The organism is Micromonospora inyonensis (assembly GCF_900091415.1).
Taxonomy (GTDB): Bacteria; Actinomycetota; Actinomycetes; order Mycobacteriales; family Micromonosporaceae; genus Micromonospora; species Micromonospora inyonensis.
This window is the reverse complement of sequence record NZ_FMHU01000002.1, coordinates 2,811,655-2,924,758: the sequence shown is the minus strand read 5'-3', so window position 1 is coordinate 2,924,758 and position 113,104 is coordinate 2,811,655. Positions and strand designations below refer to the sequence as shown.

106 protein-coding genes and 8 pseudogenes (1 of these 114 cut by a window edge) are annotated in these 113,104 nt (G+C 73.1%); 63 read left to right on the top strand and 51 right to left on the bottom strand.

The window, feature by feature from the left end:
- Positions 1-126: 126 nt before the first annotated feature.
- The gene (locus GA0074694_RS27400) at positions 127-789 is read right to left on the bottom strand and encodes a permease prefix domain 1-containing protein (RefSeq protein ID WP_232624749.1); all 663 of its coding nucleotides are present in this window, start codon (positions 787-789) and stop codon (positions 127-129) included.
- Between the two features lie 209 nt (positions 790-998).
- Here GA0074694_RS27400 and GA0074694_RS27395 point away from each other — a divergent pair, with 209 nt between their 5' ends.
- Positions 999-1,529 (top strand): GNAT family N-acetyltransferase, encoded by a 531-nt coding sequence (locus GA0074694_RS27395; protein WP_091464121.1) that lies wholly within the window; start codon positions 999-1,001, stop codon positions 1,527-1,529.
- A 76-nt stretch (positions 1,530-1,605) separates the two neighbouring features.
- On the opposite strand, the gene GA0074694_RS27390 is transcribed toward GA0074694_RS27395, so the two are convergent.
- The 3 genes and pseudogenes from GA0074694_RS27390 to GA0074694_RS33390 form a co-directional block, all read right to left on the bottom strand.
- Entirely contained in the window at positions 1,606-2,130 is a 525-nt protein-coding gene (locus tag GA0074694_RS27390) for a YflT domain-containing protein (RefSeq protein ID WP_377465159.1), read from the bottom strand.
- A gap of 382 nt (positions 2,131-2,512) precedes the next feature.
- On the bottom strand, positions 2,513-2,998 hold the full coding sequence (locus GA0074694_RS33395; protein ID WP_245714934.1) for a cellulose binding domain-containing protein: 486 nt from the start codon (positions 2,996-2,998) through the stop codon (positions 2,513-2,515).
- Positions 2,995-3,686 (bottom strand): annotated as a pseudogene (locus GA0074694_RS33390) (glycoside hydrolase family 6 protein). The gene GA0074694_RS33395 and the pseudogene GA0074694_RS33390 overlap by 4 nt, the downstream one beginning before the upstream one ends.
- Before the next feature lie 344 nt (positions 3,687-4,030).
- On the opposite strand from GA0074694_RS33390, the gene GA0074694_RS27380 reads away from it, so the two are divergent.
- Positions 4,031-4,546 carry a metallophosphoesterase family protein gene (locus GA0074694_RS27380; RefSeq protein ID WP_091464118.1) on the top strand — a complete coding sequence of 172 codons (516 nt, stop codon included), beginning with the start codon at positions 4,031-4,033 and terminating at the stop codon, positions 4,544-4,546.
- A 38-nt stretch (positions 4,547-4,584) separates the two neighbouring features.
- Here the strand turns inward: GA0074694_RS27380 and GA0074694_RS27375 are convergent, their stop codons facing one another.
- Positions 4,585-4,800: a DUF3072 domain-containing protein gene (locus GA0074694_RS27375; protein ID WP_088985063.1), complete on the bottom strand. Its 216-nt coding sequence runs from the start codon at positions 4,798-4,800 to the stop codon at positions 4,585-4,587.
- Positions 4,801-4,928: 128 nt separating this feature from the next.
- Between GA0074694_RS27375 and GA0074694_RS27370 the strand changes: the two genes are divergently transcribed.
- Positions 4,929-5,969, top strand: coding sequence for an NAD(P)/FAD-dependent oxidoreductase (locus GA0074694_RS27370; protein ID WP_091462844.1), 1,041 nt, complete (start codon positions 4,929-4,931; stop codon positions 5,967-5,969).
- Positions 5,970-5,989: 20 nt separating this feature from the next.
- Here the strand turns inward: GA0074694_RS27370 and GA0074694_RS27365 are convergent, their stop codons facing one another.
- The 3 genes from GA0074694_RS27365 to GA0074694_RS27355 all read right to left on the bottom strand — a co-directional run bounded on the left by GA0074694_RS27365 (position 5,990) and on the right by GA0074694_RS27355 (position 10,208).
- The gene (locus GA0074694_RS27365; protein ID WP_091462843.1) at positions 5,990-7,261 is read right to left on the bottom strand and encodes a cation:proton antiporter domain-containing protein; all 1,272 of its coding nucleotides are present in this window, start codon (positions 7,259-7,261) and stop codon (positions 5,990-5,992) included.
- Positions 7,262-7,331: 70 nt separating this feature from the next.
- A complete protein-coding gene (locus GA0074694_RS27360; protein ID WP_091462842.1) occupies positions 7,332-8,042 on the bottom strand; it encodes an HAD family hydrolase in 711 nt (236 codons plus the stop codon).
- A gap of 39 nt (positions 8,043-8,081) precedes the next feature.
- The gene (locus GA0074694_RS27355; RefSeq protein ID WP_091462841.1) at positions 8,082-10,208 is read right to left on the bottom strand and encodes a SpoIIE family protein phosphatase; all 2,127 of its coding nucleotides are present in this window, start codon (positions 10,206-10,208) and stop codon (positions 8,082-8,084) included.
- A gap of 198 nt (positions 10,209-10,406) precedes the next feature.
- Here GA0074694_RS27355 and GA0074694_RS27350 point away from each other — a divergent pair, with 198 nt between their 5' ends.
- Positions 10,407-11,273, top strand: a complete 867-nt coding sequence (locus GA0074694_RS27350; RefSeq protein WP_091462840.1) for a mechanosensitive ion channel family protein — start codon at positions 10,407-10,409, stop codon at positions 11,271-11,273.
- A gap of 134 nt (positions 11,274-11,407) precedes the next feature.
- Here the strand turns inward: GA0074694_RS27350 and GA0074694_RS27345 are convergent, their stop codons facing one another.
- On the bottom strand, positions 11,408-11,767 hold the full coding sequence (locus tag GA0074694_RS27345; RefSeq protein ID WP_091462839.1) for a DUF6401 family natural product biosynthesis protein: 360 nt from the start codon (positions 11,765-11,767) through the stop codon (positions 11,408-11,410).
- Between the two features lie 154 nt (positions 11,768-11,921).
- On the opposite strand from GA0074694_RS27345, the gene GA0074694_RS27340 reads away from it, so the two are divergent.
- A complete protein-coding gene (locus GA0074694_RS27340) occupies positions 11,922-12,398 on the top strand; it encodes a hypothetical protein (RefSeq protein WP_091462838.1) in 477 nt (158 codons plus the stop codon).
- Between the two features lies 1 nt (position 12,399).
- Here GA0074694_RS27340 and GA0074694_RS27335 read toward each other — a convergent pair whose 3' ends face one another.
- Positions 12,400-12,618 (bottom strand): hypothetical protein, encoded by a 219-nt coding sequence (locus tag GA0074694_RS27335; RefSeq protein ID WP_091462837.1) that lies wholly within the window; start codon positions 12,616-12,618, stop codon positions 12,400-12,402.
- A gap of 157 nt (positions 12,619-12,775) precedes the next feature.
- On the opposite strand from GA0074694_RS27335, the gene GA0074694_RS27330 reads away from it, so the two are divergent.
- The gene (locus tag GA0074694_RS27330; RefSeq protein ID WP_091462836.1) at positions 12,776-13,942 is read left to right on the top strand and encodes an MFS transporter; all 1,167 of its coding nucleotides are present in this window, start codon (positions 12,776-12,778) and stop codon (positions 13,940-13,942) included.
- Between the two features lie 146 nt (positions 13,943-14,088).
- On the opposite strand, the gene GA0074694_RS27325 is transcribed toward GA0074694_RS27330, so the two are convergent.
- From GA0074694_RS27325 to GA0074694_RS27310, 4 genes are all read right to left on the bottom strand, one after another.
- Positions 14,089-14,352: a hypothetical protein gene (locus GA0074694_RS27325; protein ID WP_091464116.1), complete on the bottom strand. Its 264-nt coding sequence runs from the start codon at positions 14,350-14,352 to the stop codon at positions 14,089-14,091.
- A gap of 222 nt (positions 14,353-14,574) precedes the next feature.
- The gene (locus GA0074694_RS27320; protein ID WP_091464112.1) at positions 14,575-15,036 is read right to left on the bottom strand and encodes an SRPBCC family protein; all 462 of its coding nucleotides are present in this window, start codon (positions 15,034-15,036) and stop codon (positions 14,575-14,577) included.
- A 56-nt stretch (positions 15,037-15,092) separates the two neighbouring features.
- A complete protein-coding gene (locus GA0074694_RS27315) occupies positions 15,093-15,509 on the bottom strand; it encodes a DUF2795 domain-containing protein (protein ID WP_091462835.1) in 417 nt (138 codons plus the stop codon).
- Positions 15,510-15,569: 60 nt separating this feature from the next.
- Positions 15,570-16,556 carry a YihY/virulence factor BrkB family protein gene (locus tag GA0074694_RS27310; protein ID WP_091462834.1) on the bottom strand — a complete coding sequence of 329 codons (987 nt, stop codon included), beginning with the start codon at positions 16,554-16,556 and terminating at the stop codon, positions 15,570-15,572.
- A 186-nt stretch (positions 16,557-16,742) separates the two neighbouring features.
- On the opposite strand from GA0074694_RS27310, the gene GA0074694_RS27305 reads away from it, so the two are divergent.
- Positions 16,743-17,144 (top strand): ChaB family protein, encoded by a 402-nt coding sequence (locus GA0074694_RS27305; protein WP_091464108.1) that lies wholly within the window; start codon positions 16,743-16,745, stop codon positions 17,142-17,144.
- Positions 17,145-17,177: 33 nt separating this feature from the next.
- Here the strand turns inward: GA0074694_RS27305 and GA0074694_RS27300 are convergent, their stop codons facing one another.
- Complete coding sequence (locus GA0074694_RS27300) at positions 17,178-18,611, bottom strand: aldehyde dehydrogenase family protein (RefSeq protein WP_091464103.1); 1,434 nt, start codon at positions 18,609-18,611, stop codon at positions 17,178-17,180.
- A gap of 84 nt (positions 18,612-18,695) precedes the next feature.
- Here GA0074694_RS27300 and GA0074694_RS27295 point away from each other — a divergent pair, with 84 nt between their 5' ends.
- The gene (locus GA0074694_RS27295; RefSeq protein WP_091462833.1) at positions 18,696-20,321 is read left to right on the top strand and encodes a phytoene desaturase family protein; all 1,626 of its coding nucleotides are present in this window, start codon (positions 18,696-18,698) and stop codon (positions 20,319-20,321) included.
- A gap of 188 nt (positions 20,322-20,509) precedes the next feature.
- Here the strand turns inward: GA0074694_RS27295 and GA0074694_RS27290 are convergent.
- The 3 genes and pseudogenes from GA0074694_RS27290 to GA0074694_RS27280 all read right to left on the bottom strand — a co-directional run.
- A pseudogene (locus GA0074694_RS27290) lies at positions 20,510-21,268 on the bottom strand (polyprenol monophosphomannose synthase); the annotation flags it as partial.
- 153 nt (positions 21,269-21,421) lie between these two features.
- Entirely contained in the window at positions 21,422-22,423 is a 1,002-nt protein-coding gene (locus tag GA0074694_RS27285; RefSeq protein WP_091462832.1) for an SDR family oxidoreductase, read from the bottom strand.
- Positions 22,420-22,848 (bottom strand): SRPBCC family protein, encoded by a 429-nt coding sequence (locus tag GA0074694_RS27280; protein ID WP_342670950.1) that lies wholly within the window; start codon positions 22,846-22,848, stop codon positions 22,420-22,422. The genes GA0074694_RS27285 and GA0074694_RS27280 overlap by 4 nt, the downstream gene beginning before the upstream one ends.
- Positions 22,849-23,055: 207 nt before the next feature.
- Here GA0074694_RS27280 and GA0074694_RS27275 point away from each other — a divergent pair, with 207 nt between their 5' ends.
- The 8 genes from GA0074694_RS27275 to GA0074694_RS27240 are packed head-to-tail and all read left to right on the top strand — an operon-like array spanning position 23,056 to position 31,774.
- On the top strand, positions 23,056-24,768 hold the full coding sequence (locus tag GA0074694_RS27275) for an HAD-IIIA family hydrolase (RefSeq protein WP_091462830.1): 1,713 nt from the start codon (positions 23,056-23,058) through the stop codon (positions 24,766-24,768).
- On the top strand, positions 24,765-25,739 hold the full coding sequence (locus GA0074694_RS27270) for a glycosyltransferase (protein WP_091462829.1): 975 nt from the start codon (positions 24,765-24,767) through the stop codon (positions 25,737-25,739). Before GA0074694_RS27275 ends, GA0074694_RS27270 begins: the two co-directional genes overlap by 4 nt.
- Positions 25,724-26,941 (top strand): glycosyltransferase, encoded by a 1,218-nt coding sequence (locus GA0074694_RS27265; protein ID WP_091462828.1) that lies wholly within the window; start codon positions 25,724-25,726, stop codon positions 26,939-26,941. The genes GA0074694_RS27270 and GA0074694_RS27265 overlap by 16 nt, the downstream gene beginning before the upstream one ends.
- Positions 26,941-27,642: a D-sedoheptulose-7-phosphate isomerase gene (locus tag GA0074694_RS27260; RefSeq protein WP_425413641.1), complete on the top strand. Its 702-nt coding sequence runs from the start codon at positions 26,941-26,943 to the stop codon at positions 27,640-27,642. Before GA0074694_RS27265 ends, GA0074694_RS27260 begins: the two co-directional genes overlap by 1 nt.
- Positions 27,639-29,159 carry a PfkB family carbohydrate kinase gene (locus tag GA0074694_RS27255; RefSeq protein WP_091462826.1) on the top strand — a complete coding sequence of 507 codons (1,521 nt, stop codon included), beginning with the start codon at positions 27,639-27,641 and terminating at the stop codon, positions 29,157-29,159. The genes GA0074694_RS27260 and GA0074694_RS27255 overlap by 4 nt, the downstream gene beginning before the upstream one ends.
- On the top strand, positions 29,156-29,857 hold the full coding sequence (locus GA0074694_RS27250; protein ID WP_091462825.1) for an SDR family oxidoreductase: 702 nt from the start codon (positions 29,156-29,158) through the stop codon (positions 29,855-29,857). Before GA0074694_RS27255 ends, GA0074694_RS27250 begins: the two co-directional genes overlap by 4 nt.
- Entirely contained in the window at positions 29,854-30,807 is a 954-nt protein-coding gene (locus GA0074694_RS27245; RefSeq protein ID WP_091462824.1) for a glycosyltransferase family 9 protein, read from the top strand. Before GA0074694_RS27250 ends, GA0074694_RS27245 begins: the two co-directional genes overlap by 4 nt.
- A complete protein-coding gene (locus tag GA0074694_RS27240; protein WP_091462823.1) occupies positions 30,791-31,774 on the top strand; it encodes a DNA topoisomerase IB in 984 nt (327 codons plus the stop codon). Before GA0074694_RS27245 ends, GA0074694_RS27240 begins: the two co-directional genes overlap by 17 nt.
- 200 nt (positions 31,775-31,974) lie before the next feature.
- Here the strand turns inward: GA0074694_RS27240 and GA0074694_RS27235 are convergent, their stop codons facing one another.
- From GA0074694_RS27235 to GA0074694_RS33825, 5 genes are all read right to left on the bottom strand, one after another.
- On the bottom strand, positions 31,975-33,018 hold the full coding sequence (locus tag GA0074694_RS27235; RefSeq protein ID WP_176738134.1) for an AraC-like ligand-binding domain-containing protein: 1,044 nt from the start codon (positions 33,016-33,018) through the stop codon (positions 31,975-31,977).
- A 132-nt stretch (positions 33,019-33,150) separates the two neighbouring features.
- Entirely contained in the window at positions 33,151-33,654 is a 504-nt protein-coding gene (locus GA0074694_RS27230; protein ID WP_091462821.1) for a hypothetical protein, read from the bottom strand.
- Between the two features lie 71 nt (positions 33,655-33,725).
- On the bottom strand, positions 33,726-35,363 hold the full coding sequence (locus GA0074694_RS27225) for a RecQ family ATP-dependent DNA helicase (protein ID WP_091462820.1): 1,638 nt from the start codon (positions 35,361-35,363) through the stop codon (positions 33,726-33,728).
- Positions 35,364-35,470: 107 nt separating this feature from the next.
- Positions 35,471-36,421, bottom strand: a complete 951-nt coding sequence (locus GA0074694_RS27220) for a TIGR03557 family F420-dependent LLM class oxidoreductase (RefSeq protein ID WP_091462819.1) — start codon at positions 36,419-36,421, stop codon at positions 35,471-35,473.
- A gap of 286 nt (positions 36,422-36,707) precedes the next feature.
- Positions 36,708-36,833 carry a hypothetical protein gene (locus GA0074694_RS33825; protein WP_269148516.1) on the bottom strand — a complete coding sequence of 42 codons (126 nt, stop codon included), beginning with the start codon at positions 36,831-36,833 and terminating at the stop codon, positions 36,708-36,710.
- Between the two features lie 172 nt (positions 36,834-37,005).
- On the opposite strand from GA0074694_RS33825, the gene GA0074694_RS27210 reads away from it, so the two are divergent.
- Positions 37,006-38,496 carry a glycoside hydrolase family 3 protein gene (locus GA0074694_RS27210; RefSeq protein WP_091462817.1) on the top strand — a complete coding sequence of 497 codons (1,491 nt, stop codon included), beginning with the start codon at positions 37,006-37,008 and terminating at the stop codon, positions 38,494-38,496.
- Between the two features lie 36 nt (positions 38,497-38,532).
- Here the strand turns inward: GA0074694_RS27210 and GA0074694_RS27205 are convergent, their stop codons facing one another.
- Positions 38,533-38,829, bottom strand: coding sequence for a GNAT family N-acetyltransferase (locus GA0074694_RS27205; RefSeq protein ID WP_091462816.1), 297 nt, complete (start codon positions 38,827-38,829; stop codon positions 38,533-38,535).
- Positions 38,826-39,042 (bottom strand): annotated as a pseudogene (locus GA0074694_RS34390) (cysteine desulfurase-like protein); the annotation flags it as partial. The pseudogene GA0074694_RS34390 and the gene GA0074694_RS27205, both read right to left, overlap by 4 nt.
- 83 nt (positions 39,043-39,125) lie before the next feature.
- On the opposite strand from GA0074694_RS34390, the gene GA0074694_RS27200 reads away from it, so the two are divergent.
- The 7 genes and pseudogenes from GA0074694_RS27200 to GA0074694_RS27170 all read left to right on the top strand — a co-directional run bounded on the left by GA0074694_RS27200 (position 39,126) and on the right by GA0074694_RS27170 (position 43,667).
- On the top strand, positions 39,126-39,494 hold the full coding sequence (locus tag GA0074694_RS27200; protein ID WP_091462815.1) for a hypothetical protein: 369 nt from the start codon (positions 39,126-39,128) through the stop codon (positions 39,492-39,494).
- An 82-nt stretch (positions 39,495-39,576) separates the two neighbouring features.
- Complete coding sequence (locus GA0074694_RS27195; protein ID WP_091464101.1) at positions 39,577-40,398, top strand: DUF1206 domain-containing protein; 822 nt, start codon at positions 39,577-39,579, stop codon at positions 40,396-40,398.
- 79 nt (positions 40,399-40,477) lie between these two features.
- A pseudogene (locus GA0074694_RS27190) lies at positions 40,478-41,671 on the top strand (mechanosensitive ion channel family protein); the annotation flags it as partial.
- Positions 41,672-42,028: 357 nt separating this feature from the next.
- The gene (locus GA0074694_RS27185) at positions 42,029-42,463 is read left to right on the top strand and encodes a phage holin family protein (RefSeq protein ID WP_091462813.1); all 435 of its coding nucleotides are present in this window, start codon (positions 42,029-42,031) and stop codon (positions 42,461-42,463) included.
- Positions 42,460-42,661: pseudogene (locus GA0074694_RS33385) on the top strand (DUF3618 domain-containing protein); the annotation flags it as partial. The gene GA0074694_RS27185 and the pseudogene GA0074694_RS33385, both read left to right, overlap by 4 nt.
- Positions 42,662-42,929: 268 nt before the next feature.
- Entirely contained in the window at positions 42,930-43,190 is a 261-nt protein-coding gene (locus tag GA0074694_RS27175) for a DUF4235 domain-containing protein (RefSeq protein WP_377465363.1), read from the top strand.
- A gap of 273 nt (positions 43,191-43,463) precedes the next feature.
- Complete coding sequence (locus GA0074694_RS27170) at positions 43,464-43,667, top strand: cold-shock protein (protein WP_088962828.1); 204 nt, start codon at positions 43,464-43,466, stop codon at positions 43,665-43,667.
- A 129-nt stretch (positions 43,668-43,796) separates the two neighbouring features.
- Here GA0074694_RS27170 and GA0074694_RS27165 read toward each other — a convergent pair whose 3' ends face one another.
- Complete coding sequence (locus tag GA0074694_RS27165) at positions 43,797-43,994, bottom strand: hypothetical protein (RefSeq protein WP_091464098.1); 198 nt, start codon at positions 43,992-43,994, stop codon at positions 43,797-43,799.
- A gap of 150 nt (positions 43,995-44,144) precedes the next feature.
- Between GA0074694_RS27165 and GA0074694_RS27160 the strand changes: the two genes are divergently transcribed.
- Positions 44,145-44,939, top strand: a complete 795-nt coding sequence (locus GA0074694_RS27160; RefSeq protein WP_091462810.1) for a trans-aconitate 2-methyltransferase — start codon at positions 44,145-44,147, stop codon at positions 44,937-44,939.
- Positions 44,936-45,961, top strand: a complete 1,026-nt coding sequence (locus GA0074694_RS27155; protein WP_091462809.1) for an adenosine deaminase — start codon at positions 44,936-44,938, stop codon at positions 45,959-45,961. Before GA0074694_RS27160 ends, GA0074694_RS27155 begins: the two co-directional genes overlap by 4 nt.
- Positions 45,962-46,200: 239 nt before the next feature.
- Here the strand turns inward: GA0074694_RS27155 and GA0074694_RS27150 are convergent, their stop codons facing one another.
- Together GA0074694_RS27150 and GA0074694_RS27145 are read right to left on the bottom strand one after the other, a co-directional pair.
- Complete coding sequence (locus tag GA0074694_RS27150; protein ID WP_091464095.1) at positions 46,201-47,604, bottom strand: HAMP domain-containing sensor histidine kinase; 1,404 nt, start codon at positions 47,602-47,604, stop codon at positions 46,201-46,203.
- Positions 47,605-47,624: 20 nt separating this feature from the next.
- Positions 47,625-48,314, bottom strand: coding sequence for a response regulator transcription factor (locus GA0074694_RS27145; protein ID WP_091462808.1), 690 nt, complete (start codon positions 48,312-48,314; stop codon positions 47,625-47,627).
- Between the two features lie 73 nt (positions 48,315-48,387).
- Here GA0074694_RS27145 and GA0074694_RS27140 point away from each other — a divergent pair, with 73 nt between their 5' ends.
- Positions 48,388-49,308, top strand: coding sequence for an ADP-ribosylglycohydrolase family protein (locus GA0074694_RS27140; RefSeq protein WP_091462807.1), 921 nt, complete (start codon positions 48,388-48,390; stop codon positions 49,306-49,308).
- 316 nt (positions 49,309-49,624) lie between these two features.
- Positions 49,625-51,628 carry a threonine--tRNA ligase gene (gene thrS / locus GA0074694_RS27135; RefSeq protein WP_091462806.1) on the top strand — a complete coding sequence of 668 codons (2,004 nt, stop codon included), beginning with the start codon at positions 49,625-49,627 and terminating at the stop codon, positions 51,626-51,628.
- Between the two features lie 60 nt (positions 51,629-51,688).
- On the opposite strand, the pseudogene GA0074694_RS27130 reads toward thrS, so the two are convergent.
- A pseudogene (locus GA0074694_RS27130) lies at positions 51,689-52,287 on the bottom strand (D-Ala-D-Ala carboxypeptidase family metallohydrolase).
- A gap of 363 nt (positions 52,288-52,650) precedes the next feature.
- On the opposite strand from GA0074694_RS27130, the gene GA0074694_RS27125 reads away from it, so the two are divergent.
- Complete coding sequence (locus GA0074694_RS27125; protein WP_091462805.1) at positions 52,651-53,199, top strand: HIT family protein; 549 nt, start codon at positions 52,651-52,653, stop codon at positions 53,197-53,199.
- A gap of 57 nt (positions 53,200-53,256) precedes the next feature.
- Here the strand turns inward: GA0074694_RS27125 and GA0074694_RS27120 are convergent, their stop codons facing one another.
- Entirely contained in the window at positions 53,257-55,413 is a 2,157-nt protein-coding gene (locus GA0074694_RS27120) for an elongation factor G-like protein EF-G2 (protein WP_091462804.1), read from the bottom strand.
- 248 nt (positions 55,414-55,661) lie between these two features.
- Between GA0074694_RS27120 and pgsA the strand changes: the two genes are divergently transcribed.
- The 8 genes from pgsA (at position 55,662) to GA0074694_RS27080 (ending at position 62,838) form a co-directional block, all read left to right on the top strand.
- The gene (gene pgsA / locus GA0074694_RS27115; RefSeq protein WP_091464091.1) at positions 55,662-56,291 is read left to right on the top strand and encodes a phosphatidylinositol phosphate synthase; all 630 of its coding nucleotides are present in this window, start codon (positions 55,662-55,664) and stop codon (positions 56,289-56,291) included.
- A 121-nt stretch (positions 56,292-56,412) separates the two neighbouring features.
- A complete protein-coding gene (locus tag GA0074694_RS27110) occupies positions 56,413-57,369 on the top strand; it encodes a phosphatidylinositol mannoside acyltransferase (protein ID WP_091462803.1) in 957 nt (318 codons plus the stop codon).
- Positions 57,370-57,477: 108 nt separating this feature from the next.
- Positions 57,478-58,638 (top strand): glycosyltransferase family 4 protein, encoded by a 1,161-nt coding sequence (locus tag GA0074694_RS27105; protein ID WP_091462802.1) that lies wholly within the window; start codon positions 57,478-57,480, stop codon positions 58,636-58,638.
- 82 nt (positions 58,639-58,720) lie between these two features.
- Entirely contained in the window at positions 58,721-59,224 is a 504-nt protein-coding gene (locus GA0074694_RS27100) for a hypothetical protein (protein WP_091462801.1), read from the top strand.
- Positions 59,225-59,372: 148 nt separating this feature from the next.
- Entirely contained in the window at positions 59,373-60,290 is a 918-nt protein-coding gene (gene pdxS, locus GA0074694_RS27095) for a pyridoxal 5'-phosphate synthase lyase subunit PdxS (RefSeq protein WP_091462800.1), read from the top strand.
- A gap of 4 nt (positions 60,291-60,294) precedes the next feature.
- Positions 60,295-60,900 carry a pyridoxal 5'-phosphate synthase glutaminase subunit PdxT gene (gene pdxT, locus GA0074694_RS27090; protein ID WP_091462799.1) on the top strand — a complete coding sequence of 202 codons (606 nt, stop codon included), beginning with the start codon at positions 60,295-60,297 and terminating at the stop codon, positions 60,898-60,900.
- Between the two features lie 302 nt (positions 60,901-61,202).
- Entirely contained in the window at positions 61,203-61,952 is a 750-nt protein-coding gene (locus GA0074694_RS27085; RefSeq protein WP_091462798.1) for a YebC/PmpR family DNA-binding transcriptional regulator, read from the top strand.
- Between the two features lie 319 nt (positions 61,953-62,271).
- Positions 62,272-62,838, top strand: a complete 567-nt coding sequence (locus tag GA0074694_RS27080; protein WP_091462797.1) for a GNAT family N-acetyltransferase — start codon at positions 62,272-62,274, stop codon at positions 62,836-62,838.
- A 13-nt stretch (positions 62,839-62,851) separates the two neighbouring features.
- Here GA0074694_RS27080 and GA0074694_RS27075 read toward each other — a convergent pair whose 3' ends face one another.
- From GA0074694_RS27075 to GA0074694_RS27060, 5 genes are all read right to left on the bottom strand, one after another.
- Complete coding sequence (locus tag GA0074694_RS27075) at positions 62,852-63,571, bottom strand: class I SAM-dependent methyltransferase (protein ID WP_091462796.1); 720 nt, start codon at positions 63,569-63,571, stop codon at positions 62,852-62,854.
- A 236-nt stretch (positions 63,572-63,807) separates the two neighbouring features.
- Positions 63,808-64,644, bottom strand: coding sequence for a nitroreductase/quinone reductase family protein (locus GA0074694_RS27070; RefSeq protein WP_091464088.1), 837 nt, complete (start codon positions 64,642-64,644; stop codon positions 63,808-63,810).
- 273 nt (positions 64,645-64,917) lie between these two features.
- Positions 64,918-65,490 (bottom strand): hypothetical protein, encoded by a 573-nt coding sequence (locus GA0074694_RS33380; RefSeq protein WP_245714932.1) that lies wholly within the window; start codon positions 65,488-65,490, stop codon positions 64,918-64,920.
- The gene (locus GA0074694_RS33375; RefSeq protein ID WP_245714931.1) at positions 65,421-65,864 is read right to left on the bottom strand and encodes an HAAS signaling domain-containing protein; all 444 of its coding nucleotides are present in this window, start codon (positions 65,862-65,864) and stop codon (positions 65,421-65,423) included. Before GA0074694_RS33375 ends, GA0074694_RS33380 begins: the two co-directional genes overlap by 70 nt.
- Entirely contained in the window at positions 65,861-66,202 is a 342-nt protein-coding gene (locus GA0074694_RS27060) for a PadR family transcriptional regulator (RefSeq protein ID WP_091462795.1), read from the bottom strand. Before GA0074694_RS27060 ends, GA0074694_RS33375 begins: the two co-directional genes overlap by 4 nt.
- Before the next feature lie 117 nt (positions 66,203-66,319).
- On the opposite strand from GA0074694_RS27060, the gene GA0074694_RS27055 reads away from it, so the two are divergent.
- Complete coding sequence (locus GA0074694_RS27055; RefSeq protein ID WP_091464084.1) at positions 66,320-67,729, top strand: serine/threonine-protein kinase; 1,410 nt, start codon at positions 66,320-66,322, stop codon at positions 67,727-67,729.
- 10 nt (positions 67,730-67,739) lie between these two features.
- Here the strand turns inward: GA0074694_RS27055 and GA0074694_RS27050 are convergent, their stop codons facing one another.
- Both GA0074694_RS27050 and GA0074694_RS27045 read right to left on the bottom strand, forming a co-directional pair.
- Positions 67,740-68,321, bottom strand: coding sequence for a hypothetical protein (locus tag GA0074694_RS27050; protein ID WP_245714930.1), 582 nt, complete (start codon positions 68,319-68,321; stop codon positions 67,740-67,742).
- Positions 68,318-68,881 (bottom strand): RNA polymerase sigma factor, encoded by a 564-nt coding sequence (locus GA0074694_RS27045; RefSeq protein WP_091462794.1) that lies wholly within the window; start codon positions 68,879-68,881, stop codon positions 68,318-68,320. Before GA0074694_RS27045 ends, GA0074694_RS27050 begins: the two co-directional genes overlap by 4 nt.
- Before the next feature lie 221 nt (positions 68,882-69,102).
- On the opposite strand from GA0074694_RS27045, the gene dnaE reads away from it, so the two are divergent.
- The 9 genes and pseudogenes from dnaE (at position 69,103) to GA0074694_RS27000 (ending at position 81,402) form a co-directional block, all read left to right on the top strand.
- Positions 69,103-72,633: a DNA polymerase III subunit alpha gene (dnaE, locus tag GA0074694_RS27040; RefSeq protein WP_091462793.1), complete on the top strand. Its 3,531-nt coding sequence runs from the start codon at positions 69,103-69,105 to the stop codon at positions 72,631-72,633.
- A 71-nt stretch (positions 72,634-72,704) separates the two neighbouring features.
- Positions 72,705-73,742 (top strand): aminotransferase class V-fold PLP-dependent enzyme, encoded by a 1,038-nt coding sequence (locus GA0074694_RS27035; RefSeq protein WP_091462792.1) that lies wholly within the window; start codon positions 72,705-72,707, stop codon positions 73,740-73,742.
- Between the two features lie 224 nt (positions 73,743-73,966).
- Complete coding sequence (locus tag GA0074694_RS27030; protein WP_091464078.1) at positions 73,967-74,752, top strand: ABC transporter ATP-binding protein; 786 nt, start codon at positions 73,967-73,969, stop codon at positions 74,750-74,752.
- Positions 74,739-75,431, top strand: a complete 693-nt coding sequence (locus tag GA0074694_RS27025; protein ID WP_091462791.1) for an ABC transporter ATP-binding protein — start codon at positions 74,739-74,741, stop codon at positions 75,429-75,431. The genes GA0074694_RS27030 and GA0074694_RS27025 overlap by 14 nt, the downstream gene beginning before the upstream one ends.
- A gap of 38 nt (positions 75,432-75,469) precedes the next feature.
- Positions 75,470-76,720, top strand: coding sequence for an ABC transporter substrate-binding protein (locus tag GA0074694_RS27020; RefSeq protein ID WP_091462790.1), 1,251 nt, complete (start codon positions 75,470-75,472; stop codon positions 76,718-76,720).
- Positions 76,721-76,724: 4 nt separating this feature from the next.
- Entirely contained in the window at positions 76,725-77,606 is an 882-nt protein-coding gene (locus tag GA0074694_RS27015) for a branched-chain amino acid ABC transporter permease (RefSeq protein WP_091462789.1), read from the top strand.
- Positions 77,603-78,614, top strand: a pseudogene (locus GA0074694_RS27010) (branched-chain amino acid ABC transporter permease). Before GA0074694_RS27015 ends, GA0074694_RS27010 begins: the two are co-directional and overlap by 4 nt.
- A gap of 155 nt (positions 78,615-78,769) precedes the next feature.
- The gene (locus GA0074694_RS27005) at positions 78,770-80,401 is read left to right on the top strand and encodes an MFS transporter (RefSeq protein WP_091462788.1); all 1,632 of its coding nucleotides are present in this window, start codon (positions 78,770-78,772) and stop codon (positions 80,399-80,401) included.
- Positions 80,398-81,402: an alpha/beta fold hydrolase gene (locus GA0074694_RS27000; protein ID WP_245714929.1), complete on the top strand. Its 1,005-nt coding sequence runs from the start codon at positions 80,398-80,400 to the stop codon at positions 81,400-81,402. Before GA0074694_RS27005 ends, GA0074694_RS27000 begins: the two co-directional genes overlap by 4 nt.
- Here the strand turns inward: GA0074694_RS27000 and GA0074694_RS26995 are convergent.
- Together GA0074694_RS26995 and GA0074694_RS26990 are read right to left on the bottom strand one after the other, a co-directional pair.
- Entirely contained in the window at positions 81,284-83,203 is a 1,920-nt protein-coding gene (locus GA0074694_RS26995) for a helix-turn-helix domain-containing protein (protein ID WP_091462787.1), read from the bottom strand. The two genes, GA0074694_RS27000 and GA0074694_RS26995, sit on opposite strands and share 119 nt — an antisense overlap.
- A 14-nt stretch (positions 83,204-83,217) precedes the next feature.
- Positions 83,218-84,000, bottom strand: coding sequence for a 3-hydroxybutyrate dehydrogenase (locus GA0074694_RS26990; protein WP_091462786.1), 783 nt, complete (start codon positions 83,998-84,000; stop codon positions 83,218-83,220).
- A gap of 172 nt (positions 84,001-84,172) precedes the next feature.
- On the opposite strand from GA0074694_RS26990, the gene ruvC reads away from it, so the two are divergent.
- From ruvC to GA0074694_RS26950, 8 genes are all read left to right on the top strand, one after another.
- Positions 84,173-84,700: a crossover junction endodeoxyribonuclease RuvC gene (ruvC, locus tag GA0074694_RS26985; protein WP_091462785.1), complete on the top strand. Its 528-nt coding sequence runs from the start codon at positions 84,173-84,175 to the stop codon at positions 84,698-84,700.
- On the top strand, positions 84,697-85,299 hold the full coding sequence (ruvA, locus tag GA0074694_RS26980) for a Holliday junction branch migration protein RuvA (protein WP_091462784.1): 603 nt from the start codon (positions 84,697-84,699) through the stop codon (positions 85,297-85,299). The genes ruvC and ruvA overlap by 4 nt, the downstream gene beginning before the upstream one ends.
- Positions 85,296-86,360: a Holliday junction branch migration DNA helicase RuvB gene (ruvB, locus tag GA0074694_RS26975; protein ID WP_091462783.1), complete on the top strand. Its 1,065-nt coding sequence runs from the start codon at positions 85,296-85,298 to the stop codon at positions 86,358-86,360. The genes ruvA and ruvB overlap by 4 nt, the downstream gene beginning before the upstream one ends.
- Before the next feature lie 136 nt (positions 86,361-86,496).
- Complete coding sequence (gene yajC / locus GA0074694_RS26970) at positions 86,497-86,841, top strand: preprotein translocase subunit YajC (RefSeq protein ID WP_091462782.1); 345 nt, start codon at positions 86,497-86,499, stop codon at positions 86,839-86,841.
- Between the two features lie 216 nt (positions 86,842-87,057).
- Entirely contained in the window at positions 87,058-88,953 is a 1,896-nt protein-coding gene (secD, locus tag GA0074694_RS26965; protein WP_176738133.1) for a protein translocase subunit SecD, read from the top strand.
- A gap of 1 nt (position 88,954) precedes the next feature.
- Positions 88,955-90,142, top strand: coding sequence for a protein translocase subunit SecF (gene secF, locus GA0074694_RS26960; protein ID WP_091462780.1), 1,188 nt, complete (start codon positions 88,955-88,957; stop codon positions 90,140-90,142).
- Positions 90,143-90,248: 106 nt separating this feature from the next.
- Positions 90,249-90,812: an adenine phosphoribosyltransferase gene (locus GA0074694_RS26955; protein WP_091462779.1), complete on the top strand. Its 564-nt coding sequence runs from the start codon at positions 90,249-90,251 to the stop codon at positions 90,810-90,812.
- 270 nt (positions 90,813-91,082) lie between these two features.
- Positions 91,083-93,563, top strand: coding sequence for a RelA/SpoT family protein (locus GA0074694_RS26950; RefSeq protein ID WP_176738202.1), 2,481 nt, complete (start codon positions 91,083-91,085; stop codon positions 93,561-93,563).
- 87 nt (positions 93,564-93,650) lie between these two features.
- Here the strand turns inward: GA0074694_RS26950 and GA0074694_RS26945 are convergent, their stop codons facing one another.
- Entirely contained in the window at positions 93,651-94,481 is an 831-nt protein-coding gene (locus GA0074694_RS26945) for a peptidylprolyl isomerase (protein ID WP_245714928.1), read from the bottom strand.
- A 58-nt stretch (positions 94,482-94,539) separates the two neighbouring features.
- Positions 94,540-95,427 carry a peptidylprolyl isomerase gene (locus GA0074694_RS26940; RefSeq protein WP_091462777.1) on the bottom strand — a complete coding sequence of 296 codons (888 nt, stop codon included), beginning with the start codon at positions 95,425-95,427 and terminating at the stop codon, positions 94,540-94,542.
- A 249-nt stretch (positions 95,428-95,676) separates the two neighbouring features.
- Here GA0074694_RS26940 and GA0074694_RS26935 point away from each other — a divergent pair, with 249 nt between their 5' ends.
- The 3 genes from GA0074694_RS26935 (at position 95,677) to GA0074694_RS26925 (ending at position 98,780) form a co-directional block, all read left to right on the top strand.
- Positions 95,677-96,390, top strand: a complete 714-nt coding sequence (locus tag GA0074694_RS26935; RefSeq protein ID WP_091462776.1) for an MBL fold metallo-hydrolase — start codon at positions 95,677-95,679, stop codon at positions 96,388-96,390.
- Between the two features lie 41 nt (positions 96,391-96,431).
- Positions 96,432-97,763: a histidine--tRNA ligase gene (hisS, locus tag GA0074694_RS26930; protein WP_091462775.1), complete on the top strand. Its 1,332-nt coding sequence runs from the start codon at positions 96,432-96,434 to the stop codon at positions 97,761-97,763.
- 72 nt (positions 97,764-97,835) lie between these two features.
- Positions 97,836-98,780 (top strand): acyl-ACP desaturase, encoded by a 945-nt coding sequence (locus tag GA0074694_RS26925; RefSeq protein WP_091462774.1) that lies wholly within the window; start codon positions 97,836-97,838, stop codon positions 98,778-98,780.
- 130 nt (positions 98,781-98,910) lie between these two features.
- Here GA0074694_RS26925 and GA0074694_RS26920 read toward each other — a convergent pair whose 3' ends face one another.
- Positions 98,911-99,498, bottom strand: a complete 588-nt coding sequence (locus GA0074694_RS26920) for a DUF6892 domain-containing protein (RefSeq protein ID WP_091462773.1) — start codon at positions 99,496-99,498, stop codon at positions 98,911-98,913.
- Between the two features lie 170 nt (positions 99,499-99,668).
- Between GA0074694_RS26920 and aspS the strand changes: the two genes are divergently transcribed.
- On the top strand, positions 99,669-101,492 hold the full coding sequence (gene aspS / locus GA0074694_RS26915; protein ID WP_091462772.1) for an aspartate--tRNA ligase: 1,824 nt from the start codon (positions 99,669-99,671) through the stop codon (positions 101,490-101,492).
- A gap of 69 nt (positions 101,493-101,561) precedes the next feature.
- Here the strand turns inward: aspS and GA0074694_RS26910 are convergent, their stop codons facing one another.
- From GA0074694_RS26910 to GA0074694_RS26885, 7 genes are read right to left on the bottom strand one after another with little or no spacing between them, the layout of a single operon-like run.
- Positions 101,562-102,515, bottom strand: coding sequence for an SDR family NAD(P)-dependent oxidoreductase (locus GA0074694_RS26910; RefSeq protein ID WP_091462771.1), 954 nt, complete (start codon positions 102,513-102,515; stop codon positions 101,562-101,564).
- Complete coding sequence (locus tag GA0074694_RS32435; protein WP_218105819.1) at positions 102,508-102,648, bottom strand: hypothetical protein; 141 nt, start codon at positions 102,646-102,648, stop codon at positions 102,508-102,510. Before GA0074694_RS32435 ends, GA0074694_RS26910 begins: the two co-directional genes overlap by 8 nt.
- Positions 102,635-103,510 carry an SDR family oxidoreductase gene (locus GA0074694_RS26905; RefSeq protein WP_218105818.1) on the bottom strand — a complete coding sequence of 292 codons (876 nt, stop codon included), beginning with the start codon at positions 103,508-103,510 and terminating at the stop codon, positions 102,635-102,637. Before GA0074694_RS26905 ends, GA0074694_RS32435 begins: the two co-directional genes overlap by 14 nt.
- The gene (locus GA0074694_RS26900; RefSeq protein ID WP_091462770.1) at positions 103,507-104,196 is read right to left on the bottom strand and encodes an NAD(P)/FAD-dependent oxidoreductase; all 690 of its coding nucleotides are present in this window, start codon (positions 104,194-104,196) and stop codon (positions 103,507-103,509) included. Before GA0074694_RS26900 ends, GA0074694_RS26905 begins: the two co-directional genes overlap by 4 nt.
- A complete protein-coding gene (locus tag GA0074694_RS26895) occupies positions 104,154-104,825 on the bottom strand; it encodes an NAD(P)/FAD-dependent oxidoreductase (RefSeq protein ID WP_091462769.1) in 672 nt (223 codons plus the stop codon). Before GA0074694_RS26895 ends, GA0074694_RS26900 begins: the two co-directional genes overlap by 43 nt.
- A gap of 37 nt (positions 104,826-104,862) precedes the next feature.
- Entirely contained in the window at positions 104,863-105,774 is a 912-nt protein-coding gene (locus GA0074694_RS26890; protein ID WP_245714927.1) for an SAM-dependent methyltransferase, read from the bottom strand.
- Between the two features lie 3 nt (positions 105,775-105,777).
- The gene (locus GA0074694_RS26885; protein ID WP_091462768.1) at positions 105,778-106,026 is read right to left on the bottom strand and encodes an acyl carrier protein; all 249 of its coding nucleotides are present in this window, start codon (positions 106,024-106,026) and stop codon (positions 105,778-105,780) included.
- Positions 106,027-106,263: 237 nt separating this feature from the next.
- On the opposite strand from GA0074694_RS26885, the gene GA0074694_RS26880 reads away from it, so the two are divergent.
- The 3 genes and pseudogenes from GA0074694_RS26880 to GA0074694_RS34020 all read left to right on the top strand — a co-directional run.
- Complete coding sequence (locus GA0074694_RS26880; protein ID WP_091462767.1) at positions 106,264-107,985, top strand: thiamine pyrophosphate-binding protein; 1,722 nt, start codon at positions 106,264-106,266, stop codon at positions 107,983-107,985.
- Positions 107,957-108,619, top strand: coding sequence for an SRPBCC family protein (locus GA0074694_RS26875; RefSeq protein WP_091462766.1), 663 nt, complete (start codon positions 107,957-107,959; stop codon positions 108,617-108,619). The genes GA0074694_RS26880 and GA0074694_RS26875 overlap by 29 nt, the downstream gene beginning before the upstream one ends.
- Positions 108,616-109,161 (top strand): annotated as a pseudogene (locus GA0074694_RS34020) (3-oxoacyl-ACP synthase); the annotation flags it as partial. The gene GA0074694_RS26875 and the pseudogene GA0074694_RS34020, both read left to right, overlap by 4 nt.
- A 515-nt stretch (positions 109,162-109,676) precedes the next feature.
- On the opposite strand, the gene GA0074694_RS26865 reads toward GA0074694_RS34020, so the two are convergent.
- A complete protein-coding gene (locus tag GA0074694_RS26865; protein ID WP_218105816.1) occupies positions 109,677-111,110 on the bottom strand; it encodes an AMP-binding protein in 1,434 nt (477 codons plus the stop codon).
- 230 nt (positions 111,111-111,340) lie between these two features.
- Positions 111,341-112,024, bottom strand: coding sequence for an acyl-CoA desaturase (locus GA0074694_RS32425; protein WP_245714925.1), 684 nt, complete (start codon positions 112,022-112,024; stop codon positions 111,341-111,343).
- Positions 112,025-112,840: 816 nt separating this feature from the next.
- Here GA0074694_RS32425 and GA0074694_RS26855 point away from each other — a divergent pair.
- Positions 112,841-113,104 carry the beginning of a hemerythrin domain-containing protein gene (locus tag GA0074694_RS26855; RefSeq protein WP_245714924.1) on the top strand. The gene runs 411 nt beyond the window's last position, so the window shows 264 of its 675 coding nt (coding positions 1-264); its start codon is at positions 112,841-112,843; its stop codon lies beyond the right edge, outside the window.

Here is a 113,104-nt window from a genome sequence, read left to right as displayed (position 1 = left end):
CGGACCGGCGACCCGAACCGCTGCGGGATACCGGATGGCGCGTGCCCCGGCCGCACGGCGCGCGTGGGTCGTCCGCTTGAGCGACGCCCTCTCCGCGGGTGTCGCACCGGGGACCGGGGCGTCCGGTCAGGCGGCGCTCAGGCAGTTCCGGCCGGAGACGCCGATCCCGGCCAACGGGATACCGAGGAACACCAGCGCGCTCGGCAACCCGGCGACACTCATCAGGGCGTGCGGGGTGAGCGCGGTCAGCAGAACCCCGAGCACGGAGAAGACCACGCAGACCGCGAAGGCGAAGACCCCGGTGACCCGGACGAGCCCCCGGCGGGCACCGAGGTACCGCACCCCGTAGCCGGCGGCGGTGGCGACCAGGATCGCGGCGAACAGGGTCGCCGAACCCATCCAGCTGACCGTCTCCTCGACCAGCCGGTAGCCGGGGCTGTGGTATCCCACGCCACCGGCCAGGTGCCGGGTCAACCGCCACAGCACCGGCTGCGCGGCCAGCACGAAGAAGATCAGCAGAGCGGTACGGCGCCCCTGGGCCAGCCCCAGTTCGGTCTGGTAGTCGCAGGCGATCTCGGGTACCGCCCCGAACTCGGCGACCGCCCGCCGTTCGGCGTCGCGCCGGTCGAGACCGGCGTCCTCGTAGGCGTCGGCCGCATCCAGGAGACCGTCCCGCGCCTCCGCGAGGAGATCGGCCTTGGTCGCCCGGGGGCCGCGCAGGGCCTTGTCCAACTCGGCGACGTATGCCTCGATCATGTCCATCCGGAGCAGCTCCCTCGCCGGGACCATCGCATGGACGAGTATAGGCAAGCCGGGGCTCACGTTCTCCTCAGGGAACGCCCCGAGATGACCCCTAGCTTCCCCCTCGGGGATGGCCCTGGCAGTTCCGGATTCCACGTTTCCGCCGCTCAACGCCCATTGATGGACGGCTCAGCGGCGGGCTGGCGGCGAGGAGATCCCGCACATGGGACCGGCGTGGCGTGCAAGACTCCCGCCCCGTGGAACATGTCGAGCTGAACACCCCTGAACTGCTGCTGCGTCCCTGGCGGGAGGAGGACGCCGCAGACGTGCTCGCCGCGCTCCGCGATCCGGAGACGGCGCAGTGGAACCCCTCCGCCCCGGGCCTGGACCTGGCCGGTGCCCGGGCCTGGACCCGGGCCCGGGCCGACTGGTCGGCCGGTACGCACGCCTCGTTCGCCGTCACCGATCCGGCGACCGGCGTCCTGACCGGTTCGGTCTCGCTGCACCGCATCCACGGCGACGAGGGCTCGATCGGGTACTGGACGGTGCCCTCGGCCCGGGGGCGGGGCGTCGCCACCGCTGCGGTCCGACTGGTCACCGGCTGGGCGTTCGGGTCGCTCGGACTGCACCGGATCGAGCTGTGCCACGCCGTGGCGAACGTCGCCTCGTGCCGGGTCGCCGACCGCGCCGGCTACCCGTGGGAGGGGACGCTGCGGGAGTCCCACCGGTACGGCGACGGCCGCCGCCACGACGAACACCTGCACGCCCGGCTCGCCACCGACGAGTGAACGGACCGGAGCCGGCGGGGACCGTGCCCCACCGGCTCCGTCGCCTGGCCGCCCGGCGGCCGTGTCCCGGCCCCGGTCACCCGCCGGTACGCCGGGTCGGCGTCAGGTGCATCCGGCCGAGCAGTTCCTGCGCCCGGTCGGCCAACTGGGCGTCGACGATCACCGCGTACTGGCCGGCCCGCAGCGAGCTGGCGGAGGTGAAGTCGCGACGCCCGCCGGTCATGCTGTGGGCGATCGCCCCGAAGACGGCACCCCAGACGGCGCCGACCACCAACCCGACCAGGATGACCGCGACCCAGTTGCCGGCGGTGAAGATGCCGAACAACAGGCCGATGAAGAGACCGAACCAGGCACCCGTACCGGCACCGGCCAGCGCCGCCCGGCCGGTGTTCATCCGGCCGAGCACGGTCTCCACCAGGGTCAGGTTGGTGCCCACGATCGCGGTCTGTTCCACCGGGAACCGGTTGTCCGCCAGGTGGTCCACCACCCGCTGGGCCGACGGATAGTCCGGATACGACCCGATGGTCACGGTGGGACGGCCGCTCTGCGGGCCACGGCCGTCGTCGAGCGGGATCGGCTGGCCGGTGGGACCGGACGGCATCGTGCCAGCGCCTGCCGTCCCGGGCTGCCCGGCAGCGGTCGGAGCCGAGGATCTGGTCATGAGCTGCCTCCTTCGGTCGACCTTCCGCGTTCCCGCCCCCGGCGAGCGGTAACCCCGGTCGGGTCATGGCCGCCGACGGCCCGCCGAACGGGCCGGGACGCGGCGGCGCAACCGTCCCGGCCGGGCGGCGAATGCCCCATGGGCCGACCGGGCGTCGTTCGCCCGGGTCGCGCCGGCGGTCGCCCGGCGGGGCTCCGCCGTCCGCTCGTTCTGGCTGGTGGACCGCTGGGCCTGGCCGCGGGGCGGCCCCGGGCCGTGCGCGCACCGGCGCGCACAGCGCGGTCTGCGCCGGTGTGTCGCCCCGGCCGGGGGCCCGGGTGGGTCAGGTCGTGCAGGCGGTGCCGTCGAGGGTGACCCCCCCGAAGGCGGGGAGGGTGGCGCCGGCGAAGGTGCCCTGGAATCCGACGGCCACTGTTCCGCCGGTGGGCACGGTGCCGTTCCAGGAGACGTTGCGGACGGTGAGCCGGTTGCCGGACTGGCTCCACTCGCCGTTCCAGCCGTTGGTCAGCCGGACGCCGTCGGCGACGGTGAGAGTGAGCGTCCACCCGGTCAGCGCGGCGCCACGGTTGGTCACCCGGACCTCGGCGGTGAAACCGCCCGCCCAGGCGTTCGGGGCGATCGTGGCGGTGCAACCACCTCCTGGCGGCGGGGTCGTCGGCGGGGGAGTGGTGGCCGGGGGAGTGGTCGGCGGCGCGGTGGTCGCCGGGGGCGTGGTCGGGCCGGCCGCCATGGCCAGCTCGTACGCCCACTGGGGGACGAACTGCCCGGCCCCGGCGATGCAGCCGTCCGCCTCACCGGGCAGCTTCACCCAGAGGAAGGCGGCGATAGCGGGTCGCCGGTGTCGGTGGTGCTCGGCGTCCCGATGGCCCGTCCGGGCGGGTCGCACCACTGGGAACCGGCCGGCCCGTTGCCGTTTCGGCTGGTGTCGACGACGGCCCTGAGCCCGGGGACCCCGGTGGCGGCGATCACCTGCTTGGCGTACGGGACGGCCTCGGCCGTGGTGCGGTAGTTCGACACGTTGACCGAGATGCCGTCCGCGCTGGTCGCGATCTCCGCCCCGACCAGGCGGGCAGCGATGTCGGCGGGCGGGAGCCAGGCGGAGTGCCCGGCGTCGAAGTACACCCGCGCCTGGGCCGAGGCGGCCTTGAGCCGCTTGCCGGCGTACGCCATCGACGCCTTCGTCTCGGCCTGCTGGCCGGCGTTCTGGCAGGTCGTCATCAACGGCAGGATGTCCGGTTCCAGGACGATGGTGGCCGGCCGGCCAGCCCGGCGGCGACCTGGTCGACCCACTGCCGGTAGGCGGCGTGGGTGGGCGCTCCGCCACCGCTGGCGCCGCTGCAGTCGCGGTTGGGGATGTTGTAGACCACCAGGATCGGGATCTTCCCCGCTGCGGCGGCGGCCCCGACCAGGGCGTCCACCTCGGCGCGTACGGTGATGGTGTTGGTGGTGGCGAACCAGCGGCCCTGCGGGACGCTGGCGATCCGGTCGCGGATCACGGGGGCGCGCGAGTCGCCCGGGTTGGCGGCGACCCAGGCCGCCGCCGACGTCTTCGGGTCGACGTAGAAGGCCGAGTCGGCCGCCGTGGCGGCCGGTGGCCGGAGCGCGCCCACCGCGATCGTCGTCGCGGCGGCGAAGGCAGCCGTCGCGGCGGTCGCCGCGACGAGTCGGGGGTTGGTTCTCACATCCCTCTCCTATCGGACATGCCCTGTGGAAGCGCTTCCACGCCACCCTCCACGGTACGACTCTCGCCGCCCGAAGTGAAGCCCCACCACGCTCTCGCCCGCCTCCTCCGGCGGACCAGGGGCGGATGGGGAATGCTCGAGGTGTGGCGGAGGTGGGGATGCGGGTGCTGGTCACGGCGGACACCCATGTGCCGAAGCGGGCCCGGGACCTGCCCGGACAACTCTGGGCGGCGATCGACACCGCGGACGTGGTGCTGCACGCCGGTGACTGGGTGGACGTCGCGCTGCTCGACGCGGTCGAGTCCCGGGCCCGCCGTCTGGTCGCCGTGTACGGCAACAACGACGGACCGGCGCTGCGGGCCCGGCTGCCCGAGGTGGCCCGGGTCGAACTGGCCGGGCTCCGGGTGGCGGTGGTGCACGAGACCGGTCCCCGTACCGGCCGGGAGGCCCGGTGCGCCGCCCGGTTCCCCGATGCCGACCTGCTGGTCTTCGGGCACTCGCACATCCCGTGGGACACCGTCGCGCCGACCGGGCTGCGGCTGCTCAACCCCGGTTCGCCGACCGACCGGCGGGCCCAGCCGTACGCCACGTACGTGACCGCCCGGGTGACGGCGGGGCGGCTCGACCGGGTCGAGCTGCACCGCCTGCCGCCCCGGCGTCCGGGTGGTCGCTGAGCGGCCGACGGTCGACCGGCGTCGGGGGCCGGTCTGGGTCACTGACCCCGGCCGGTCTCCTCCTGCAACTCGTCGATACGCCGGGCCGCCTCCGCCTTGGTCAGCCCGTCCGGGACCTCCGCGCCGGCCTCCCGGGAGAGCGTGGCCAGGTACGACTCCTGGGCCGCCGTCGGTGGCTCGTCGCCGGTGACCCACTCGTCCGGGTCCTTGATCGCCCCACGGGGGTTGGCGTGGGTGCTGTCACGGTCCGTCATCTCTCCACCTTTCCTCGAACAGGTGTGCCAGTACCCGTCGGTGGGTGCCTTCATACCCCCGGTGCGCGCCGGGCCGGCGGCCGGCGGCCGGCGCATACCATCACCTGGTGACGGGGGAACGGGCGCGGGTGGTCGTGGTCGGGGCCGGCATCGCCGGCGTGGCGTGCGCGCGGGAACTGGCGGCTGCGGGCGTGCCGGTGCAGATCCGGGAACGGGCCCGGGTGGCCGGCGGCCGGATGGCCAGCAAACGCTTCGACGGTCGCCCTGCCGACATCGGCGCCGCCTACTTCACCGTCAGCGACCCGGACTTCGCCCGCGTCGTCGAGGGCTGGCGCGCCGCCGGCCTGGCCCGGGAATGGACCGACACCTTTCTCGCGTACGGGGCGGACGGCCGGCACGTGGTGCCCGGACCGATGCGCTGGGCCGCGCCGCGCGGGCTGCGTTCCCTGGTGACCGACCTGGCGACCGGACTGCCGGTGACGGTCGACCGGCTGGTGCTCGGCGTGGAGCCGGGGCCGCGCGTCGACGGCACCGGGTGCGAGGCGGTGGTGCTCGCCATGCCGGGCCCGCAGGCGGCGCTCCTGCTCGACCCGACGCTGGCCGACGCCACCCGGGCGGTGCAGGCCCAGCAGTGGACCTCCACGCTCACCGCGGTGCTGCGCTTCCCGCGCCGTCGGTGGTCCGACTTCGCCGGGGCGTTCGTCAACGACCACCCCGTGCTGACCCTGCTCTGCGACGACGGCGACCGGCGCGGGGACGGCGAACCCGTGCTGGTCGCCCACACCACCGCCGAGTTTGCCGGGCGGCACCTGCTCCAACCGACCGCCGCCGCACCCGCCGTCGAGCAGGCGGTGCGGGACCTGCTCGCCCTTCCCGAACCGGCCGACCACGTGCATGTGCACCGCTGGACGTACGCGAAGCCGGCGGCCGGGTTGTTTGAGGCGTACCACCTGGACGACGACGGCGTGGGGCTGGCCGGGGACGCCTTCGGCCCGCCCCGGGTGCAGACCGCCTGGCTCTCCGGGCGGGAACTGGGGTGGGCGCTGGTCCGCAGACTGACCACCCGACCACCTGACCGCCCCGCCGCCGCCCCGCATCGCGCAGGCGTCGGGTGCGGCGCTGTGGTGGTTGGTGGTTGCAGGGGACCCTTCCTCACCAAAAAGCGGTAGCAGGGGACCCCTGCTACACCTCAGGTGAGGGCGGGCTCGGCCTGCTCGGGATCGCCGGTACGCTCACCGGCCCGGTCGAGCACCTGCATGACCGGGGTGGCCGCGACACCGTGTACCACCACCGAGACGATCACCACCAGACCGGCGGTGGCCCAGACCAGGTCGGCCTGTGGGAAGTCCGCCTTCGTGGTGGCGTACGCCAGGTAGTAGAACGAGCCGACGCCCCGGATGCCGAAACAGGCGATCACCCAGTGTTCGGCGGGGCGTCCGGGCGCGCCGCGTAGCGACAGCCAGCCGGTGAGCGGCCGGACCACGAAGACCAGGGCCAGGCCGACCAGGGCGGCCTGCCAGGTGAGCGGGGCCAGCAGGCCGCCCACCACCGCCCCGCCGAAGAGCAGGAGCAGCAGGACGGTGAGCAGCCGCTCGACCTGCTCGGCGAAGTCGTGCAGCACGGAGTGGAACTGGTGGGTCCGCTCCGCCGCCCGGATCGCCCGGGCGGCCACGAAGACGGCGAGGAAACCGTACCCGCCGATCACCTCGACCAGCCCGTACGCCAGGAAGGTCGCGGCCAGCGCGAGGAAGCCCTCGGCGTGCCGGGCCAGCCGCAGCTCGCTCGGCGCGCGGAAGAACAGCTTGCCGAGCAGCCAGCCGACCAGCAGCCCGCCGGCCACCCCGGCGCCGACCTTCCAGAGCAGGTCGACGGTGATCCATTCGGCCAGCCAGTCGGCCGGGGCGAGGCTGGTGGAGGCGATGGCGATGGCCGCGTAGACGAAGGGGAAGGCCAGCCCGTCGTTCAGGCCCGCCTCGGAGGTGAGGGCGAAGCGGACCTCGTCCTCGGAGTCCTCCACGTCGGTCGGCTCGCCCACCTGCACGTCGGCGGCGAGAACCGGGTCGGTGGGGGCGAGCGCCGCCCCGAGCAGCAGCGCGGTCGCCGGCACGAGCCCGGCCCACCACCAGCCGAGCAGTGCCACGGCCGCGATGCACAGCGGCATCGCGATGGCGATCAGCCGCCAGGTGGACGACCAGCGCCGCCAGCTCAACGGGCGGTCGATCTTGAGGCCGGCGCCCATCAGGGCGACGATCACGCCGACCTCGGTGAGGTGGGTGGCGACGTCCCGGTGGACCAGCGGGTCCGGGACCGGCAGCCCGGTGGGCAACAGGAAGATCACCATTCCGAGGCCGAGAAAGGCGATCGGCATGGAGAGGGGACGCCGCTCCACCATCCGGGGAAGGATCCCGGCCAGCAACGCTCCGATCCCGAGTACCGCGAAAGCGACGTCCACCGGCTCCAAGGCTCCACCCTTCGCCTCGCCCGGGGTGTCCGGGCAGGTGGAGACGAACTGTGCCCCGCCGAACGGGTGTCTATGCCTTCACGTTCATGTTCGCGTCGGTGTCGTGCCCGCGGCTCAGCACCGGGGACTCCGCCAGGTGCGCCAGGAGTGCCCCCGGGTCGTCGTAGACCTCGACCGCACCGGCCCCGGCGAGTTCGGCGCGACCGGTGCCACCACAGGTCAGCCCGATGCAGGGAATGCCCAGGCGGCCGGCGGCGGCGACGTCCCAGACCGAGTCACCGACGAAGACCACCCGCTCGGCGGCGAGGCCGGACTGCTCCAGCGCGGCGACCAGGATGTCGGGCGCGGGCTTGCTCCGCCGCGCGTCCGCCGACGAGGTCACGGTGTCGATGACGTCGTCGGCGTCGAGCGCGGCCCGCAACGCTCGTACCTCGTGCTCGGCCGCGGAGGTGGCGAGCACCACCCGCAGCCCCCGCTCGGCGCAGGCCCGCAGCAGGTCGGCGGCGTGCGGCAGCGGCGTCAGCCGCTCCGCGTACTCGAGGAAGAGGCTGTCGTGGGCGTCGCGGAGCCGGTCGTCGGCGGCCCGGTCGCGTTCCGGCCCGAGCAGGTGGTCGAGGAGACGGTCCGACCCCATGCCGATGGACCGGTGGATCAACGCCATCGGCACCGCGTGGTCGAGCTGGCGGAACGCCTCCCACCACGCCACGGTGTGCAGGTACGTGGTGTCGACCAGGGTGCCGTCGACGTCGAACAGGACACCGTCGGAACGCGCGGCGGCCATCGCCTTCCTTTCTGTCGGGGCGGACACACCGCCGCGGCCTCAGCCCGCCGGCGGGATGAGGATCTCGAACCAGACCGTGGAGCCGCGTACCGTCGGATCCGTCCCCCACGCGTCGCTGAGCTGCTCGATCAGCCCCAGTCCGCGGCCCCGGCTGCTCAACGTGTCGGTTTGCGCCTTCGTCACGCTGCCCCGGGTCCCGGAGTCGGCGACCGACACCAGCAGGCGCTCGGGGCTGAGGTCGATCTCGACCCGGGCGGCGGTGCCGGCGTGCAACAGGGCGTTGGTGGTCAGTTCGCTGGTGCACAGGACGGCGGCCCCGACGATCGACTCGGGCACCTGCCAGTCGGAGAGCTGCGCGGTCATCCAGTGCCGTACCCGGCTCGGCGCGGTCGGTTCGGCGGGGACCTCCATGCTGGCCGACCGGCTCGGCATCAGCGCGTGCTCCACCGCGAGGACCGCCACGTCGTCCTCGGTCCCGTCGGGCACCGCGGCGGTCGCGACCGCGCAGAGCGCCCGGGGGTCGCCACTGGCCGCACCGGCGATCGCCTCGGCCAGCCCGGTGAGCCCCACCGAGAGGCTCTGCCGGCGGCGTTCGACCACGCCGTCGCTGAACAGCAGCAGGGTGTCGCCGGGTGAGAACCGGACCGTGGCGGTGCCGGGGCGGCAGCCCAGCCCCAGCGGGGCGCCGGTCGGCACGTCGAGGTACTCGGCCGTGGGCTCGTCGTCCGGGGAGGGGCACCGGCGCAGCAGCGGCGCGGGGTGCCCGGCGCTGGCCAGGGTGAGCCGCTCCCGTCCGGCGTCGATCACCCCGAAGACGACGGTCACGAAGAGTTCGTACGTGCCGGCCTCGGCACCCAGGCTGGCGACCAGCCGGTCCAGCCCGGCCAAGACGGCGTCCGGGCGTGGGTCGGCAAGCGCCAGGGCACGCAGCGCCGCCCGGACCTGCCCCATCCGGGCCGCCGCCTGCACGTCGTGGCCGGCAACGTCGCCGAGCACGACGCCCAGCCTGCCGTCGGGCAGGACGAAGGCGTCGTAGAAGTCGCCCCCGGCCGCGTTGCCGTCCACACCCGGGTCGTACCGGGCGGCGATGCGCAACCGGGGCAGGTCCGGCAGGTGCTCCGGGAGCATGCTGCGTTGCAGCAACTGGGCGGTGCCGTGCTGGGTCTCGAACCGGCGGGCGCGCTCGGCCGCCTGCGCGACCAGCTCGGCGGAGGCGGCCAGCAGTGCCCGCTCCGCAGCCGACCAGGGGTGCCCCCGCTGGTACCCGACGCTGAGCCCGCCGTGCAGCACCGGCGTCCGCAGCGGCAGCGCGGCCAAGGCGCGGATCTTCTGGTCGTGCCGGTCCACCGCCGCCGCCGCGAGCGGCTGGCCGTCCGTGGTGAACGACGGCACCCCGCTGCGGGCGGTCACCACCAGCGGCAGCGGCGAGTCGTCCGGCGCGCGCCGCCAGAGCGGGGGCAGCCGCTCGTCGGCCTCGTCGAGCAGCTCGCCCCGGATCCGGCGGACGATGCGCCAACCACCGCCGTCGTCCACCCCGAAGGACACCAGGTCGGCGTCGAACGAGTCGAGGGCGTACCGCAGCGCCACCCGGGCCACGTCGTCCAGGGTGAGGGTGCCGGAGAGCGCGGCGGCCAGCTCGCTGAGACTCTGCAACTGCTCGGTCACCTGGGTGGTCTCGGCCGCCACCGTCAGTACGCCGACCACCTTCCCGCCGCTGTCGCGTACCGGGGAGCAGCCCCGGATAAAGACCGCCTGCTCGACCCGGCCGGTGCCGTGCCGCAGGATCGGCAGGATCGACTCCTTCTCCAGCGCGGACGTGCCCTCCTGGAAGGTGCGTTCGACCAGGTCACCGACTCCGGGTAGGGACCAGATCCCGGCGAAGACCTCGGCCGCCGGCCGGCCGATCGCCGGATGGGCCACGCCGACCAGTTCGGCGTACCCGTCGTTGTAGAGCAGCCGGAGCTCCCTGCCCAGGGTCAGCGCCATCGGCACCGGCGAGGCGAGGACCAGATCGACGACGGCCCGGACCGCCGGGTCCCACCGCTCGATCGGCCCGAGTGGCGTGCCGGACCACGGATGGCCGAGGACGAGCGCCGCCGTGCCGACGCTGGCGGCCCGCGGGATCGGGGCGGGTGAAGCGGGAACGTGCCCGACCGTGCCTGGCATGTGACGCAGCCTATCCGGCGTGGTCCCGTGGCGTTTCGGTCGTGCCCCGGCCGACGCCCGCGCCGGTGCCGGCGGCGTTCCGTTCCCGCCGTCCCGAACAGGGAGGACATGTCCGGAAACTGGCCGGTGCCGCTGCGGGTTGGTGCTTCTTCGGCCGGGTATGCGGGCGGCGCAGACCAGGCGACAGGGAGGGACATCATGCGGAAAACCCTCGCGGTCAGGCAGGTCGACATCGGCGACGCCCTGACCGACATGTGGAGGTCGGTGCTGCTCTTCGTACCGAGGGCCATCGCCTTCATCGCGATCCTCGTGGTGGGCTGGATCATCGCCCGCGCGGTGCTCAAGATCGTGGACACGGTGCTCGAACGGGTGGGATTCGACCGGGCGGTCGAGCGGGGTGGGGTCAAACGGGCGCTGGAGCGCACCCGGTACGACGCCAGTGACATCCTGGCCAGACTGGCGTACTACGCCGTGCTGCTGTTCACCCTGCAGTTCGCGTTCGGGGTGTGGGGGCCGAACGCGATCAGCGACCTGATCTCAGGTGTGGTGGCGTGGCTGCCCAGGGCCTTCATCGCGATCGTCATCGTGGTGGTGGCCGCGGCGATCGCCAAGGCCGTCAAGGACCTCGTCACCGGGGCGCTCGGCGGGCTCTCGTACGGCAAGATCCTCGCTGACCTGGCGGCGATCTTCATCCTCGCGCTCGGTGTCATCGCCGCGCTGAACCAGGTCGGTATCGCCACCACGGTGACCACTCCGGTGTTGATCGCGGTGCTCGCCACCGTGGCCGGAATCCTGATCATCGGTGTCGGCGGTGGTCTGGTGAAGCCGATGCAGTCCCGTTGGGACCGTTGGCTGGACCGGGCCGCGGAGGAGTCGCGGGCGGTGCAGATGCAGCGTCAGGCCCAGACGGCCGGTCGGATGGACACCGAGCGGCAGATGGCCGACCGGGGTGGTGCGGCGCACATGCCGACGGGGACGAGCGGGACGCCCGGCGCCTCGGCGACCCCGTACCGCTCCGGTGCCGGGATGGGGGAGGAGACCCAGCAGTTCCGCCGCGCTGAGTGAGGCGGCACGACCAGGGGAGGACGCCCGGTGCGGGCGTCCTCCCCGCGTTCGGCTGGGCCGGTGGACGGGTGCCGCGTCGGTTCGGTGCGGGCGTCGGTGCGGCGGGTGGCCCGTCGGGCCGGCGTCGACGTCGGTCAGGCGGGCGTGGAGACCGGCCGGGCCAGCGCGCAGACCGCCAGCAGCCGGGTCAGCACCCAGTCCGGGGCCGACCAGTCCACCGGTCCGGCCGGCGGGGCCCAGCCGTGCTCCTCGGCCGCCGTGCGGACGCCGTCGGCGTATCCGGCCAGGGCGGCCAGGGTGAGAGGCCGGCGGTCGCCGTCGAGGCTGTCCCTGATGGCGGCGGCGTGCTGGTCGACCCGGGCGAGGAGGTCGGGCCGGCGGCTGGCGACGGCCAGTCCCGCGGTGCCGATCGACACGGTCAGGGCGGCGATGGAGGCCCGCGCCACCCCCACCACCGTGTCGTCGGTCAGACCTCTGGTGAAGTGCGCATACATGGAAAGCGAGAGTAATCCCGCCGGGGGTGCCCCGACCTCGTCCGGACGGCGGTGACCGGCTCGACCACCAGGTGGAGTTTGCCCGGACATGCGTGACCTGCCCCACATCGGGGCACTACCCGGAGGCAGCGTGGACCGGCGAGCGGAGACATGGATGGCCCACCACGGGAACGAACCGGGCGAGCGGCACGATGGGGACGCCCCGGACGAGCGGCACCGTCGGCCCGCCGGGGTGGACGACGAGACGGTCGCCGCGCTCGGCAAGCTCAGCGAGGCGCTGGAGACCGTCGAGCGGGCCCGGGGACACCTCTACTCCCTGCACCAGCTGATCGGTCACGCCGACCTGATGCTCGACGACGTCGTCGAGCGGTTCCGCGCCGCCGGGCACGACCGGATCGCCGACCGGATCGCCGAGGAACTGCTGGGGCGCAACGTCATCGCGGGTCGGTGGACGTTCCAGATCGTCGAGGACTTCGACGACGGGTACTACGCCCTCTTCCGGAACCTGGACCGGCAGGCCCGCGACGAGCTGGTGCAGGGCCGGCGGCACCTGTTCGAGGCGGAGATGAAGGAGCACCGCCGAACCCGGGGACGCCCGGGGCACGAGGCCCGCCCGGACGGGACGGGCTGAGTCAGCCCCGGTCCGCGCTGCGCGCGTCGGCCGGACGGCGTCGTCCGGCGTCGTCCGCGATGATCACTGTCGCGACCAGCATCGCGACGCAGAGGCTGAACAGCCACGAGTCGTCGGAGACCAGCGCGGCGGAGACCGGTGCCTGGAGCGCGGCCAGCAGGAAGCCGAGCCAAGCCAGGCGGCGCTGACGATCGGTGAGGAAGCTACTGCCCTGTTGCATCCCGACAGTCTTGCGCGCGATGCCCGGATTGCCCTTCCTCCGATCGGTCGATTCTGGGTGACCTGTCCGGATCCCCGGCCGTGTCGCCGGCGCTTCCCGGAGCCGACGTGGTATCGGCCACTGCCAACGTCGGCCGGATGGGGCAGGATGGCCGGTCGTGCCGACATCCCCCCGGGCCTCCCTGCTCCTGCTCGCGTACCTCGCCTTCGTCAGTCTCGGCCTGCCGGACGGACTGCTCGGGGTCGGCTGGCCCGCGATGCGGGCGGATTTCGGGGTGCCGACCGAGGCGGTCGGCGTGGCACTCACCGCCGGGACGGCCGGCTACCTGACCTCCAGCCTCCTCGCCGGGTTCAGCATCGCCCGGCTCGGGGTCGGCCGGCTGCTGGCCGGAAGCACCCTGCTGGCGAGCCTGGCCCTCACCGGGTACGCCCTCGCGCCCGGCCTGGCCGTCGTGGTGTGCTGCGCGCTGGTGCTCGGCTTCGGCTCCGGGGCGGTCGACTCCGGGCTCAACGCGTACGCCGCCGGTGCGTTCGGACCCCGGCACATGAACTGGCTGCACGCCTTCTTCGGCCTCGGGGTGGCCATCGGCCCGCTGATCATGACCGGGGCGATCAGCGCCGGTCTCTCCTGGCGTTGGGGGTACGGACTCGTCGCCGCCGGTCAGCTCGCCCTGGCCGTGGCGTTCGCGCTCACCGTCCGGGCCTGGCGGGACCGGGGCGCGGCGGCCGGACGGCCGACCCGACCGGCCATCGTTCCGGTCCGGCAGACCCTGCGGCTGCCGGCGGTCTGGCTGGGAGCGCTCGGCTTCGGCGTCTACGCCGCCATCGAGATCGGAGCCGGGCTCTGGGCTTTCCTGCTGCTCACCGAGGGACGCGGACTCGGCGCGACAGCAGCCGGAATCTGCGTCTCGGGGTACTGGGCCAGCCTCTTCGTGGGCCGGGTCGTCCAAGGTGTGATCGCCGAACGGTTCGGCAGCGGACGGGTGCTCTGGGGAAGCCTGGCTGGCCTCGCCGTCGGAGCCGTCCTGGTGGCGGTTCCCGGCCCGGCCTGGCTGGCCGTGGCCGGTCTCGCGGTGATCGGCTTCGCCGCCGCCCCCGTCTTTCCACTGCTCACCCTCACCACCGCCGACCGGGTCGGCGGGGCGCACGCCGACCGGGCCATCGGGGTGCAGATCGCCGTCGCGGGCCTCTGCGGTGCCCTCGGCCCGGCCGCGATCGGGGTGCTGCTCGGCCGGACGTCGGTCGAGGCGCTCGGACCGGCACTCGTCGTCCTCGCCGTGGCGCTGATCGCCCTGCAACTCGCCGCCACCCGGCGGGCCGCCTGAACCCTGCCCCTGGTGCCGTTGCGCTGTTGTGGTTGCGCTGTTGTGGTTGCAGGGGTCCCCTGCTCCTCAAAATGCGGTAGCAGGGGACCCCTGCAACCATCGCAGGACGGCCGGCGACCACATCGCGCCAGCGACCGCCTCCGGGATCAGACGTCGGGGCCGGTGCGGCCGGTCGTCGAGGGTCGGTACGCCCGCTGCCCGTCCGTCGCCTCCCGCTCGTGGTCGCCCTCGTGGGCGGTGCGTCCGTCCGCCGGGATCGGCCCGTGCCCGAAGGCGGACTCGTAGCCCGCGTCGTTGCCGGTCATGTCGTCGGCCTGCCCGTCGACCGGGGAGGTCGCCACCGCCTTGTCCAGTTCGCTGAGCGGGAGCCGTTGTTCGTCACGCCACGCGGCGCCGTCGTTGTCGGTCATGGGTTCGCCGTACCCCCGGCCCGGGACGACAAACCGGACCGACGCTGCCCCGGGACGACGACGCCGACCAGGGGTGCGGACACCCGCCGCGACATCGACCGGGGTGCGGACACGCGCGGCGACATCGACCGGGGCGCGGACACGCGCGGCGACGCCGACCGGTGCCGGACACGCGGCGACGGCCACCGGGCGGGGCCGGCGGCCGTCGGGACGCGGTACGGGTCAGGGCTGGGGCCGGTCGACCTTGCCCCGCCAGGCACCGGTCTCCTGACCGCGTCGTTCGATGAACGACTTGAACCGCTCCAGATCGCCCTTGGCGCGGCGGTCGACGATGCCGAGCTTGTCGCCGGCCTTCTCGACCACGCCGTGCGGCTCGAACTCCAGCTGGAGCGTGACCCGGGTGTGCCTCTCGTCGAGGCGGTGGAAGGTCACCACACCGGCGTGCTCCGTACCGCCGGTCGAGTTCCAGGCCACCCGCTCGTCCGGGAGCTGCTCGGTGATCTGCGCGTCGAACTCACGCTTCACGCCGGCGATCTCCACGGTCCAGTGGGTCATCGTGTCGGAGAGCTGCCGGACCTCCTGCACGCCCTCCATGAACTGGGGGAATTCCTCGAACTGGGTCCACTGGTCGTACGCGGTCCGGATCGGGACGTCCACGTCCACGTGCTCCATAACGCCACTCATCAGGGCATCCTCCTCATCTGCCAGGGCCGGTACGGGTCGGGGGTCGACCCGACCGTTCACCAGCGCTGCGTCTCGTTCTTGTGGCCCAGTGCCGCCCAGACCTCGGAGACGGTCCGGTACCGGGTGCCGGCCGGCAGCCGTTCCAGGGCGGCGATCACGTCGTCGGGCGCCTCGTTCTCCCGGGCACTGCCCAGCAACGTCTCCCGGTCACCGGGGAGCGCCGACAGGCCGATGAACCGGCCGAGCCGGCTGCGCTGCTCCACGTCCGTGGAGCTCATCCCCTGCGGCGCGCCGGTGCGCAACTCGCCCGCCGGCGCGGTGGTCGCGCCCGGCTGGTCCTCGCCGGCCGGCTCCGCCTCGCGGAACTCGTCGACCCGGGAGCCACCGACCCCCGGACCCTGCACCAGGCCACTGACCTCCTGGCTCATCTGGTCGTCGAGCCGGGGTCCGTGCTTGTTGCTGCCTCGTTCCATGCTTACTGCGCTACCCGGGCGGGACGGGGATAAACCGCGTACCGCAGCGGGACGGCGTGGTCAGGACTCGGCGGCGCGCTTCGGGGTGAGGACCGGTTCCCCGGGCTCCGGGACCCCGGCCTGGATCATGCGGCCACGTTGGAGTTCGGCGTTGATCTGTACCCCGAACATCAGGGCGCAGTTCGACAGGTAGAGCCACACCAGGAACGCGATGATCGCGCCCAGGCTGCCGTACGTGACGTCGTACGAGCCGAAGTTGGCCACGTACAGGCCGAAGCCGAAGGAGACGAGGATCCAGGCCAGCAGGGCCACCGCGCCACCCACGGTGAGCCAGCGGAACCGGGGCTGCCGCACGTTCGGGGCGATCCAGAACAGCAGCGACAGCAGTACCATCAGCACCGTGGCGAGCACCGGCCACTTCGCCACGCTCCACGCGGTACGCGGCGCGTCGCCCAGGTCGAGCAGGTTGCCGACGGCCTCGGCCACCGGGCCGCTGACGATCAACCCGGTCGCCACCACCGCCAGCAGCACCAGGGAGACCGCGGCCAGTCCGATCTGCATCGGACGCAGCCGGTAGAACGGCCGGCCCTCCTCGACGCCGTAGATCGCGTTGGAGGCGCGGGTGAACGCGCCGATGAAGCCCGAGGCCGACCAGAGCGCGCCGAGCAGACCGAAGCTGAGCAGCGCCTTCACCCCGCTCCGCTGGTCCACCACGCCCTCGATCACCCCGACGACGTTCTCGTTGGCCACCACCGAGCCGGCGCCCACGTCGCGGGCCAGGCCGAGCAGCGTGTCCACGGTCCGGTCGCCCTCGGAGACCAGCCCGACCAGGGCCACCACCACCACGATCGAGGGGAAGAGGGCGAGCACGCCGTAGTAGGTCAGCGCCGCGGCCCAGTCCGCGCAGTTGTCCTTGACGAAGTTCTGCCCGCTGCGGACCAGCACGCCGCGCCAGGTCGGCCAGCTCAACTGCCGCAGCCCCCGGGGGATCCGCAGCTCGCGTCCTCCGCCGGCCGGCGCGGTCGGCTCCGTCGTCGTCGCTGCCATGACCGCTCCCCGCCCTCGCCGCCGTGACCCGGGGGCGTCCGTCGCGCCGGGTCGCGCGGTCGGTCCGCTCCGGGCCGGAACCCGGCGGTACCCGGGGCGCGAGTTCGACAAACCCGGATGCGCCGTTTGCCGCTGCCGGGACCGGGAACGGTCAACCCGGAAGCACCCGACGCGAAGGAGGACGACATGCCAGGGCGTGAGGTACTGCCCAGCACCGTCCGGCGTTCACCTGAGAAGGCGCAACGGACCTGGGCGAAGACGCACGACTCGGCGGTCGAGACGTATGGCGAGGGGGAGCGGGCGCACCGCACCGCCTTCGCCGCGCTCAAGCACGAGTTCGAGAAGGTCGGCGACCACTGGGAGCCGAAGGGCCGCAAGGGGCCCAGCGACCGGCAGGCCGCCGGGGGCGGGCCGGCCCGGCGGGCACCCACCGCCGCCGGAGTGGACGCGAACGCCACCAAGGACCACCTGATGCAGGTCGCCCGCAAGCTGGACGTCCGGGGCAGGTCCCGGATGACCAAGCCGGAACTGGTCGACGCGATCCGCAAGGCCAACGACCGGCAGACCCGCAGGGCGCGTGGGGACTGACCGACCCCGCCCGGGTGGCGGGTGCCGGTTCGCTCACCAGTGTCCGCCGCCCGGAGCGCTCAGGTGCACGACCTTCGTGGTGGTGAACTCGTCGAGCAGCTCCGGGCCGAACCCGAAGCCCTGGCCACTGCTCCGGCGTGGCTGCGCGGCACCGCCCGGCGCGCCGCCGAACACCGCGTTGACCTTGACCGTGCCGACCGGCAGCTCGCGCCATGCCCGCTGGGCGTGGCCCATCGACGCGGTGAGCACCGTGGCGGCCAGCCCGTACGGCGAGCACGCCGCCCGCCCCAGCGCCTCGGTGAACGAGTCCACCACGAGCACCGGCGCGACCGGGCCGAAGGTCTCCTCGCGGACCAGCGCCATCCGGTCGGTGCAGTCGGTGACCACGGTCGGCGGGTAGAAGGCTCCCGGTCCGGCCGGCACCGCCCCGCCGGTCAGGACGCGGGCACCCTCGGCCACCGCCGCCAGCACCTGGCCGTGCACGTGGTCGCGGTGCCGCCGGTCCACCAGCGGACCGATTTCGGTTTCCCCGTCCTGCCCCGGGCCGATCCGCATCGCCCGGGCCAGGTCGACCAGCGCCGGGACGACGTCGCCGGCCACCTCCCGGTGCACGTAGATCCGTTCCACCGCCACGCAGAGCTGCCCGGCGTTGGCGAACGCGCCCATCGCCGCCTGCCCGGCGGCCCAGACCGGGTCGACCCCGGCGTCGACGATCAGCGGATCGCTGCCCCCGTTCTCCAGCAGGGCCTTGGCACCGGTGCGGGCGCAGGCGGCGGCGACCGCCCGGCCGGTCGTGGAGGAGCCCACGTGTGCCACCACGTCGACCTCCTGGGCGGCCAGCGCCGCGCCGACCCGCGCGTCGCCGGTCAGCAGGGACAGCACCCCGGCCGGGAGTTCACCGTCGAGCGCCCGGGCCAGCAGCCAGCCGGTGGCGGGGGTGCGCTCGCTGGGCTTGAACACCACCACGTTGCCGGTGACCAGGGCCGCGCCGAGCAGCCCGCAGGCCACCGCCACCGGGTCGTTCCACGGGGTGATCACGGCGACCACGCCGCGTGGCTCCGGCGCCATGAAGTCGACCGCGTCCCGCCCGCCGTGCAGGGTCCGGCCGCCCCGGAGCGGCCCCAGTTCGGCGTACTGGCGCAGGGTGCCGACCCCCGCCGCCACGCCACCCCGGGCGTCGAGCAGGGGCTTGCCCATCTCCGCGGTGGTCGCCTGCGCCAGCTCCTCGGCGACCGCCTCGACGGCGTCGGCCGCCCGGCGCAGGGCTGCCGCCCGCTCCGCCGGGTCCGTCGCCGCCCACGTCGCCGCCGCGCCCCGGGCCGCGCCGACCGCCTTGGCCACCTCGTCCTCGGTGGCCGTCGGGACGGTGCTGACGTCGGTGCCGTCCGCCGGATCGGTCACGACGAACTCGCCGCCCGCGCCGCCCGCGCCCCACACGCCTCCGATGAGCTGTTCCACCCGCCACATGGCGCGCTGCATGCCCCCAGTCGGGCCGGGCAAACGCGTTTCACCCGGTTGCCCGGGGGGTAGCGGGACCGGATGATGTCCCCCATGCCGTCCAGCGGGTACGCGGAGGCCGGGTCCGGCGCGGAGAGCGCGGACGCCGTCGTGATCGGTGCCGGGCACAACGGACTGGTCGCCGCGAACCTGCTCGCCGACGCCGGGTGGGACGTCCTGGTGCTGGAGGCGACCGGTGCGCCCGGCGGCGCGGTCCGCTCCGCCGAGGTCACCGCCCCCGGCTACCTCAGCGACCTCTACAGTTCGTTCTACCCCCTCGGGTACGCCTCGCCGGTGCTGCGTCAGCTCGCGCTCGACGAACACGGCCTCGCCTGGGGGCACGCGCCGGACGTGCTGGCGCACCTGCTGCCCGACGGGCGGGCGGCGGTGCTCAACCGCGACCCGCGGCGCACCGCCGCGTCGATGGAGGCGTTCGCCCCCGGCGACGGGAAACGCTGGCTGGAGTCGTACGAGGACTGGCGGAAGATCTCCCGGCCGCTGGTGGACGCCCTGTTCACCCCGTTCCCGCCGGTGCGCAACGGGCTGGAACTGCTCGCCCGGCTGCGTACCGCCGGGGCGTTGCGCCTGGCCCGACGGCTGGTCCTGCCGGTCCGTCAGCTCGGTGCGGAACTCTTCGACGGCGAGGGTGCCCCGGCGCTGCTGGCCAGCTGTGCCCTGCACACCGATCTCTCCCCGGAGGACGCCGGCTCCGGCATCTACGGCTGGCTGCTGGCCATGCTCGGCCAGGAGGTCGGCTGGCCGGTGCCGGTGGGCGGGGCGCAGCGGATCACCGACGCGCTGGTGGCCCGGCTGCGCGCGCGGGGCGGCCGGATCAGCTACGACGCGCACGTCGACCGGGTGCTGGTCGCCCGGGGGCGGGCGATGGGCGTCCGGACGGTCGGCGGCCGGACCTGGCGGGCCAGGCGGGCGGTGCTCGCCGACGTGCCCGCCCCCGCGCTCTACCTCGACCTGGTCGGCGCGGCCCGGCTGCCGTCCCGCCTCGTCGAGGACCTGTCCCACTTCCGCTGGGACGGCTCCACGGTGAAGGTCGACTGGGCGCTCGACGGCCCGGTGCCGTGGACCAACCCGGAGGTGGCCGGGGCGGGGACGGTGCACCTGGCCACCGACCTCAACGGCCTGACCCGGTACGCGGCGACGCTGGCCTGCGGAGAGGTCCCGGAGGACCCGTTCCTGTTGGCAGGGCAGATGACCACCGCCGACCCGAGCCGTTCCCCGGCCGGCACCGAGTCACTCTGGGCGTACACCCACCTGCCGTTCCGACGGGACTGGCGGGCCGAGGACGTGGCCGGGCACGTGGAGCGGATGGAGGCGGTGCTGGAGCGGCACGCGCCCGGCTTCCGCGCCCGGGTCCGGGGCCGGTTCGTGGCCGGACCGGCGGATCTCGAACAGCGCAACCCGAGCCTCGTCGGCGGTGCGGTCGGCGGCGGTACGGCCGCCGCGTACCAGCAGCTCTTCCTGCGTCCGGTGCCCGGGCTGGGCCGCCCGGACACCCCGATCGACCGGCTCTACCTGGCGAGCGCGTCGGCGAACCCGGGTGGTGGTGTGCACGGCGCCCCCGGGGCGAACGCGGCGCGGGCCGCGCTGGTGCGGAACCGGGCGGTGACCGGGGGGATCTACGCCCGGGTCGTCGGCGCGGCGAACCGCGCCGTCTACCGCTGAGTCGCCTACCGCGCCGCCTGCGGCTCGTCGTCCGTGTCGGTCGTCCCGAGGGCGGCCGGCGGCTGGTCGTCGGTCCCGGCCGGTGCGGGCGCGGCCGTCGGGTCGCCGGCGTCGTCCGCCTGCTCCGGCCTACGCGGCGCCACCACCTCGACCGGTGCCGCCTCCAGCGCCGGGGGAGTCGTACTGCCGATGTCCCGGTGTCGGCTACGGAGCTTGAACGGCATCAGCGCGCTCTCGATCTTGGTGGCGGTGGTCATCTTCGACACGCCGTCGCGCCGCTCCTCGAAGCGGATCGGCACCTCCAGGATGGTGTGTCCGAGCTTCGTCGCCAGGTAGTGCATCTCGACCTGGAAGCTGTAGCCGTTGGACTGCACCCGGTCGAGGCCGATGTCGCGCAGCGCCTCGGCCCGCCAGATCTTGAAGCCGGCGGTCAGGTCGCGGATCCGGACCCGCAGCAGGGTGTGCACGTAGAGGTTGGCCCACCCGCTGAGTGCGCGACGGTAGAGCGGCCACGCCTCGTCCAGCTCGCCGCCGGGCACGTACCGGGACCCGATCACCACCCCGGCTCCGGTGGAGAGCAGCGCGCCGAGCATGCCGGGCAGCGCCTCCGCCGGGTGCGACAGGTCGGCGTCCATCTGGGCGACGTAGTCGGCGCCGCCGTCCAGCGCCCGGGTCATGCCGTCCACGTACGCCCGGCCGAGCCCCTCCTTGCCCGCGCGGTGCACGACCTCGATCCGGCCGGGGTGTTCGATGGCGAGCTTGTCGGCGACCTCACCGGTGCCGTCGGGGGAGTTGTCGTCGGCGACGAGCACCCGCAGCCCGGGCAGCGGAAGGGCGAGAAGCCGCTCCACCAGCACCGGGAGATTCCCCGCCTCGTTGTAGGTCGGCACCACGACCGTCAGGCGCGCGTCCCGCCACGGCGAGGGCAACTGTACGGGTTCGATCATGACGAGCATCCTCAGTTTGCCGGCAAGTGTCCCTGAAAGGGTAGCCATCCGACCGCGTCCCGCGCTCAGGGCTCCCCGATGGGCCTTCGGGCGCTTCGCCACGGCCGCCCCGGAGCGCCACCGCGCACCGTAGCCCCGGCCGTCACCAGCGGCTCAGCGCCGCCGACGGGCCAGCCCACCCAGGGCGAGCGCGAGGACGCCGAGCCCGGCGGCGGTGACCGCCGGTTTGTGCGTGCCGACCCAGAGCGCCGCCGAGCTGCCCCGCGCCCGGTCGGTGAAGACCCCCTCGGCACCCCGGTCACGGTCGGCGTCGCCCGGCTGGTCCAGGTTGTCCCGCCAGGCGGCCCGGTCGATGGGTGTCTCGGTCTGCTGGCTGTCGTAGCCGTCCCGGGCGAGCTTGCGGTCGAGCAGACCGGGGAAGAACGTGTCGCCCAGCCGTGCCTTCCAGGTCGGGCCGCCCACGTTCAGCTCGCGGGGCCCCCGGTCGGCGGCCCATACGATCGCCCGCGCGGCCACCTCCGGGGCGAAGATCGGCGGCACCGGCTGCGGGTGCCGGGGCAGTCGGGTCCGCATCCAGGAGAACTGCGGGGTGTTCACCGCCGGAAGCTGCACCATCGACAGCGTCACCCCCGGGCAGTCGTGCAGCAGCTCCGCCCGGAGCGAGTCGTTGAAGCCCTGGATGGCGTGCTTGCTGGCGCAGTACGCCGACTGCAACGGGATGCCCCGGTAGGCCAGCGCCGAGCCGACCTGGACGATGGCACCCCGGGCGTGGGCGCGCATGTGGCGCAGCGCGGCCAGGGTGCCGTACACCGTACCGAGGTAGTTGACCTCGGTGACCCGGCGGTACTCGTCCGCCGGGATCTCCCAGGCGGGTGCGAGGACCGACACCATGGCGTTGTTGATCCACACGTCGAGCGCACCCCAGCGGTGCGCCACCTCGTCGGCGGCCCGGTGTACCGCCCCCGCGTCGGCGACGTCGAGCTGGTGGGTGGACACCTCCGCCGCGCCCCGCTCCCGACAGTCACGGGCGGCGGCGGCGAGGCCGGCCGCGCCCCGGGCGATCAGCGCCAGCCGGGCGCCCCGCGCGGCGTAGTGGCGGGCCACCGCCCGGCCGACCCCGGCACTTGCTCCGGTGATCACCACGGTCTGCGTCATCGGTCGCCCTTCTGTCGGGTGGCGATGTCCGCCAGCCGGTTGAGCGTCTCCTTGTTGCGCTGCTTGAGCACCAGATCGTTGACCTTGTTGCGGACCCAGCGCAGCGGGCCGGCGGTGAAGTCCTCGGCGAGCCGCACCCGGGTGGCGTCCGGGCCGACCGGCTCGAGGGCGAAGACCACGGTCGCCTCGCCGGCCGGCCAGAGCCCGGCCAGGATGACCAGACGCCGTGGCGGTTCGCAGACCAGCACGGTGGAGGTGTCGGTGAGGGAGAACGGCCACGGCCCCGCCCGGTGGTGCAGCCGGGTGCCGACGGCCGGCCAGCCGTCGTCGACGTCCCGCATGTGCGTCGTGCCGACCACCCAGTCGCTGTACGTCCACCCGTCGGCGAGCACGTCGAAGACCTGCTCCGGGGGTGCCCCGATCACTTTCTCCACAATCGCCACTGGGCTCCCATACCCCGGCCAGGTGGCGGGCTAACCGGTTAGCTTCTCCGGGGCGCCGGGTAAGGGCGGGCTTGGGTGGGGGCGGACGCCGGGCCGGGCCGGCGCGGGACGACGGGACGGTCGCGCCGCGGCCGACGCGTACGCCCCGGAGCCAGGTTTACGCCCCCGGCGGCCGGGAACCCGCCCGCCGTGCGAGGCGGCCACGATCGGTATCAGCGCAGGTCAACCGGGGGAAACGCCGGTTCCGACCCGCTGCCCGGCGGGCACCCGGCACTGTACGACGCCGTCCTGTTCGACCGGGACGGGACCCTGATCGAGGACGTGCCGTACAACGGCGACCCGGACAAGGTCCGCCCGGTCCCGGGCGCGCGGGCGGCGCTGGACCGGCTGCGCGCGGTCGGGCTGCGCCTGGGCGTGGTGACCAACCAGTCGGGGCTGGCCCGGGGCCTGTTCACCGAGGCCGACATGCGGCGGGTGCACGCCCGGGTGGAGGAACTGCTCGGCCCGTTCGACACCTGGCAGGTGTGCCCGCACGACGACGGTGCCGGCTGTGGCTGTCGCAAGCCCGCGCCGGGTCTCGTCCGGGCGGCGGCGCGACAGCTCGACACGTCCCCGGGGCGGTGCGTGGTGGTGGGTGACATCGGCCGCGACATGGCCGCCGCCCTGGCCGCCGGGGCGACCGGGGTGCTGGTGCCGACCCCGGTCACCCGGGCGGAGGAGGTGGCCGCCGCGCCGTCGGTGGCGCGGGACCTGCCGGCCGCGGTGACGGAGATCCTGCGCCGGCGGGCCGCGGTGGTGCCCGCCGCGCCCCGGCGGGCCGGCACGGTGCTGGTGGCCCGGACCGACTCGGCCGGCGACGTGCTGGTCACCGGTCCGGCGATCCGGGCGGTGGCGGCGGGAGCGCGCCGGGTGGTGCTGCTCTGCGGACCCCGGGGTCGGGCCGCCGCCGACCTGCTGCCCGGCGTGGACGAGGTCGTCGAGTGGCCGTTGCCGTGGATCGACCCGGACCCCGGTCCCGTGGACCGGGAACGGATGGACGCGCTGCTGGCCCGCCTCGTCGGCGTGGGCGCGGACGAGGCGGTCGTCTTCACCTCCTTCCACCAGTCGCCGCTGCCGTTGGCCCTGCTGCTGCGGATGGCCGGGGTATGGCGGATCAGCGCGGTCAGCGAGGACTACCCAGGCTCGCTGCTGGACGTCCGGCACCGGGTGCCGGCGGGGGTACCGGAGCCGGAACGGGCCCTTTCCCTGGCCGCCGCGGCCGGCTTCGCCCTGCCCCCGGGGGACGAACCGGTCCTGCGGCTGCGTCCGGAGGCGCTGCCACCACCACCCGGGCCGCCCGGCTACGTGGTGGTGCACCCCGGTGCCTCGGTACCCGCCCGGGCCTGCCCGCCCGGGGTGCACGCCGACATGGTCGCCGCGCTGACCGCCGCCGGCCACCGCGTGGTGGTCACCGGGGGGCCGGACCAGACCGGGCTGACCGCCCGGGTGGCCGCCGCCGGTGGCGTGGACCTCGGCGGCCGGACGCGCCTGGCCGACCTCGCCGCCGTGATCGCCGCCGCCGGTGCCGTGGTGGTCGGCAACACCGGTCCCGCGCACCTCGCCGCCGCGCTCGGCGTACCGGTGGTGAGCCTGTTCGCGCCGACCGTGCCGTTCGGGCAGTGGGGGCCCTACCGGGTGCCCACCGTCCGTCTCGGCGACGCCACCGCGCCCTGCCGGGACAGCCGCGCCGCGCGGTGCCCGGTGCCCGGTCACCCCTGCCTGGCCGGCGTCGACCCGGCCGAGGTGGTCAACGCGGTACGCCTGCTCGGCGTCACCGCCGGCAACCGCGCGGGCGGCAACCGCGCGGGCGGCGTGGCCGGCGGTGCGGGTGCCGGCGTCGGCTCCGGGGGAGGTGGCCGGTGAACGTCCTGCTCTGGCACGTGCACGGTTCCTGGACCACGTCGTTCGTCCACGGCAAGCACCGCTACCTGGTGCCGGTCACCCCGGACCGGGGCCCGTACGGGCGCGGCCGGGCCCGCACCTATCCCTGGCCGGACAGCGCGGTCGAGGTGGAACCCGCGGCGCTGCGCCGGGCCGAGGTCGACGTGGTCGTGCTCCAACGGCCCGAGGAGTTCGACCTGGCCTGCGAGTGGCTGGGCCGCCGGGTCGGCCGGGACGTCCCCGCCGTCTACGTCGAGCACAACACCCCCAAGGGCGACGTGCCGAACACCCGGCACCCGATGGCCGACCGGGACGACCTGCTGGTCGCCCACGTCACGCACTTCAACGACCTGTTCTGGGACACCGGCGGCACCCGCACCACCGTCGTCGAGCACGGCGTGGTGCCGCCCCGCGCGGCGTACACCGGCGAGCTGGACCGGTTGGCCGTGGTGGTCAACGAGCCGGTGCGGCGCTGGCGGGTCACCGGCACCGACCTGCTGCCCCGGTTCGCCGAGATCGCCCCGCTGGACGTCTTCGGCATGGGGGTGGCCGGGCTGGCCGACCGGCTGGGCCTGCCGCCGGACCGGGTGACCGGCCACGACGACGTGCCGCAGGACCGGATGCACGCCGAACTCGCACGACGCCGGGCGTACCTGCACCTGTGCCGGTGGACCTCGCTCGGGCTGAGCCTGGTCGAGGCGATGGCGATCGGCATGCCGGTGGTCGCCCTGGCCACCACCGAGGCGGTGGTGGCCGTACCGCCCGACGCGGGCGTGCTCTCCACCCGGATCGACACCCTGCTGGAGGCCGCCCAACGGTTCGTGGCCGACCCCGTGACCGCCCGTCGGGTGGGCGCCGAGGCCCGCGCGGCGGCCGGAGCCCGGTACGGCCTGGAGCGATTCCTCGCCGACTGGGACCGGTTGCTGGAGGAGGAAGCATGCGCATCGCGATGATCTCGGAGCACGCCAGTCCGCTCGCCGTGCTCGGCGGGGAGGACGCCGGTGGGCAGAACACCCACGTCGCGGAGTTGGCCGCCGCGCTCGCCGCCGCCGGCCATGACGTGCGCGTCTACACCCGCCGGGACTCCGTCGCGCTACCGGTGTCGGTGCGGACCGCGGACGGCTACGACGTGGTGCACGTCCCCGCCGGCCCGCCCGAGCCGGTCGGCAAGGACACCCTGCTGCCCTACATGGAGCCGTTCGCCACCTGGTTGGCGCAGCAGTGGGGCTCCGGGGAGTGGACGCCCGAGGTGGCGCACGCGCACTTCTGGATGAGCGGACTGGCCGCGCTGAACGCCGGCCGGCGCACCGGGGTTCCGGTGGTGCAGACCTACCACGCGCTCGGCACGGTGAAGCGACGCCACCAGGGGATCCAGGACACCAGCCCGGCCGGGCGGGTGGACTACGAACGGATCCTGGGCGTGGCCGTGGACCGGGTCGTCGCGCAGAGCCGCGACGAGGTCCGCGAGCTGGTCGCGATGGGCGTGCCCCGCTCCCGGATGACGGTGGTCCCCTCCGGGGTCAACCTGCGCGCCTTCACGCCGGTGGGCCCGGTCGCCGAGCGGGTCGACGGGCTGGCCCGGGTGCTCACCGTGGGGCGACTGGTCGAGCGGAAGGGCTTCGGGGAGGTGATCCGGGCGATGCGCGCCGTACCGGATGCCGAGTGCGTCGTGGTGGGCGGCCCGCCGGCCGGCGCGATCGACGACGACCCGCAGGCCCGCCGGCTGTGGGCGCTCGCCGCGGCCTGCGGGGTCGCCGACCGGGTCCGTCTCGTCGGCGCTGTCCCCCGTGAGGAGATGGGCCGCTGGTACCGCTCCGCCGACGTGCTCGTCGCCGCGCCCTGGTACGAGCCGTTCGGCCTCACTCCGCTGGAGGGCATGGCCTGTGGGGTGCCGGTGGTCGGCACCGCCGTCGGCGGGATCGTGGACACCGTGGTCGACGGGCTCACCGGCGACCTGGTGCCGCCCCGCGACCCGGACGCGCTCGGCGCGGCGATCCACCGGCTGCTGGCCGACCGGGAACGGCGGTTAGCGTACGCCACCGCCGCCCTGGACCGGGCCCGGGAGCGGTACTCCTGGACCCGTACCGCCGCGCAGGTGGCCGAGGTCTACGCGGCGGTGACGGCGGCGCGTCGACCGACCCGGGTGGTCGCCTGATGGCGGCGTCCACGGTGCTGGAGGCGCACCTGGCCGATCTGGCCGTGGCCCTGCGGGAGTACCGCCGCTCGGCGGCCCGGCTCGCCGACTGGGGGGACGTCCTGGCCCGCACCCTGACCGCCGGTGGGCGGCTGCTGGTCGCCGGCAACGGGGGCAGCGCCGCGGAGGCCCAGCACCTCACCGCCGAACTCGTCGGCAAGCTGCGCCACGACCGGCAGCCGCTCTCCGCCATCGCGCTGCACGCCGAGACCAGCGCGCTCACCGCGATCGGCAACGACTACGGCTACGAGCAGGTCTTCGCCCGCCAGGTCCACGCCCACGGGCGGCCCGACGACATCCTCCTGCTGCTGTCCACCAGCGGCACCAGCGGCAACCTGCTCGCTGCCGCCCGCGCCGGACGGGAGGCCGGGCTGCGCTGCTGGGCGATGACCGGAGCGGCGCCCAACCCCCTCGTCGACGCCTGCCACGACGCGCTGGCCGTCGCCGCCCCGGACAGCCAGATCGTGCAGGAGCTGCACCTGGTCTCGGTGCACGTGCTCTGCGAGCACGTCGACCGGGCGCTGCCGCTGCCGGTGGGCGCGGTCACCGGCGGGGAACCCCAGCCGGTCGCGGCGACCCGCGCCGCCCCGCGTACCGGGGTGGAGGTCGTGCTCGACGACGGTGCCGCACCGGGGGCCGGGGGACGAGGGGGTACGGCGTGACCGGACCGGTGGTGGTGGTCGGTGACGTCCTGCTCGACCGGGACGTGGAGGGGGTGGTGAACCGGCTCTGCCCCGACTCCCCGGGACCGGTGCTGGACGAGACCACGCATGTCGAGCGCCCCGGCGGCGCGGGGCTCGCGGCGCTCTTCGCCGCCGCGCAGGGAGCCGAGGTCGCCCTGGTCACGGCGTTGGCTGACGACGCCGCCGGGGCCCGCCTCAGCTGCCTGCTGACCGCCGCCGGGGTGCAGGTGTACGCGTTGCCGCTGGTCGGCGCGACCCCGGAGAAGATCCGGCTGCGGGCGCGGGGACGGGTGCTGCTGCGGCACGACCGGGGCGGCGTGCCGGGCGTCCCGGGGGAGCCGGGTGAGGCGGTGCTGCGGCTGATCGCCAACGCGTCCGCCGTGCTGGTCAGCGACTACGGCCGGGGCGTGGCCCGGCAACCGGCGCTGCGCGCCGCGCTGGCCGCCACCACCGCGCCGGTGGTCTGGGATCCGCATCCGCGCGGCCCGGCGGCCGTTCCCGGGGTGCACCTGGCCACGCCGAACGAGGCGGAGGTCCGCGAGCTGGCCGAGGCCCCGCCGGGGCCGTCGCGCCTGGCCACCGCGGCCCGGGGCGCGCAGGGACTGCGGCACCGCTGGCGGGCCGGGGCGGTCGCGGTGACCCTCGGCGCCGACGGCGCGCTGCTCTGCCACGCCGGGGCGACCCCGCTGGTGGTGCCCGCTCCCGGTGGCGCGGAGGGGGACACCTGCGGGGCGGGGGACCGGTTCGCGGCGACCGCCAGCGTCGCGCTCGCCCGGGGCGCGCTGGTCTCCGAGGCGGTGGAACTCGCGGTCGCCGAGGCGTCGGCGTACGTCGCCGCCGGGGGAGTGGCCGGGGTGCCGCCCGTCCCGGTCGGTGCCGCGCTGCCGGCGGCGTCCAGCGTCGGCGGGGAGCGGATCGGTACGGCGGCAGCCGGTGCGGTGGTCGCCGCGGTCCGGGCGGCCGGTGGCACCGTGGTCGCCACCGGTGGCTGTTTCGACCTGCTGCACGCCGGACACGTGGCCACCCTCCAGGCCGCCCGGCGCCTCGGCGACTGCCTCGTGGTCTGCCTGAACTCCGACACCAGCGTCACCGGCCTGAAGGGGCCGGACCGGCCGGTGGTGTCCCAGGGCGACCGCGGCCGGCTGCTGGCCGCACTCGGCTGCGTCGACGCGGTGGTGGTCTTCGACGAGCCCACGCCGCACGCGGTGCTGTCCTGGCTCCGTCCGGACGTCTGGGTCAAGGGCGGCGACTACGCCACCGGCGCGGGGGACGAACCGGTGCTGCCCGAGGCGGATCTGCTGCGCCGCTGGGGCGGGCACACGGTGGTCGTGCCGTACCTGCACGGGCGCTCGACCACCGACCTGATAGGGGCGGCCCGCGCGACCGGGGGCGACCGGCTCCGCTCCGGCCCGGACGGCACCGACCGGCGACGCCCGGCCACCCTGACGCGCGGCCCCGGGGCCGTCGAGCGTCAGTCCACGGAAGGAGCGCGATGAGCAGCGGTTCCCTCACCAGCGGATCGACCGTCCTGATCACCGGCGGGGCGAGCGGTCTCGGTGCGGCCGTCGTCACCGCCGTCGCCCGCGCGGGGGGCCGACCGGTGGTGCTGGACCGGAAACCGCCCGGCGACGGGGTGCCCTGGATCGAGTGCGACCTGGCCGACACCCGGGCCGCCGAGGCCGCCACCCGGGAACTCGCCGAACGCTCCGGCGGCCTGGACGCGGTGGTCACCGCCGCCGGGATCGACGTGCCGGGCAGGCTGGCGGACGTGCCGGGGGAGACCTGGGACCGGATCCTCGCCGTCGACCTGCTCGCCACCGCCGCGGTGGTCCGTGCCGCGCTGCCCTACCTGGTCAGCTCGCGGGGCACCGTGGTCACGGTCGCCTCGACGCTCGGCGTCAAGGCGGTCAGCGACGCCACCGCGTACTGCGCGGCGAAGTTCGGGGTGGTCGGCTTCACCCGCGCCCTCGCCGCGGAACTCGCCGGTGCGGTCGGGGTCACCCTGCTGATCCCCGGCGGCATGCGCACCCCGTTCTTCGACGACCGGGACGAGCGGTACCGACCGGGCCCGGACGCCGTCCTCAACGAGCCCGCCGACACCGCCGCCGCCGTGCTGTTCGCGCTCTCCCAGCCGGCCGGCTGTGCGGTGCGGGAACTGGTCGTCTGCGCCGAACAGGAGTCCTCGTACCCGTGATCCTGGTGCTGCGCGCGCTCGGCGTCGGTGACCTCGCCACCGCCGTGCCGGCGCTGCGCGCCCTGCGTGCCGGGTTCCCGGACCGGGAACTGGTACTGGCCGCCCCGGACTGGCTGACCCCGCTGGTCGACCTGGTCGGCGGTGTCGACCGGGTGCTGCCGGTGACCGGGCTGGCCCCGCCGGACCGGCCGGGGCCGTCCCCCGGGATCGCGGTCAACCTGCACGGACGCGGGCCGCAGTCGCACGCGCTGCTGCTCGCCGCCGACCCCGGTCGGCTGTTCGCGTTCCGCTGTCCGTCGGCCGGGCACCCGGACGGCCCGGAGTGGGACGACGCGGAGCACGAGGTACGGCGCTGGTGCCGCCTGGTCGACTGGTACGGCCTGCCGGCCGAACCGGGCGACCTCGCCCTGGCCCGACCCGCGCCGGACCGGGTCCCGGTCGGGGCGACCGTGCTGCATCCGGGCACGAAGGTGCCGGCGAAGCGCTGGTCGCCCGCCCGGTTCGCCGCCGTCGCCCGGCACCTGGCCCGGACCGGACACCGGGTGGTGGTGACCGGCTCGCCGACCGAGCGGGTGGTCGCCGAGCAGGTGGCGCGCCGGGCCGGGTTGCCGCCCACGGCGGTGCTGGCCGGGCGGACCGGCCTGACCGACCTGGCCGCCCTGGTGGCCCACGCCCGGCTGGTGGTCAGCGGCGACACCGGGGTCGCCCACCTGGCGACCGCCTACGGCACCCCGTCGGTGGTGCTGTTCGGCCCGGTCCCGCCGACCCGTTGGGGGCCGCCGCCGGACCGTCCCCGGCACCGGGTGCTCTGGGCCGGGACCGGTAGTGAGCTGCGGTGGGACGGGGTAGGGATGCACCCGACGATGGCGGTGCTCTCCGTCGACCAGGTGCTGGCCGAGACGGACGAGGCGGAACGGGCGGTGTGGGACGACGGTGCGGTTGCGGCGTAGCGATCCGGGTCGGCCGGGGTACGGACGCCGACGGGCGGGACGGGGCTGGCGCTTCGTGGACCCCTCCGGTGAGACCGTCCGCGACCCTGACCAGTTGGCCCGGCTGCGGGAACTGGTCATCCCGCCGGCCTGGCGGGACGTGTGGATCTGCCCGTACCCCAACGGGCACATCCAGGCCGTCGGGACCGACGCGGCCAACCGTCGGCAGTACCTCTACCACCCGGAGTGGCGACGCCGGCGCGACGAGGCGAAGTTCGACCACGTGCTGGAGGTGGCCCGCCGGCTGCCGGTGCTGCGGGAGCGGGTCGAGCGGGATCTGACCGGCCGGGGGCTGCGCCGTGACCGGGTGCTGGCGACGGTGACCCGGCTGCTGGACATGGGCATGTTCCGGGTCGGCAGCGACCAGTACGCGGCCGGTGACGACCCGACCTTCGGGGTGGCCACGCTGCGTCCCGAGCACACCCGGTCCCGGGGCGACTGCGTGGTCCTCTCCTTCCCGGCCAAGGGCGGCGTCGACCAGGTGCGCCGGATCGACGATCCGCAACTGTGCCAGGTGCTGCGCAACCTGCGCCGGCGGCGGCGTGCGGCGGACCGCCTCTTCGGCTACTGGGACGGCACGACCTGGCGGGACGTGCGCAGCGACGAGGTCAACGACTACCTGCGCGAGGCCAGCGGCGGGGAGATGACCGCCAAGGACTTCCGGACCTGGCACGCCACGGTGCTGGCCGCGGTCGACCTGGCCGCGACGGGCGTCCAGCGCTCGGCCACGGCCCGGCGACGGGCGGTCGTCGCGGTCATGCGGGGCGTCGCGGACCTGCTCGGCAACACCCCCACGGTGGCCCGGGCCTCCTACGTGGATCCCCGGGTGGTGGACCTCTACCACGACGGGGTGGTCGCCCCGGTGGCTCCCGACACGCCCCGGCCGGTGGCCGAGCGGGCGGTACGGGCCCTGCTGGAGGAGGCCTGACCGGCCCCACCGGCGCCGGAAAGCAGCGGTGGGGCCGGCGGCTGCCCGGCGTCCGGTGCCGGATGACGGGGGACCGGATGCCGGAGGACGCCGCCACGGTTTGAGCCCACGTCGCGTACGGTCGAGTGGCCGTCATGACGCTGCCGCAACCCCCGTTGCCCGCGCGGCACACTCCTCGCAGCCGGTCACCGGACCGGCGGTCAGCCGGTCAGTGGCCAGTATGCCGGTGGGTCGTTGTCCTGCGGTGTCACCGGGTTGACCGTCCGTGCCAACTCCTCGGCCTCCCGGTAGGACTGGGGGCTCATCCCGTACGCCGCCCGGAACGCCCGGCTGAAGTGGGCCTTGTCGGTGAACCCCCACCGCCAGCCGATCGCCTGGACGGCCCGGCCGCGCAGGCGCGGGTCGGCCAGGTCCCGCCGGCAGCGTTCGAGCCGACGACGGCGGATCACCTGGGCGACCGTCTCCGGCTCGTCGGCGAAGAGCCGGTGCAGGGTCCGGACGGAGATGTGGTGGGCGTCGGCGACGACCTGCGGGGTGAGCGTCGCGTCGCCGAGGTGGCGGTCGATGAAGGCGAGCACCCGGGTGAGCATCGCCTGCTGTCGCACGTCGACCGGGAGCGCGTTGTCGGCGTCGAGATGCCCGGCCAGCATCGCGGCGACCAGGTCGACGGTGATGCCGGCCAGCCGGGGGGCCTCCGCGGCGGTGAACTGCTCCGGGTGCCGGATGAGCCGGTCGAGGTGCTGGGCGACCAGCGCGCCCATTCCCTCCGATCCGCTGAGGCGGCCGGCGGTGAGCCGGTCCAGCCTGGCCGGGGGGATCGGCAGCAGCGCCCTGGGGATCACCACGGTCAGCGCGCCCGCTTCGCGGCGGGCTCCGTCCGCGGTGTGCACGAGCTCGTACGGTCGGCCGTAGTCGATGAGGGTGAATGCGCCGCGCCCCACGGCGGTGTGCTGGCGGCGGGCGCTGATCCCGCTGGATCCGGCGAGGGTCAGGGCGAGCTGGTAGATGCCGGGATCGGCCTGCCGGATGAGTCTCGGGGTGCGCCGCCCGGACAGCGACTGGTAGCGGAACCGGGTCAGCGAGACGCCGCCGAGATCGACCAGGCGGGCGCTGCCCCGGAACTCGGCGGCGTGTTCGCTGCTCATCGCGATCGGTGCGGCGGCCCGGCCGGTGACCTCCAGCCAGTACGGCCACCGGTCGGCGGGTGGCAGACGCGCGGTGTCCACGGATTCCGTCGGCAGCATCGTCCCCCTTCGTCGATCACCTTGCCCATTCTCGACAAGGGAACCGACACCCGGGACGTGACGTGTGCTCATAGTCACCGTGCGGTCGCGGTCGGCCGTCCCGGCCGTGGGGGCGGGACGGCCGGCGCCGGGTCAGTCGTTGAGCACCTGCGCCAGGCGGTCCCGGAACCGGCGCTCCGAGTCGCTGACCACGTCCCCGCCGAGGCCGAGGATCCCGCCCGTCGAGGCCGCCGTCACCACCTGGTCGGCGATCTCCACCAGCCAGTGCCGGTACGCCCCGGCCTGGCCCTCGTCCACCCTGGCGGCGAGCAGCGCGGCGGCCTGCCGGGCCCGGACCAGCACGTCGTCGATCAGGGCCTGCGGGTCGGACGGCGCGATCACCGGCAGTTCCTCGCCGGCCTCCGGGTCGCCCACCCGCGAGACGATCTCCCCGGCCACGGCGGCGACCAGCGGAATCGCCGACTCCCGGCCGGACGCGATGGTCTCCAGGCCGGCGGCGGTCTCCGCCCGGGTGCGCCGGCTGCCGTCGGACTCCGCCGCGCTCGCCGCGGTCAGGACCGACTGGGGAAGGCCGACCAGCAGCCCCCACTCCTCGTCGGAGAACCCGAACCCGGTGTACGCCGGCTGTTCGATCACGGCAACGCCCCTCTCGCTGTGCACTCACCTCGACGGCCCCGTGCCGCGTGGGCGGCGGGGGCGAAAACAGGCTAGACCAGGGTCAGCAACGCCTGCCCACTCACCACGGGCACGGACAGCGTCTTGTACCCGACGTCGTCGAAGAGAACCGTCATCCGGTCCTCCTCGTAACCGAGCACCATGCCGGAACCCCACTCCGGGTGGCGGACCTGGCTGTGCACCGGGAACGGCGGCTGGCCGGCCTCCCCGGTCGTGGCGACGCTGGTGCCGGCGTGGCAGTTGTCGCAGTGCCCGCAGACCTCGGTCATCTGCTCCCCGAAGTACGCCAGCAGCGTCTGCCCCCGGCAGCCGGTGGTCTCGGCGAAGGCCCGCATCATGTCGGTCCGGGACCGGGTGACGGTCTGCTGCCGTTCCGCCTCGGCCAGCGCCGCCCGCGCGGCCTCCACCGGCGCCGGGGCGTAGCGGGGGGCGCCGATCCGCTGCCGGCCCCGTGGCCCGGCGGCCCCGACCTGCTCCAGCAGGGAGAGGTACTGGCCGAGCTTGCGGGGCCCGAGACCGGTCAGGTCCCGCAGCTGCTTACGGTTGGCCGGCTTGGCGCGCAGCAGCGCGGCCAGCTCGTGCAGTTGCCGCTCGTCCGGCAGGCCGCCGCTGAAGTAGCGTTGCAGGCCGACGTCCTCGGCCTGCCACAGCAGCAGCACCCGGGCCGGCTGCCCGTCCCGCCCGGCCCGGCCGATCTCCTGGAAGTAGCTGTCCGGCGAGTCCGGCAGCGCCATGTGCACCACCCAGGCGATGTTCGGCTTGTCGATGCCCATGCCGAACGCCGACGTCGCCACCATGATCGGCACATGGTCGGCGAGGAAGGCCCGGTGCAGTTCGTCGCGGGCCCCGGCCGGCATACCGCCGTGGTAGTACTGCGCCGGGAAGCCGGCGTCGGTGAGCCGTCCGGCCAGCTCCTCCGCCGCCCGCCGGGTCGGGGTGTAGATGATGCCCGGCCGCTCGTCCCCGCGCAGCAGCGTGACCAGCCGTCGCCAGCGGTAGTCCTCGGTGGGGCAGTGCGCGACCTCCAGGAAGAGGTTCGGCCGGTCCAGCCCGGACAGCACCAGTTCCGGGTCGCGCAGGTGCAGCCGGGCGACGATGTCGTCGCGCACCGGTGGTGACGCGGTCGCGGTGAGCGCCACCACCGGCGGCCGGCCGATGCCCTCGATCAGGTGCCCCAGGGCGAGGTAGTCGGGGCGGAAGTCGTGTCCCCAGGCGGAGATGCAGTGCGCCTCGTCGATCGCCACCAGCGCCGGCTCCAGCGCCCGGACCTCCGCCATCCGGGTCGGGTCGCTGAGCTGTTCCGGGGTGATGAAGAGGAACTCCGCCCGCCCCTCGCGGATGTCGGCGAGCGCCTCGGCCTGCTGGGCCGGGGTCTCGGCGGAGCTGATCCGCACCGCCCGCAGCTCGGGGCGACGCCGCTCGTGCAGGGCGGCGATCTGGTCCTGCTGGAGGGCGAGCAGCGGGGAGATCACCACCGTGCAGCCGGGGATGAGGCTCGCCGGGATCTGGTAGACGGCGGACTTACCCGCGCCGGTGGGCAGGACCACCAGTGCGTCGCGACGTTGCATCACCGCCCGCATGGCGGCGAGCTGGTTGGGGCGCAGCTCGTCCCAGCCGAACAGGTCACGCGCGGCGCGGCGCAGGGCGGTGGTGTCGCGGGATCGTGTCATCGGTGGCCGGTGGTACCCGGGCCGGCCGGAGGCGAAACCGGTGCGCGGCCCCGGCCGACGACAGGACGTTTCCGCTGGCCGGTGCCCCGGCGGCGGACCGGACCGACTCACCGCAGCCGGGGCAGGACCTCGCGCTGGTACAGGTCGAACAGCCCCTGCCAGTGCGGGCCGGTGTTGGCCACGTAGATCTCGTCGAAGCCGGCCTTGGCGTACTGGTCGATCTTCGCCAGGTGCGCGTCGGCGTCCCGGCCGCAGACGAACGCCTCCCGCACCATGTCCGGGCTGACCAACTGGGCGGCCTGCTCGAAGTGGCGTGGCGAGGGGAGCACCTGGGACAGCTCGCCCGGCACCCCGGCGTTCGGCCAGCGCTCGTACGCGATCCGTGCGCCCTCGTCGACGCTGTCGGCGTACGCGGCCTTGAAGCCGGCCTGGCACGGCTTGTCGCCGCCCCCGCCGTCGCGGAACCGTCGGACCAGCTCGGCGTCGGGGGAGGTGTTGACGTAGCCGTCACCGATCCGGGCGGCCAGATCGACGGCCTTCGGGCCGAAGCCGGAGACGTAGACCGGCGGGGGCGTCTCCGGCAGCGTGTAGATCCGGGCGTGCTCCACCGTGTAGTGCCGGCCCCGGTGGTTGACGAAGCCGCCGGCCCAGAGTTCGCGCATCACCGCCACGGCCTCCTCGAGCATGTCCAGGCGGACGTCCGTGCCCGGCCACGAGTCGCCGAGGATGTGCTCGTTGAGGGCCTCGCCCGAGCCGACACCGAGGACGAACCGCCCCGAGTGCAACACCGCGCTCGTGGCCGCCGCCTGGGCCAGCACCGCCGGATGGATCCGGACGGTCGGGCAGGTCACCGCAGTGGTCACCGGGAGCCGGCAGACCTGGCTGAGCGCGCCGATCACCGACCAGACGAACGGACTCTGCCCCTGGGCGTCCACCCAGGGGTGGTAGTGGTCGGAGATCCACAGTGCCTCGAAGCCGGCCTGCTCGGCGCCGCGCGCCTGGTCCAGGAGTTCGGCCGGCGTGAACTCCTCGCTGGACAGGAAGTAACCGATCCGCATCTTTTCCCCCTCGCCGCGTCCGGGCAGCCGGACCCTCCGGTCGGACAACCTTCGCCGTACCCCGGGGGTGACGCGTCACACCGCGCCGGGGCGGGCTGGCACCGTCGCGCCGGGCAGTGCCTCTGCCCCCGCCTGCCTTCGCCCCCGTCGGCTGGGGTGTGTGGTTGCAGGGGCCCCTGCTCATCAAAAAGCGGTAACAGGGGTCCCCTGCTACCGCGGCCGGTGCGGTGCGGTGCGGTGCGGTGCCGGTGTGGTGCGGGTGTGGTGGGGGTGCGGTGCGGCGGGATCAGCGGAACATGGCGCGGATCGCGGCGATCAGGAGCAGCCCGCCGACGACCAGCCCGAGCAGGCGGACTCCGGGGATGTCGTACCAGTCGACCTCGTCGGCGGCGGTGATCAGCGAGGAATGCACCTCCGCACTGTCGCACGGGCGCGGTCGACGGTGCCACGCCACCGGTTGCGCCATCCGCCACTCTCAGTAATAGAAAGGTTTATTGACTATTAGGCCGGCCGGTGTGACCATGGCAGCACCGCAGGCGGCGGGGGAGACCGCCGCCGGGACACCGAGGGGGTACGGGGACCGCATGAGCGCACCGATGGGGAACCTGGCGAGCCTGGCCGCTGCCGTCCTGCAACCCGGCTTCGTCGGCACCACCCCGCCCCCGTGGATCTGTCGGTGGCTCGGCGAGGGGCTCGGATCGGTGGTCCTCTTCGCGCGCAACGTCGTCGACCCGGCCCAGGTCGCCGCGCTCACCGCCGCGTTGCGCGCGGAACGGCCGGACGTGATCGTCGCCATCGACGAGGAGGGTGGCGACGTGACCCGGATCGAGTCCGGGCCCGGCAGCTCCCGTCCGGGCAACCTCGCCCTCGGGGCGGTCGACGACCCGGCACTCACCGAGGAGGTGGCCCGGGACCTCGGCGTGGAGCTGGCCGCGGCCGGGGTCACCCTGAACTACGCGCCGGACGCCGACGTCAACTCCAACCCGGACAACCCGGTGATCGGGGTGCGCGCGTTCGGCGCCGATCCCGCGCTGGTCGCCCGGCACACCGCCGCCTGGGTGCGCGGCCTCCAGGCCGGCGGGGTCGCGGCCTGCGCCAAGCACTTTCCCGGGCACGGCGACACCCGGGTCGACTCGCATCACGACCTGCCCCGGATCACCGCCGACCGGGCCCGCCTCGACACCGGCGAGCTGGTGCCGTTCCGGGCCGCGATCGCCGCCGGGGCGCAGGCGGTGATGACCGGGCACCTGCTGGTCCCCGCCCTCGACCCCACCCTGCCGGCCACCCTGAGCCGGCGCGTCCTGACCGACCTGCTCCGCGACGAGCTGGGCTTCCACGGCGTCGTGGTGACCGACGCGGTCGAGATGCGGGCGGTGGCCGACACGTACGGTCTCACCGGCGTGGCGGTTCGGGCCCTCGCGGCCGGAGCGGACGCGATCTGCGTCGGCGGTGACCATGCCGACGAGGAGACCGCCCGCCGGCTGCGCGACGGCATCGTGGCCGCCGTGGTCGACGGGGAACTGCCCGAGGAACGGCTCGCCGAGGCGGCCAAGCGGGTCGGTCAGCTCGCCGCCTGGACCACCGCCGCCCGCGCCGACCGTTCCCGTTGTGCCGGGTCGAACGGGGTCGGGCTGGCCGCCGCGCGCCGGGCGGTGCGGGTCACCGTCGGCGACGGGGGGCCGTTGACGCCGCTGACCGCCCCGGCGCACGTGGTGGAGTTCGCGCCGCCCCGCAACATCGCCATCGGCGCGGAGACCCCGTGGGGGGTCGGCGCGCCCCTGGCCGAGCTGCTACCCGGCACCACCACCGTCCGGTACGCCGAGGCGGACGTCCCCGCCGACCCGGCCGCCGGCCCGCGCGACCGGCCGCTCGTGCTGGTCGTCCGGGACCTGCACCGGCACGGGTGGATGCGCGCGGCGGTGGAACGCGCGCTGGTCGCCCGCCCGGACGCGGTGGTGGTCGAACTGGGCCTGCCCGTGCTGGTCACCGGGCGGGTGCACGTGGCGACCCACGGGGCCAGCCGGTCCGGCGCACGGGCCGCCGCCGAGATCCTCACCGGTACCGGTGTGGGCTAGGTGCCGCCCGGCCGCCGCCGGTGGCGGTCCGTCCGGTCACGGCTCGTCGGTGGCGGTGACGAGATCGGCGTACGCGGCGTGGCGGTCGATGAAGGCGGCCATGAACGGGCAACGGGGAACCACCCGCGCACCGCGTCGGCGCACCTCGTCCAGCGTGCCCCGGATCAGCGCCTCGCCGACGCCCTTCCCCCGGAACGCCGGATCGACCTGGGTGTGCGTGAAGACCAGCACGTCCGCGCCGCGCGGCCGGTACGCGGTGAACCCGGCCAGCGCGTCGTCGACCAGGATCTCGAAGCGGCGGCGGGCCGGGTCGTCCTCGACGAGGTAGCTCACCCGGCCATTCTCCCTCCGCCGGTGGCCAGCCGGTCGAGTTCGGCCAGCAACGGTCGACCTCGTCGACGGTGTTGTAGTGGTGGACGCTGGTCCGGACCGCTCGAAGACCACCTGCTCGTGCGCCCGCACGGCGGTCAGCCCCGCCAGCGGCGGGAAGCTCGGCGTGCCGTACTCGAACCGGTCCGGCACCGTGTCGGGCGAGGGCAGCAGCTTGTCACACCGGCACCCCGGCCCAGCCCGGCCCTGCCAAGATCTTTGTCGTGCCGGGCTGGACCGTGTTGCGTACCCTTGCTGGGGTGACGAACCGACGCGCCACCACCACCGCCCTTACTCCCGCCCGCCGCGCTGCCGGTCTGTTCGCCGGCCTCGTGCTGGGCGTCGCCGTGCTCGCCGGGTGCAGCTCGGAGAACGCCACCACCGACTGTGGACTGGACGCCTGCACCGTCACCTTCGACCGGGGCGTCGACGCCAGCGCCAATGTCCTCGGCATCGAGGCCAAGCTGATCGGGGCCCAGGACGACCAGGTCACCGTGGAGGTTGCCGGCGAGCAGCTCACCCTGACCACCGGGCAGCAGGCCACCGAGGTCGGCGGCTTCACGGTGTCGGTCGACAGTGTCACCGACAGCAACGTCACGATCCGCGTCGCGCGCAACCCGGGCAACTGACCGGCGACGGTTTCCGCGACCGGCCCGGGCGTCCGGTGGTGCCCGACGTTTGAGAATCATGGCGATCGGTGAATCTGCCGCCATGTCTCTCACCCACAGTGCCCAGGCCACCGCCTCCCGTACGGCGAACAGCCGGTGGCTGGAAACCCTCGCCCGGGTCGGCTTCATCGGCTACGGGATCGTCCACCTCCTCTTCGCCTGGTTGGCGTTGCAGATCGCCTTCGGTAAGTCCTCCGACGACGGAGACCAGTCCGGGGCCCTGCGTACCCTCGCCGCCCAGCCGATGGGCAAGTTCCTCGTCGTCGCGATCGCGGTCGGCCTGCTCGCCATGGCGATCTGGCAGGGGCTCGAAGCCGCCGTCGGGCACCGCGCCGAGCGCGGCGGGGAACGGGCCGTCGAGCGGCTCGCCTCCGCCGGCCGCACCATCGTGTACCTCTACTTCGCCTGGACCGCCTGGAAGGTCTTCTCCGACGCCGGCTCCAACAGCGCCGACAAGCAGGAGGCGCTCACCGGCGAGCTGATGACCTCCTCCGGCGGTCGCTGGCTGGTCGGCCTGGCCGGCGTGGTGCTCGCCTCGATCGGCGCCGGCTTGGTCATCTACGGCCTGGTCAAGCGCTTCGAGAAGCACCTGAAGACCGGCGAGATGGACGCCCGTACCCGGCAGCTGGCACGTCGCCTGGGGGTGGCCGGCTACGTTGCCAAGGGCACCGCGTACGCTATCGCCGGCATCCTGGTCGTCGTCGCCGCGATCAACTACGACCCGGAAAAGGCCCGCGGTCTGGACGCCGCCCTGCGGACGCTGCGGGAGCAGTCCTACGGTCCCATCCTGCTCGCCCTGGTCGCGCTCGGCATCGCCGCCTTCGGCGCGTTCTGCTTCGTCCAGTCCCGCTACCGGAAGGTGTGAACCTGGCCGGTTCGTCGTTCGGCGGGCAGCATGGGGCCTTTGCCATGTGATCCACCGCTCGGCATGAGGGAGAGAAGCAGTGCAGAGCTACCTCTGGACGGTCGTCGCCGCGTTCGCCGCGGCGACGATCGCCTTTCTGGCGGTCGAGGTGACCCATCGGCTGGTCCGGCGGCTCGGTCGGAACTCGCTGCTGATGGGGGAGCTGGCCGACCACGCGCACCGGCCGTTGAAGGTCGCGACCACCGTGCTGGCCGTCCAGTTCGGCATCCGGTTCAGCACCGGCTACGCGGTCGGCGACCAGTGGCGGCGGGTGGTGCTGCACCTGCTGGTGCTCTGCGTGATCGCCAGCACCGCCTGGCTGGTGGCCGCGCTGCTGGTGGTCTGCGAGGACGTCGCGCTGGCCCGATTCCGGATCGACGTGCCGGACAACCGGCACGCCCGTCGGGTGCGGACCCAGGTGGTGATGCTGCGCCGGCTGACCATCGCGGTGATCGTGGTGCTCGCCGTCGGCGTGATGCTGATGACCTTCCCCAGCGTCCGGGGCATCGGCGCCGGCGTGCTGACCAGCGCCGGCGTGGTCGGCGTGGTCGCCGCCTTGGCCGCACAGAGCCTGCTCGGCAACGTCTTCGCCGGCCTGCAACTGGCCTTCAGCGACGCGGTGCGCCTCGACGACGTGGTCGTCGTCGAGGGGGAGTGGGGCCGGATCGAGGAGCTGACCCTCAGCTACGTGGTGGTCCAGATCTGGGACGACCGCCGGCTGATCCTGCCCACCTCGTACTTCACCAGCAAGCCGTTCCAGAACTGGACCCGGACCCAGGCGGCCGTGCTCGGCACCGCGGAGTTCGACCTGGACTGGGCGGTGCCGGTGCAGACCATGCGCGAGGAACTGCGGCGCCTGGTCGAGAACACCGAACTCTGGGACGGCCGGGTCTGCGTCCTCCAGGTCACCGACGCCACCGGCGGGAACGTCCGGGTCCGTGCCCTGGTCAGTGCCGCCAACGCCGGCAACCTGTGGGACCTGCGCTGCCTGGTCCGCGAGCACCTGGTCGGCTGGGTCCGCGAGCAGCGTCCGACCGCCATGCCCCGGGTGCGGACCGAACTGGGCGACGCCACCGGCGACCTGCCCTGGCAGTGGGTGCAGCAGCGTCGGCCGGTCCGCCGCCGCCCGGACGGCGCCGTCCCGGACGACGCCCGGCTCTTCGGTGGCAGCGACGACGGCGACGCCCGTAGCGAGGCCTTCGTCGGCCCGGACGAGCCGGACGACGGTCACCGCCGGGGCGGGGCCGAGCCGGGCCCGTCCCGCCGTCCGGAGGTCGACGGTCGCGAGCGGATCGACGCGGGCGAACCGGCCGACAACCACCGCCGCTGACCTGCGGGCGGTGCGCCGCCGCCGGGTGCGGACCCGCCCGCCGGCCGGCTCGGACGTGACCTCACCCGCCCGACCGGCGTTGCACCTACGGGCGCTTCCGCACCCGACCCGCCATGCGCCGCTCTGCTCCGCTTTTGGGTTTGACCGGGCGATTTGTGGGGACGTGCCCTCGGCGCGATCCGGTCCGACTGGTCGCCCCGCGCAGGATTGATCCCTGGCGACTCAGGGCATACAGCGCGGTGATGAAGAAAGGAGGACAGCATGGCTGACGTCGCGAACCCCACTACGTCCCGGGCCCGCAACGAGCCGTCCACCGCGGAGCTGGTGCAGCGTGCCACGGAGCAGGTTTCCCGCCTCGTCCGGGACGAGCTGGCGCTGGCCCGCGCGGAGTTGACCGAGAAGGGCAAGCACGCCGGTATCGGGGTCGGCCTCTTCGGTGGCGGTGGGGTGCTCGCCCTGTACGGGCTCGGCGCGCTGCTCACCGCCGTGGTCCTGCTGCTGGCGCTGGTGCTGCCGGCGTGGCTGGCCGCCCTGATCGTCGCCGTGGTGCTCTTCGCGGTCGCGGGCATTCTCGCCCTGGTCGGCAAGAAGCAGGTCAGCCAGGCGGTCCCGCCGGTTCCGGCGGCGGCGGTCCGCAGCGTCCGCGCGGACGTCGACACGGTCACCGCCGCGGTACGGGACAGGGGGCGGTCATGACGGGCAACGGAACCGGCGACCCGGAGGCCCTCCGCGAGGAGATCAGGCGGACCCGGGTGGAACTGGGTGAGACGGTGGAGGCGCTCGCCGCCAAGGTCGATGTCAAGGCGCGGCTGCGCGAGCAGGCCGAGCAGGCGAAGGTGCGGGTGCGCGAGCAGGCCGGGCAGGCGAAGGTGCGGGTGCGCGAGCAGGCCGGGCAGGCGAAGGTGCGGGTGCGCGAGCAGGCCGGGCAGGCGAAGGTGCGGGTGCGCGAGCAGGCCGGGCAGGTCCGGAGCCAGGCGGCCCTGACCGTGGCGAAGGTGCGTGGACAGGCCGCGCAGACGGCCGGGACGGCGCGTGCCCAGGCACAGGGGACGGGCACGATGGTGCGCCGCGACCCGGTGCCGTGGGCGGCGGTCGCGGCCGGTGCGCTGGCGACCGTGGTGGTGCTGTTGATCGTTCGGGGGAGGCGCAGGTGAACAGGGGTATCAACCGGGCCGCCTACAAGCCGGTGGGTGTGTTCCTCGGTCTGGCCGCCGGTGCCGTCGCCGGGGTGCTGTTCCGGCAGGTGTGGAAGATGACCGCCGGGGACGGCGAGGCGCCCAGCGCCACCGACGAGGATCGCGGCTGGGGCGAGGTCCTGGCCGCTGCCGCTCTCCAGGGCGCCATCTTCTCGGTGGTCCGGGCGGCGGTCGACCGCGGTGGGGCGGTCGGCGTCCGTCGACTGACCGGCCACTGGCCGGACTGAACGACATGCCACGGCCCCCGTCCGACGCCCGGACGGGGGCCGTGGCATGTCCACCCGGCCCGATTCCCGGCGTCCTTCAGGTCACATGTAGGAGAATTTCGTCCGGTAGGCTGTGCAGAGTTTTTGCGTACGTGGTTTGCTGTTCCACGCTGTTGAGAGATGGCGTGGTGGAGAGAAGTCTCCTGTTCAGGGGGCCGCCTCCGGCGCCGCTGCTCGAAAACGGCCAACCGGCCGCACGGCGTGCTCGGCCGCCAGTTTTAGAAGGAGATTCACATGGCGCAGGGAACCGTGAAGTGGTTCAACGCAGACAAGGGCTTCGGCTTCATCACCGTCGACGGCGGGGGTGCTGACGTGTTCGTCCACTTCTCGGCCATCCAGTCCAGCGGCTACCGTTCGCTGGAGGAGAACCAGCGGGTCGAGTTCGAGATCGCCCAGGGCCAGAAGGGCCCGCAGGCGGAGCAGGTCCGTCCCATCTGAGCAGCACCGGTCGGCCCCCGCCGGCCAGCCGGTTGACCCGCCGACGGGTCCGCCCGTGAAGCCCCGTGTCCGGCCCGGACGCGGGGCTTTCCGCATGTGTGGCCCGTCCCGCCGGGCCGCCGGTGGTGGTCAGGGACGCGGGCGTCGGGCGCGCATCCCGAACCAGAGCGCCGCAGCCCCGGCCAGGACGAGCAGCGAACCGAGCCACGCCCAGATCCGCTGGTCGGTCATCACGCTGCCGCTGACGTAACCCAGCCCCTGCACTGTCCAGACCGTACCGACCACGACGGCCAACAGGCCGAGTGTGAGTGGAAGCCACCCCTTCACCGTCTCCCCTCCCTGCCGTGGCACGACCGCCGGCACCGGCCGGCCGGCGGTACGCTGCTCCATTCGGGTGAGCCTAGTGACCCGGTCCCCGGGGGACGCGTGGGGTCGCGTGGTTCAGCAGGAGAGACGTACGGTTCGGAGGTTTCGCCCGTGTGGGATCCGGTCAGCTACCTGCGCTACACCGACGAGCGGTCCCGTCCCTTCCACGACCTGACGGCCCGCGTTCCGGTGCGGCGCCCCCGGGCCGTGGTCGATCTGGGATGCGGTCCCGGGCACCTCACCGCGACCCTCGCCGACCGGTGGCCGTCCAGCCGCGTCGTCGGCGTCGACTCGTCCCCGACGATGATCGAGCGGGCCCGGCGGCAGGACACGCCGGTCTCCTTCGTCGTCGGCGACCTGCACGACTGGCGGCCCGGTCCGGACGTGGACGTGCTGCTCGCCAGCGCGGTGCTCCAGTGGGTGCCTGGCCACCAGCGGCTGCTCACCCGCTGGGCCCGGGAGCTGCCGGCCGGTGCCTGGCTGGCGGTGCAGGTGCCGGCCAACTACGACGCCCCCTCGCACCGCACCCTCTGGGCGGTGGCCGACCAGGGGCCGTGGCGGGCCGAACTCCTCCCGCTGCTGCGCGAGGCCCCGGTACGGGACGCCGTCGCGTACGCCGAGCTGATGGCCGACGCCGGGTGCACGGTGGACGCCTGGGAGACTACCTACGTGCACCTCCTGCCGGCCCCGGCAGACGCCGACCATCCCGTGTTCACCTGGTTGGAGGGGACGGCCCTGCGTCCGATCCGGGCGGTCCTCGACGACGCCACCTGGGACCGGTTCCGCGTGGCGCTGGGTGGGCGGCTCGCCGAGCAGTACCCGGTCCGGCACGGCCAGGTGTACTTCCCGTTCCGCCGCGTCTTCTTCGTGGCCCGCACTCCCGCCCGCGCAGAGGAGAACCTGTGACCGACCTGCCCTCGTTCATCGCCGGACTGCCCAAGGTGGAGCTGCACGTGCACCACGTCGGCTCCGCCTCGCCCCGGATCGTCGCCGAGCTGGCCGCCCGGCACGAGGGGCGTAGCCCGGTGCCGGCCGATCCGGACGCGCTCGCCGCCTACTTCGAGTTTCGCGACTTCGCCCACTTCATCGAGGTCTATCTCAGCGTCGTCGACCTGGTCCGGGACGACACCGACGTCTGGATCCTCACCCACGAGGTGGCCCGGGAGCTGGCCCGGCAGCAGGTCCGCTACGCGGAGTTGACCATCACGCCGTACTCGCACGTGCGGCGGGGCATTCCCGCGCCGGCCTTCTGCGAGGCGATCGAGGACGCCCGCAAGCGGGCCGAGGCGGACTTCGGCATCGAGCTGCGCTGGTGCTTCGACATCCCGGGCGAGGCCGGGCTGCCGGCTGCCGAGGAGACCCTGCGGATCGCCCTCGACCAGCGTCCGGACGGGCTGATCTCGTTCGGTCTGGGCGGCCCGGAGGTCGGCGTGCCCCGGCCGCAGTTCAAGCCGTACTTCGACCAGGCCCGGGCGGCCGGGCTGCGCTCCGCCCCGCACGCCGGGGAGACCACCGGGCCGCAGACCGTCTGGGACGCGCTGCGGGACCTGGGCGCGGAGCGGATCGGGCACGGCATCTCCGCCGCGCAGGACCCGGAACTTCTCGCCCATCTCGCGCAGCGGCGCATCGCGTTGGAGGTCTGCCCCACTTCCAACCTGCGGACCCGGGCGGTGGCGAGCCTGGACGCGCACCCGCTCGGGCGCCTCGTCGAGGCCGGGGTGCTGGTCACCATCAACTCCGACGACCCGCCGATGTTCGGCACCACCCTCAACGACGAGTACGCCGTCGCCGCCCGGCTGCTCGGGCTGGACGCGGCGGGGGTGGCCGGACTGGCCCGCGACGCGGTGACCGCGGCCTTCCTGCCCGAGGCCGAGAAGCGGCGGCTCATCGCCGAGATCGACGTCTACCTCGCTGCGGCGGTCGGCTGAGCCGTCGGTCGGGCACGCGCGACGGGGGCCTGGTGTGGGGGACCGCGCCCCCGTCGCGCGTACGGCTCCACCGGCCGGTGGGAAAGGACTCCCGGGGCGTGGACCGGTGGAACTGATGGGTTCGCGCCCCTGAGCCTGCCAGCCGGTGCTCCGGTTCGGCGACTCGTTAAGCCGGATCTAAGGAAGACCTGAACCGGCCGAAAGCGAATCGTTCGCGGAACCGCCGTACCGCCGGGATCTCAGTCGTCCGACGGGCGGGGGCGGGGCCAGCGGCGGCGACCGCCGGGCTCCCGTTCCCGGGCCATCCGGCCGACCAGCCCGAACCGGCTGACCTGCCGGGGCGTCGCCTCCGGGTCGGCCAGCAGCATCACCACGCTGGCCCCGCCCAGCCGGGCCCGGTCGATGCTCACCGAGCCGTTGGCCTGCAACGAGACCCGCCGGGCGATGTCCAGCCCGAGACCGGTGGAGCCCTGGTCGCTGGCCCCCCGACGCAGCGCCCGGTCGGGGTTGGCGATCCCCGGGCCGGCGTCGTCGATGCGCAGCGCGACGTAGCCGTCCCGGCGGGAGACCGCCACCTCGAAAGCGGTGCCCTGCGGGGTGTAGCGGAAGACGTTGCCGATCACCGCGTCGAGCGCGGCGGCCAGTTCCGCCCGGGGCACCGGTGCCGGGATGCGCATCTGCGCCCCGGTCACCCGGTGCGGGCGGTTCTGGTCACCGGCCAGCGCCGACCAGAACACCATCCGGTCCCGGACCACCTCGCTGACGTCACACACGGCCGGTCCGGTCTCCTGGGCGACCGCCTTGCGGGTGGTCTTGATCAGCACGTCGACCTCGCCCTCGAGGGTGACGATCGCCTGCCGGATCCGCCGGATGCTCCGACGTCGGTCCAGTTCGTCCTCGCTGAACGTGCCGACGCTGGTGTCGTCGGAATCTAGCGCCTCGGCGTCCAGTCGCAGCACGGTCAGCGGGGTGCGCAGCCGGTGCGACAGGTCGGCCACCAGTTCCCGCTCGTCGGTGCGGGCGGCGACCAGTCGGTCGGCCATCTGGTTGAAGGCGTACCCGGCCTCGGTCAGCTCGCGCGGGCCGCTGGGTTCGACGCGGACCGCCAGGTCGCCTTCCCCGATCGCGCCCGCCGCCCGGACCAGGCCGCGGGCCGCGTCGGCGGTGCGGGCGGCGAACCGGTCGACCACGACCACCGCGGCGCCCACCAGGGCCACCGCCACCCCGCCGAGCAGCAGCCAGGTACGGGTGCCGCCACCCGACGCCGCCGACGCCGGCACGAAGACCTCGACCACCGCGACCTGGTCGCCGAGGACCACCGGGTCCAGCCGGGCCAGCCCACCGGGTACGTCGACGACGAGTGAGTGCCGTTCCAGGCCGGCCCGCGCGACGTCCGACTGGTCGGCCCGGCCGCCCGGATCGCCGCCGAGCCCGTGGACGACGGGTCGGGTGTCCGGGTCGCCTCCGGTGGCCTCCACCGCACGGGCGACGTCCTCGGCCCTGGTGCTGACCGCGAGGGTGCCGGTGACCAGGGCGGCGCGGCGCGCGGCGTCGGCCAGCGCCTCGTCCCGGGCGCGGTCCTGCAGCGTCGTGCCGAGCGGAATCAGGAACGCCAGCGCCACGAGGGTGCCCACGGCGGCCACCAGGGACGCCAGGGCCACCCTCAGTCCGGTGCCACCAGCCGGAAGCCCACCCCCCGCACGGTGCGCAGGTAGCGCGGCTTCGCCGCGGACTCGCCCATCTTTCGACGCAGCCAGTACAGATGAACGTCGATGGTCTGGTCCTCGCCGACCGACGGCTGACGCCATACTTCCTCCAGGAGTTCCCGGCGGGACACTACCCGTCCGGGACGCGCCGCCAGATAGGCCAGCAGGTCGAACTCCTTACGGGTCAGCGCCAGCGGCTCGCCGTCGAGGTGGGCGCTTCGCTCGCCCACGTCCACCCGGAGCCCGCCCACGGTGTGCACCACCGGCTGGATGCTGCGGCTGGCCCGTCCGGCCCGACGCAGCACCGTGGTGATCCGGGCGTCCAGGTGCGCGCCGGTGAACGGCTTGACCATGTAGTCGTCCGCGCCGGCCCGCAACAGCCGGACCACCGACTGCTCGTCGTCGCGGGCGGTGGCGATGATGATCGGGATGTCGGTGATGCCGCGCAGCATCCGCAGCGCGTCGGAGCCGTCGAGGTCGGGCAGACCCAGGTCGAGCACGACCAGGTCGGGGGTCTCCGCCGCGACCCGGCGCAGCGCCTCCAGCGCCGTGCCGACCGCGTGCACGGCGTGACCCCGGTCGGACAGGGAGCGCAGCATCGCGCCGCGGACGACGTGGTCATCTTCGACCAGGAGCACGGTGGCCACGCCAAGACGGTACTGCCCCGGGCAAGCGGGTCGCGTTGCGGCATACCTGCAGGCGGGGCAAGCTGGTCCAGCGATGTCCTTCACGATCTTCACCGACACCCGACTCGTGCTCGCCCGGGACGCCCTCGCGGGGCTCTCCGTCGGCGACGCCCTCGGCTCCCAGTACTTCGTCCCCGGCAACACCCCGACCGAGCTGGCCGCCGGTCGGCTCCCCGCTCCGCCCTGGCAGTGGACCGACGACACCGAGATGGCCTGCTCGGTGGTGCATGCCCTGGCCACCGACGGTCGGATCGACCGGGACGCCCTGGCCCTGGCCTTCGCCGAACGCGCCGAGCCGTACCGGGGGTACGGGCCCGGCGCGGTGACCATCCTGCGGCTGATCCGTACCGGCACCCCGTGGCCGGTGGCCGCCGCCGCCGCGTTCGACGGACAGGGGTCCTGCGGCAACGGGGCGGCGATGCGGGTCACGCCGCTGGGCGCGTACTTCGCTGACTCCACCGCACGGGCCGCCGCCCACGCCCGGGCCTCCGCCGAGGTCACCCACGCCCACCCCGAGGGGATCGCCGGCGCGGTGGCGGTCGCCGTCGCCGCCGCGCTGGCCGCCCGGGGCCGCCTGGACGGGCACCGACCGGACGCCGCCCGGCTGCTCGCCGGGGTCGCCGGAGCCCTCGACCCGGCCGGCGAGGTGTGCCGGGGCGTCCGCCGGGCGGCCGACCTGCGGGACCGGCCGCTGGCCGAGGCGGTCGACGCGCTCGGCAACGGTTCCCGGGTCACCGCGCAGGACACGGTGCCCTTCACCGTCTGGGTGGCCGCCCGGCACCTGGCCGACTACCCGGCGGCGATCCGCGCGTGCGTCGAGGCCGGGGGCGACGTGGACACCACGGCGGCGATCGTCGGGGGCGTCGTCGCCGCGTACACCGGGGTGGGCACGCCCGGCGGGGTGCCCACCGACTGGCTGGCCGCCCGCGAGCCGCTGCCGGACTGGTCCGACTGACCACACCTCCCCACCGCGCCGCTGGGACCGGCCGCACCGCCCTCACCGCAGCGCCGCTCCGACCGCACCGCCCTCACCACGGCACCGCTCCGACCGCACCGCCCTCACCACGGCGCCGCTCCGACCGCGCCACCCTCACTGGGCGTCGCCCAGTCGGCACCCGCTGTGCTCAGGTGGTTGCAGGGGGCCCTTCCTCGACAAAAAGCGGTAACAGGGGTCCCCTCCTTTCCCGGCGGTGGTGGGGGCGGGGGCGACCGATAGCATCGGCGCAAGGGCCGTAGCTCGGCCGTTTCCGTGACGTTCTGGAGGAGTCATCGTGTCCGCACCCCGTACCCCCGCCGTGGCCGACCCCGTCGTCGTCGCCGCCGGGACGACGGCGGCCGACGCGGTGGCGGCGGCCGGACTGCCCGCGACCGGGCCGAAGGCGATCGTGGTGGTCCGGGACCCGCAGGGCCAGTTGCGCGACCTGGACTGGTCCCCGGCCGAGGACACCGAGGTCGAGCCGGTCAGCCTGGACTCCCCGGACGGGCTGAACGTGCTGCGCCACTCGACCGCGCACGTGCTCGCCCAGGCGGTGCAGGACGTCTTCGGAGAGGCGAAGCTCGGCATCGGCCCGCCGATCGAGAACGGGTTCTACTACGACTTCGACGTCGACAAGCCGTTCCAGCCCGACGACCTGGCGAAGCTCGAGAAGCGGATGCAGGAGATCGTCAAGTCCGGGCAGCGGTTCCGGCGGCGGCGTTTCGACAGCCTGGACGAGGCGAAGGCGGAACTGGCCGACGAGCCGTACAAGCTGGAGTTGATCGACGTCAAGGGTGAGGGGCTGGACTCCTCCGAGGTGATGGAGGTCGGTGGCGGCGAGCTGACCATCTACGACAACCTCGCCGCGAACGAGGAGAAGGTCTGCTGGTCGGACCTGTGCCGGGGCCCGCACCTGCCGAACACCCGGCTGATCGGGGCGTTCAAGCTGATGCGTTCGGCTGCCGCGTACTGGCGGGGGTCGGAGAAGAACCCGCAGCTCCAGCGGGTGTACGGCACCGCCTGGCCGACCCGGGACGAGCTGAAGGCGTACCTGAAGCTGCTGGAGGAGGCCGCCCGGCGCGACCACCGCAAGCTCGGCGCGGACCTCGACCTGTTCAGCTTCCCCGACGAGATCGGCTCTGGCCTGGCGGTCTTCCACCCCAAGGGTGGGATCATCCGCCGCGAGCTGGAGAACTACTCCCGGATCAAGCACGAGCAGGCCGGGTACGAGTTCGTCAACACCCCGCACATCACCAAGGCGCAGCTCTTCGAGACCTCCGGCCACCTGCCGTACTACGCGGACACCATGTTCCCGCCGATGCAGTTGGAGGGCGCGGAGTACTACCTCAAGGCGATGAACTGCCCGATGCACAACCTGATCTTCAGGTCGCGCGGGCGGTCGTACCGGGAGCTGCCGCTGCGGTTCTTCGAGTTCGGCACGGTCTACCGGTACGAGAAGTCCGGCGTGGTGCACGGCCTGACCCGGGTCCGGGGGCTCACCCAGGACGACTCGCACATCTACTGCACCCGGGAGCAGATGCCCGGTGAGCTGACCACCCTGTTGACCTTCGTGCTCGACCTGCTGCGCGACTACGGTCTGGACGACTTCTACCTGGAGCTGTCGACCCGGGACGACTCGCCGAAGTTCATCGGCGAGGACGCCGACTGGGCGGAGGCGACGGAGGCGCTGCGCACCGCCGCGGCCTCCTCCGGGCTGGAGCTCGTCCCCGACCCGGGCGGCGCGGCCTTCTACGGCCCGAAGATCAGCGTCCAGGCCAAGGACGCCATCGGCCGGACCTGGCAGATGTCCACCATCCAGGTCGACTTCAACCAGCCGGCCCGGTTCGGGCTGGAGTACCAGGCCGCCGACGGCACCCGGAAGCAGCCGGTGATGATCCACCGGGCGCTCTTCGGCTCGATCGAGCGGTTCTTCGGAGTGCTCACCGAGCACTACGCTGGCGCGTTCCCGGCCTGGCTGGCCCCGGTGCAGGTGGTCGGCATCCCGATCCGCGAGGAGCACACCGGCTACCTTCGTACCTTCGCCGAAACGCTGCGTGCGGAGGGGATCCGGGCCCAGGTGGACGCGGGTGACGACCGGATGCAGAAGAAGATCCGGACCGCCCAGCAGCAGAAGGTTCCGTTCATGGTCATCGCCGGGGACGACGACGTGGCCGCCGGCACCGTCTCCTTCCGCTACCGGGACGGCTCCCAGCGCAACGGGGTGCCGGTCGGGGAGGCGGTGGCGCACGTGACCGAGGTGGTCCGTTCCCGCACCAACGCCGGCCCGTCGGCCGCCTGAACCTCAACGTACGGAAGGCCCCCGCCGGTGGCGGGGGCCTTCGTCGTACGGGTGGCGGGGTCAGATCCCGCAGCTGGGGGCCGACCAGGAGCGGCTCGGGGTGTTGCCCAGATGGGTGTGGTCGTCGTGGCCCGGGTAGCCGGGGCCGAGGATGTTGGTGAAGCCGTGGTAGCGGGCCTGCTGGGCGAGGCGGCAGAACGAGGGCGAGCCGGTCAGGTCCACGCCGTCGCCGTACAGGTGCCGGCTGTTGGACGCCCCGCCGACCGGCTGTTGCAGGAGTAGCTACGGAATCCGCTGCTGTTGTAGATCGGCACGCTGCCCAGGGCACGCCGCATGGCCTGGAGCTTCCACATCGAGACCAGCGCGTTGAACCGCGCGCTGCTCGCCGAGACCGCGCCGCCGGACCAGTCGCTGTTGCACCGGTTCCACTCGCCGTAGGTGAAGTTGACCGGGGTGCAGTCGTCGTCCTGGAGGGCGTAGAGCTGGGACTGGGTCGCCGGGCCGGCGTAGCCGTCGGCGGCGAGGCCGTACGCCTGCTGGAAGCGGATGAGCGCGGACCGGGTGGCCGGGCCGAACGATCCGTCGAGGGCGAGCACCGCTCCGTAGCCCGCGTATCCGGAGATCCGGATCTGGAGCTGGCGGACGTCCTCACCGGTCATACCGGAGGAGAGCGTGCGGCCCCAGGTGTCGCAGCCGTCGGCCTGGGCCGCGCTGCTGGTGACGGTGACGCCCACCAGGGTGGTGACGGCGGCGAGCGCGCAGGCGGCCATGGCATGGCCGAGACGGCGCAGAACGGTGGTACGTCGGTTCACGACACACACTCCCATCGACGATCATCGCAATAGATCGGGATGGAAGTTTCATCGACCGCAGCCTGCTCGTCAACATCCTTCACGCATTCTTAATCTGACCCGGGGTGACGATGAGGCATAGATGGTCATTTGTCGTGGGAGCGCGCCAACCCGAGGTGGTGGCACCGGGGCACCCCGGGCACGCCCGGCCGGGAACGTAGGATCGGAGGCGTGACAGGGGCGGAACGGCACACGGACAGCGGCCTGGCCGACGGCCTGGAGCGGCTCTGGACTCCGCACCGGATGACCTACATCTCCGGCGAGGACCGGCCCGAGGGCGGGTACGAGAAGCCCGCCGGCTGCCCGTTCTGCCGGGCCCCCGGGCTGGTCGGGCAGGAGACCCTGGTGGTGGCCCGGGGCGAGCACGTCTTCGCGGTGCTGAACCTCTACCCGTACAACCCGGGCCACCTGCTGGTCTGCCCGTACCGGCACGTCGCCGACTACACCGACCTCGACCCGGCCGAGACCGTCGAACTGGCGGTCTTCACCCAGACCGCGATGCGGGTGGTACGCCAGGTCAGCAACGCCCACGGGTTCAACCTCGGCATGAACCAGGGCGGGGTGGCCGGGGCCGGCATCGCCGCGCACCTGCACCAGCACGTGGTGCCCCGCTGGGGCGGGGACGCCAACTTCATGCCGGTGATCGGGCAGACGAAGGTCCTGCCCCAGTTGCTCACCGACACCCGTGACCTGCTCGCCACGGCCTGGCCGTCCGCCTGAGCGCTTGGCCCGGCCCGTCGCTGTCCCGCCCCGGCGTGCCGGGGCGGGAAGGCGCGGTCAGGGGGTGTGCGCGGCGCGAACCTCGTCGGCCAGGTGGGCGGGGAGCTGTTCGTAGCGGGCGAAGGACCGGCGGAACGTGCCGGTGCCGGAGGTGGTCGCGCGCAGCTCCACCGCGTACCGCAGCAGCTCGGTGGCGGGCACCTCGGCGCGGACCAGCGTGCGTTCCGCGCCGGCGGGGTCCGGCTCGGTGCCGAGCACCCGGCCACGCCGGCCGGACAGGTCGCTGAGCACCGACCCGACGTACCGGTCGGGGATCTGGACGACCACCTCGTCCACCGGCTCCAGCAGCGCCACCCGACCCTTGCCGGCGGCGTCGCGCAGCGCGAGGGCCCCGGCGGTCTGGAACGCCGCGTCGGAGGAGTCGACGCTGTGCGCCTTACCGTCCACCAGCGTCACCCGCAGGTCGACCACCGGGTAGCCGGCGACCAGACCCCGCTCCATCTGGGCCCGGACCCCCTTCTCCACCGAGGGGACGTAGGTGTGCGGTACCGCGCCGCCGACCACCCGGTCGACGAACTCGAACCCCGTGCCCGGGGGCAGCGGCTCCACCTCGATGTCGCAGACGGCGTACTGGCCGTGCCCGCCGGACTGCTTGACGTGCCGGCCGTGCCCGGTGGCGGCGGCGGCGAACGTCTCCCGCAGCGGCACGCGCACCGGTTCGGTCGCCACGTCCGCCCCGCCGCCGCGCAGCCGGTCCAGCACCACGTCGGCGTGCGCCTCGCCCATGCACCAGAGCACCAGCTGGTGGGTCTCCGGACTGCGTTCCAACCGCAGCGTCGGATCCCCGGCGACCAACCGGGCCAGGTTCCGCGCCAGCGCGTCCTCGTCGGCCCGGCTGCGCGCCACCACCGCCACCGGCAGCAGCGGCTCGGGCATCTCCCACGGGGCGACCAGCAGCGGGTCGTCCTTGGCGGAGATCGTGTCACCGGTCTCCGCGCTGCCCGACTTGGTGACCGCGCAGAGGTCGCCGGCCACGCAGTACGGCACCTCGCGCAGCGTCGCGCCGAGCGGGCTGTAGACGTGGCCGACCCGCTCGTCGGCGTCGTGGTCCGGGTGCCCCCGGTCGGCCAGGCCGTGCCCGGAGACGTGGACGGTCTGCTCCGGTCGCAGGGTGCCGGAGAAGACCCGGACCAGGCTGACCCGGCCGACGTGCCGGTCGACGGTGGTGCGGACCACCTCGGCGACCAGCGGTCCGTCCGGGTCGCAGGTCAGCGGCGGGCGGGGTGAGCCGTCCAGCCCGGTCACCGCCGGCAGGGTGTGCTCCGGCGGCGACGGGAACGCCGCGGTCAGCACCTCCAGCAGGACGTCGAGTCCCACCCCGGTCTGCGCGCAGACCGGCACCACCGGGTGGAAGTGCCCCCGGGCGACCGCCTTCTCCAGGTCCGCCACCAGGATGTCGGTGCCGATCTCCTCGCCGTCGAGGTAGCGGTCCATCAGGGTCTCGTCCTCGCTCTCGGCGATGACCCCCTCGATCAGCTCGTCGCGGGCCTCGACGATGGCCGGCAGGTGCTCCGGGTCGGGCTGCCGGATGGCGGCCGGCAGCCCGGCGGTGTAGTCGAAGACCCGGCGGGTGATCAGCCCCATCAGCCCGACCACCGAGATCCCGTCGTCGCCCAGCATCGGCAGGTAGAGCGGAAGCACGTTGTCGCCGAAGACCCGTTGGCACAGCGCCACCGTCTCGTCGAAGTCGGCGCGCGGGTGGTCCAGCCGGGACACGGCCACCGCCCGGGGCATGTCGACGGCGGCGCACTCCTCCCAGAGGGCGGCGGTGGCCGCGTCCATGCCGTCGACGGCGGAGACCACGAAGAGGGCGGCGTCGGCGGCCCGCAACCCGGCGCGCAGCTCACCGACGAAGTCGGCGTAGCCGGGCGTGTCCAGGAGGTTGACCTTGACGTCGTGGTGCCACAGCGGCGCGCAGGCCAGGCTCACCGAGCGCTGCTGGCGTACCGCGGCGGGGTCGTGGTCGCAGACCGTGGTGCCGTCGCCGACCGTGCCCGGCCGGGTGATCGCGCCGCTGGCCGCGAGCAGCCCCTCCACCAGGGTCGTCTTGCCGGCCCCGGAGTGGCCCACCAGCACCACGTTGCGGACCCGGAGCGGCTGGTCCGCCACCGGCACGCCGCCGGTGGAACCCTTGTCGTGACTCCTCTGCGCCATGGGCGCACCTCCCTGTGCCGGTGGTGTGATGGCGACCGCCGCGTGACGGGGAAGCGGCCCGGGCGTGTGCGCGGCGATATCCTCCGGTGGACTGCTGCCTACCGGGAACGTGACGGGCGGGCGGGTGAGCTGACTCACGTCCCCTGCCTCGATCTCACACCCGTTACCGATCCGACACAACCCCGTCGGCGGGTCGGTACGACCGGCCGTACCGCCCGTACCGGCCGACCGTTATCGTGGGGACCGCCATGGCGAAGATCTTCCAAGTGTCGGCCCGAGCGGGGATGACCCGTGTCGTCGAGCCCGTCGCACGTACCCTGCTCCGCGCGGGCGTCACCCCCAACACGGTCACCGTCGTGGGCACCGTCGGGGTGCTCGTCGGCGCGCTCGGCTTCGGTGCGCGCGGGCACCTGGTCGCCGGTGCCCTGATCGTCACAGCCTTCGCGCTGACCGACCTGCTCGACGGCACGATGGCCCGGATGAGCGGCGGGTCGACCACGTTCGGTGCGTTCCTCGACTCGAGCATGGACCGCATCGCCGACAGCGCGGTCTTCGGCGCGGTGGCCTACCACCTCGCCACCCAGGGCGACCGGGGCGGGGTCGCCGCGGCGCTGGTCTGCCTGGCCGCCGGGGGCCTGGTCTCCTATGTCAAGGCCCGCGCCGAAGGGCTCGGCATGACCTGCAACGTGGGTATCGCCGAACGCACCGAACGGCTGCTCATCGTCGGGATCGGCGGGCTGCTCACCGGGGTCGGGATCGACCGGGCCCTGGTCGTGGCGCTCTGGCTGCTCGCCGCCGTGTCGATTTTCACCGTCGGCCAGCGGATGACCCACGTGTACCGACAGGCCCAGCGGGCCCGGGCGGGCGTGCCGGGGTGACCGGCCCGACCGGCGTGCCGCGCTGTCGTGGCCGGGCCGCGTCCGCCGTCCGGACGGCCGCGGCGGGCCGGGCGGCCACCGCCGGTGACCCGGCGCCGGTCGACGACGGAGGACAACCGGGGTGAACCTCACCGAACTGGGCTACGTCGCCGGTTGGCGGCTGGTCCGCGCGCTGCCCGGACCGGTCGCCGCCACGATCTTCCGCACCGGTGCGGACCGGGCCCACCGCGCCGGCGGCGCCGGTACGGTTCGACTCGCCGCGAACCTGCGCCGGGTGGTCGGCCCCGAGCTGCCCGAGGCCGAGCTGGACGAGTTGGTCCGCCGGGGGCTGCGCTCCTACGCCCGGTACTGGCTGGAGGCGTTCCGGCTGCCCTCGCGCAGCCGCGAGCAGATCCTCGCCGGGTTCCGGCTGACCCACGGCCACGACCTGCTCGCCGCCGACGTGGCGGCCGGTCGGGGCGCGGTGGTGGCGCTGCCGCACGCCGGCAACTGGGACGCCGCCGGGGCCTGGGTCGCCGCCCAGGGCTGGCCGATCACCACGGTCGCCGAACGGCTCCGGCCCGAGGCGGTGTACGAGCGCTTCCTGGCGTTCCGGCGTGGCCTCGGCATGGAGATCCTGCCCACCCACGGTGGTGCGCGTCCCCCCTTCGAGATCCTGGTGGAGCGGCTGGCCGCCGGGCACGTCGTGCCGCTGCTGGCCGACCGGGACCTCTCCGCCCGGGGTGTGGAGGTCACCTTCTTCGGGGGACGGACCCGGATGCCGGCCGGCCCGGCCCTGCTCGCCCTGCGCACCGGCGCACCCCTCTACGTCGCCACGATGTGGTACGAACCGGATGCGCCGTGCGCGTCCATCGAAGGGCCGCTGGACCTGCCCGACCCGGACAGCGGCCCGCTCGACCAGCGGGCCCGGCTGCTGACCCAGCGGATTGCCGACGGTCTGGCGGCGGGCATCGCCCGTCATCCGGAAGACTGGCACATGTTGCAGCGGATGTGGCTGGACCAGGAGGGCGGCCCGGGGAACCCGTCGCCACGGCCCCGGCGGGAGAGCCGGCCGCCGGCGGCCTCCGGGCCGGTCTGACGGGTACGGCCCCGCGGGAGTGTGCGGAGCGAGGCGGCAGGTGGCGCGAGCCGGAGTGCGAGGAGCAGCGGAGCGGAGCCCCGCGGCAGTGAACGAAAGGCCACAGCTGTGCGAATCGGCATCGTCTGCCCGTACTCCTTCGACGTGCCCGGGGGCGTGCAGAACCACGTCGTCGATCTCGCGGAGGCGTTGATCGGTCTCGGGCACGAGGTGAGCGTGCTCGCACCCGCCGACGAGGACTCGCCGCTGCCGCCGTACGTGGTGCCGGCCGGCCGGGCGGTCCCCCTGCCGTACAACGGTTCGGTGGCCCGGATCGCCTTCGGGCCGGTCTCGACCGCCCGGGTCCGCCGCTGGATCACCCGGGGCGACTTCGACGTCCTGCACGTGCACGAGCCGCTGACGCTGAGCCTGTCGCTGCTGGCCGTGCTCTCCGCCCGGGGGCCGGTGGTGGCGACCTTCCACACCGCGATGACCCGCTCGCGGGCGCTCGCCGCCGCCCAGGGCGTGCTCCAGATCGTGCTGGAACGGATCACCGCCCGGATCGCGGTCAGCGCGCTCGCCCGGAAGGTGCAGGTCGAGCACATGGACGGCGGTGCGGTGGAGATCCCCAACGGGGTGACCGTCGCCCGGTTCACCGGCGCGGAGCCGCTGCCCGGCTGGCCGGGGGAGTGCGGTGCGGGCACCGGTGGCACGCTCGGCTTCCTCGGCCGGTTCACCGAGCCGCGCAAGGGTTTCCCGGTGCTGCGGGACGCCTTCGTCGAGCTGGCCCCGCGCCGTCCCGGCCTGCGGCTGCTGGTCGCCGGCCCGGGCGAGGCCGACGACCTGTACGCCCGGTTCCCGCACGACCTGCGCGACCGGGTCACCTTCCTCGGCCTGGTCTCCGAGGCGGACAAAGCACGCATGCTGCGCAGCGCGCACCTCTACGTCGCGCCGAACACCGGTGGCGAGTCGTTCGGCATGATCCTCACCGAGGCGCTGGCCGCCGGGACGACGGTGGTCGCCAGCGACCTGGACGCCTTCCGCCGGGTCCTCGACGGGGGGCGGGCCGGGCAGCTCTTCCCCACCGGGGACGCGGGGGCGCTGCGGGACGCGATGGCCGGCCTGCTCGACGACCCGGCGCGGCGGGCGGAGCTGACCGCCTGCGGGGACCAGGTGGTGGCAACCTTCGACTGGCCGGTGGTCGCCCGCCGGGTCCTGGAGGTGTACGCGGCGGCGATCGAGGCCACCGACGGGCGGGTGATCGACCAGGAGTGGGTGGGGCTGGGCTGACAGTGTGGTGACGGTGGTGCGCGGGTGGCCTGCGTGACGAGGCCTCCGCGTCCGGGCGGACGGGAACGGGAGCAGCACTACGATGCCGGGCATGTGGTGGGTGGTGGGCGCGGTCGCGTTCGTCGTGCTGGTGTCGGCGTACCTGGTCTGGACGGCCTCCCGGGTGGAGCGGCTGCACCTGCGCGCGGAGTCGGCCGCCCGGGCGCTCGACGCGCACCTGCTGCGCCGCGCGGCGGCCGCGGCGGTCCTGGCCGAGCAGCGGTACGGCGTGGAGCTCTACGCCGCCGCGCGGATCGCCCTGGACGCCGGCCCCGAGGAGCGGGAGGCCGCCGAGAACGACCTCACCCGGCAGTTGCGCGCGGTGCGGCTCGACCCGGCCGATCCGGCCTGCGAGGCGGTGATCGCGGCCAGCCGGCGTCTGGCGCTGGCCCGGCAGGTCCACACCGACCTCGTCCGGGACGCGCTCACCGCCCGTCGCCGGCCGCTGGTGCGCCTGCTGCGGATGGCCCGCCGACACGACCGCCCGCGCTACTTCGACGTGGACGACCCCACCCTGGCCCTGCCGGCGGACGTCCCGGCCGGCTGAGCCGTCCGCCTCACCGGGGCGGGAACCGGCGGTGACGGTCGTCACAGAGCAGGCCACCCGGGGCGTGATTGGCTGTCGGTCGGGTGTTGACCCGGACGTAGCATTTCCGTGACCCAGCACCCCCCGACACGCCGAGGAGCGATCACCCGTGTCCGAATCCACCTCCCAGCCCGCCACCGCCACGCCCGTCGTCGGCACCGCGCGCGTCAAGCGCGGCATGGCCGAGATGCTCAAGGGCGGCGTGATCATGGACGTGGTCAACGCCGAGCAGGCCAAGATCGCCGAGGACGCCGGCGCGGTCGCGGTGATGGCCCTGGAGCGGGTGCCCGCCGACATCCGTGCCCAGGGCGGGGTCTCCCGGATGAGCGACCCCGACATGATCGACGGCATCATCAACGCGGTCTCCATCCCGGTCATGGCCAAGGCCCGGATCGGCCACTTCGTCGAGGCGCAGATCCTCCAGTCCCTCGGCGTCGACTACGTCGACGAGTCCGAGGTGCTCACCCCCGCCGACTACGCCAACCACATCGACAAGTGGGCGTTCACCGTCCCCTTCGTCTGCGGCGCGACCAACCTCGGCGAGGCGCTGCGGCGCATCACCGAGGGTGCGGCCATGATCCGCTCCAAGGGCGAGGCCGGCACCGGTGACGTCTCCAACGCCACCACCCACATGCGCAAGATCCGCCAGGAGATCCGTCGGCTCCAGTCGCTGCCCGAGGACGAGTTGTACGTCGCGGCGAAGGAGCTCCAGGCCCCGTACGAGCTGGTCAAGGAGATCGCCGAGACCGGCAAGCTGCCCGTGGTGCTCTTCACCGCCGGTGGCATCGCCACCCCGGCCGACGCCGCGATGATGATGCAGCTCGGCGCCGAGGGCGTCTTCGTCGGCTCGGGCATCTTCAAGTCCGGCAACCCCGCGCAGCGGGCCGCCGCGATCGTCAAGGCCACCACCTTCCACGACGACCCGGACGTGCTGGCCAAGGTCTCCCGGGGCCTGGGCGAGGCGATGGTCGGCATCAACGTCGACGAGATCCCGCAGCCGCACCGCCTGGCCGAGCGGGGCTGGTGACCAGGTGACGGCACCCACGATCGGGGTGCTCGCGCTCCAGGGTGACGTCCGCGAGCACCTGCACGCCCTCGCCGGCTGCGGCGCGGACGCCCGCCCGGTCCGCCGCCGCGAGGAGTTGGACGCGGTCGACGGACTGGTCATCCCCGGCGGGGAGTCCACCACGATCAGCAAGCTCGCCGACATCTTCGAGATGCGCGAGCCGATCGACAAGCGGATCGCCGCCGGCATGCCGGTCTACGGCTCCTGCGCCGGCATGATCATGCTGGCCCGGGAGGTGCTGGACGGCCGCCCCGACCAGCGCGGCTTCGAAGCGGTGGAGATGACCGTCCGGCGCAACGCGTTCGGCCGGCAGGTCGACTCGTTCGAGGCGCCGGTGAGCCTGACCGGCATCGAGGGGGAGCCCTTCCACGCGGTCTTCATCCGCGCCCCCTGGGTCGAACGGGTCGGCGACGGCGTCGAAGTGCTCGGCACGGTCACCGAGGGGCCGGCCGCCGGGCGGGTCGTCGCCGTCCGGCAGGGCAACCTGCTGGCCACCTCGTTCCACCCGGAGCTGACCGGCGACCTGCGGCTGCACGCCTACTTCGTCGACCTGGTCCGCGCCGCCGCCTGACCGGGCGTCCCTGGCCCGGGTCGGTGTCCTCGCCCCGGAGCGGTGGTGTTCCGACGACGTCGCGGTGCCCCTCGCAGGGGCACCGCGACGTCGTCGGTTCCGGGTGTCGACCCGCCCCGTGGTGGTGGTGGTGTGACACCGACCTGCCGAAGCTCGGTAGGATTGCCGCGGTTCGGCAGGGCCATCGCCCGCCGTAGCCCTCCACGCGGAGCCGACCGGCCGCCCCCGCCGCCGGCGTCGAGGTGTCGTGGAGCAGGCGCGGGCAGTCGACGCAGGCGTGGGTCAACAGACGGAGGTACGAGATGTCCGGCCACTCAAAGTGGGCGACCACCAAGCACAAGAAGGCCGTCATCGACGCCAAGCGCGGCAAGATGTTCGCCAAGCTGATCAAGAACGTCGAGGTGGCGGCGCGGACCGGTGGCGGCGACCCGGCCGGTAACCCGACCCTCTTCGACGCCATCCAGAAGGCCAAGAAGAACTCCGTACCGAACGACAACATCGACCGCGCGGTCAAGCGCGGCTCCGGCCTGGAGGCCGGCGGTGCCGACTACCAGACGATCATGTACGAGGGGTACGGCCCGAACGGCGTCGCGCTGCTGATCGAGTGCCTGACCGACAACCGCAACCGTGCGGCCACCGAGGTGCGGACCGCGCTGACCCGCAACGGCGGATCCTTCGCCGACGCCGGATCGGTGTCGTACATGTTCTCCCGCAAGGGCGTAGTGATCGTGCCCAAGGCCGACACCAACGAGGACGACGTGATGATGGCCGTCCTCGACGCCGGTGCCGAGGAGGTCAACGACCTGGGTGAGGCCTTCGAGGTGGTCTCCGAGCCGGGCGACCTGATCGCCGTCCGCACCGCCCTCCAGGACGCCGGCATCGAGTACGAGTCCGCTGAGTCGTCCCTCATCCCCAGCGTGAACGTGCCGCTGGACGAGGAGGGCGCGCGCAAGGTCTTCAAGCTGATCGACGTCCTCGAGGACTGCGACGACGTGCAGAACGTGTACGCCAACTTCGACGTCCCGGACGAGGTCATGGCCGCCGTCGACTGATTCCCGCCAATCGTCGACGACTCGCTCCTCCTGCTCGACGGCGGCGGCACCCTCTCCGGTGCCGCCGCCGTTTTTGTGTCGTCGAACTGCGGTCCCTCTACCGTGCCGTCGAGAGTGGTGCCCCGGCGGCGATCGTCGGGGCGCTCGCTGCTCACGTGCCGCTCTGCGTCGGTCCGGCCGGTCTGGCTCTGGCGGAAGGTGCGCGACGAGGGAGTCGGGCGTGCAGAGGTGGAGGACTTCCTTGCGTCGCGGGAGGCGGAAGCCACTCGGGCGGAGTAGCGGTGGCTCGGCTCGGCGGCGCGGGGCGTACCCTGCCGGGGTGCTGATTCCCGACTTCCCGATCCGTACCGAGCGGCTCGACCTGCGCCCGTTCACGGAGGGCGACTTCGCGGCGCTGCACGCGTACCAGTCCCGCGCCGACGTCGCCCGCTACCTGTACTGGGAGCCGCACGACGAGCAGGCGACCCGGGAGGCGCTGGCGCGCAAGTGTCGCCGTACCGCCCTGCGGAACTCCGGCGACGTGCTCAACCTGGCCGTGGTGGTCCGGGAGACCGGGCAGCTCGTCGGGGACGTCCTGCTCTGCTGGGTCAGCGTGGAACACCGCCAGGGCGAGGTGGGGTACGTCTTCCACCCCGAACACGGCGGGCGGGGCTACGCGACCGAGGCGGCCCGGATGATGCTGGAGATCGGCTTCGACCTGCTCGGCCTGCACCGGATCGTCGGCCGGCTGGACGCCCGCAACACCGCCTCGGCGGGGGTGCTGGAACGGCTGGGCATGCGGCGTGAGGCGCACCTGCGGGAGAGCGAGCTCGTCAAGGGCGAGTGGACCGACGAGATGGTCTACGCGATGCTCGCCGCCGAGTGGGAGTCCCACCGGCCGGCGTAGCGCGCCGCGACGGTCAGGCCGACTCTCCCACCGAGTAGAGGCTCCACGGCCAGTGGTCGCCCTTCCCCTGGGCGACGAGCGCGAAGCCCGCCTCCCGCACCACGTCGTCGTAGTCCGGCGAGTAGTACACGATGGTGATCTTCTGCTTCCGCTTCTTCGTCGCGGCGACCAGGTTTCGCATCACGGTGTCGAAGACGGGCGGCCCGAACGGCGAGAACAGGTAGACGATCAGGTTCTCCGGCGGGACGACGAGGTCGACCGCGTCGATGGCGAGCAGCTCGATCTCCCGGGTCGCCATCGGCCCGGTGTAGCGCTCCACGTTCTCCTTGGCCTGCCCGATGAAGGTGGGGGAGAAATCCGCCCCGATCACCTTCTTGTACGGGTGCTCCGCCGCGAGCAGCACGACCCGCCCCTTGCCGCAGCCGAGGTCGACGAAGACGTGCTCGGTGTGGTCGATCTCGCCGACCGTGGCCATCATCCGGTCGAACTCCTGCTTCCGGGTGGGCAGATAGTGGCTGGCCTCCTCCAGTTGCGGCCCGATCCCGTCGATGTCGGCCAGGCCGACGATGCCGTTGGTCTCGGGGCCGAACCGCTCGTCGAAGCGCTCCCGCCGTTCGTGGCGGCGGATCCGGATGTACTCGGCGCTGTCGACCAAGGCCTCCTTGAGGGTGGAGTCCCGCATGGTCTGCCGGAACATCTTCCAGTCGGTGCGTAGTTCGGCGATGCTCAGCACTGTTCACCTACTCAGGGGTGAAACTGGAGTCGGTGGAGCCCCACACGCCACCCGACCGGTTGGCTTCATGATCTGGGCGGTGCCCGGCCACTGTCCAGAGTGTTCGGCCTGTCCACCCGGTCCGGAATTGCCACCGGTCGGGCGGTGGCGCCGCACCGTCGATTCCCATGAGGTAGGGCGCGGTCACGCCCCGGAGTCCGGCCGGCCCCGGCCGGACTCCGGGACCACGGCGACGGTCAGCCCTGCCCGGGGCCCTCCATCAGGGGAATGAGGTGCTCCTCCTCGTACGTCAGGTGCTCCTCCACCTCACCGGTGAGCCGGTCGACCTCGGCGCGCAGCCGCGCTGCGTCGGCGGCGGGGTCGGCGAGAAGCTGCTGGAGCTGGGCGAGGAGCGCGGCGATCCGTTTGTGTTCGACCCGGAGCCGGTCCAGGACGGCGGCGGTGCCGGGCTGCCCGGCCAGGGTCGGGAAGATCCCGTCGTCCTCCATCCGGTGGTGGTACCCCAGCCCCTGGCAGAGGCTCAGGCAGTTGATCCGCAGTTGGGCGCCGAGGCCCGGACCCGACTCGGCGACCTCGCGGCGGATCGCGGCCAGTTCCAGCCGGAACGCGTCGTGGACGACCCGTAGTCCCTCGCCGAACGAGGAGGCGTTCGGCGGTCCGGGGGCGACCTGCGTCAGTCCGACCACGGGAATGACCCGGGTGGCCTTCGCCTGGTAGTCGGCGTACCCCGGGGCGACCTCGACGATCCGGGCGAAGATCCGGTCCCGCTCCGCTCCGGTGAGGACGGTCGCCTCGGCCTGGTAGGTGAAGGCACCGTCCTCGACGGTGACGATCGGGTTGGCCCGGATGTTGTGGTACCAGGCCGGGTGCCGGGGTGACCCGCCGGCCGAGGCGACGACCAGAAGCCGGTCGCCGGTGTCGGGCAGGTATCCCAGCGGGGTGGTGTGCGGCCGTCCGGTGCGCGCCCCGGTGGTGGTGAGCAGCAGGAGGCGACTGTCGGTGAACATGCCGCCGACCCGCCCGTTGTTGGCCCGGAACTCGTCGATGATGGCGTCGTTGAAGTGGTTCGGCAATTCCCGTTCCTTCTTTTCCGCGTCAGGGGTCGCCGGCCGCCGGTGCATATCGCGCACCGGCGCGGCGGGAGTGAAGAAGACGAAGGAAACGGGGGAGAGGCGGCCCTCTCGCCGACCCGGCGGTCACGCCAGGGCCGGGAACCCCACTCGTTCATGGCCCATGGCCGACCCGGCAGTCACCCCGGTGACTCTAGACCATCGGGCGACGGGACCGGCTCGGGTACGCGAGAGGCCCGGCACGTTCGGCGACGTGCCGGGCCTCTCGCGGCGGGCTCAGGTGCGGCTGCGGTACGCCTTGACGGCGCTGTCGACGACGTCCCAGAGCGCGACCAGCACCGTGCCGGACACCACGGCCGCGGTGACGGTGTCCAGGTTGTCGCCCTCGGCGAGCCAGTCGAACCGCCGGACGAGTTCGGGGTTGATCAGCCGGTCGGTCAGCAGCAGCCAGACCACCGGTGCGGCGAACGCCAGGTTCAGGGCCGCGTTCATCGCGACCAGCGACCACGTCCAGCGGCCGACCCGGTACGTGACGATCTCCAGGCCGATGCAGAGGACCGGTACGGCGATCAGGATCGGCAGCCAGAAGTTCCACAGTGCCGGGTCGAGGACCGGTACGTCGCCGCCCGTACCGTCGGGGACGAAGGACCGGTAGTGCTGCCACGGCAGGTACGCGATGACGAGCACGAGCCAGACGATCGACGCACAGGTGTCGGTCAATGGGATCTGCCGGTCGGCCCGCTCGTCCGCCAGTCGGTCGACGCTCCACCCCGGCAGGTTCAGGTCGACGTCGGTGCGCTCCAGCACCGCGAAGACCAGGGTGACCCAGAAGGCGAGCTGGACCGCCACCCAGAGGGCGGTGGTGATGCCCGTGCCGATCGCCCGCCGGCGTTGCCGTCGAGGGCCCCGAGGAGGCCGACGACGATGCCGACCGTCGCCGGCAGGAAGGTGAGCAGCCGCTTCAGCAGTCGCTCCCAGGCCAGGTAGTACCTCGGGCCGACGAGATACAGCCGACGGCCGGCGTAGCGGGCGGCGAGCTGGGCCGGATCGCCCAGCTCGGTGAGCACCTCCCGCTCCGCGGCGGCGGTGTCCTGTCCGTCGGTGGTGCGTGCCTCGATCATGTCGTCGATCGAGGCACGCAGCTCGGTGGCGATCTCCTCGCGCCGTGCCACCGGCACCGAGCGCAGGGTGGCGGCGAGGTAGCGGTCGGTCCGGGAGGTCATCGGTCGGCTCCTTCGATCAGGCCGTCGAGGGAGGTCTGCACGGTGGCGAGGTCGTCCAGGAGGCGGCCCAGCACCGCCGCGCCCTCCTCGCTGGTTCGGTAGAACTTGCGGGGCCGGCTTTCCTCGGTGTTCCACTCGCTGGTCAGCAGCCCCTGCTCCTCCAGCCGCCGCAGCAGCGGGTAGAGCGTGTTGGCGTCGACCGGGAACCCGTGGTCGGAGAGGCGTTGGAGCAGCGCGTAGCCGTAGTTGGGGCGGCGCAGGGCGACCAGACTCGCCACCACCACGGTGCCCCGACGCAGCTCCTGGAGGTGCGTTCGCAGGATCTCATCGCTGACCATGCGTCACACGATACTGTGTGCCACACACTATTGTCCACTGATACATCATCGTGCCGTGTAGGATCAGTGTGTTGCGGCGCACCAGAGGTGGACGGGCCGGCGGCGGGGGTGGTGTGGGTGACCAGTCCGGAAAGGATCGGGCCGTACCGGATCGAGCGGCTGCTCGGCACGGGCTCGTTCGCGACGGTCTGGTTGGGCCACGACCCGGGGCTCGACTCCCCGGTGGCGATCAAGGTGCTGGCCGAGAACTGGCACCACGACCTGCGGGTCCGGGAACGGTTCCTCGACGAGGCCCGCCTGCTGCGCCGACTCGACGACGAGCGGCTGGTCCGGGTCCACGGGGTCGGGGAACTACCCGACGGGCGGCCGTACTCGGTGATGGCCCTGGCCGACGGTGGCAGCCTGCGCGACCGGCTGGCGGCCGGTCCGCTGCCCGTGCCCGTCGCCCTGGAGTTGCTGGCCGAGATCGCGGCCGGCGTCGCCGTGCTGCACCGCAACGGCGTGGTGCACCGTGACCTCACGCCCGGCAACATCCTCTTCCGGTCCCACCCCGACGGCGAGCGCGTGCTGGTCGCCGATCTCGGACTGGCCAAGGCGCTCGCCGCCGCCTCCGGCCTCACCGCCCGGGCCGGCACCCCCGGCTACATGGCCCCGGAACAGGACGACCCGCTCGCGGTCGTCGACACCCGCGCCGACGTCTACGGGCTGGGTCGCCTCGGCGTCCGGCTGCTCGGCACGGCCCCACCGTCGCGTCCAGCGAGGGACCGGCCGGACCCGGCCGGGGCGGTCCGGCTCCGGGAGGGCGTCCCGGCGCGGGTGGCGGACGTACTGCGCCGGGCCACCGCACCCCGTCCCGCCGACCGCCACCCCGACGCCGCAGCCTTCCGCGCGGCCCTACGGCACGCCGTGACCTCCGCCCCGGGCCCCGGACGGGTCGACGCGCGGACGACCGGTCGAGTCCCGGGCGGCCCGGCCCGGGGCGGGGCGCGGCCGGGGCGGTGGTCCGGGGTCGGCGTCGCCGTGCTCGCCCTCGTCGGGGCCCTGGCCGGGGACACCGCCACCGCCGGCCGGGACGCCGGCACCGGGACGAACGGACCGATCACCGTCGCGCTGCCGCCCGGATGGCGAGCCGTCGGCACCGGCTGGGCGGGCCAGTACGGTGCCGACGGCACCCTCGAACCCGCCCTGGTGATGTCACCCGACCCGCACCGGTGGGCGGTCGACCCGACCGTGCCGGGGGCCTTCGTCGGCCTCTCCGCCAGCACCGCCGCGCGGACCACCCCCGCCGGCTTCGTCGCCGAACGGCCGCACGCGGCCTGCGTAGCCGCGCCCCTGCGGCGCACCCGGCAGGCGGGCGTGGACTGGGTGGTGGCCCGGTTCACCTGCGACCGGGGCCGGCCGGTGGTGGTCGAGGCCGCCGGGCTCGGCCCCGGCCGTACCGGGCTGATCTACGTGCAGGTCGTGCCTCCGCACGGCGGCGCGGCCGACTTCGTCGACCGGCTGCTCGCCGGGGTGCGGGTGCGGTAGGCCCGGCCGGCTACCGCACCACCACCGTGACCGGATACGTCGTACCGTCCTGCGGAATCCGTACGACCACGGTGCCGGGGCGGACGAACCGGACGTCCACCACCCCACCCTCGTAGCTGCGGGAGACCAGGTCCTCCCGGTCCACGGTCACCTCGCCCGGCCCGATCCCGATGATCCGTAGCACCCCGCCGGTGGCGAAGCAGAGCGAGGTGAGCAGCGCCAACTCGGTCTCGGCCAGCACCAGGTCGTACCGCACCGCGCCGTGGCAGCTGCCGGGCAATCCGCTCGGCGACCGGGTCGCGGGCGGGGTCCGCACGGACGTCGACGTCACCGGCGCGGGGCGGCGGGACGTGGGCACGACGACCGGCGTACCCGGCGGCGGGGAGGCCGGCGGCGTGGACGTCACCGGCGGAGTGGGAGTGCGGGTCGCCGCCGCGGACGGTGGCTGGACGGGCAGCGGAGAGACGGGCACGTCGCCGCCGCACGCCGCGACCATCCCGGACACTGCCACGACGACCACCGTGAGCGGGGCCAGCCGGCCACCCACCCGGTTCCGGCGGCCGTTGGGTCCCCGGTGGGTCGGCACGGTCATTGCCGCCCCTCGGCGGTCGAGGGCTCTCCGGACAGCCGTGCCCGCAGTTGCCGGCGGGCCTCGTGGATCCGCGACTTGACCGTCCCCTCGGGCAGGCCGAGCAGCTCGGCGATCTCCCGGTAGCCCAACCCGAGGACGTCGCGCAGGGTCACCGCCTCGGCGAGTTCGGGGCGGACCGCGTCGAGCGCGTCGAGCAGGTCGAGCCGGGTGCCGGCGACCACGCTCGTCCGGCGCGGGTCGGGTCGCTCCGGCAGCGGCACGTCACCGGCCTCCACCAGCCACCGTCGGCGCAGCACCCGGTAGGTCGAGCGGGCCCGGTTGGCGGTCAGCCGGTGGAGCCAGGTGCGGAACGACGACCGCCCCTCGAACCGGCCGATGCCCTGGGCCAGCGCCAGCAGCGCGTCCTGGCACGCCTCCTCGGCGTCCTCCCGGTGCGGCAGCAACCGGGCGCAGAGGCGCAGCACCTCCGGGCGTACCGCGGCCAGCAGCGCGTCCCGCGCTGCCGGGTCGCCCCGCGACGCCGCGCCGGCCAGCTCCTCGATACCGTCCGGAAGGGCCATCGGGTCGTCCCATGCTCGCCGGGTGCCGTCCGGCCCAGGCTACGACGGCCGCCGCCCGGCGGGCCCGGTCGAGTCCGGCAACCGACTGTCGACCCGACGCCCACCGCCGGTGGACGCGACCAGCGCCACCCGTGGCGACCCGCGCGGCGCCGTGGAAGCGGCCCCCGGGACGGGACTAGGCTAGGCCGACTGCCGAAGATCAGACCCGGGGGGCGCTCTGCATGGCCGACTCGTTCGCGCATCTGCACGTGCACACGGAGTACTCGATGCTCGACGGTGCGGCCCGTCTCAAGGACCTCTTCGCCGAGGCGAGCCGACTGGGCATGCCGGCGGTGGCGATGACCGACCACGGCAACATGCACGGCGCGCACGACTTCTACAAGCAGGCCATGGCCGCCGGGATCACCCCGGTGCTCGGCATCGAGGCGTACGTGGCCCCGGAGTCGCGCTTCCACAAGCAGCGGGTGAAGTGGGGCCGGCCGGAGCAGAAGAGCGACGACGTCTCGGGTAGCGGTGGCTACACCCACAAGACGATCTGGGCGCGCAACAGGACCGGGCTGCACAACCTCTTCACGCTCACCTCGAAGGCGTACACCGAGGGGTTCTTCGTCAAGTGGCCCCGGATGGACACCGAGCTGATCGCCGCGCACGCCGAGGGCCTGATGGCCACCACCGGCTGCCCGTCGGGTGAGGTGCAGACCCGGCTGCGTCTCGGCCAGGACGCCCAGGCCCTGGAGGCGGCGGCGAGGTACCAGGAGATCTTCGGCCGGGAGAACTACTTCCTGGAGCTGATGGACCACGGCCTGGACATCGAGAAGCGGGTCCGCGACGGGCTGCTGGAGATCGGCAAGAAGCTGGCCATCCCCCCGGTGGTCACCAACGACTCGCACTACACCCACGAGGCGCAGGCCGAGTCGCACGACGTGCTGCTCTGCGTGCAGACCGGCAGCAACATCGCCGACCCGAACCGATTCAGGTTCGGCGGCAGCGGCTACTTCATCAAGTCCGCCGAGGAGATGCGGGCGGTCGACGGCTCGGACGTGTGGCTGGAGGGCTGCCGCAACACCCTGCTGGTCGCCGAACGGGTCGACCCGGCGGGGATGTTCGAGTTCCACAACCTGATGCCGCGGTTCCCGGTGCCGGAGGGGGAGACCGAGGAGTCCTGGTTCCGCAAGGAGACCTTCAAGGGGCTGGCCCGCCGCTTTCCCGGCGGGATCCCGGAGGGGCACGTCGTCCAGGCCGAGTACGAACTGGGCGTCATCATCCAGATGGGCTTCCCGTCGTACTTCCTCGTGGTCGCCGACTTCATCCAGTGGGCGAAGAACCAGGGCATCGCGGTCGGTCCCGGCCGTGGCTCGGCCGCCGGCTCGCTGGTCGCGTACGCGCTCGGCATCACCGACCTGGACCCGATCCCGCACGGCCTGATCTTCGAGCGGTTCCTGAACCCCGAGCGGGTCTCCATGCCGGACGTCGACATCGACTTCGACGAGCGTCGGCGCGGTGAGGTGATCAAGTACGTCACCGACAAGTGGGGTGAGGACAAGGTCGCCCAGATCGCCACCTTCGGCACGATCAAGGCGAAGGCCGCCATCAAGGACTCGGCCCGGGTGCTCGGGTACCCGTACGCGGTGGGTGACCGGATCACCAAGGCGATGCCCCCGGCGGTGATGGGCAAGGACATCCCGCTCGGCGGCATCTTCGACCCGAAGCACCCCCGGTACGCCGAGGCCGGCGAGATCCGGGGCCTGTACGAGTCCGACCCGGACGTCCGGAAGGTGATCGACACCGCCAAGGGCATCGAGGGGCTGATCCGGCAAACCGGCGTGCACGCGGCCGGCGTGATCATGTCCGCCGAGCCGATCATCGAGCACATCCCGCTGATGCGCCGGGACTCCGACGGGGTGATCATCACCCAGTTCGACTACCCGACGTGTGAGTCGCTCGGGCTGTTGAAGATGGACTTCCTCGGCCTGCGCAACCTGACGATCATCGACGACGCGGTCAAGAACATCCAGCTCAACCACGGCAAGGACCTCGACCTGCTGGGCCTGGAACTGGACGACAAGGCCGCCTACGAGCTGCTGGCCCGGGGCGACACGCTGGGCGTGTTCCAGCTCGACGGCGGGCCGATGCGGTCGCTGCTGCGGCTGATGAAGCCGGACAACTTCGAGGACATCTCCGCCGTCCTCGCGCTCTACCGGCCTGGCCCGATGGGCGTGGACTCGCACACCAACTACGCGCTGCGCAAGAACGGCCTCCAGGAGATCACCCCGATCCATCCGGAACTGGAGGAGCCGCTCCGGGAGATCCTCGCCCCCACCCACGGCCTGATCGTCTACCAGGAGCAGGTGCAGCGCGCCGCGCAGATCCTCGCCGGCTACACCCTCGGCCAGGCCGACCTGCTCCGGCGGGCGATGGGCAAGAAGAAGAAGGAGATCCTCGACAAGGAGTTCATCCCGTTCCGGGACGGCTGCCGCGAGCGCGGCTACTCCGACGAGGCGATCCAAGCGGTGTGGGACGTGCTGGTCCCGTTCGCCGGCTACGCCTTCAACAAGGCGCACTCCGCGGCGTACGGGCTGGTGTCGTACTGGACGGCGTACCTCAAGGCGCACTACCCGGCCGAGTACATGGCCGCGTTGCTGACCTCCGTCGGCGACGACAAGGACAAGATGGCGCTCTACCTCTCCGAGTGCCGCCGGATGCGGATCCAGGTCCTGCCGCCGGACGTGAACACCTCCGCCGGGCCGTTCACCCCGGTCGGGAAGGACATCCGGTTCGGGCTCGCGGCGGTCCGCAACGTCGGCGCGAACGTGGTCGCCTCGATCATGCGCTGCCGGGAGGAGAAGGGCGAGTACGCGGACTTCTACGACTTCCTGTCGAAGGTCGACGCGGTGGTCTGCAACAAGAAGACCATCGAATCCCTGATCAAGGCCGGGGCGTTCGACGCGCTGGGGCACCCCCGTAAGGGCCTGCTCGCCGTGCACGCCGAGGCGATCGACGCGTACGCCGACGTCAAGCGCAAGGAGGCGGTCGGCCAGTACGACCTCTTCGGTGCCGGCTTCGGTGACGCCGACACCACCAGCACGACCGTGATGCCGGTGATCGGCGACGGCGAGTGGGACAAGCGGGACAAGCTCGCCTTCGAGCGCGAGATGCTCGGCCTCTACGTCTCCGACCACCCGCTGTTCGGGCTGGAACACGTCCTCGGCGCGGCGGCGGACTGCACCATCGCCGCGCTGTCGGAGGAGGGCTCGGTGCCCGACGGTGCGGTGGTCACCCTCGCCGGCATCCTCTCCGGCGTGCAGCGCCGGGTGACCAAGCAGGGTCGTGCCTGGGCGTCGGCCACCCTGGAGGACCTGGCCGGTGGGGTGGAGACGCTGTTCTTCCCGAACACCTACGAGGTGATCGGGCAGTACATCGCCGAGGACGCGATCGTGGTGGTCAAGGGCCGGGTGGACCGCCGGGACGACACCCCCCGGATCATGGCGATGGACATGCAACTCCCCGACGTCACCAGCAATCCGGGCAGCAAGCCGGTCACCCTGACCATTCCGGTGCACCGGTGCACGCCGCCGCTGGTGGAACGGCTCAAGGAGACCCTGGTGCTGCATCCCGGCGACACCGAGGTGCACGTCAGGCTCCTCAACGGCGGCAAGGTCACCACGCTGCGGCTCGGGCCGTTCCGGGTGGCCGCGACCACCGCGCTGATGGGTGACCTGAAGAGCGTGCTCGGCCCGGCGAACGTGAGCTGACCGCCGACCGGGAGCCAGGGACCGGGAATTGGCTGTGACCGGGTCGTGACCGCGCGGTTAGCGTCGGACCCATGGATCTGGACGACGCACGCAAGCTGTGGCAGCCGGAGCCCGGCTGGCTGAACACCGCCACCTACGGGTTGCCGGCCGAGCCGACCTGGGCGGCCCTCCAGGAGGCGCTGGGCCAGTGGCGGGCCGGACGCAACGCCGTCGAGACGTGGAACGCGACGACCGACCGGTCGCGGGCGGCGTTTGCCCGGCTGGTGGACGTACCGGCCGGGGACGTGGCGGTGGGGAGCGCGGTGTCCCAGTTGCTGGCCCCCGTCGCGGCGGCGCTGCCGGCGGGCGCGACCGTGGTGGTGCCGGAGGTCGAGTTCACCAGCAACCTCTTCCCCTGGCTGGTGCAGGCCGAGCGGGGCGTCGAGGTGCGGACGGTGCCGCTGGAAGGGCTGGTCGACGCCATCGACGAGCGCACCGACCTGGTCGCGTTCAGCCTGGTGCAGTCCGCCGACGGCCGGATCGCCCCGTACGACGAGATCGTGGCCGCCGCCCGCGCGCACGGCGCGCTGGTGTCCGTCGACGCCACCCAGGCCTGCGGCTGGCTGCCCTTCGACGGCAGCCGGGCCGACGCGGTGGTGGTCGGGGCGTACAAGTGGTTGGCCGCGCCGCGCGGCGCGGCCTTCGGCTACCTGGCACCGCGGTTGCGGGAGCGGATGCGACCGGACGCCGCCGGCTGGTTCGCGGGTCGGGACCCGTACGACTCCTACTACGGGCCACCGCTGCGGCTGGCCGACGACGCCCGGCGCTTCGACATCTCCCCGGCCTGGTTCTGTTACGTCGGCGCGGCAGCCGCGCTGGAACTCCTCGCCGAGATCGGAGTGCCCGCGATCCGGGACCACGACGTGGCGCTGGCCAACCGGTTCCTCACCGGTCTCGGGCGACCGCCGGGGGAGAGCGCGATCGTCACCGTCGACGTCCCCGGGGCGCAGGAGAAGCTGGAACGGGCCGGGGTGCGGGCCGCCGTCCGCGCCGGTCGGGTCCGGGCGTCCTTCCACGTCTACACGTCCGAGGAGGACGTGGACCTCGCCCTGAACGCGCTTACCGGCTGATGGGTACCGGTGGCGCCACCACATGTCCACGGGGTGGGCCGCCGGTGCGGCGACGATCCGGGTCCGTTCCCCCATGGTGGACGGGCCCGGGTGGTCGTGCCCGAATGTATGTGACATCGACATAGTTCAGCGTTGCCGCCGCGCCGTAGGTTTCCTGCACGCGACGATCCTGTGACCGTGGTCTCCGAACCGGTCGTCGCCGTCGACCTGCGGAGGGTGTGGCGATGGTCGGGCAGGGACTGCTGTCGGCGCGGGGGTTGACCCGGGACTTCCGGGGCTTCCGGGCCGTGGACCGGGTCGACCTCGACGTGGTCGAGGGCACCGTGCACGCCCTCGTCGGCCCGAACGGTGCCGGCAAGACCACCCTGTTCAACCTGCTCACCGGGTTCCTGCGGCCCAGCGGCGGGCACATCCTGCTCGACGGACGGGACATCGCCGGCCTGCCTCCGGAGCGGGTCGCCCGGCTCGGCGTCGCCCGGTCCTTCCAGATCACCAGCCTCTTCCCGCAGCTCTCCGCCCGCGAACACGTGACACTGGCGTTGCAGAGCCCCAGCGGGCTGGGCTGGCGGTTCTGGCGCTCGGCCCGCCTGATGCGCCGCTACACCGCCCGCGCCGACGAACTGCTCGCCGAGGTCGGTCTCGCCGAACTGGCCGAGACCCCCGCCGACGCCCTCGCGTACGGGCGCAAGAGGGCCCTCGAACTGGCCATCGCCCTCGCCCTCGAACCCCGCGTGCTGCTGCTCGACGAGCCGACCGCCGGGATGGGGCTGGAGGACGTCGACCGCACCGTCGAGCTGATCGCCCGGGTCCGCGCCGGCCGGACGGTGGTGATGGTCGAACACAACATGAGCGTGGTCGGCCGGCTGGCGGACACCGTCACCGTGCTCCAGGCCGGCAAGGTCCTCGTCGAGGGCCCGTACGAGCAGGTCCGGGCCGACGAACGCGTGATCACCGCCTACCTGGGAGCCGCCGATGGAGCCACCGACGGAGCGACCGATGCTGCGCGTTGACGACCTGTCCGCCTGGTACGGCGAGGCGCGGGTGCTGCGCGGGGTGAACCTCACCGTCGACGCCGGCGAGGTGGTCACCCTGGTCGGGCGCAACGGTGCCGGCAAGTCCACCCTGCTGCGCTGCGTGATGGGGCTGCACCCCGGTCGCAGCGGCACGATCACCCTGGACGGCCGGGACGTCGGCCGGCTGCCGGCGCACCGCCGGGCCCGGCTCGGCCTCGGCTGGGTCCCCGACGACCGGGGCGCGTACGCCACGCTCAGCGTCACCGAGAATCTCACGCTGCCACCGACGGTCGGCCCCGACCCGTGGCCGCTGGAGCGGGTCTACGAGGCGTTCCCCGCCCTGTACGCCCGCCGCGACTCGGCCGCCACCACCCTCTCCGGCGGGGAGCAGCAGATGCTCGCCCTGGCCCGGGTGCTGCGGATGGGCGCGCGACTGCTGCTCTGCGACGAGCCGACCGAGGGGCTCTCGCCGCTGCTGGTGGGACAGGTCGGCGACATCCTGCGGCAGGCCAAGGAGCACGGGGTGACCGTGCTGCTGGTCGAGCAGAACCTGCACTTCGCCACCGGCGTCGCCGACCGGCACTACCTGCTGGCCGAGGGACGGGTGGTGGAGGCGATGGACAACTCCGAGGTGCGCTCGCGGGAGCGCGAGCTGCTGTCGTACCTCGGCATCTGACGACGACCCGCGCACCGCGCGCGGATGAAGGGAAGACCATGCGCAGGACCATGTTGGTGGCCGCCGGGTCGGCGGCCGCGCTGCTGGTGGCCGGCTGCGGCGGGGGAGGGCCGCAGTCCTCCGGCGACGGGAAGCTCAGCGGTGACCGGATGGTACTGGGCGTGCTCAACGACCAGTCCGGGGTCTACCTCGAACTGTCCGGCAAGAACTCGGTGAAGGCCGTCGAGATGGCGATCGCCGACTTCACGAAGAAGTACGGCGACGACGCGGTGACGAAGGACATCACCGTGGAGACCGCCGACCACCAGAACAAGCCGGACATCGCCAACACCAAAGCGGCCGAGATGTACGACCGCAAGAACGTCGACCTGATCCTCGACGTGCCCACCTCGTCGGCGGCGGAGAAGGTGGCCGACGTGGCGAAGGAGAAGAAGAAGCTCTACTTCAACATCGGTGCCGCCACCACCACGCTCACCGGCGCGAAGTGCAACAAGTACACCTTCCACTACGCGTACGACACGTACATGCTGGCCAACGGCACCGGACGCAACACCACCGAGCAGGGCGCGAAGAACTGGTACGTGCTCTACCCGAACTACCAGTTCGGGCAGGACATGGAGCGCAGCTTCTCCAACGCGATCACCGCGGCCGGCGGCCGGGTGGTGGCGAAGGACGCCGCGCCGTTCCCGAACACCAGCGGCGACTACTCGACCTACCTGCTCAAGGCCCCGACGCTGAACCCGAAGCCGGACGTGCTCGGCACCATGCAGGCCGGGGCCGAACTGGTCAACGTGGTCAAGCAGTACAACGAGTTCAAGCTCCGGGAGAAGGGCGTCGGCCTGGCGGTGGGGCTGATGTTCCTCACCGACATCCACTCGCTCACCCCGGACGCGCTCGCCGGCACCACCTACACCGACGCCTGGTACTGGAACTTCGACCAGCGCAACCGGGAGTTCGCCGACCGGTTCAAGGCCGCCACCGGCACCCGGCCGACGTTCGCCCACGCGGCCAACTACTCCGCCGCCACGCAGTACCTGGAGGCGGTGCAGGCCGCCGGGACCGACGACGCGGACACCATCGTCAAGGCCCTGGAGGGCAGGACCGTCGACGACGTCTTCCTGCGCAACGGGACGATCCGCGCCGAGGACCACCGGGTCGTGCACGACGCCTACCTGGCCCAGGTCAAGCCGGCCGCCGAGGTCACCGAGGAGTGGGACTACGTGAAGGTCCTCAAGACCATCCCGGCGGCGGAGGCGTTCCGCGCCCCGTCCCCGGACTGCCGGATGTGACGCCGTGACCGGCTTTCTCCAGAACACCTTCAACGGGCTGGTGAGCGGGGCGTTCTACGCCCTGCTCGCCCTCGGGCTCGCGGTCATCTTCGGCATGCTGCGGGTGGTCAACTTCGCCCACGGCGCGTTCTACATGCTCGGCGCGTTCGGGGCGTACGTGCTGCTCACCGAGGCGGGGGTGCCGTTCTGGGCGGCTCTGGTGATCATGCCGGTCGGGCTGGGCCTGCTCGGCATGGCCCTGGAACGGGCCTTCATCCACCGGCTCACCCGGCTCGACCCGCTCTACAACTTCCTGCTCACCTTCGGGCTGACGCTGATCCTCCAGGACCTGGTCAAGCTCCGGTACGGCGTGCAGTCCAGCCCGTACGCCACCCCGGCCGAGCTGTCCGGATCGGTCGACTTCGGACTGTTCGACTTCCCCACGTACCGGGTGTTCATCCTCGGCTTCGCGGTGGCCGTCTGTGTCGGGGCCTGGTGGCTGCTCGGCCACACCCGGGTCGGCCTGGTCGTCCGGGCCGCCACCGAGCGCCCCGAACTGACCCGGGCGTTCGGCATCGACGTCGGGCGGTGGATCACGCCGGTCTTCGGCTTCGGCATCGCCCTGGCCGCCCTGGCCGGGGTGCTGGCCGCGCCGATGCGGGCGGTCAACCCGCTGATGGGGGCCGATCTGATCATCGTGGTCTTCGCGGTGGTGGTGATCGGCGGGCTCGGTTCCATCTTCGGCTCGGTCGCCGCCGGCTTCGGCATCGGGCTGATCCAGGCGTGGGGCGAGGCGTACCTGTCGGACTGGCCGATCCTGGCCCAGACCGCCGTGTTCATCGTGATGGCCGTGGTGCTGCTCTGGCGTCCGGCCGGGCTGTTCGGCCGTGAGGAGGCACCCGCATGACCACCGTGGTCGACACCGAGCCCGGCGCGAAGCACACCCCCTCCGCGCTGGCCGCCGTCGCCGCCTCGCCGCGCTGGCTGCGGTACGCGCTGCTCGCCGCCGGCCTGGCCGTGGCCCTCTGGCTGCCCAACGGCCTCTACCCGGCGGTGGCGGTGGACATCCTCTGCTGGGCGCTCTTCGCCGTCTCGGTCGACCTGCTGCTCGGCTTCACCGGGCTGATGTCCTTCGGGCACGCCGCCTTCTGGGGCACCTCGGCGTACGTCACCGGGCTGGTCGCGATCCACGCCGGGCTGCCCTTCCCGGTGGCCGTGCTGCTCGGCGCGCTCGCCGCCGCCGCGCTCGCGGTGCCCATCGGCTACCTGGCGGTCAGCCGCACCGGCATCTACTTCGCCATGGTCACCCTGGCGTTCGCGCAGATGGTCTACTACGTCGCCAACGAGTGGCGCTCGGTCACCCGGGGCGAGAACGGCCTCCAGGGGGTGCCCCGGGAACTCTTCGGGCTCGACCTCACCGACGACTACTACTTCTACTACACGGCGCTGCCGATCGCGCTGCTCGGTCTCGCCGCCGCCTGGCGGATCGTGCACTCGCCGTTCGGCCGGGTGCTGGTCGGCATCCGCGACAACCCCGCCCGCGCCCGCGCGCTCGGCTACCCGGTCCGTCGGTACAAGCTGACCGCGTTCGTCCTCTCCGGCTTCATCGCCGGGTTGGGCGGGCGGCCTGTTCGCCGTGGGCCACCGGTTCGTCTCGCTGGACACCCTGCACTGGACCACCTCCGGCAAGGCGGTGATCGTGGTGGTGCTCGGCGGCATCGGCACCCTCTGGGGCGGCGTGCTCGGCGCGACCGTCCTGGTGCGGCTGGAGGACTGGCTGTCCTTCTCCGGCTTCGAGGCGATCGGCCTGGTCACCGGTGGCATCTTCGTCCTCGTCGTGCTGCTGTTCCGGCGGGGCATCTGGGGCACCGTGGCGGCGCTGGCCGCCCGCTGGGGCCCTGGGCGTCGTGGGTGACCCTCGTCCGGATCCCGCCGGGTCGCCTCGCGGAAACCGCCTCTGATCAGGAAAAACCTGCCCCGGGGCGGTTCCCTGCGGGTGGTCGGTCGCCCTAGGCTGGACGCGGGATCCGACCGCGCCGCCCCCGGCAGGATCGCAGGGGAGGGCGTGCCGTGCCGGCGTACGCGAACACCGGGCACCCGAGGCGGTGGCCGATCCTCGGGGTGACCGTGGTCAGCCTGCTGCTGGTGGTCATGGACAGCACCATCCTCAACGTCGCCCTGCGCACCCTGGCCGACCCGGTGCACGGCCTCGGCGCGAGCCAGGCCGAGCTGGCGTGGGCGGTCAACTCGTACACGCTGGTCTTCGCCGGGCTGCTGTTCAGCCTCGGCGTGCTCGGCGACCGTTACGGCCGGCGGCGGTTCCTGCTGGCCGGTCTCGCCGTGTTCGGGCTGGGCTCCCTGCTGTCGGCGTACGCCGGGGACCCGACGCAGCTGGTCCTGGCCCGCGCGGTGATGGGGCTCGGTGGTGCGGCGATCATGCCGGCGACCCTGTCGGTCATCGCCGGCGTCTTCGACCCCCGGGAGCGGCCCCGGGCGATCGGGTACTGGTCCGCCTCGGTCGGGCTGGCCGTGGCGGCCGGTCCGGTCCTCGGCGGGGTTCTGCTGGCCCACTTCTGGTGGGGATCGGTCTTCCTGGTCAACGTGCCGGTGGCGCTCGCCGGGCTGGTCGCCGGAGCGCTGCTGGTGCCCGAGTCGCGTGACCCCCGCCCCGGCTGGATCGACCTGCCCGGCGTCGCGCTCTCCGTGGTCGGCCTGGTCACCCTCACCTGGGGCGTGATCGACGGCGGTGAGCACGGCTTCGACCGGCCGGTGGTCTGGGCGGCGGTACTCACCGGCCTGGCCGTGCTGGTCGCGTTCGGCTGGCACGAGCGGCGCACCGCCCACCCCGCGCTGGACGTCCGGCTGTTCCGGGTGTCCCGGTTCGCCGTCCCGGTGGCCCTGGTCGGCCTGGTCTTCTTCGCCGGGGCCGGGGTGATGTTCGTCAGCGCGTTCCACCTGCAACTGGTCCGGGGCCACTCACCCCTGCACACCGGCCTGCTCTTCCTGCCGCTGGCCCTGACCCAGCTCGTCCTCGCCCCGCGCAGCGCCGCCCTGGTCCGCCGCTACGGCACCCGGGTGGTCTGCGGCGGCGGGCTGGGCCTGGTCGGGATCGCGCTGGCGGGCTGGGCCCTGGTCGACGCGACGACCCCGACCTGGGTGGTCGCCGTGCTGCTCGGGATCCAGGGTGCCGGGATGGCGCACATCACCGCCCCGGCCACCGAGTCGGTCCTGGCGGCGCTGCCCCGGGAGAAGGCCGGGGTCGGCTCGGCGGTCGGCAACACGGTACGGCAGGTGGGCGCGGCCCTCGGGGTGTCGGTGCTCGGCGCGGTGCTCGGCGCGGTCTACCGGGCCCGGGTCACCCCGGCGACCGGGGCGCTGCCCGACGGGGTCCGGGAGGCGGCCGAGGGCTCCCTCGCCGGCGCGTACGCCGTCGCGCCCCGGCTCGGCGACGCCACCGCCCTGCTGGCCACGGCGGACCGCGCCTTCGTCGCCGCCCTGCACGTGGTGGCGCTGATCGCCGCCGCCGTGACCGGTGTCGGGCTGCTGGCGGTGCTGCGCTGGATGCCCGGCCGCCCCGCCGTCGCCCCCGACCCGGCGTGCCCCGAGCCGGGGCCCCTCGACCAGGGGCATCCCGAGCCGGTGCACCCAGACCCGGCGGAATCCGGTAATCCGGTTGCCGGCGTCCGTACCGTCGAGACGTGATCGACGTGTCCCGACCGGAACGGGCGGAGTGGCTGGACCTGCCGGACGGCCGGCGGCTGGCCTGGTCGGAGTGGGGACCGCCCGACGGACAGCCGGTGCTGCTGTGCGCTGGCGCGGCCATGAGCGGATCGCTGGGCTTCGGCGTTGACCTGCTGCCCCGGTTGGGGATGCGGCTGCTCGGCGTCGACCGGCCCGGTCTCGGTGGATCCACCGCACATTCCGGCCGAACTCTCGCCTCGTGGGCCGTCGACTGCGCCCACCTCGTCGACCGGCGGGGGCTGACCGATCCCGTGGCCGTCGGCTTCTCGCAGGGCGCGCCGTTCGCGGTCGCGCTCGCCGGGGCCGGCCTGGTGCGGGCGCTGGCCGTCGTCGCCGGCCAGGACGACCTCGCCGCGCAGCGGGACCTGCTCGCTCCCGAGGTCGCCGCGCTGGTGGACGAGGTGCAGCGGGACCCGGACGCCGTGGAGCGCCGCTTCGCCGGCCAGGCCACCGCCGACGGCATGTGGGAGCTGGTGATCGGGATAAGCGCGCCGCACGACCGGGCGCTCTACCAGCGGGACGACTTCGCCGCCGCCTACCGGCGTTGCCTGGCCGAGGGCTTTCGGCAGGGCGCCGCCGGCTACGCCCGGGACCTGCGGATCTGCCTCGGCCCCTGGCCCCACCCGCCGGAGCGGGTCGGTGTCCCGGTCGACCTCTGGTACGGGCGACGCGACGCCAGTGGGGTCCATCCACCGGACTTCGGGACGGCCCTGGCCTGCCGGTTCCCCGACGCCCGGCACCACCTCCTCGACGACGAGGGCGGGTCGATCCTCTGGACCCGAGCGGGCGACATCCTCACCACCTTGCGCGAGCGCACCGGCTGGGCGTCGGCTCCCGGGCGGCTCAGCGGTCCGGGTCGCGCAGCCGGTGCAGGCGGAGCGCGAGCTGCACCTCCAGCGCCCGTTCCGGCTTCTGCCAGTCCGCCCCGAGCAGCTGCCCGATCCGTTCCAGACGCTGGGTGACCGTGTTGACGTGCACGTGCAGCTGCTCCGCCGCTCGGGCCAGGCTCCCGCCGACCCCGAAGTACGCCTCCAGCGTCCTCACCAGTGCGGTGCCCCGCCGGGCGTCGTAGTCGACCACCGGGCCGACGGTGTCGGTGAGGAACCGGGCCACGTCCCGGTCGCCCTGGTCGCCGACCGCGCCGAGGAGCAGCCCGACGAACCCCAGCTCGGCGGTGCTCGCCCCCTGACCGGTCCGGCCCAGCGCGCCGAGGGCGGTCAGGCAGCGGTCCGCCTCGCGGAACGTCGCCGCCAGCGACGCGGGCCCGCGCGTCGGTCCGCTGCCTCCGGCGGTGACCGGCCGGCCGGTCACCCGGGACAGATCCCGGGCCACCGCGCGGGCCGCGGCACCCGCGTCCTGTCCGGGCAGCATCAGCGCCACCCGGCCGTCGCGCGCCGCGGCCAGCCCGCCCCGGGTCGAGGCGTACGTCGTGGCCCAGGAGACCACCCGCTGCCGCGCCGACCCGGTGGCGGCGATCACGTCGTCGCTGACCGCCACCAGCACGTGCGGGGCGTCCAGGTCGACGCCGAGCCGCCGACCCCGGCTGCGCAGCGCCTCCGGGTCCGCCAACGGCCGGGCGATCAGGTCGTCGAGCAGTTCGCCCCGGACCCGGCCCTCCGCCTCGGCGACGGTCTGCCGGAACAGCAGCAGCAGCGCGGTCACCAGGGCGGCCCGTTCGAGGATGCGCTGGTCGGCGTCGACCAGTTCGTCCTCCGGGCGCAGCACCAGCGCGCCGAGGTTCTCCGTGCCGGCCACCACCGCGGCGTACCAGAGCCGGCCCCGTCGTACGCTGCGGCCCTCGGTCCGTGACGCGGCCACCGCCTCCACCATGTCCGCGCGGTCCGGCTCGTCGATCTCACCGACCCGGGCCAGCAGCCGCCCCTCGGCGTCCAGTGCCAGCAGCGCCCCACCGAGCACGTCGGTGACCGCCGCCGCGACGTCCTCCACCCCACCGCCGCGCAGCACCAGCGCGGTCATCCGGTCGTGCGCGGCCGCCGCCCGCTCCACCGAGGCGCTGTGCGCGCGGATGGTGGTGTTCGCCGCCGACAGCTCGGCCAACGCCGCCCGGGTCTCGGCGAGCAGCCGGGCGGTGTCGATGGCCACCGCGGCGTGTGCGGCGAGCGAGACCAGCAGCGCCACCTCCTCCCGGGCGAACGGCCGGGCGGACCGGTTCGCCGCGTAGAGCACCCCGATCGAGGTCGACCCGAGGCGCAGCGGCACGCCGAGGATCGCCACCAGGCCCTCCTCGCGCACCCCGGCGTCGATCTCGCCGGTGTGGTGGAAGCGCTCGTCCTCGGAGTAGTTGGCGGTGACGTAGGGGGTGCCGGACTGGGCTACCAGCCCACCGAGCCCGGCGCCGATCGGCAGTCGCAGCCGCTGGAACCGGGCGGAGACCGACCCGTCGGTGACCCGCATGTACGTGTCACCCCGGTCGTCGTCGTTGAGGGTCATGTAGGCGACGTCCGCGCCGAGCAGGTTCCGGGCCCGGTGCACGATGGCCCGCAGCACGTCGTCGGAGTCGCGCAGCCCGGCCAGGTCACTGGCCGTGTCGTAGAGACCGGAGAGTTCGGTCTCGCGGCGGCGGCGGCGCTCCAGCAGCGCGCGGACCCGCAGCGCCACCACCTTCGCCTGCTCCAACTCGGCGATCTTGTCGGCGGACAGGCCGGCCGAGCGCGCGGCGATCAACGGCCCCTCGAACTCGACGGCCGCGGCCTCCCGCGCCAGTAGCTCCAGGAACTCGATCGGCGACGACATGAGCGCCATTGTGCTGGTCACCCCTAGTTCGCAGTCCAGCCCCCGTCGAGGGCGATCGAGGATCCGGTGATGAACGCCGCCGGTGGGGAGCAGAGGTAGACGACCAGTTCGGCGACCTCCTCCGGCTCGATCAGCCGCTTGATCGCCGCGCGGGCCAGCATGATCTTGTCGATCACCTCGTCCTCGCCGATGCCGTGCCGGGCCGCCTGCTCGGCGATCTGGTTCTCCACCAGGGGAGTGCGCACGTACGCCGGGTTGACGCAGTTGGCGGTGACCCCGTGCGGTGCCCCCTCCAGCGCGACGACCTTGGAGAGGCCCTCCAGCGCGTGCTTGGCCGAGACGTACGCCGACTTGTACGGCGAGGCGCGCAGCCCGTGCACCGAGGAGATGTTGACGATCCGCCCCCAGCCCCGGGCGTACATGTGCGGCAGCGCCCGCCGGACGATCACGAACGGCGCCTCCACCATCACCCGGTGCAGGTGGGAGAAGCGTTCGACGGGGAACTCGGCGACCGGTGCCACGTACTGGAGGCCGGCGTTGTTGACCACGATGTCGACCGTGGCGTCCAGGCGGGCGACCGCCTCCGGGTCGGCCAGGTCGACACCCTCGGCCCGGCCGCCGGTCTCGGCGGCGACCGCCTCGGCCGTCTCGACGTCGCGGTCCACCACCCGGACCGCAGCTCCGGCCGCGGCCAACCGGAGGGCGCACGCCCGGCCGATACCACTGCCACCACCGGTGACCAGTGCGCTACGACCGGTGAGGTCGACCTGGACTACGTGGGTGAACGCCACGGGTTCAGCCGTCATGGCGCAGAAGTTACGAGTTGTGTGCCCGGCGGCACATGGGCGGCCCGCACATACTCCACCGGCGGACTATGTGGCCCGGACGGTGTCCGGCGTGTCCCCGACGGTGGCCGTCGGCGGGGAGCAGTAGGGTGTCGAACACACGTACTGCCGGCGGGCTCGGGGAGGAGGCGGCGTGCGGGTGCTGGGCGTCGACCCGGGGCTGACCCGGTGCGGGGTCGGCGTGGTCGAGGGCGTGCCGGGGCGGCCCTGCACCCTGGTGGCGTACCACGTCATGCGAACCGACCCGGACGACGAGCTGCCGCGCAGGCTGCTGCTGCTGGACCGCGCGTTGACCGACCTGGTTGCCGAGCACCGGCCGGAGAGCGTCGCCGTGGAACGGGTCTTCAGCCAGCACAACGTCCGCACCGTGATGGGCACCGCCCAGGCCAGCGGGATCGCCGTGCTCGCCGGAGCGCGGGCCGGGCTGCCCGTGCAGACGTACACGCCGAGCGAGGTGAAGGCGGCGATCACCGGCTCCGGCCAGGCGGACAAGGCGCAGATGACCGCCATGGTGACCCGGCTGCTGCGGCTGGCCGAGCCGCCGAAGCCGGCCGACGCGGCTGACGCGCTCGCGCTGGCCATCTGCCACATCTGGCGTGGCGGCACCCGCTCGAAGCTGGCCGCCGCCGCCGACCGGGTACGACGAGGAGGAGCACGATGATCGCGAGCGTGCGCGGCACGGTGACCGCGACCGGCCCGGACCACGCGGTGGTGGAGGTCGGCGGGGTCGGCCTCGCCGTGCAGTGCGCCCCCGGCACCCTCGCCGAGCTGCGGGTCGGCCAGGAGACCCGGCTCGCCACCAGCCTGGTCGTCCGGGAGGACTCGCTCACCCTCTACGGCTTCGCCGACGACGACGCCAAGGCGCTCTTCGAGCTGCTCCAGACCGCCAGCGGGGTCGGTCCCCGGCTGGCCCAGGCGGTGCTGGCCGTGCACGCCCCGGACGCGGTGCGCAAGGCCATCTCCAACGGCGACACCGCCGCGCTGACCCGGGTGCCGGGCATCGGCAAGAAGGGCGCCGAGCGTCTGGTGCTGGAACTGCGGGACCGGATCGGCCCGGTCGCCGTCGGGCCGGACGGCGCGGCCGGGGTGACCAGCGGTGCCTGGCCCGAGCAGGTCCGTCAGGCGCTGGTCGGGCTGGGCTGGACGGCGGGCCAGGCCGACCAGGCGGTGGCCGCCGTGGCGGAGACCGTGGACGGCCCGACCCCGCCGGTGCCGGTCCTGCTCAAGCAGGCGATCCGGCTGCTGGGCCGCACCCGATGAGCGACGGGAACCTCGTCTCGGCGTACGTCGAGGACGCGGAGCGGGACCTGGAGGTGAGCGTCCGGCCGAAGCGGCTCGACGAGTTCATCGCCCAGGACCGCGTCCGCGACCAGCTCGACCTGCTGCTCAAGGGGGCGATGCGACGCGGCTCCCCGCCGGATCACATCCTGCTCTCCGGGCCGCCCGGCCTGGGCAAGACCAGCCTGGCGAACATCGTCGCCGCCGAGTTGGGCTCCGGCATCCGGGTGACCAGCGGCCCGGCCATCGAGCGCTCCGGGGACCTGGCGGCGATCCTGACCAGCCTCGCCGAGGGCGACGTCCTCTTCATCGACGAGATCCACCGGATCGCCCGGCCGGCGGAGGAACTGCTCTACAGCGCCATGGAGGACTTCCGGGTCGACGTCGTGGTCGGCAAGGGGCCCGGGGCGACCGCCATCCCGCTCGACGTGGAGCCGTTCACCCTGGTCGGCGCCACCACCCGGTCCGGCCTGCTGACCGGGCCGATGCGGGACCGCTTCGGGTTCGTCGCCCACCTCGACTTCTACTCCCCGGCGGACCTGGAGACCCTGCTGCACCGCTCGGCGCGCATCCTCGGGGTGCCGATCACCGACGACGGCGCGGCCGAGATCGCCGGCCGCTCCCGGGGTACGCCCCGGATCGCCAACCGCCTGCTCCGCCGGGTACGCGACTTCGCCGAGGTCCGGGCCGACGGCGTGGTCACCCTGGAGACCGCCCGGGCCGCCCTGAGGGTGTACGACGTGGACGCCCTGGGCCTGGACCGGCTGGATCGGGCGGTGCTCACCGCCCTGGTCGACTCGTTCCGGGGCGGGCCGGTCGGGCTCTCCACCCTCGCGGTGGCGGTCGGCGAGCAGCCGGACACGGTCGAGGAGGTCTGCGAGCCGTTCCTGGTCCGGGCCGGACTGCTGGCGCGGACACCCCGGGGCCGGGTGGCGACCGAGGCGGCCTGGCACCATCTGGGGCGTAACCCGCCGAATGGTACATTTGGCAGCAGCACCCCTCCCGTGCCCGATCTCTTCTCCGTCGAGCCCGATCAGCCGTGATGCGAACGTGATCCGTGCGGCGTTCGGCGTTCTCAGGTGCAGGGATTAGACTCGCCGCGGTTTGTACAGGACGTGAGAACATGCCTCCGCTCCGACGCCCCCCGTCGGGCCGGTGGCCAATGGGAAGGTCTTTACCGTGCTTTACGCAGCAGAGGGCGGTGGGGGAGCCGGCGGTCTGACGCCGATCCTCATGATCGCTCTGCTCTTCGGCGTCATGTACTTCATGATGATCCGCCCCCAGCAGAAGCGCCGCAAAGAGGCCGAGGCGATGCAGTCCGCGCTCGGCCTCGGTGACGAGGTGGTCACCATCGGCGGGCTGTACGGCACGGTCACCAGCGTCGACGACGACACCGTCCTGCTCGAGGTCGCCCCCGGCGTCGAGACCCGCTACGCCCGTCCGGCCATCGCCCGGGTGGTCAGCCGGGCCGACCGGAGCGAGTCGGCCGAGCAGGTCGTCGAGGACGTCGACGTCAAGGAGTGACCCGCGGGCCCGACGGGGCAGCGCGCGGATCGAAATAAGTGGATAGTAGGTCGACGTCGGTGGCGACCCGGACGGACGTGACGACGGGCCTCGGCCAGCTTCGTGACCGCCCGGGACGGCACCGACGTCCACCCTCGACACGTGTGGCCGGACACCCGGCCTGACCCTCGCCGCCTACCACCAGCGGCGCGACCGCAGCAGGGAGACAGGACAACCGTGGCACCACCTCAGGGACAGATGCGGCCGGGACGGCAGCTCGCCGTGCTCGGCGTCATCTTCGTCGTCCTCTATCTTTTGGTGTTCTTCGCGGGCGGTGCCAGCGGTGGCTGGAAGGACCGGCTCGAGCCCAAGCTCGGGCTGGACCTGGTCGGCGGCACCCGGCTCACGCTGGAGGCGACCAACACGGTCGACGGCCGGCCGCCGAACGCCGAGAGCCTCGAGGAGGCCCGGCAGATCATCGAGAACCGGGTCAACGCGCTCGGTGTCGCCGAGGCCGAGGTGGTCACCGAGGGCGACCGGAACATCGTCATCTCGCTCCCCGGTGAGAACCGGGACCTGAGCGAGGTGGGCAGCGCGGCCGAGCTGCGGTTCCGCAAGGTGCTCAAGGTCGCCGACGGCAGCGGCGCCTCCGCCACCCCGCCGCCGGCCACCCCGGCCCCGTCCGGCAGCCCGGCTCCCGCCCCGTCCGGCAGTGCCGCCCCGGCACCGTCCGGCAGTGCGGCCCCGAAGGCCACCGCGTCGCCGAGCACCGGTGGCCAGGGCGGCGGGGCGCCCGTCCCCTCCGCCAGCGCCAGCCCGGCCCCGAGCGCGCCGGCCTCGCCGAGCGCCAGCGCCGAGCCGGTGCCGCAGGGCATCGAGGAGCAGCGCAAGGCCGTCGAGCAGAAAGTCGGCGCCGCCGCGTGGCAGGCCGCCAGCGGCCTCCAGGCCCCGGCCGACGTCAGCGCCGACCCGACGCTGGCCGAGCGGCTCAAGCCCTTCGGCACCCTGACCTCGCGCGAGGTCGCGGTGCTTCCGGCGCAGATGCAGTTCAACGTGCCGACGATCACCTGCGAGCAGCTCGACAAGCGGCCGGCCGGCTCGATCAGCGATCCGAAGCAGACGGCGGTGGCCTGCGAGGCCGGCGCGAAGTACCTGCTCGACATCGCCAAGGTGGAGGGCACCGACGTCGAGGACGCCGACCCCGCCCTGGACCAGGCCGGCCAGTGGGTGGTCAGCCTCAACTTCTCCGGCTCCGGTCAGGAGAAGTGGACCGCGCTGACCCGGGAGGCCTTCAACAACGAGGGGCAGGCCTGCGACGCCACCGCGCTCGGCCAGGACGGCAAGTGCCGGGTGGCCGTGGTGCTCGACAACAAGGTGATCTCCTCCCCGGAGATCCAGGGCGTGCTCACCGGTGACTCGCAGATTACCGGCAGCTTCAACAACAGCACCGCCAGCGACCTGGCCAGCACGTTGCGCTACGGCGCCCTACCGGTGACCTTCGAACCGCAGGAGGCCCAGAACGTCTCCGCCACCCTGGGTGAGAGCCACCTGCGGGCCGGTCTGCTCGCCGCCGGCATCGGCATGTTGCTGGTCATCATCTACGCGTTCTTCTACTACCGGCTCCTCGGTTCGGTGATCTTCCTGAGCCTGGTGCTGTCGGCACTGCTGGTCTTCGGTGCGCTGGTCTTCCTCGGTCGGCAGATCGGCTTCACGCTGACCCTCGCCGGCATCGCCGGCATGATCGTCTCGCTCGGTGTGGCGGCGGACTCCTTCGTCATCTACTTCGAGCGGCTCAAGGACGAGATCCGGGAGGGACGCAGCCCGCGTAGCGCGGTGCCCCGCGCCTGGGTCCGGGCCCGCCGGACGATCATCTCGGCGAACGCCATCACCATCCTGTCCGCCGTGGTGCTCTACATCGTCTCGGTCGGCGCGGTGAAGGGCTTCGCCTTCGCCCTGGGGCTGGCCACGGTGCTCGACCTGGTGGTGGTCTTCCTCTTCCGGCACCCGATCATGGCGATGTTCGCCCGTACCCGGGCGTTCCTGTCGCCCCGGGTCAGCGGCCTCGGCCGGGTGCTCCCCGCCAAGGACACCGACCAGCCGACCGCCCGCAACCCGCGTGTCAAGGAGGCCTGAGATGGCTCGTAGTGGTCTGGCCACCCGGCTGTACCGGGGCGAGGCCGGTCTCGACGTCGTCGGCCGGCGCAAGCTCTGGTTCGGCATCGCCGGGGTGCTCGTCCTGCTCGCGGTGCTCAGCTTCCTGGTGAGCGGCTTCAAGCTCGGCATCGAGTTCAGCGGCGGCAACTCGTACCAGGTCCCGGCGAGCGTCGGCACCCTGGAACGCACCGAGATCGTCACCGAGGAGGCGCTCGCCAGCGCCGGTGGCGGCGCCGAACTGGTCACGGCCCAGAAGGTCGGCGGCCCGAGCGGCGACTTCTACGAGATGCGCACCTCGGAGCTGGACGCCGAGGAGGCCGAGGCGGTCAAGGTCGCCCTGGCCGAGGAGTTCGGTCTCAACGCCGACCAGATCAGCGCCAACCGGGTCAGCTCGGCCTGGGGTGGCCAGGTCACCTCGCGGGCGGTCCTCGGCCTGGTCATCTTCGTCGCGCTGGTGACGGTCTACCTGATCCTGCGCTTCGAGTGGCGGATGGCCGCCGCGGCGGTGGGCTCGCTCTTCCTCAACCTGGTGCTCACCTCGGGTATCTACTCGGCGATCGGCTTCGAGGTGACCCCCTCGACGGTGATCGGCTTCCTCACCATCCTCGGCTTCGCCCTGTACGACGTCGTGGTCGTCTTCGACAAGGTGCAGGAGAACGTCCGGGGGATCACCGCCAACAACAACCAGACGTACGGCGAGGCGGCCAACCTGGCGGTCAACCAGAGCCTGATGCGGTCGTTGAACACCTCGGTGGTCGCCCTGCTGCCCGTCGGTGGTCTGCTCTTCATCGGTGCCGGCCTGCTCGGCGCGGGCACCCTGAAGGACCTCGGCCTGGTGCTCTTCGTCGGTATGGCGGTGGCCTTCCTGACCTCGATCCTGGTGGCCACCCCGCTGCTGGTGGTGCTGAAGAACCAGGAGCCCCGCATCCAGGCGCACAACAAGCGGATCCTGGCCCGCCGGGGCGCGATCGCCCGCGGCGAGATCACCCCGAAGGGGACGCCGCGCTCCGCCGAGGACGGCGAGGAGCCGATCGACGCGGACGCCGCAGCGCTGGCGGGCTCGGCCCCGAAGGTCGGTGCCCGGCCGGCCGGCAAGCGGCCCACCGGCGCGCGGGGCGGTCGCCCCGCTGGCGGCGGGGGCAACCGACCCGGCGGCAAGCGCCGCTGAACCAACGGGTGGGGCGACACCGCCCCACCCGCCGACGATCGACGTCGCGGCGTCCTTCATGCTGTGCGCACAGCATGAAGGACGCCGTGCCGTTTAGGGGGCAATCGTGACGCAGACCCACACCGGGGTACGCGGGGACAGCGGTCCCGCCGTCGCCGAGCTGGTGGCCGGTCGGGTGCTCGACGTACCGGACTTCCCGAAGCCCGGGATCGTGTTCAAGGACCTGATGCCGCTCTTCGCCGACGGTGCGGTCTTCCGTGAGGTCGTCGACGGGATCATCGCCCACCACGGGCGGGAGTCCTTCGACGTGGTGGCCGGCATCGAGGCCCGCGGGTTCGTGGTTGCCGCCGCCATCGCGTACGCCACCGGTGTCGGCGTCGTGCCGGTGCGTAAGGCGGGAAAGCTGCCCCGGGCCACCCACTCGGCCTCGTACGCCCTGGAGTACGGCGAGGCGACCCTGGAGGTGCACCAGGACGCGTTCACCGCCGGCCACCGCGTCCTGGTGGTCGACGACGTCCTCGCTACCGGGGGCACCGCCGGAGCCACCCTCGACCTGGTCGAGCGGGCCGGTGGCACGGTGTCCGGCTTCACCGTCCTGCTGGAGCTGGCCTTCCTCGGCGGCCGGGAGCGGCTGGCCCCGCGTCCGGTCCATGCCCTGCTGACCGTTTGATCCGGCGGCCGTCGGACGGACCCGGCGCGGGCCGTCCGGGGGAGCGGCACGCCAGGTCCCCGACGGGTAGCATTGCCCTTTGCTGACCGGGCGGGGTGACCCGCCGGTGGCACCAGCGCGGCAACCGCCGGGAGGCGGTGGCCGACGACGGTGGCGCGAGCAGAGCAGGACCGCCGGCCCAGGTCGGCGGCGTACCCGGGTCGACCGGTCACGGTCGGCCTGTTCCGGCGAAGGGTGAGGAGGCCGGTGTCCAACGATGTCGTTCCTCCGGTGGAGGGCACGGTGCATCCGACAGGCGACGCGGACAGCTCGGCGACCGACCGGACCGGTGTCGGTCCGGCCCGGCTCCCCGGCGGCAGTGCTCCGGCAGGCACCGGCGGGGTCGGAGTCCCGGCGACCCCGGTGCCGCGCAACGGCGACGGGACGCCTCCCCTGGCAGGTCCGCTGATGGCTGACGACCCGTCCGACCTCACGTCCGGCGGGTTCGCCCTGGCTGACGCGCCCACCGGCCGGCGGGTCCGGGCCCGGCTGGCCCGGTTCAACGCGCCCTGGCAGACGTCGCAGGTCAGCGAGGTACTGGAACCGCTGATCTCCACCCATCGGGAGAACCACCCCAAGGCCGACGCCCGCCTGCTCCAGCGTGCCTTCGACATGGCCGCCCGCTGGCACTCGGGGCAGTACCGCAAGTCCGGCGACCCGTACATCACCCACCCGCTCGCGGTCGCCACCATCCTGGCCAACCTCGGCATGGACACCACCACCCTGGTGGCGGCGCTGCTGCACGACACCATCGAGGACACCGCCTACACCCTGGACCAGATGAAGGTCGACTTCGGCGGCGAGGTCGCGCTCCTGGTCGACGGCGTCACCAAGCTCGACAAGGTCAAGCTGGGCGACGCCGCCAAGGCGGAGACCATCCGCAAGATGGTGGTCGCCATGGCGAAGGACCCCCGGGTGCTGGTCATCAAGCTCGCCGACCGGCTGCACAACATGCGTACCCTCACCTTCCTGCCCCGCCCCAAGCAGGAGCAGAAGGCCAAGGAGACGCTGGAGATCCTGGCCCCGCTGGCCCACCGGCTCGGTATGAACACCATCAAGTGGGAGCTGGAGGACCTGGCCTTCGGCACGCTCTTCCCGAAGCGGTACGAGGAGATCAACCGCCTGATCGGGGAGCACCAGCCGCAGCGGGAGGCGCTGCTGCGCCAGGTGACCCAGAAGGTCCAGACCGACCTGAAGGTCGCCAAGATCAAGGCGGAGACCACCGGCCGGCCGAAGCACCTCTACTCGATCTACCAGAAGATGATCGTGCGGGGGCGGGACTTCAACGACATCTACGACCTGGTCGGCGTGCGGATCCTGGTCGACACGGTGCGGGACTGCTACGCCGCGTTGGGTGTGATCCACGCGAACTGGCAGCCGGTGCCGGGCCGGTTCAAGGACTACATCGCGATGCCCAAGTTCAACATGTACCAGTCGTTGCACACGACGGTCATCGGGCCGACCGGCAAGCCGGTCGAGATGCAGATCCGCACGTACGCCATGCACCGCACCGCCGAGTTCGGCATCGCGGCGCACTGGAAGTACAAGGAGCACAAGGGCACCCAGATCGTCGGCCCGCCCGCGCACATCGACGAGATGACCTGGCTGCGGCAGCTGCTGGACTGGCAGCGGGAGGCGGCCGACCCGAGTGAGTTCCTCGACGCGCTGCGCTTCGACCTGTCCAGCCAGGAGGTGTACGTCTTCACCCCCAAGGGCGACGTCATCCCGCTGCCGACGGGCTCGACGCCGGTGGACTTCGCGTACGCGGTGCACACCGTTGTGGGGCACAAGTGCATCGGGGCGCGGGTCAACGGCAAGCTGGTGCCGTTGGAGTCGGCGCTCTCCAACGGCGACGTGATCGAGATCTTCACCTCGAAGTCCGACACCGCCGGCCCGACGCAGGACTGGCTCGGCTTCGTCAAGAGCCCCCGGGCGCGGACGAAGATCCGGCAGTACTTCAACAAGGAGCGGCGCGAGGAAGCGATCGAGGCCGGCAAGGACTCGATCGTGAAGGCGATGCGCAAGCAGGGCATGCCGTTGCAGCGGATGCTCACCTCGGACGCGTTGATGACGATCGCCCGGGACCTGCACCTGGCCGACGTGGCCTCGCTCTACGCCGCCGTGGGGGACAGCCAGGTCTCCGCGCAGTCGGTGGTGCAGCGGCTGATGGCCGCGTACGGCGGCGAGGAGGGCGCGGTCGAGGACATCGCCGAGACCGCCGTCGCCACCCGTCCACCGCGCAACCGGGCCAGCAGCCACGATCCCGGGGTGGTGGTCCGGGGCGTCAGCGACGTCTGGATCAAACTGGCCCGCTGCTGCACGCCAGTCCCGCCGGACGCGGTCTTCGGGTTCGTCACCCGCTCCGGCGGGGTCAGCGTGCACCGGGACGACTGCGCCAACGCCGAGGACCTCAAGGAGCAGCAGGAGCGGGTGGTCGAGGTGAGCTGGAAGCTCACCTCCGCCTCCACGTTCCTGGTCGCCATCCAGGTCGAGGCCCTCGACCGGCACAAGTTGCTCGCCGACGTGACCCGGGTGCTCTCCGAGGAGCGGGTGAACATCCTCTCCGCCACCGTCACCACCACCCGGGACCGGGTGGCGGTGAGCCGGTTCAGCTTCGAGATGGCCGACCCGAAGCACCTCGGTCACCTGCTGGCCGCCGTCCGCAAGGTCGACGGAGTCTTCGACGCGTACCGGGTGACATCCGGCGCCTGACCCTGCGTCCCGGCCCTGCCGGCGGGCGTACGCGGAACGCCCGCCGGCGGGGCCGGCGGGCGTTCTCGTGGCGGAGCGGAGGCTGCGTCAGCCCTGGACCGCGCTCATGGTCAGCTTCTTGATGACGACCTCCTTCTTCGGGTGGCCACCACCTGCCTGCTGGCCGAAGGCGTTGTCGTGCCCGGCCGCGCCGACCTGCTTGACGATGTCCATCCCCGAGGTGATCGTGCCGAGCACCGTGTAGTTCGCGTCGAGCTGCGAGTCGCCGTACACGATGAAGAACTGGCTGCCCGTGCTGCCCGGCTGACCGGAGTTGGCCATCGCGATGACGCCCTCCGGGTACGGCGGCCGCTTGTCGGTGGGCAGGTTCTCCTCGGCGAAGCGGTAGTGCGGGCCGCCGGTGCCGTCGGTCTCCCGCCAGCCCTTGCCGGTGGCGCTCGGGTCACCGCACTGCAACACCTTCAGCCCTTCGGTGACCAGCCGGTGGCACTTGCTGTTGTCGAAGAAGTTCTTGCTGGCCAGGTGGGTGAAGCTGGCCGCCGTGCAGGGCGTGTCGGCGAGATTGACCTTGGCGGTGATCGGCCCCAGGTTGGTGTCGATCGTCATGGTCTGGGTGCCGACCTTCGGCTGCTGCGTGCCGGGCAGGCCGACATCCTTGGTCTGCGGCGTCCGCTGCTCGGCCGGCGACTCGTTCCAGACGCAGAGGGCGGTGCCGGACGTGGCCGTGGTGTCGGTCTCGTCGTCGCCCAGGCTCGTCACGAGCCACACCGTGCCGGCGACCACGAGCAGCAGGGCCGCCCCCGCCCCGACGATCGCCTGCATCTGCCGGCGCTTGCGGGCCTTGGCCGCGCGCTCGGCCATCTCCCGCTCGAGTCGGGCCCGCGCCGCCGCGCGCTGCCGCTCTCTGGTGGACGTCACGGTCACTCCTCGTCATGTTCCGGCGGTCAGTTGCCGCAGATGTGGTGTGGGCCGGCGGTCAGCCGTCGCTCGGAGTCGCCGACGGCGCAGCGGCCGGGCTGCTCGGAGCGGGGGCCGGCGTCACCGCCGGCGTCGTTGCCGGCTCGCCGACGGTCAGGCTCTGGATCACCACGTCGGTCTTCGGCTTGACCTTCGCCCCCGACCCATTGTCCACGGTCTCCAGGGCGCCGACCTTCTCCACCACGTCGAGCCCGCCGGTGACCTTTCCGATGACCGAGTACGCCGGCTCCGTCGGGTCGAAGTCCTTGAAGAAGATCAGGAACTGGCTGCTGTTGGCACCCGGCGGGCTGGCGATCATCGCCACGGTGCCCTTCGGGTACGCGGGCGGCTGGTCCGCGGCCGGGCTGGGCGACGGCGTGTCGGGGACGTTCTCGTCGTAGAACGAGTAGGTCGGGCCGCCGAGTCCACTGCCGCTCGGGTCGCCGCAGCGCAGCGCCCCCTCGGCGGTGATCTCGTGGCACTTGGTGTTGTCGTAGAACGAGCGGCCCGCCAGGTGGGCGATGCTCGCGGCGGCACACGGCGCGCCGGCCAGGTCCAGTTCGACGGTGATCGGGGCACCCTGGTTGGTGGTCACCGTCATCGGGCGGGTGCCGGAGGTGGGCAGACCCTTGGTCGGCGGGGTCCCGACGTCCTTGAGGTCGCCGTTGCCCTCGGCGTTCTGCGGCGTCCAGGCGCACACGTCCGGCTCGGCCCGGTTCTCCTCCGGGTCCCGGTCGAAGCCGCCGAGCGCCCAGACCGAACCGACCACGACGAGGGCGAGCACCACTGAAGCGCCGACACCCGCCTGGATCTGGCGGCGGCGCTTGGCGCGGGCGGCCCGGCGGGCCATCTGCCGGTCGAGCTTCTCCCGTGCGAGTTTGCGCTGCCGGTCCCTGCTGGAAGCCACCCGCGCTCCCCTTCCTCTACCCTGGTCGTCATGGCGGACGGGCGCCGGGCACCGCCGGGCGCAAGTGCGCCACGCCACACGCCCGCCAGAGTGTACGGGTACCGGCTGGGAATGTGGTGTACCAGGTCGGCCAAGGGTTCTATCGTCATCTTTCACTGGCCGTACGGCCCCGCCCACCCGGGGTGTCCGCGCAGCCCCGCGCCGCTAGGCTGCGAAGCGGTAACGCCTCGACGAGAAAGGGGAGCGGACGTGCTCGTGGCCGGCTTTCCCGCGGACGCCTTCGGCACCAACTGCTACGTGGTCGCCACCGCGCCGGGGGAGCAGTGCGTGGTGGTCGACCCGGGCATCGGCGTGCTCGACCGCCTCGACGCGCTGCTCGCCGAGCACCGCCTGCATCCGGCCGCCGTCCTGCTCACCCACGGGCACCTCGACCACACCTTCTCGGTCGCCCCGGTCTGCGGAGCGCGCGGCATCACCGCGTACGTCCACCCGGACGACCGGGAGTTGCTCGCCGACCCGGCCAAGGGCCTCTCCATGGACCTGCGCCAGCTCTTCGGCGGTCGCCTGCCGTACACCGAACCGGAGGACGTCGCCGAGCTGACCGACGGCGCGACCCTGGCCCTGGCCGGTCTGGAGATCACCGTCGACCACGCCCCGGGCCATACCGGCGGGTCGGTGCTGTTCCGGATGCCCGGTGTCGGCTCACCCTGGGAGGCCGAGCAGATCTGCCTCTCCGGTGATGTGCTCTTCGCCGGCTCGATCGGTCGCACCGACCTGCCGGGCGGCAGCATGCCCGCGATGGTGACCAGCCTCCGGGAGAAGATCCTCCCGCTGGCCGACGACACCGTCGTGCTGCCCGGCCACGGCCCCGCCACCACCATCGGTCGCGAGCGCCTGAGCAACCCGTACCTCATCGAGGCGGGTGGCGGCGCGAGCCCCGTCGCACCCACCCGAGGCTGGTAGTCCCGCACCCGCGCGACGCGCGGGAGGTCAAGGAGCACCCAATGAGCAGGCCCACGCCCATCTCCGGCTTCCCGGAGTGGACGCCGTCGCAACGCATGATCGAGCAGTACGTCCTCGACCGGCTCCGCGACACCTTCGAGCTGTACGGCTTCGCCCCGCTGGAGACCCGCGCGGTCGAGCCGTTGGACCAGTTGCTGCGCAAGGGGGAGACCTCCAAGGAGGTCTACGTGATCCGGCGGCTGCACGAGGAGGAGGGCACCGCCCCGGCCGCCGACGACACCCTCGGCCTGCACTTCGACCTGACCGTGCCGTTCGCCCGCTACGTGCTGGAGAACGCCGGCCGGCTCCAGTTCCCGTTCCGCCGCTACCAGATCCAGAAGGTGTGGCGGGGGGAACGGCCGCAGGAGGGGCGCTACCGCGAGTTCCTCCAGGCCGACATCGACATCGTCGACCGGGACACCCTCGCCGCGCACCACGAGGCGGAGATGCCGCTGGTGATCGGGGACGCCCTGCGCGGCCTGCCGATTCCGCCGGTGCGGATCCAGGTGAACAACCGCAAGGTCTGTGAGGGCTTCTACCTGGGCCTCGGCCTGACCGACCCGGAGGCGGCGCTGCGCGCGGTGGACAAGCTCGACAAGATCGGCCCCGACCGGGTGGCGGAACTGCTCGGCGACACCGCGGGGGCGAGCGAGACCCAGGCCCGGGCGTGCCTGGCCCTGGCCCGGATCTCCGCGCCGGACGCGGCGTTCGCCGCGCAGGTGCGCGCCCTCGGGGTGTCCCACCCGCTGCTCGACGAGGGCATCGAGGAGCTGACCCGGGTGGTGGAGACCGCGGCCGCGCACGCGCCCGGTCTCTGCGTGGCCGACCTGCGCATCGCGCGCGGGCTGGACTACTACACCGGCACCGTCTACGAGACCCAGTTGCAGGGCTTCGAGAAGTTCGGCTCGATCTGCTCCGGCGGCCGGTACGACAACCTGGCCAGCTCGGGTGCGAGCCGGTTCCCCGGGGTGGGCATCTCGATCGGGGTGAGTCGCCTGCTCGGCCTGCTCTTCGGGGCGGACCGGCTCACCGTCTCGCGGAGTGTGCCGACGTGTGTGCTGGTGGCGGTGCCGACCGAGGAACGACGGGCGGAGACCGACCGGATCGCCCAGGCGTTGCGCGGGCGCGGCGTCCCGTGCGAGGTGTCGCCGACCGCCGCCAAGTTCGGCAAGCAGATCCGGTACGCCGAGCGACGCGGCATCCCGTACGTCTGGTTCCCGGGCGTCGACGGGGCTCCGGACGAGGTCAAGGACATCCGCTCGGGCGAGCAGGTGACCGCCGACGCGGGGGAGTGGACCCCGCCACGGGCCGACCTCAAACCGCTGGTCAGCTAGCCGGGACGTTACTGGCGCGTACGCGATAGAGTCCCTACGGTGGCGTAGGTTACGCCACCGTAGGGAGAACCCGTGACCGCTAGCACCGCTCTCAGCCAGACCGCCCTGCTCCTCGAGCTCGAGCCCGTCGTCGAGAAGAACCTGAACCGCCACCTGAGCGTGGCGAAGGAGTGGTTCCCGCACGAGTACGTGCCGTGGAGCGAGGGGCGCACCTTCGACGGCCCGCTCGGCGGCGACGCCTGGTCGGAGTCGGACTCGACGATGTCGGAGGTGGCGCGCACGGCGCTGGTCGTCAACCTGCTCACCGAGGACAACCTCCCCTCGTACCACCACCAGATCGCCACGCTGTTCGGCCCGGACGGGGCCTGGGGCACCTGGGTGGGGCGCTGGACCGCAGAGGAGGGACGGCACGGCACCGCGATCCGGGACTACCTGACGGTGACCCGGGCGGTCGACCCGGTGGCCCTGGAACGGGCCCGGATGACGCACATGACGGCCGGCTACTCCAACGCCCACGACAGCGAGGTGCTGCACACGCTGGCGTACGTGTCGTTCCAGGAGCTGGCGACCCGGATCTCGCACCGCAACACCGGACGGGTGACCGGCGACCCGGCGTGCGAGGCGCTGCTGGCCAAGGTCGCCGCCGACGAGAACCTGCACATGGTCTTCTACCGCAACCTGCTCGCCGCGGCGTTCGAGCTGGCCCCGGGGCAGGCGATGCGCGCGGTGGCCGACGTGCTGGCCGACTTCCAGATGCCCGGTGCCGGCATCGACGGCTTCGCCCGCAAGTCGGTGGCGATCGCCCTCGCCGGCATCTACGACCTGCGTCAGCACCGCGACGACGTGGTGGTCCCGGTGCTGCGGCAGTGGGACGTGTTCAACGTCTCCGGGCTCGACGCCGACGGCGAGGCGGCCCGCGACCAGATCGCCGCCCAGCTCGACACGCTGGAGCGCCAGGCGTCCCGGTTCGAGGAGCGGCGCGCGGCCCGCGCCGCCCGTCTCGCCGCCTCGTCCTGACCCGTCGCGCGCCGGTGGGTCAGCCCCTCGGTGGCGGGGCCGCCGGCGCGCCGGGCAGGTCGAACAGGAGGCAGGTGGAGGGTCCGTAGCGCTGCTCCGGCGCCCTCAACCGGCCCCTGCTGCGGTGTGGTCAACGGCGCCCGCGGTGGTGGACCGTCACTCCGCGAGCCTCCAGGCGGGTCGGGACATCGGGGTCGTCGAGGTGCGCCAGGCTGATGTCCAGGTTCCGCAGCGCCAGCAACGACTCCAACGCCCCCGCCCCGGTGCAGTCGCCGGTCAGGACCAGCTCCGACAGGGTCGGGTGGCCGGCCAGCGGGGTCAGGTCCAGCGGCTCCGGGTGGTATCCGTGGCCGTCCAGGTCCAACGACTGCAGGCCCGACAGCGCGTGGATGCCCTCCAGCGACGTCACGTTGTAGTCGTCGGACTCGCCGCCCGTGTCGATGTCCAGGGTCTGCTCGACGAGCATGTAGATATCGTTGCCGCCGTCGAAGTCCAGGTGGGTGATCGCCGTGGCCGCGGTGGACGGCACCGCGACGGCGTGCAGGAGGTCCAGCGACGCCGCCAGGCGCGGCCCCGGGCCCGGATAGCCGTCGTCCGGGCCGTCCGGGCCGGTCGACTCGATGATCGCTCTGAGGTCGGCCTCGGCGATCACCTCGTCGGTCAGGAGGGCGTTCAGGATGCCGAGGTGCAGGCCGCGGTCGGCGAAGACGATGCTCATGATCTCGACCGTATCGCGCCGCGAGGGTGGCTTCCGACGGGGGGCGGGTCGCCGGCCAGGGGACGCGCCGTGCCGTTCCCGGCCGGGAGCCGCCCGGTGCCGGTCCGCACCGGGTGCCCCTGACACAATGCGAGGGGTAAAGCTGGACCGCAGATGAGGAGACGCAAGTCGTGATCCGTACCCATGACGCCGGCGGCCTGCGCGCGGCGGACGCCGGCACCACGGTGACGCTCGCCGGGTGGGTCGCCCGCCGGCGCGACCACGGCGGCGTCATCTTCGTCGACCTGCGCGACGGCTCCGGTGTGGTCCAGGTGGTCCTCCGCGAGGAGGACGCGCACGCGCTGCGCAACGAGTTCTGTGTCAAGGTGACCGGCGAGGTGACCCGCCGCCCCGAGGGCAACGAGAACCCGGAGCTGCCGACCGGCGACGTCGAGGTGACCGCCACCGGCCTGGAGGTGCTCTCCGAGGCGGCGCCGCTGCCGCTGCCGGTGGACGACCAGGTCGAGGCGGGCGACGACGTCCGGCTCCGCTACCGCTACCTGGACCTGCGCCGGGGTGGTCCGGCCAACGCCATGCGGCTGCGTTCCCGGGCCAACCAGCTCGCCCGGAAGGTGCTGCACGAGCGGGACTTCCTGGAGATCGAGACGCCGACGCTGACCCGGTCGACGCCCGAGGGCGCCCGGGACTTCCTGGTGCCGGTCCGGCTCCAGCCGGGCAGCTGGTACGCCCTGCCGCAGTCCCCGCAGCTGTTCAAGCAGCTGCTCATGGTCGGCGGCATGGAGCGGTACTACCAGATCGCCCGCTGCTACCGCGACGAGGATTTCCGCGCCGACCGGCAGCCGGAGTTCACCCAGCTCGACATCGAGATGTCCTTCGTCACCGAGGACGACGTGATCGACCTCGGCGAGGCGATCGTCGCGGAGCTGTGGCGGGACCTCGCCGGCCACGAGATCTCCCGGCCGATCCCCCGGATCACCTGGCACGACGCGATGGCCCGGTACGGCTCCGACAAGCCGGACCTGCGCTACGGCGTCGAGCTGACCGAGCTGACCGACTACCTGCGCGGCACCGCGTTCCGGGTGTTCGCCGGCGCGATCGACGCGGGCGGGTACGTCGGTGCGGTCGTCATGCCGGGCGGGGCCGCGCAGACCCGCAAGGAGCTGGACGGCTGGCAGGACTGGGCCAAGGCGCGCGGCGCGAAGGGCCTGGCGTACGTGGTGCTCGACGCCGAGACCGGCGAGCCGCGCGGCCCGGTGGCGAAGAACCTCTCCGCCGAGCACCTCGCCGGGTTGGCCGACGCGGTCGGCGCGAAGCCCGGTGACGCGGTCTTCTTCGCCGCCGGCACGAACACCCGCGAGGCGCAGGAGCTGCTCGGCGCGGCCCGGGTGGAGATTGCCAAGCGGGCCAAGCTGGTCGACGAGAGCGCCTGGGCGTTCTGCTGGGTGGTCGACGCGCCGATGTTCGAGCCGGTCCTCGACCAGGAAGCCGGCGGGGCGGGCGGCTGGACGGCGGTGCACCACCCGTTCACCTCGCCGAACTCGGAGTGGATGGACCGGTTCGACCAGGCTCCCGACCGGGCCCTGGCGTACGCCTACGACATCGTCTGCAACGGCAACGAGATCGGTGGCGGCTCGATCCGTATCCATCGGGGCGACGTGCAGCGGCGAGTCTTCGACCTGCTCGGCATCACCCCGGAGGAGGCGCAGGACAAGTTCGGCTTCCTGCTGGAGGCGTTCAAGTACGGCCCGCCCCCGCACGGCGGCATCGCGTTCGGCTGGGACCGGGTCTGCATGCTTCTCGCCGGCGCGGACTCGATCCGCGAGGTGATCGCCTTCCCGAAGACCCGGGGCGGCTTCGACCCGCTGACCGGGGCGCCGACCCCGATCACCGTCCAGCAGCGCACCGAGGCGGGCATCGACGCCAAGCCGAAGGCACCGGCCGCCGCGCACACCGGCACCGCCGGCCCGGCCGCCCCGGTGGCCGACCCGACCTGATCCACCGCCCGGACGACGAGAGCCGGGGTGGACGACGTCCATCCCGGCTCTGTCGGATCCGGCGCCGCCTCAGCTCTCGGCGGCGCGCTTCTGGGCCGCGATGACCTTGTTCAGCCGCTCCATCCGGGTGGCCAGGCTCATCATGCCCTCCAGCCTGAACGCCGGGGGGCGGCGGCCGTCGACGTCGGAGAAGCCGTACCGCTGGGCGAGGTCACCGCAGGCGAGGACCTGCCCGGACTCCTCCCGCACCGACGGGTCGGCCAGCAGGTGGGCGATCGCCCGACCGACGTACTCGGCGGAGTGGACCACGGCCGCCGGGCCGCTGCCCAGCGCCGACCAGGCCGCCTCGACCCGCTCGGTGCGGACGAAACCGGGGTGCAGCCCGACCGAGGTGATCTTCGTCTTGCGCAGGTCACCGGCCATCGCCCGGCTGAGCCGGTCGGAGGCGGCCTTGAACATGTCGTACGCCGCCTGCCCGAGGTAGGTGTCCCCGTCGGTGTAGCTGATCGTGACCAGCAGGCCGGCGTCCCGGGGGAGCATCAGCTCCACCGCGTGCCGGCTGGCGGTGAACTGCGCCCGCACCGACGCCGCGTACGCGTCGTACCGCCACATCGGCTGGTGCCAGAACGGGGCGTCGAAGCGGGCCTCGTCGGAGCGCTCGTACCCGCTCCAGGCGTTGTTGACCAGCAGGTCGAGCCGGCCGTCCTGCTCGGTGGCGATCCGCGCGAACAACGCGGCGACCGGTGCGTCGTCGTGGTGGTCGCAGCGCACCGCGATGCCCCGCCCGCCGCGCCGGGTCACCTCGTCGGCGGTGTCGTCGACGGTGCCGGGCAGCCCTTCGGTGCGCCCGTCGGCCCGGGTGCTGCGCCCGGTGACGTAGACCGTCGCCCCGGCGTCGCCGAGGGCCAGGGCGACGCCGCGCCCGACCCCCCGGCTGCCGCCGGTCACCACGGCGACGCTGCCGGCCAGCGCCGGCGGCTCCCACCGGCCGTCGGTGGACGTGTGCTCCGTGTCGTCAGGCACCCTGCTCGCTCCAGTACTCGAGGCTTCGTCGGTAGGCGTCCCGGTCGGAGACGTGCGGCAGGCCGTACCGGCTGCGCAGCTCGTCCAGGGAGGAGGGAGGGCCCCGCCGGAGCACGCGGTCACTCGCTGACATCGGCGAGGACCTCCACGTACCGGCGGGACATCGGGGCCAGGGCGGCCAGCTCCGCCTCGGTCAGGTCGTCCGGGTGGATCACCCGGGGGCGGGTGATCTCCTTGCCGCGCCGGCGGGCGTGTTCGACGCAGATCTCCAGCGCCTCGTCGACGGTCATCGCCTCCTTGCCGTAGGTCACCCAGTACTCCCGGCCGTGGTCGCCCGCGTCCAGCGCGGCGATGGTGGCCCGGGCCAGGGTGTCCTGCGGGACGATGTCCACCAGGTTGCCGGGGTGGGCCGGGAAGAGCTTCGCCCGGCCCCGGCAGATCCAGTCCGACATGAGCTGCACGATCTGCCCGCGCGAGGTCAGCCCGGTCGCCGCGTCACCGATCAGGTTCGTCGGCCGGAAGATCACGTACGGCACGCCGGAGGCCCGCAGCCGTTCCTCCGCGGCGAGCTTGGAGCGGACGTACGCGGTGACCACGTTGGTCGGCCGCAGCGGCAGCGGGGCGGAGGGGGCCAGCGCGTGCACGAAGGAGGTGCTCTGGTGGTAGATCGACGCGTCGGCCCGGCGGGCCAGTTCGATCACCTCGCGGGTGCCGTCCACGTTGGTGCGCTGGTACCGCTCGGGCGACTGCCCCCAGTCGGTCAGCCCGCCGGAGTGGATGACCGCGCCGGTGCGGGCGACCAGGTCGGCGTAGCCGTCGTCGTCGAGGCCGAGCTGCGGGCGGGACAGGTCGACCCGCAGCATCTCCACCCCGGGACCGGCCACGCTGCCCGAGTTGACCAGGCAGAGCACCGGACGACCGGCCAGCTCCCGGACGATCGACTGCCCGACCACTCCGGACGCTCCGGTGAGGACGATCATCTTCTGCCGGCTCATCCGCGCCGGTCCTTCCACTCGTACACCCGGGACAGCACCTGGTAGCCGGCGAAGCTGATCGGCTCCGGCGGGAAGGTCGGTCGGGGCGCGTCGACCAGGGCCAGCGTCGAGTAGTCGGTCGTCTCGCCGAGGACCAGGTCACGCAGGATCCGCCCCCCGGTGTGGGTGGCGGCGATGCCGTTGCCGCAGTAGCCGTACCCGTAGTGCAGGCCGGGCCGGAGCGTGCCGAAGTGCGGCATCATGTCGCGGGTGATGTCGATGACCCCGCCATAGGCGAACTCGAACCGCACGTCCCGCCAGGCCGGGAAGAACCGGGCGAACGACTCGGTCAGCTCCCGGTAGATCGCCGGGTTCTCCTGGTGGGCCCGGTCGAACGGGTTGCGCGGGTAGTAGTAGGCCCGTCCGCCGGCCCACATCAACCGGTTGTCGGCGGTAAACCGACCACAGTGGAGAAACGTCTTCGCCTCGACCAGACCCTCCCGTCCGGGCCAGTGCACCCGGCCGAGCTGCTCCTCGCCGAGCGGCTCGCCGATCAGCACGTAGCTCCACATCGGCAGCACGGTGCGCCGGAACTCCGGGAAGGTGTACTGCGACGCGCTGGTGGCCAGCACCACCTGTGGTGCCCGGACCCGCCCGGCGGCGGTCACCACCGTGTGCGCGGCACCCGGCGTCGCCGCCGGCTCCACCGCTGCACGGCGGTGCGCTCGTGGATGGCCACGCCCGCCGCGCGCAGCGTCCGGGCCAGGCCCCGGGCCAGCTTGAACGGGTTGACCAGCGCCCCGCCGACCCGGACCGCCCCCTTGATCTCGGGGGAGTCGACGTAGGCGCGGGCCTCCGCCGCGTCCATGATCTTGGTGTCACTGCCCAGCTTGAGGGCGAGCCGCCGGTCGTGTTCCAGGCGGGCGAGCTGCCCGTCGTTGAGCGCCACCATCAGGTAGTCGTTCGCCTCGTACTCGGCGTCGACCTTCTCCCGGCGGCAGAACCGGCCGATCTCCAGGACGGACCGACCGACGATCGCGGACGCCTTGCCGGCCGCCTCCGCCCCGTAGACCCGGATCAACTGGTCCAGGTCCTTGCCGAGGGTGGGGGTGACGAAACCGTCGGCGGTGCCGGAGGCCGCGCCCCCGGCGAGCCCCGCGTCGAGCAGGTGGATGGACAGCTCCGGGCGCGCCTTCTTCAGCGAGTACGCGGTCCACATGCCGGTGAATCCGGCACCGACGACGGCGACGTCGCACTCGACGTCGCCGGTCAGGGCGTCCTGTGGTTCGGCGGCCTCGGTGGTCTGCCAGTAGACCTCATGTCGATAGTTCGGCACAGCGCTCCAATCGCTGATCCGTCGCGGCAGCGACGTCTCAGACCGCCTCGAGGAGCAGTCGGGCCAGCCCGAGGTGCCGGCGTTCGAAGTGTCCGACGGTGGCGGAGAGGTACCGCTCGTACTCGGCGCCCTGCTCCTCGCCCACCAGCTCCAGGGCCCGCTCCCGGTTGCGCCGGAGGCCGTCCAGCCACTGCGCGCAGGTCCGCGCGTAGTGGTCGGGGTCGTTGCGGACCGACACCACGTCGAAGATCCGCTCACTGCCCTGGATGACCTCGGACAGCGCCGGGATCTCGGACTCGGTGAAGATCCGCTCGATGATGAAGAGCAGGTCGGCGACGGTCTGCCGGTCCATCCGGACGTTGTTGCCCTTGATGTTGGTCTGGATGGCGATCCGCCCGCCGGGGCGCAGCCAGCCACGGCACCGGGTGAAGAACTCGCGGTACGCGGCGACGCGTGCCGCCCGGGTCAGCCCCTCCCGGGCGAAGTGCTCGAACGCGCCGATCGAGATCACCGCGTCGTACGGCTCGGTCGGGGTGTGGTCCAGCCAGTCCTGGACGTGCACCTCGACCCCGTCCGACGCGCGTGCCCGGACCCACTCGGCCTGCGAGTCGCTGAGCGTCAACCCGACGACCTGCTCCACCCGGTGCGTGCCCACCAGGCGCTCCCTCAACCCGCCCCAGCCGCACCCGACGTCGAGCACCCGGCGCGCTCCGGTCGCCCGCGCCCCCTCGACGAGGTAGTCGAACTTGCGGAGCTGGGCGGCGTCGAGGTCGTCCTCCGGCCCGGACCACATCGCGCAGCTGTAGGCCATCGACCGGCCGAGCCAGAGCGCGTAGAAGTCGTTCGAGAGGTCGTAGTGCTGCTGGATGGCGTCCATGGACGCGCCGTCGTAGCGGCCGTTGTCGGCTCCGGCCGCCGGGGCGTCGGCCAGCGGTGCGTGGACGGACACGACCTACGCCTGGAGCTGGGCCGTGGAGTTGGCCAGGTCCACCAGGTCACCGATGGTCTTCACGTCCGCCGCGCGGGACGGGTCGAACTCGATGCCGAGTTGGTCCTCGATGCCGTAGACGATGTCGGCCACCTGGAGGCTGGACAGTCCGAGGTCGTCGAAGGCGGTCTGGGCGCCGAGCGACATCTCGTCGGCGTTCTTTCCACGCAGTTTCTTCTGCACCATTTCGCAGACCTGTTCAACGGTAATCACTGCGTCACTCCTCGTGCACGTGGTGTGATTGCGCATTCGACAGCGAGAGGTGTCACTGACCGCCGCATCGAGAATGCGTATCGCCAACCCTCGGAAGGTCGGTCCGCTGGATCATGCCACAGTGGATGGTTTCGGGCGACCCTCCATTGCGACCTTGTGTGTGGACGATAGCCCGGGGCATGATGAGCAACTCTGGGGGGACATAGGTTTCGAGGTGCCGCGCGGGGGCCATCCATAATGGACAGACCGTACCGGGTAGTCGATTATCTGATCAGATCGTTGCATCGAGTCGGGGTGCGGCACATTTTCGGCGTCGGCGGCGCCAACATTGAAGATCTGTACGACGCGGCGCACCATTGCGACGGGGTGGTCCGCGCGGTGGTGGCGAAGCACGAGTTCTCCGCCGCCGCCATGGCCGACGGGTACGCCCGCACCACCGGGCGGCTCGCGGTGGCCGTCTCCACCTCCGGCGCGGGGGCGATGAACCTGGTCCCGGGGGTCGCCGAGGCGTACGCCTCCCGGGTGCCGCTGCTGGCCGTGGTGGGGCAGCCGTCCCGCCCGCTGGAGGGTCGGGGGGCCTTCCAGGACACCAGCGGACTGGCCGGCTCGTTCGACGCGTACCGGCTGTTCTCCTCGATCAGCCGGTACTGCGCGCGGGTCGACGACCCGGCGGACCTCGCCCCGGCGTTGGCCGACGCGCTCACCGCCACCCGGGCGCTGCCCGGTGGGCCGGCGGTGCTGCTGCTGCCCAAAGACGTGCAGCAGGCCGTCCTCGTCGACCCGCCGCAGATCGGGGAGCTGCTCGCCGCCCGGCGGGTGCCGGTCGCCGCCGCGGCGGCCCGGGAACGCGCCGCCGACCGGCTGGTGGAGTTGGCCGGCGAACCGGTGCTGGTCATCGCCGGGGACGAGGTGGCCCGCCGGGGCGCCCGCGCCGAGCTGGCCGAGTTCGTCGCCGCGCTGGACGCCCGCGTCGCCGTGGTGCCCGACGGCAAGGACGTCTTCTCCAACCACGATCCCCGCTTCGTCGGCGTCGCCGGGGTGATCGGGCACCCGAGCGTCACCGACGCCCTGCGCCGGGCCCGGCTCTGCGTGCTGGTCGGCACCCGACTGCCGGTGATGGCCCGCGGCGGCCTGGACGCCCTGCTCGCCGGCACCGAGCTGGTCTGCTTCGGGGCCGAGCCGGCCTTCTGTGACCCGGACGCGCTGTACGTGGACGGCGACCTGCGCGTCGAGTTGCGGGCGGTCACCGGGCGGCTGCGCGCCGCCCGTCCCGCCCCACCGCCCCCGGACCGGGCGGACCTGCGCTTCCTCAGCGTCCCGCCGTTCGAGGGGGAGGGCATGCGGCTGCGCGACGCGGTCGAGGCGGTCGGCGCGGCCGTGCCGGACGGCGCGACCGTGGTCGCCGACGCGGGCAACGCCGCCGCGGGCGTCATCCACTACGTGGCCACGCCGCGCGACGGGCGGTTCGTCGTCGCGCTGGGGATGGGTGGCATGGGGCACAGCCTCGGCGCGGGCATCGGGGCCGCCTTCGCCACCGGCCAGCGCAGCTACGTGGTGATCGGCGACGGCGGGTTCCTCATGCACGGCATGGAGATCCACACTGCGGTCGAGCACGACCTGCCGGTGACGTTCGTGGTCGTCAACAACAACGCGCACGGCATGTGCGTCACCCGCGAGCAGCTCTACTACGACGACGCGTACACGTTCAACGAGTTCCGACCGACTGACCTGGCCGCCGGGATCCGGGGCATGTTCCCGACGCTGCCGGTCACCCACGCCCGGACGGCGGACGAACTGCGGCAGGCCCTGGTCGCGCACCGGTCGACCCGGTCGCCGGCCGTGGTCTGCGTCGACGTGAGTCCGCGGGAGATCCCGCCGTTCGTACCGTTCCTCAACCATCTCGACACCGTCAGTCCCCAAGGAGCACCTCATGACCAGCCCGTCGTCGCCGTTGGCTGACATCCCGAACCTGCTGCGCTGCGAGACCACCCCCAGGGAGGCTGCGCTGGCCAAGGCGGCGGAGATGACCCACGCGGTCTACCCGCACGACGCGGTGTACGGGCAGTTCTGCACCGTGCAGGACTACATCGACTGCCCGCCGGAGGACGTCTTCGACTACCTCGCCGACCTGCGCAACCTCGACGAGTGGACGTACAGCACCCGGCACTTCGAGCCGGTTCCCGGTGCCACCGACGGCCTGCACGTCGGCTGGGACACGCTGGCCGACGACACCCGCATCTACGCGAAGGTGGTCGCCAACCGGGAGGCGCTGACCGTCGACTACCACTGCGCCTGGGACCAGGGCGACGAGCTGTGGATGATCTACATCAACCGGATCATTCCCGCCGAGCTGGTGCTCAAGAAGCCGGGCTCGGTGCTGGTCTGGACCAACTGCCGGCACCCGTACTACGACGACAACCCCAATCGGCACCTGGTCGCCGACCCGAACCGGGTCTGGGTGGGGGACATGTGGCCCCTGTTCTACGCCGGGCACCGGGCCGAGCTGGACAACCTCAAGGCGATTCTGGAGTACCGGCACAGCCGGGGCATCCCGGTGACCGGCCACGTGGTGCGTGCGGGAGCGTCGGTATGACCACCCCGGTCAGCCTGGTCGACGTCGACAGCGCCCTGCCGGAGAACCGGGTCGGCACCGAGTTCTACCGGGGCGCGGACGCGGCTCTCGACGACAGCGTGATGTTCAAGTCGCCGAAGTACCGCCGGCACATCGGGCCGGAGGAGACCGCGGCCGACCTGATCGTGAGGGCGGCCCGGCCGGTGCTGGAACGGGCGCGCGAGCGTGGCGACGGGCCGGTGGACCTGCTCCTCACCAACGTGCTCCTGCCCGACCTGCCGTTCACCGGAGCCGGGGCGGAGGTGGCCCACCGGCTCGGCGAGCGCCCGGAGTGGGTGCTCGACGTGTACAACGGCGGCTGCGTCTCCTTCGTCTACATGCTGAAGGTCGCCAAGCAGATCATGCAGTCCGGCGGGGCGCGTACCGCGCTGCTGTGCAACGTGCAGAACAGCGCCGGCCAGGTCTTCACCCAGCCGACCATCCGCACCAGGTCGCACGCGCCGGTCCCCGGCGACGACTGCGGGGTCGGCTACCTGCGGATCGGGGACGAGTCCCCGATCCTCGACGTGGAGGTCCGCCAGTACGTCGAGTACGCCACCGACGTCGGCCTGGCCTTCGACGACGACCGGAAGTACTGGCAGCCGGGACAGAGCGAGATGGACGTCAGCTTCACCGACTCCAAGGTCGCGAAGATCATCGGCCGGGGCAACCAGCTCCTGCCCCAGGTGGTCACCGCGCTCTGCGACCGGATCGGCACCCGTACGCCGGACATCGACGTGCTGATCACCAACCAGCCGGACCGGATGTTCCGCAACTGGCGGGAGGCGTTGCACCTTCGACGAGTACGGCAACCTCTTCGGGGCCGCCGTGCCGATCACGCTGACCGAGGCCGTCCGGGACGGCCGGGTGCGCTCGGGCGACCTGCTGGTCCTGGCCGGTTTCGCGCACGCCGGGGACATGGCCGGCGCCGCCGCCGTCCGCTGGGGGGCCGGCGGCTAGTCGCCGGCCGGCTCCGACGACGAAGCCGGGGTGGGGAAGCGGATTCCTACCCCGGCTTCTGCGTGTCGCGGCAGCGACCTCAGCGGACGGCCACCCGGGCCAGCGGACGCCACGCGTCGGACGCCAGCAGCGTCCGGCACCGGAACCGCTGGATCTTGCCACTGGGTGTCTTGGGCAGCGTGCCCTTCTCCAGGAAGACGCACTCGGCCAGCGGCACCCCGGCCTTGGTCATCGCGATCGCCGCCGCCTCTTCGGCGAAGGCCCGGTAGTCGTTGCTACGGCTGCGCAGCTCCACGAGCAGCACCACCTCGCTCCGGCCGCCCTCGGCCACGTCGACGATCACCGCGCAGCCCTTGCGGACCGACTCCAACCCGTCGATCGTGCTCTCGATCTCCCGCGCGTAGACGTTGCGTCCGCCGACCTGGAGGAGGTCGTCGGAGCGGCCCACCACGTACAGCTCGCCGTCGTGCAGGAAGCCCAGGTCGCCGGTGCGCAGCCGGCCGTCGACGAACCGGGCGGCGGTGCGCTCCGCGTCGGCGAAGTAGCCGCTGGCCAGGCTGGGCGAGGCGACCCGGATCTCGGAGAGGCGTCCCGGCTCGGCGACGTCCACCTCGACTCCGGCGCAGGGCCGGCCGGTGGAGACCACCCGGGTCGCCGCCGGGTCGTCGGCGGCGCACGCCACCACCTCGCCGTCGGCCAGCCGGTTGCCGTCGACGTCGAGGAAGCGCGGTGCCTCGTCGTGCGGGCAGGCGGTCACCGCGAGGGTCGCCTCGGCCAGCCCGTACGCCGGCATCAGCGCCTCCGCCCGCAGCCCCTGCGGCCCGAACGCGGCCACCGTGCGTCGCAGTGCCTCCCACTCCACCCGCTCGGCCCCGACCACGCAGACCCGCAGCCTCAGCGGGGCGGACAGCGCGCCACTGCGCTGCCCCCGCGCGGCCAGGTGCAGCGCGGTGCTGGTGCCCGCGGTCATGGTGGCGCCGTACTCGGCCATGTCCCGGAACCAGGTCCGGGGCGACATCATGAACCGCTCCGGGGTGGACAGCACCAGGCCGAAGTCGTGCGCCCAGGCGTAGAGCAGGCAGCCGAACATGCCCATGTCGTGGGAGAGCGGCAACCAGGAGGCGACCGTCTCCTCGCCGGGCACCCTGCCGGCCATGGCCAGGATCATCTCCAGCTGGCGGCCGATGGCCCGGGTGGTCAGCGTGCACCCCTTGGGCACGCTGGTGCTGCCCGAGGAGTACTGGACGAACGCCAGCCCGTCGGCCTCCGGCGGGCTCTCGTCGATCCGGCCGTCGCTGGCGAGCGACTGCCAGGACCGCACCGCCAGGCGGCGGAGCACCGACTCCGGCAGCAGCGGCACCAGCTTCTCGTCGGCCAGCAGCACCGGCGCGTCCAGGTTGCCGACCAGGGTCTCCAGGTGCCGCGCGTACTCCTGCCGGTCCATGCCCCGGGTGGGCACCGGCAGTGACGCGACGGCCCCGCCGGCCAGCCAGACCCCGAGCAGGCCGCGCACCGCCTCCGGGGGAGTTGTCCAGGACGGCGGCCACCTGCCGGCCCGGGCGCACCCCGGCCCGGCGCAGCGTGGCCGCCGCGCCCCGGCCGTCGGCGACCACCTCCGACCAGGGCGTCGCGGTGAAGCGGTTGCCGGCCCAGGCGTGCAACCGGCCCTGGTTCCCGGCTCCGGTCAGTCGCTCCCACAGCTGCATGGCGTCCCCCTCCGGGCCGGTACGGCGGTCGGTGTCCTCATTCGACGTCGGTGACCGAGACCAGATCGGACGTGGACCGGCGCTCGGACAGCGGCGGGGCCGCCGGTGCGGTCAGCAGTTCCTCCGCGGTGGTCGCCGGAGTCTGGTCCGGCTTGACGTTGCCGACCAGGCTCACCCCGCCCTCGCGCATGGCCAGCCGCTCCGGGTCGATCCGGATCACGTGGGTGGCCAGGCCGACCTTCTCCAGCGACCAGATGAAGATGGCGCTGAGGTCCACCTCCCACCACTTCATGCCGTGCCGGGCCGAGCGGGGAAAGGCGTGGTGGTTGTTGTGCCAGGCCTCGCCGAAGGAGGGGATGGCCAGCCAGGCCACGTTGCGGGAGTGGTCCAGGGTGCCGAACCGGCGGCGGCCGAAGTAGTGCCCGACCGAGTTGACCGCGTAGGTCATGTGGTTGACCAGGAACAGCCGGACCAGACCACCCCAGAGGGCACCGGTCAGCGCGCCGACGAGGGTGCCGGTGAGGGCGAGCCCGATCAGGCCGGGCAGCACGATGCCGGCGAGGACGACCAGGACGAACTTCTCGCTGATCCACCGCAGGGCCCGGTCCCGGACCAGGTCGGGGCAGTAGCGCATCGGCTCCGAGCGCAGGTCGACGTCGAAGAGCCAGCCGAGGTGGGCGTGCCAGAGTCCCCGCAGGATGCCCTTGACGCCGGGCTCCAAGCCAGGTGCGGGCTGTGCGGGTCGCCCTCCCGGTCGGCGACCCGGTGGTGCCGACGGTGGTGCGCGGCCCAGATGATCGGCGGGCCCTGCCCGGCCATCGCCCCGGCCGTGGCCAGGGCGAGGTAGATCGGACGGGTCGTCCGGAACGACCGGTGGGTCAGCAGCCGGTGGTAGCCGGTGGAGATGCCGAAGGCGCAGATCGTGTATATGACCACCAGGGCCACGAGATCCGACCAGCCGAACAGCCTGTTCCAGAGCAGGACCATCGCCACCACGACGCCGATCAGCGGCGCCACGGACGCGGTCAGGATGAACCAGCGGTGTTCTCTGCCGTCCAGGTACCTACCTCTTGATCTATGGGTTCGAGCGGTGCGATCGCGGCGCGTCCCCGTTTCCGGGGCTGGTCGTCGGAGAGGGACGCGTGCCGGGCCGGCCCCGGGACCGCTCGTCGCAACGGACGGGCCCGGGGCGGGGAATGCGGTCGACGGGTCTGACGGAATGGGGATGGGAACCACCGACGGCGCCGTTCGGGTAACGGATCGGTGTACGCACTGTCATCTGGCGGTCCCCGTCCACGGCTCGCGCAGCAAACAAGTACCGCACTTTATCGAAAGTGGATCGCATTGGCCATGGTTTGCGGAGCCGACGATCCACTCTGGATTTACCGTTCAGCGCCTGATCCGTCCGATTCAATATGTGCTGTCAGAAAAGGCCAGCCTCGGTCGCGATTCGCCGGCAATCGGTCCGCATGCGATGCTCCGGTCAGGGCTTAGGAGATTGTGACGCCGGTGTGGGTCAATAGCTGATACGGTCGGCGTGCGTTCAGCGCCGCCGCAGCAAGGAGTCGGTCATGTCCAGTCAGCCAGCCGTCGGATTTCCCTCCGGTCACCTCACGATGCGGCTCGCACACCGGGCGAGCTGCGCGATCTGGGTCGTATCGCGACCACGGCCACCGGCCTGTCCCGCGCCGCCGATCCGGCGCGCGCGGCGGCCCTGATCGACTACGCCGACCGGATCCTCCAGATCATCGAGCACCACCACGAGGGCGAGGACGAGTTCTTCTGGCCGATGCTGCGGGAG

Excerpts from the sequence above, each read along its gene's own strand:
- GA0074694_RS27265 (WP_091462828.1), top strand. The coding sequence starts at position 25,724 with ATGCGCATCGCGATGATCTCGGAGCACGCCAGTCCGCTCGCCGTGCTC.
- GA0074694_RS27185 (WP_091462813.1), top strand. The coding sequence starts at position 42,029 with ATGGCTGACGTCGCGAACCCCACTACGTCCCGGGCCCGCAACGAGCCG.
- GA0074694_RS27050 (WP_245714930.1), bottom strand. The coding sequence starts at position 68,321 with ATGACCGTGCCGACCCACCGGGGACCCAACGGCCGCCGGAACCGGGTG.
- GA0074694_RS26880 (WP_091462767.1), top strand. The coding sequence starts at position 106,264 with ATGGACAGACCGTACCGGGTAGTCGATTATCTGATCAGATCGTTGCAT.
- GA0074694_RS27035 (WP_091462792.1), top strand. The coding sequence starts at position 72,705 with ATGGATCTGGACGACGCACGCAAGCTGTGGCAGCCGGAGCCCGGCTGG.
- GA0074694_RS26875 (WP_091462766.1), top strand. The coding sequence starts at position 107,957 with ATGACCAGCCCGTCGTCGCCGTTGGCTGACATCCCGAACCTGCTGCGC.
- GA0074694_RS27225 (WP_091462820.1), bottom strand. The coding sequence starts at position 35,363 with ATGACACGATCCCGCGACACCACCGCCCTGCGCCGCGCCGCGCGTGAC.
- GA0074694_RS27335 (WP_091462837.1), bottom strand. The coding sequence starts at position 12,618 with ATGCAACAGGGCAGTAGCTTCCTCACCGATCGTCAGCGCCGCCTGGCT.
- GA0074694_RS27300 (WP_091464103.1), bottom strand. The coding sequence starts at position 18,611 with ATGTGGCGGGTGGAACAGCTCATCGGAGGCGTGTGGGGCGCGGGCGGC.
- GA0074694_RS27060 (WP_091462795.1), bottom strand. The coding sequence starts at position 66,202 with ATGGTCAGCGATGAGATCCTGCGAACGCACCTCCAGGAGCTGCGTCGG.
- GA0074694_RS27350 (WP_091462840.1), top strand. The coding sequence starts at position 10,407 with ATGCGGAAAACCCTCGCGGTCAGGCAGGTCGACATCGGCGACGCCCTG.
- GA0074694_RS27085 (WP_091462798.1), top strand. The coding sequence starts at position 61,203 with ATGTCCGGCCACTCAAAGTGGGCGACCACCAAGCACAAGAAGGCCGTC.
- GA0074694_RS27235 (WP_176738134.1), bottom strand. The coding sequence starts at position 33,018 with ATGCTGCCGACGGAATCCGTGGACACCGCGCGTCTGCCACCCGCCGAC.
- GA0074694_RS26920 (WP_091462773.1), bottom strand. The coding sequence starts at position 99,498 with ATGAGCATCGTCTTCGCCGACCGCGGCCTGCACCTCGGCATCCTGAAC.
- GA0074694_RS27360 (WP_091462842.1), bottom strand. The coding sequence starts at position 8,042 with ATGGCCGCCGCGCGTTCCGACGGTGTCCTGTTCGACGTCGACGGCACC.
- GA0074694_RS26990 (WP_091462786.1), bottom strand. The coding sequence starts at position 84,000 with ATGACGGCTGAACCCGTGGCGTTCACCCACGTAGTCCAGGTCGACCTC.
- GA0074694_RS32435 (WP_218105819.1), bottom strand. The coding sequence starts at position 102,648 with ATGTCAGCGAGTGACCGCGTGCTCCGGCGGGGCCCTCCCTCCTCCCTG.
- GA0074694_RS27030 (WP_091464078.1), top strand. The coding sequence starts at position 73,967 with ATGGTCGGGCAGGGACTGCTGTCGGCGCGGGGGTTGACCCGGGACTTC.
- GA0074694_RS27120 (WP_091462804.1), bottom strand. The coding sequence starts at position 55,413 with ATGGCGCAGAGGAGTCACGACAAGGGTTCCACCGGCGGCGTGCCGGTG.
- GA0074694_RS27285 (WP_091462832.1), bottom strand. The coding sequence starts at position 22,423 with ATGACGCAGACCGTGGTGATCACCGGAGCAAGTGCCGGGGTCGGCCGG.
- GA0074694_RS27355 (WP_091462841.1), bottom strand. The coding sequence starts at position 10,208 with ATGCCAGGCACGGTCGGGCACGTTCCCGCTTCACCCGCCCCGATCCCG.
- GA0074694_RS27020 (WP_091462790.1), top strand. The coding sequence starts at position 75,470 with ATGCGCAGGACCATGTTGGTGGCCGCCGGGTCGGCGGCCGCGCTGCTG.
- GA0074694_RS27260 (WP_425413641.1), top strand. The coding sequence starts at position 26,941 with ATGGCGGCGTCCACGGTGCTGGAGGCGCACCTGGCCGATCTGGCCGTG.
- GA0074694_RS27345 (WP_091462839.1), bottom strand. The coding sequence starts at position 11,767 with ATGTATGCGCACTTCACCAGAGGTCTGACCGACGACACGGTGGTGGGG.
- GA0074694_RS26995 (WP_091462787.1), bottom strand. The coding sequence starts at position 83,203 with ATGGCGCTCATGTCGTCGCCGATCGAGTTCCTGGAGCTACTGGCGCGG.
- secF (WP_091462780.1), top strand. The coding sequence starts at position 88,955 with ATGGCTCGTAGTGGTCTGGCCACCCGGCTGTACCGGGGCGAGGCCGGT.
- GA0074694_RS27210 (WP_091462817.1), top strand. The coding sequence starts at position 37,006 with ATGAGCGCACCGATGGGGAACCTGGCGAGCCTGGCCGCTGCCGTCCTG.
- GA0074694_RS27320 (WP_091464112.1), bottom strand. The coding sequence starts at position 15,036 with ATGAGTGGCGTTATGGAGCACGTGGACGTGGACGTCCCGATCCGGACC.
- GA0074694_RS27340 (WP_091462838.1), top strand. The coding sequence starts at position 11,922 with ATGGCCCACCACGGGAACGAACCGGGCGAGCGGCACGATGGGGACGCC.
- GA0074694_RS26905 (WP_218105818.1), bottom strand. The coding sequence starts at position 103,510 with ATGAGCCGGCAGAAGATGATCGTCCTCACCGGAGCGTCCGGAGTGGTC.
- GA0074694_RS27325 (WP_091464116.1), bottom strand. The coding sequence starts at position 14,352 with ATGACCGACAACGACGGCGCCGCGTGGCGTGACGAACAACGGCTCCCG.
- GA0074694_RS27315 (WP_091462835.1), bottom strand. The coding sequence starts at position 15,509 with ATGGAACGAGGCAGCAACAAGCACGGACCCCGGCTCGACGACCAGATG.
- GA0074694_RS27025 (WP_091462791.1), top strand. The coding sequence starts at position 74,739 with ATGCTGCGCGTTGACGACCTGTCCGCCTGGTACGGCGAGGCGCGGGTG.
- GA0074694_RS27045 (WP_091462794.1), bottom strand. The coding sequence starts at position 68,881 with ATGGCCCTTCCGGACGGTATCGAGGAGCTGGCCGGCGCGGCGTCGCGG.
- GA0074694_RS27220 (WP_091462819.1), bottom strand. The coding sequence starts at position 36,421 with ATGCGGATCGGTTACTTCCTGTCCAGCGAGGAGTTCACGCCGGCCGAA.
- GA0074694_RS27390 (WP_377465159.1), bottom strand. The coding sequence starts at position 2,130 with ATGCCGTCCGGTCCCACCGGCCAGCCGATCCCGCTCGACGACGGCCGT.
- hisS (WP_091462775.1), top strand. The coding sequence starts at position 96,432 with ATGAGCAGGCCCACGCCCATCTCCGGCTTCCCGGAGTGGACGCCGTCG.
- GA0074694_RS27140 (WP_091462807.1), top strand. The coding sequence starts at position 48,388 with ATGTCCTTCACGATCTTCACCGACACCCGACTCGTGCTCGCCCGGGAC.
- GA0074694_RS27380 (WP_091464118.1), top strand. The coding sequence starts at position 4,031 with ATGCGGGTGCTGGTCACGGCGGACACCCATGTGCCGAAGCGGGCCCGG.
- GA0074694_RS27170 (WP_088962828.1), top strand. The coding sequence starts at position 43,464 with ATGGCGCAGGGAACCGTGAAGTGGTTCAACGCAGACAAGGGCTTCGGC.
- GA0074694_RS27195 (WP_091464101.1), top strand. The coding sequence starts at position 39,577 with ATGTCTCTCACCCACAGTGCCCAGGCCACCGCCTCCCGTACGGCGAAC.
- pgsA (WP_091464091.1), top strand. The coding sequence starts at position 55,662 with ATGGCGAAGATCTTCCAAGTGTCGGCCCGAGCGGGGATGACCCGTGTC.
- GA0074694_RS27295 (WP_091462833.1), top strand. The coding sequence starts at position 18,696 with ATGCCGTCCAGCGGGTACGCGGAGGCCGGGTCCGGCGCGGAGAGCGCG.
- GA0074694_RS27310 (WP_091462834.1), bottom strand. The coding sequence starts at position 16,556 with ATGGCAGCGACGACGACGGAGCCGACCGCGCCGGCCGGCGGAGGACGC.
- GA0074694_RS27375 (WP_088985063.1), bottom strand. The coding sequence starts at position 4,800 with ATGACGGACCGTGACAGCACCCACGCCAACCCCCGTGGGGCGATCAAG.
- ruvA (WP_091462784.1), top strand. The coding sequence starts at position 84,697 with ATGATCGCGAGCGTGCGCGGCACGGTGACCGCGACCGGCCCGGACCAC.
- GA0074694_RS33375 (WP_245714931.1), bottom strand. The coding sequence starts at position 65,864 with ATGACCTCCCGGACCGACCGCTACCTCGCCGCCACCCTGCGCTCGGTG.
- ruvB (WP_091462783.1), top strand. The coding sequence starts at position 85,296 with ATGAGCGACGGGAACCTCGTCTCGGCGTACGTCGAGGACGCGGAGCGG.
- dnaE (WP_091462793.1), top strand. The coding sequence starts at position 69,103 with ATGGCCGACTCGTTCGCGCATCTGCACGTGCACACGGAGTACTCGATG.
- GA0074694_RS27305 (WP_091464108.1), top strand. The coding sequence starts at position 16,743 with ATGCCAGGGCGTGAGGTACTGCCCAGCACCGTCCGGCGTTCACCTGAG.
- GA0074694_RS27400 (WP_232624749.1), bottom strand. The coding sequence starts at position 789 with ATGGTCCCGGCGAGGGAGCTGCTCCGGATGGACATGATCGAGGCATAC.
- GA0074694_RS27100 (WP_091462801.1), top strand. The coding sequence starts at position 58,721 with ATGCCGGGCATGTGGTGGGTGGTGGGCGCGGTCGCGTTCGTCGTGCTG.
- GA0074694_RS27250 (WP_091462825.1), top strand. The coding sequence starts at position 29,156 with ATGAGCAGCGGTTCCCTCACCAGCGGATCGACCGTCCTGATCACCGGC.